Origin of the sequence: Glaciecola sp. KUL10 (assembly GCF_003203515.1) — a bacterium.
Lineage (GTDB): Bacteria > Pseudomonadota > Gammaproteobacteria > Enterobacterales > Alteromonadaceae > Glaciecola.
This window is the reverse complement of sequence record NZ_BGNG01000008.1, coordinates 57672-173014: the sequence shown is the minus strand read 5'-3', so window position 1 is coordinate 173014 and position 115343 is coordinate 57672. Positions and strand designations below refer to the sequence as shown.

General features: G+C 41.2%; 103 protein-coding genes, 1 tRNA gene and 3 pseudogenes (2 of these 107 cut by a window edge). 63 read left to right on the top strand and 44 right to left on the bottom strand.

The genetic code is table 11. The features are described 5' to 3' along the window. From KUL10_RS14115 to KUL10_RS14105, 3 genes are all read right to left on the bottom strand, one after another. On the bottom strand, positions 1-146 hold the start of the coding sequence (locus KUL10_RS14115; protein WP_110429587.1) for a hypothetical protein. It extends 901 nt beyond the left edge of the window; only the first 146 of its 1047 coding nucleotides appear in the window; its start codon is at positions 144-146; its stop codon lies off the left edge, out of view. Further along, positions 143-817: a hypothetical protein gene (locus KUL10_RS14110; RefSeq protein ID WP_110429586.1), complete on the bottom strand. Its 675-nt coding sequence runs from the start codon at positions 815-817 to the stop codon at positions 143-145. The genes KUL10_RS14115 and KUL10_RS14110 overlap by 4 nt, the downstream gene beginning before the upstream one ends. A 170-nt stretch (positions 818-987) precedes the next feature. Beyond that, positions 988-2019, bottom strand: a complete 1032-nt coding sequence (locus KUL10_RS14105; protein ID WP_110429585.1) for an SbcC/MukB-like Walker B domain-containing protein — start codon at positions 2017-2019, stop codon at positions 988-990. Between the two features lie 54 nt (positions 2020-2073). On the opposite strand from KUL10_RS14105, the pseudogene KUL10_RS14100 reads away from it, so the two are divergent. Together KUL10_RS14100 and KUL10_RS14095 are read left to right on the top strand one after the other, a co-directional pair. Beyond that, positions 2074-2331, top strand: a pseudogene (locus KUL10_RS14100) (IS91 family transposase); the annotation flags it as partial. A 514-nt stretch (positions 2332-2845) separates the two neighbouring features. After that, positions 2846-3700 (top strand): hypothetical protein, encoded by an 855-nt coding sequence (locus tag KUL10_RS14095; RefSeq protein WP_110429584.1) that lies wholly within the window; start codon positions 2846-2848, stop codon positions 3698-3700. Between the two features lie 195 nt (positions 3701-3895). Here the strand turns inward: KUL10_RS14095 and KUL10_RS14090 are convergent. Continuing rightward, positions 3896-4366, bottom strand: a pseudogene (locus tag KUL10_RS14090) (tyrosine-type recombinase/integrase); the annotation flags it as partial. Positions 4367-4716: 350 nt separating this feature from the next. On the opposite strand from KUL10_RS14090, the gene KUL10_RS14085 reads away from it, so the two are divergent. The 7 genes from KUL10_RS14085 (at position 4717) to KUL10_RS14055 (ending at position 13351) form a co-directional block, all read left to right on the top strand. Then, a complete protein-coding gene (locus KUL10_RS14085) occupies positions 4717-5544 on the top strand; it encodes a MipA/OmpV family protein (protein ID WP_110429582.1) in 828 nt (275 codons plus the stop codon). Between the two features lie 453 nt (positions 5545-5997). Further along, a complete protein-coding gene (locus KUL10_RS14080) occupies positions 5998-7254 on the top strand; it encodes an efflux RND transporter periplasmic adaptor subunit (RefSeq protein ID WP_110429581.1) in 1257 nt (418 codons plus the stop codon). Between the two features lie 35 nt (positions 7255-7289). Beyond that, entirely contained in the window at positions 7290-8012 is a 723-nt protein-coding gene (locus tag KUL10_RS14075; RefSeq protein ID WP_110429580.1) for an ABC transporter ATP-binding protein, read from the top strand. A 2-nt stretch (positions 8013-8014) separates the two neighbouring features. Further along, positions 8015-9328: an ABC transporter permease gene (locus KUL10_RS14070; RefSeq protein WP_110429579.1), complete on the top strand. Its 1314-nt coding sequence runs from the start codon at positions 8015-8017 to the stop codon at positions 9326-9328. Positions 9329-9338: 10 nt separating this feature from the next. Beyond that, positions 9339-10547 (top strand): ABC transporter permease, encoded by a 1209-nt coding sequence (locus tag KUL10_RS14065; RefSeq protein ID WP_110429578.1) that lies wholly within the window; start codon positions 9339-9341, stop codon positions 10545-10547. A gap of 129 nt (positions 10548-10676) precedes the next feature. Continuing rightward, complete coding sequence (locus KUL10_RS14060) at positions 10677-12044, top strand: sigma-54 dependent transcriptional regulator (RefSeq protein ID WP_110429577.1); 1368 nt, start codon at positions 10677-10679, stop codon at positions 12042-12044. Then, positions 12044-13351: a PAS domain-containing sensor histidine kinase gene (locus KUL10_RS14055; RefSeq protein ID WP_110429576.1), complete on the top strand. Its 1308-nt coding sequence runs from the start codon at positions 12044-12046 to the stop codon at positions 13349-13351. The genes KUL10_RS14060 and KUL10_RS14055 overlap by 1 nt, the downstream gene beginning before the upstream one ends. Positions 13352-13464: 113 nt before the next feature. Here the strand turns inward: KUL10_RS14055 and KUL10_RS14050 are convergent, their stop codons facing one another. The 3 genes from KUL10_RS14050 to KUL10_RS14040 all read right to left on the bottom strand — a co-directional run bounded on the left by KUL10_RS14050 (position 13465) and on the right by KUL10_RS14040 (position 15235). Next, positions 13465-13677, bottom strand: a complete 213-nt coding sequence (locus KUL10_RS14050) for a hypothetical protein (protein ID WP_110429575.1) — start codon at positions 13675-13677, stop codon at positions 13465-13467. A gap of 211 nt (positions 13678-13888) precedes the next feature. Continuing rightward, positions 13889-14530, bottom strand: coding sequence for a hypothetical protein (locus KUL10_RS14045; protein ID WP_110429574.1), 642 nt, complete (start codon positions 14528-14530; stop codon positions 13889-13891). Between the two features lie 84 nt (positions 14531-14614). After that, on the bottom strand, positions 14615-15235 hold the full coding sequence (locus tag KUL10_RS14040; RefSeq protein ID WP_373415190.1) for an arylesterase: 621 nt from the start codon (positions 15233-15235) through the stop codon (positions 14615-14617). Positions 15236-15314: 79 nt separating this feature from the next. On the opposite strand from KUL10_RS14040, the gene KUL10_RS14035 reads away from it, so the two are divergent. Beyond that, on the top strand, positions 15315-16034 hold the full coding sequence (locus tag KUL10_RS14035; protein ID WP_110429613.1) for an ABC transporter ATP-binding protein: 720 nt from the start codon (positions 15315-15317) through the stop codon (positions 16032-16034). Positions 16035-16037: 3 nt separating this feature from the next. Beyond that, on the top strand, positions 16038-18548 hold the full coding sequence (locus KUL10_RS14030; RefSeq protein ID WP_110429572.1) for an ABC transporter permease: 2511 nt from the start codon (positions 16038-16040) through the stop codon (positions 18546-18548). A 121-nt stretch (positions 18549-18669) separates the two neighbouring features. Here the strand turns inward: KUL10_RS14030 and KUL10_RS14025 are convergent, their stop codons facing one another. The 3 genes from KUL10_RS14025 to folX all read right to left on the bottom strand — a co-directional run bounded on the left by KUL10_RS14025 (position 18670) and on the right by folX (position 20540). Continuing rightward, a complete protein-coding gene (locus KUL10_RS14025) occupies positions 18670-19089 on the bottom strand; it encodes a CBS domain-containing protein (protein WP_110429571.1) in 420 nt (139 codons plus the stop codon). A gap of 185 nt (positions 19090-19274) precedes the next feature. Beyond that, complete coding sequence (locus KUL10_RS14020) at positions 19275-20168, bottom strand: TIGR01777 family oxidoreductase (RefSeq protein ID WP_110429570.1); 894 nt, start codon at positions 20166-20168, stop codon at positions 19275-19277. Between the two features lie 6 nt (positions 20169-20174). After that, entirely contained in the window at positions 20175-20540 is a 366-nt protein-coding gene (gene folX / locus KUL10_RS14015) for a dihydroneopterin triphosphate 2'-epimerase (RefSeq protein ID WP_110429569.1), read from the bottom strand. 158 nt (positions 20541-20698) lie between these two features. On the opposite strand from folX, the gene KUL10_RS14010 reads away from it, so the two are divergent. Together KUL10_RS14010 and KUL10_RS14005 are read left to right on the top strand one after the other, a co-directional pair. Continuing rightward, the gene (locus tag KUL10_RS14010) at positions 20699-21754 is read left to right on the top strand and encodes an AI-2E family transporter (protein ID WP_110429568.1); all 1056 of its coding nucleotides are present in this window, start codon (positions 20699-20701) and stop codon (positions 21752-21754) included. 131 nt (positions 21755-21885) lie between these two features. After that, positions 21886-23880 carry a methyl-accepting chemotaxis protein gene (locus KUL10_RS14005; RefSeq protein WP_110429567.1) on the top strand — a complete coding sequence of 665 codons (1995 nt, stop codon included), beginning with the start codon at positions 21886-21888 and terminating at the stop codon, positions 23878-23880. Positions 23881-23896: 16 nt separating this feature from the next. On the opposite strand, the gene arfB is transcribed toward KUL10_RS14005, so the two are convergent. The 8 genes from arfB to KUL10_RS13965 form a co-directional block, all read right to left on the bottom strand. Beyond that, complete coding sequence (arfB, locus tag KUL10_RS14000; protein WP_110429566.1) at positions 23897-24325, bottom strand: alternative ribosome rescue aminoacyl-tRNA hydrolase ArfB; 429 nt, start codon at positions 24323-24325, stop codon at positions 23897-23899. Between the two features lie 26 nt (positions 24326-24351). Further along, complete coding sequence (locus tag KUL10_RS13995; protein ID WP_110429565.1) at positions 24352-24654, bottom strand: YciI family protein; 303 nt, start codon at positions 24652-24654, stop codon at positions 24352-24354. A 113-nt stretch (positions 24655-24767) separates the two neighbouring features. Continuing rightward, entirely contained in the window at positions 24768-25580 is an 813-nt protein-coding gene (trpA, locus tag KUL10_RS13990; protein ID WP_110429564.1) for a tryptophan synthase subunit alpha, read from the bottom strand. Then, on the bottom strand, positions 25577-26770 hold the full coding sequence (gene trpB / locus KUL10_RS13985) for a tryptophan synthase subunit beta (RefSeq protein ID WP_199509255.1): 1194 nt from the start codon (positions 26768-26770) through the stop codon (positions 25577-25579). The genes trpA and trpB overlap by 4 nt, the downstream gene beginning before the upstream one ends. Before the next feature lie 16 nt (positions 26771-26786). After that, entirely contained in the window at positions 26787-28181 is a 1395-nt protein-coding gene (gene trpCF, locus KUL10_RS13980; protein WP_110429563.1) for a bifunctional indole-3-glycerol-phosphate synthase TrpC/phosphoribosylanthranilate isomerase TrpF, read from the bottom strand. Positions 28182-28193: 12 nt separating this feature from the next. Then, entirely contained in the window at positions 28194-29228 is a 1035-nt protein-coding gene (gene trpD / locus KUL10_RS13975) for an anthranilate phosphoribosyltransferase (protein WP_110429562.1), read from the bottom strand. A 1-nt stretch (position 29229) separates the two neighbouring features. Then, on the bottom strand, positions 29230-29901 hold the full coding sequence (locus KUL10_RS13970; protein ID WP_110429561.1) for an aminodeoxychorismate/anthranilate synthase component II: 672 nt from the start codon (positions 29899-29901) through the stop codon (positions 29230-29232). 1 nt (position 29902) lies between these two features. Next, a complete protein-coding gene (locus KUL10_RS13965) occupies positions 29903-31501 on the bottom strand; it encodes an anthranilate synthase component 1 (RefSeq protein WP_110429560.1) in 1599 nt (532 codons plus the stop codon). 509 nt (positions 31502-32010) lie between these two features. Between KUL10_RS13965 and KUL10_RS13960 the strand changes: the two genes are divergently transcribed. The 11 genes from KUL10_RS13960 (at position 32011) to purF (ending at position 42265) form a co-directional block, all read left to right on the top strand. Then, positions 32011-32886 carry a PHP domain-containing protein gene (locus tag KUL10_RS13960; RefSeq protein WP_110429559.1) on the top strand — a complete coding sequence of 292 codons (876 nt, stop codon included), beginning with the start codon at positions 32011-32013 and terminating at the stop codon, positions 32884-32886. 11 nt (positions 32887-32897) lie between these two features. After that, the gene (locus tag KUL10_RS13955; RefSeq protein ID WP_110429558.1) at positions 32898-33518 is read left to right on the top strand and encodes an L-threonylcarbamoyladenylate synthase; all 621 of its coding nucleotides are present in this window, start codon (positions 32898-32900) and stop codon (positions 33516-33518) included. Positions 33519-33547: 29 nt separating this feature from the next. Beyond that, complete coding sequence (locus KUL10_RS13950; protein ID WP_110429557.1) at positions 33548-34417, top strand: ScpA family protein; 870 nt, start codon at positions 33548-33550, stop codon at positions 34415-34417. Further along, entirely contained in the window at positions 34401-35057 is a 657-nt protein-coding gene (gene scpB / locus KUL10_RS13945) for an SMC-Scp complex subunit ScpB (protein ID WP_110429556.1), read from the top strand. The genes KUL10_RS13950 and scpB overlap by 17 nt, the downstream gene beginning before the upstream one ends. A gap of 185 nt (positions 35058-35242) precedes the next feature. Beyond that, positions 35243-36160, top strand: coding sequence for a 23S rRNA pseudouridine(2605) synthase RluB (gene rluB, locus KUL10_RS13940; protein ID WP_110429611.1), 918 nt, complete (start codon positions 35243-35245; stop codon positions 36158-36160). A 15-nt stretch (positions 36161-36175) separates the two neighbouring features. Further along, positions 36176-36973 carry a tRNA pseudouridine(38-40) synthase TruA gene (gene truA, locus KUL10_RS13935; RefSeq protein WP_110429555.1) on the top strand — a complete coding sequence of 266 codons (798 nt, stop codon included), beginning with the start codon at positions 36176-36178 and terminating at the stop codon, positions 36971-36973. A gap of 120 nt (positions 36974-37093) precedes the next feature. Then, positions 37094-37951 (top strand): acetyl-CoA carboxylase, carboxyltransferase subunit beta, encoded by an 858-nt coding sequence (gene accD / locus KUL10_RS13930; RefSeq protein ID WP_110429554.1) that lies wholly within the window; start codon positions 37094-37096, stop codon positions 37949-37951. A 79-nt stretch (positions 37952-38030) separates the two neighbouring features. Next, a complete protein-coding gene (folC, locus tag KUL10_RS13925) occupies positions 38031-39359 on the top strand; it encodes a bifunctional tetrahydrofolate synthase/dihydrofolate synthase (protein WP_110429553.1) in 1329 nt (442 codons plus the stop codon). Positions 39360-39443: 84 nt separating this feature from the next. After that, on the top strand, positions 39444-40121 hold the full coding sequence (locus KUL10_RS13920; RefSeq protein ID WP_110429552.1) for an SPOR domain-containing protein: 678 nt from the start codon (positions 39444-39446) through the stop codon (positions 40119-40121). A 119-nt stretch (positions 40122-40240) separates the two neighbouring features. Beyond that, on the top strand, positions 40241-40732 hold the full coding sequence (locus KUL10_RS13915) for a CvpA family protein (RefSeq protein ID WP_110429610.1): 492 nt from the start codon (positions 40241-40243) through the stop codon (positions 40730-40732). 15 nt (positions 40733-40747) lie between these two features. Next, entirely contained in the window at positions 40748-42265 is a 1518-nt protein-coding gene (gene purF, locus KUL10_RS13910; RefSeq protein WP_110429551.1) for an amidophosphoribosyltransferase, read from the top strand. 115 nt (positions 42266-42380) lie between these two features. On the opposite strand, the gene KUL10_RS13905 is transcribed toward purF, so the two are convergent. Continuing rightward, entirely contained in the window at positions 42381-42986 is a 606-nt protein-coding gene (locus KUL10_RS13905; protein WP_110429550.1) for a Yip1 family protein, read from the bottom strand. 468 nt (positions 42987-43454) lie between these two features. On the opposite strand from KUL10_RS13905, the gene KUL10_RS13900 reads away from it, so the two are divergent. The 14 genes from KUL10_RS13900 (at position 43455) to KUL10_RS13835 (ending at position 55826) form a co-directional block, all read left to right on the top strand. Further along, complete coding sequence (locus KUL10_RS13900) at positions 43455-44219, top strand: tRNA isopentenyl-2-thiomethyl-A-37 hydroxylase MiaE (RefSeq protein WP_110429549.1); 765 nt, start codon at positions 43455-43457, stop codon at positions 44217-44219. Between the two features lie 346 nt (positions 44220-44565). Further along, positions 44566-45309 carry a 5'/3'-nucleotidase SurE gene (surE, locus tag KUL10_RS13895; RefSeq protein WP_110429548.1) on the top strand — a complete coding sequence of 248 codons (744 nt, stop codon included), beginning with the start codon at positions 44566-44568 and terminating at the stop codon, positions 45307-45309. Positions 45310-45464: 155 nt separating this feature from the next. Next, entirely contained in the window at positions 45465-46082 is a 618-nt protein-coding gene (ribA, locus tag KUL10_RS13890; protein ID WP_110429547.1) for a GTP cyclohydrolase II, read from the top strand. Positions 46083-46095: 13 nt separating this feature from the next. Further along, the gene (locus KUL10_RS13885; protein WP_110429546.1) at positions 46096-47001 is read left to right on the top strand and encodes a sulfotransferase; all 906 of its coding nucleotides are present in this window, start codon (positions 46096-46098) and stop codon (positions 46999-47001) included. Further along, a complete protein-coding gene (locus tag KUL10_RS13880; RefSeq protein WP_110429545.1) occupies positions 46998-47702 on the top strand; it encodes a CDP-alcohol phosphatidyltransferase family protein in 705 nt (234 codons plus the stop codon). Before KUL10_RS13885 ends, KUL10_RS13880 begins: the two co-directional genes overlap by 4 nt. Next, complete coding sequence (locus KUL10_RS13875; RefSeq protein WP_110429544.1) at positions 47671-48711, top strand: glycosyltransferase family 4 protein; 1041 nt, start codon at positions 47671-47673, stop codon at positions 48709-48711. The genes KUL10_RS13880 and KUL10_RS13875 overlap by 32 nt, the downstream gene beginning before the upstream one ends. Next, entirely contained in the window at positions 48704-49348 is a 645-nt protein-coding gene (locus tag KUL10_RS13870; protein ID WP_158525393.1) for an isoprenylcysteine carboxylmethyltransferase family protein, read from the top strand. The genes KUL10_RS13875 and KUL10_RS13870 overlap by 8 nt, the downstream gene beginning before the upstream one ends. After that, positions 49348-50052 carry a class I SAM-dependent methyltransferase gene (locus KUL10_RS13865; RefSeq protein WP_110429542.1) on the top strand — a complete coding sequence of 235 codons (705 nt, stop codon included), beginning with the start codon at positions 49348-49350 and terminating at the stop codon, positions 50050-50052. The genes KUL10_RS13870 and KUL10_RS13865 overlap by 1 nt, the downstream gene beginning before the upstream one ends. Further along, positions 50052-50855, top strand: coding sequence for a class I SAM-dependent methyltransferase (locus KUL10_RS13860; protein WP_110429541.1), 804 nt, complete (start codon positions 50052-50054; stop codon positions 50853-50855). Before KUL10_RS13865 ends, KUL10_RS13860 begins: the two co-directional genes overlap by 1 nt. 15 nt (positions 50856-50870) lie before the next feature. Then, complete coding sequence (locus KUL10_RS13855) at positions 50871-52685, top strand: sulfatase-like hydrolase/transferase (RefSeq protein ID WP_110429540.1); 1815 nt, start codon at positions 50871-50873, stop codon at positions 52683-52685. 4 nt (positions 52686-52689) lie between these two features. Then, on the top strand, positions 52690-53658 hold the full coding sequence (locus KUL10_RS13850) for a RibD family protein (RefSeq protein ID WP_158525392.1): 969 nt from the start codon (positions 52690-52692) through the stop codon (positions 53656-53658). Next, on the top strand, positions 53655-54653 hold the full coding sequence (locus tag KUL10_RS13845; protein ID WP_110429538.1) for an NAD-binding protein: 999 nt from the start codon (positions 53655-53657) through the stop codon (positions 54651-54653). Before KUL10_RS13850 ends, KUL10_RS13845 begins: the two co-directional genes overlap by 4 nt. A gap of 53 nt (positions 54654-54706) precedes the next feature. Beyond that, positions 54707-55078, top strand: a complete 372-nt coding sequence (locus tag KUL10_RS13840; RefSeq protein WP_110429537.1) for a 6-carboxytetrahydropterin synthase — start codon at positions 54707-54709, stop codon at positions 55076-55078. Positions 55079-55082: 4 nt separating this feature from the next. Further along, positions 55083-55826 carry an FkbM family methyltransferase gene (locus KUL10_RS13835; RefSeq protein ID WP_110429536.1) on the top strand — a complete coding sequence of 248 codons (744 nt, stop codon included), beginning with the start codon at positions 55083-55085 and terminating at the stop codon, positions 55824-55826. Between the two features lie 9 nt (positions 55827-55835). On the opposite strand, the gene KUL10_RS13830 is transcribed toward KUL10_RS13835, so the two are convergent. From KUL10_RS13830 to KUL10_RS13805, 6 genes are all read right to left on the bottom strand, one after another. Further along, positions 55836-56582, bottom strand: a complete 747-nt coding sequence (locus tag KUL10_RS13830) for a hypothetical protein (protein ID WP_110429535.1) — start codon at positions 56580-56582, stop codon at positions 55836-55838. A 119-nt stretch (positions 56583-56701) separates the two neighbouring features. Further along, positions 56702-58636, bottom strand: coding sequence for an alkaline phosphatase (locus tag KUL10_RS13825; protein ID WP_110429534.1), 1935 nt, complete (start codon positions 58634-58636; stop codon positions 56702-56704). Between the two features lie 25 nt (positions 58637-58661). Next, positions 58662-60254, bottom strand: a complete 1593-nt coding sequence (locus KUL10_RS13820) for an alkaline phosphatase (protein ID WP_110429533.1) — start codon at positions 60252-60254, stop codon at positions 58662-58664. Positions 60255-60745: 491 nt separating this feature from the next. Then, positions 60746-61516: a DUF1566 domain-containing protein gene (locus tag KUL10_RS13815; protein WP_110429532.1), complete on the bottom strand. Its 771-nt coding sequence runs from the start codon at positions 61514-61516 to the stop codon at positions 60746-60748. Positions 61517-61838: 322 nt separating this feature from the next. Beyond that, entirely contained in the window at positions 61839-62582 is a 744-nt protein-coding gene (locus KUL10_RS13810; RefSeq protein WP_110429531.1) for a UDP-2,3-diacylglucosamine diphosphatase, read from the bottom strand. 91 nt (positions 62583-62673) lie between these two features. Then, positions 62674-63168: a peptidylprolyl isomerase gene (locus tag KUL10_RS13805; protein WP_110429530.1), complete on the bottom strand. Its 495-nt coding sequence runs from the start codon at positions 63166-63168 to the stop codon at positions 62674-62676. Between the two features lie 276 nt (positions 63169-63444). On the opposite strand from KUL10_RS13805, the gene cysS reads away from it, so the two are divergent. Next, entirely contained in the window at positions 63445-64830 is a 1386-nt protein-coding gene (cysS, locus tag KUL10_RS13800) for a cysteine--tRNA ligase (protein ID WP_110429529.1), read from the top strand. A gap of 14 nt (positions 64831-64844) precedes the next feature. Here cysS and KUL10_RS13795 read toward each other — a convergent pair whose 3' ends face one another. From KUL10_RS13795 to gloB, 10 genes are all read right to left on the bottom strand, one after another. Then, positions 64845-65282 (bottom strand): group 1 truncated hemoglobin, encoded by a 438-nt coding sequence (locus KUL10_RS13795; RefSeq protein WP_233499835.1) that lies wholly within the window; start codon positions 65280-65282, stop codon positions 64845-64847. After that, on the bottom strand, positions 65279-66106 hold the full coding sequence (locus tag KUL10_RS13790; protein ID WP_110429528.1) for a DUF3034 family protein: 828 nt from the start codon (positions 66104-66106) through the stop codon (positions 65279-65281). The genes KUL10_RS13795 and KUL10_RS13790 overlap by 4 nt, the downstream gene beginning before the upstream one ends. A gap of 32 nt (positions 66107-66138) precedes the next feature. After that, the gene (locus KUL10_RS13785) at positions 66139-66798 is read right to left on the bottom strand and encodes a hypothetical protein (RefSeq protein WP_110429527.1); all 660 of its coding nucleotides are present in this window, start codon (positions 66796-66798) and stop codon (positions 66139-66141) included. Between the two features lie 106 nt (positions 66799-66904). Beyond that, the gene (locus KUL10_RS13780; RefSeq protein WP_110429526.1) at positions 66905-68284 is read right to left on the bottom strand and encodes a PAS domain-containing sensor histidine kinase; all 1380 of its coding nucleotides are present in this window, start codon (positions 68282-68284) and stop codon (positions 66905-66907) included. A 29-nt stretch (positions 68285-68313) separates the two neighbouring features. Further along, entirely contained in the window at positions 68314-69735 is a 1422-nt protein-coding gene (locus KUL10_RS13775; RefSeq protein ID WP_110429525.1) for a sigma-54 dependent transcriptional regulator, read from the bottom strand. Between the two features lie 51 nt (positions 69736-69786). Further along, positions 69787-72270: an FtsX-like permease family protein gene (locus KUL10_RS13770; protein ID WP_110429524.1), complete on the bottom strand. Its 2484-nt coding sequence runs from the start codon at positions 72268-72270 to the stop codon at positions 69787-69789. A 17-nt stretch (positions 72271-72287) separates the two neighbouring features. Next, a complete protein-coding gene (locus KUL10_RS13765; RefSeq protein ID WP_110429523.1) occupies positions 72288-73013 on the bottom strand; it encodes an ABC transporter ATP-binding protein in 726 nt (241 codons plus the stop codon). 9 nt (positions 73014-73022) lie between these two features. Continuing rightward, on the bottom strand, positions 73023-74279 hold the full coding sequence (locus KUL10_RS13760; protein ID WP_110429522.1) for an efflux RND transporter periplasmic adaptor subunit: 1257 nt from the start codon (positions 74277-74279) through the stop codon (positions 73023-73025). A 523-nt stretch (positions 74280-74802) separates the two neighbouring features. Further along, on the bottom strand, positions 74803-76446 hold the full coding sequence (locus KUL10_RS13755; RefSeq protein WP_110429521.1) for a LysM peptidoglycan-binding domain-containing protein: 1644 nt from the start codon (positions 76444-76446) through the stop codon (positions 74803-74805). A gap of 106 nt (positions 76447-76552) precedes the next feature. Then, positions 76553-77332, bottom strand: coding sequence for a hydroxyacylglutathione hydrolase (gloB, locus tag KUL10_RS13750; RefSeq protein ID WP_110429520.1), 780 nt, complete (start codon positions 77330-77332; stop codon positions 76553-76555). Positions 77333-77553: 221 nt separating this feature from the next. Between gloB and KUL10_RS13745 the strand changes: the two genes are divergently transcribed. The 3 genes from KUL10_RS13745 to KUL10_RS13735 all read left to right on the top strand — a co-directional run bounded on the left by KUL10_RS13745 (position 77554) and on the right by KUL10_RS13735 (position 79612). Beyond that, complete coding sequence (locus KUL10_RS13745) at positions 77554-78297, top strand: methyltransferase domain-containing protein (protein ID WP_110429608.1); 744 nt, start codon at positions 77554-77556, stop codon at positions 78295-78297. A 74-nt stretch (positions 78298-78371) separates the two neighbouring features. Further along, a complete protein-coding gene (locus tag KUL10_RS13740; RefSeq protein WP_110429519.1) occupies positions 78372-79256 on the top strand; it encodes an ABC transporter substrate-binding protein in 885 nt (294 codons plus the stop codon). Between the two features lie 74 nt (positions 79257-79330). Beyond that, a complete protein-coding gene (locus tag KUL10_RS13735) occupies positions 79331-79612 on the top strand; it encodes a SemiSWEET transporter (protein WP_110429518.1) in 282 nt (93 codons plus the stop codon). Between the two features lie 16 nt (positions 79613-79628). Here the strand turns inward: KUL10_RS13735 and KUL10_RS13730 are convergent, their stop codons facing one another. Both KUL10_RS13730 and metG read right to left on the bottom strand, forming a co-directional pair. Then, positions 79629-80705 carry a glycosyltransferase family 2 protein gene (locus KUL10_RS13730; protein ID WP_110429517.1) on the bottom strand — a complete coding sequence of 359 codons (1077 nt, stop codon included), beginning with the start codon at positions 80703-80705 and terminating at the stop codon, positions 79629-79631. Positions 80706-80842: 137 nt separating this feature from the next. After that, positions 80843-82921, bottom strand: coding sequence for a methionine--tRNA ligase (gene metG, locus KUL10_RS13725; RefSeq protein WP_110429516.1), 2079 nt, complete (start codon positions 82919-82921; stop codon positions 80843-80845). Between the two features lie 178 nt (positions 82922-83099). On the opposite strand from metG, the gene apbC reads away from it, so the two are divergent. Together apbC and dcd are read left to right on the top strand one after the other, a co-directional pair. Then, positions 83100-84206, top strand: coding sequence for an iron-sulfur cluster carrier protein ApbC (apbC, locus tag KUL10_RS13720; protein ID WP_233499834.1), 1107 nt, complete (start codon positions 83100-83102; stop codon positions 84204-84206). Positions 84207-84381: 175 nt separating this feature from the next. Further along, positions 84382-84981, top strand: coding sequence for a dCTP deaminase (dcd, locus tag KUL10_RS13715; protein ID WP_110429515.1), 600 nt, complete (start codon positions 84382-84384; stop codon positions 84979-84981). A gap of 124 nt (positions 84982-85105) precedes the next feature. On the opposite strand, the gene KUL10_RS13710 is transcribed toward dcd, so the two are convergent. Beyond that, a complete protein-coding gene (locus tag KUL10_RS13710) occupies positions 85106-85378 on the bottom strand; it encodes a hypothetical protein (RefSeq protein WP_110429514.1) in 273 nt (90 codons plus the stop codon). A gap of 108 nt (positions 85379-85486) precedes the next feature. Here KUL10_RS13710 and KUL10_RS13705 point away from each other — a divergent pair, with 108 nt between their 5' ends. The 3 genes from KUL10_RS13705 to KUL10_RS13695 all read left to right on the top strand — a co-directional run bounded on the left by KUL10_RS13705 (position 85487) and on the right by KUL10_RS13695 (position 87928). Then, complete coding sequence (locus KUL10_RS13705) at positions 85487-86938, top strand: ATP-binding protein (RefSeq protein WP_110429513.1); 1452 nt, start codon at positions 85487-85489, stop codon at positions 86936-86938. A gap of 95 nt (positions 86939-87033) precedes the next feature. Then, a complete protein-coding gene (locus tag KUL10_RS13700; protein ID WP_110429512.1) occupies positions 87034-87729 on the top strand; it encodes a response regulator in 696 nt (231 codons plus the stop codon). A 122-nt stretch (positions 87730-87851) separates the two neighbouring features. Beyond that, positions 87852-87928 (top strand) — tRNA-Pro (locus KUL10_RS13695). An 87-nt stretch (positions 87929-88015) separates the two neighbouring features. Here the strand turns inward: KUL10_RS13695 and yfcC are convergent. After that, entirely contained in the window at positions 88016-89512 is a 1497-nt protein-coding gene (yfcC, locus tag KUL10_RS13690) for a putative basic amino acid antiporter YfcC (protein ID WP_110429511.1), read from the bottom strand. Positions 89513-89535: 23 nt separating this feature from the next. Continuing rightward, positions 89536-92469, bottom strand: a complete 2934-nt coding sequence (locus KUL10_RS13685; protein ID WP_110429510.1) for a TonB-dependent receptor domain-containing protein — start codon at positions 92467-92469, stop codon at positions 89536-89538. Between the two features lie 411 nt (positions 92470-92880). Here KUL10_RS13685 and KUL10_RS13680 point away from each other — a divergent pair, with 411 nt between their 5' ends. Beyond that, on the top strand, positions 92881-94623 hold the full coding sequence (locus KUL10_RS13680) for a cyanophycinase (RefSeq protein ID WP_110429509.1): 1743 nt from the start codon (positions 92881-92883) through the stop codon (positions 94621-94623). Positions 94624-94631: 8 nt separating this feature from the next. On the opposite strand, the gene KUL10_RS13675 is transcribed toward KUL10_RS13680, so the two are convergent. Then, complete coding sequence (locus KUL10_RS13675; RefSeq protein WP_110429508.1) at positions 94632-95531, bottom strand: LysR family transcriptional regulator; 900 nt, start codon at positions 95529-95531, stop codon at positions 94632-94634. 189 nt (positions 95532-95720) lie between these two features. Between KUL10_RS13675 and KUL10_RS13670 the strand changes: the two are divergent. The 7 genes and pseudogenes from KUL10_RS13670 to KUL10_RS13645 all read left to right on the top strand — a co-directional run. Continuing rightward, positions 95721-96263, top strand: a pseudogene (locus KUL10_RS13670) (zinc-binding dehydrogenase); the annotation flags it as partial. Positions 96264-96299: 36 nt separating this feature from the next. Further along, positions 96300-97115 (top strand): SDR family NAD(P)-dependent oxidoreductase, encoded by an 816-nt coding sequence (locus KUL10_RS13665; RefSeq protein WP_110429506.1) that lies wholly within the window; start codon positions 96300-96302, stop codon positions 97113-97115. A 25-nt stretch (positions 97116-97140) separates the two neighbouring features. Further along, positions 97141-97434 (top strand): hypothetical protein, encoded by a 294-nt coding sequence (locus KUL10_RS18655; RefSeq protein WP_158525391.1) that lies wholly within the window; start codon positions 97141-97143, stop codon positions 97432-97434. Positions 97435-97611: 177 nt separating this feature from the next. Continuing rightward, positions 97612-98310, top strand: a complete 699-nt coding sequence (locus KUL10_RS13660; RefSeq protein ID WP_110429505.1) for an ABC transporter ATP-binding protein — start codon at positions 97612-97614, stop codon at positions 98308-98310. Beyond that, positions 98303-100783, top strand: coding sequence for an ABC transporter permease (locus tag KUL10_RS13655; protein ID WP_110429504.1), 2481 nt, complete (start codon positions 98303-98305; stop codon positions 100781-100783). Before KUL10_RS13660 ends, KUL10_RS13655 begins: the two co-directional genes overlap by 8 nt. Before the next feature lie 102 nt (positions 100784-100885). Then, entirely contained in the window at positions 100886-101566 is a 681-nt protein-coding gene (locus KUL10_RS13650; protein WP_199509253.1) for a response regulator transcription factor, read from the top strand. Between the two features lie 26 nt (positions 101567-101592). Then, positions 101593-102867: a HAMP domain-containing sensor histidine kinase gene (locus tag KUL10_RS13645; RefSeq protein ID WP_110429502.1), complete on the top strand. Its 1275-nt coding sequence runs from the start codon at positions 101593-101595 to the stop codon at positions 102865-102867. Here the strand turns inward: KUL10_RS13645 and KUL10_RS13640 are convergent. Beyond that, positions 102857-103591 (bottom strand): hypothetical protein, encoded by a 735-nt coding sequence (locus KUL10_RS13640; RefSeq protein WP_110429501.1) that lies wholly within the window; start codon positions 103589-103591, stop codon positions 102857-102859. The genes KUL10_RS13645 and KUL10_RS13640 overlap by 11 nt on opposite strands. Positions 103592-103857: 266 nt before the next feature. On the opposite strand from KUL10_RS13640, the gene KUL10_RS13635 reads away from it, so the two are divergent. The 3 genes from KUL10_RS13635 to KUL10_RS13625 all read left to right on the top strand — a co-directional run bounded on the left by KUL10_RS13635 (position 103858) and on the right by KUL10_RS13625 (position 108574). Beyond that, positions 103858-105687 carry a GGDEF domain-containing protein gene (locus tag KUL10_RS13635; RefSeq protein ID WP_110429500.1) on the top strand — a complete coding sequence of 610 codons (1830 nt, stop codon included), beginning with the start codon at positions 103858-103860 and terminating at the stop codon, positions 105685-105687. Between the two features lie 97 nt (positions 105688-105784). Then, complete coding sequence (locus tag KUL10_RS13630) at positions 105785-106420, top strand: heme-binding protein (RefSeq protein ID WP_199509252.1); 636 nt, start codon at positions 105785-105787, stop codon at positions 106418-106420. Positions 106421-106627: 207 nt separating this feature from the next. Then, a complete protein-coding gene (locus tag KUL10_RS13625) occupies positions 106628-108574 on the top strand; it encodes a bifunctional diguanylate cyclase/phosphodiesterase (RefSeq protein ID WP_110429499.1) in 1947 nt (648 codons plus the stop codon). Between the two features lie 9 nt (positions 108575-108583). Here KUL10_RS13625 and KUL10_RS18865 read toward each other — a convergent pair whose 3' ends face one another. Beyond that, positions 108584-108823, bottom strand: a complete 240-nt coding sequence (locus tag KUL10_RS18865) for a DUF1456 family protein (RefSeq protein WP_233499833.1) — start codon at positions 108821-108823, stop codon at positions 108584-108586. Beyond that, on the bottom strand, positions 108820-109059 hold the full coding sequence (locus KUL10_RS18860; protein ID WP_233499832.1) for a DUF1456 family protein: 240 nt from the start codon (positions 109057-109059) through the stop codon (positions 108820-108822). Before KUL10_RS18860 ends, KUL10_RS18865 begins: the two co-directional genes overlap by 4 nt. A gap of 151 nt (positions 109060-109210) precedes the next feature. Between KUL10_RS18860 and KUL10_RS13615 the strand changes: the two genes are divergently transcribed. From KUL10_RS13615 to KUL10_RS13595, 5 genes are all read left to right on the top strand, one after another. Next, a complete protein-coding gene (locus KUL10_RS13615; RefSeq protein WP_110429498.1) occupies positions 109211-110098 on the top strand; it encodes an ABC transporter ATP-binding protein in 888 nt (295 codons plus the stop codon). 2 nt (positions 110099-110100) lie between these two features. Continuing rightward, positions 110101-113685 (top strand): M1 family aminopeptidase, encoded by a 3585-nt coding sequence (locus KUL10_RS13610; RefSeq protein ID WP_110429497.1) that lies wholly within the window; start codon positions 110101-110103, stop codon positions 113683-113685. 52 nt (positions 113686-113737) lie between these two features. Then, positions 113738-114220 (top strand): hypothetical protein, encoded by a 483-nt coding sequence (locus tag KUL10_RS13605; protein ID WP_110429496.1) that lies wholly within the window; start codon positions 113738-113740, stop codon positions 114218-114220. Positions 114221-114251: 31 nt separating this feature from the next. Continuing rightward, positions 114252-114623, top strand: a complete 372-nt coding sequence (locus KUL10_RS13600; protein ID WP_110429495.1) for a hypothetical protein — start codon at positions 114252-114254, stop codon at positions 114621-114623. 107 nt (positions 114624-114730) lie between these two features. Next, positions 114731-115343: the 5' portion of a bifunctional serine/threonine-protein kinase/formylglycine-generating enzyme family protein gene (locus tag KUL10_RS13595; RefSeq protein WP_110429494.1), read on the top strand. It continues 1631 nt past the right edge of the window; the window shows 613 of its 2244 coding nt (coding positions 1-613); its start codon is at positions 114731-114733; the stop codon falls past the right edge of the window.

Genomic DNA, 115343 nt, shown 5'->3' with positions numbered 1-115343 from the left:
GTGCTTACTACAGACACAAAGAATGCGACAAAAGCAAAAGTAAGCAAGATCAAAAAGACAATTAATGTTCGAGTGAATCCTCGCAGTCGATCTAGTTCTAGATTTCGTACGATGTCGATATAAAAACCTTTGAATGCATTAATCATTCAGGTCGCCAAACCAAAAACTTTCTTTGCACTCCAGTTTTAAGAAATACTAGATTGTCGCCTGGGCTAAAAGAATCATTTAATACACAAAACTTATTGAACGCAGTATTAACATCAGCGTCTGTAGCGGCGCATTTATATGATTTTTTATTAAGCGTGTACTTGGGTAAACCAATACCGCTAATAACATAGAATCGTCCTACAAATTCATCAGGTTGTTTGGGGCTGCCCCAAGACGTGGGATAAATCTTGTGAAAAGTTCTTTTCCTTTTACTGCGCTCATCAACAATCTCTGTGTAAGCATATGCTACAAGCTCGTTTGTTGAGTAGTTTTTGAGCTCTTCTTTTCGTTCACTAGGTATTGATACCTCAACCCAAGTTGATTTTGACTCACCAAAATCTAATACCATTTCCGCTTTATACTTACCATCCATGGAAGTAAGACTTAAATTGACATGCATAAGACTAGCGGGGCGAGCAATATATAGTTGGTTTAAGTCTGGCTTTGGAATGCTTCCTGTGAGTTGAAAGCCAATAAGCACTCCGCCAGATACTTTAACTTCTGGATTAAACTCTTCTTTGAAGTCTTGGATGGTAACCTTTGGTGGGTCATCAGCATAAATCGCAGACGCAGTCAGGAATAATATGAAAACTAGTAGGGTTTTTCGCACTTTTGCTTCCTTATGCAGCAATCAAGAACAATAATGATGGTCGCGATCTATTGCGAGTCGTCCATTTCCTACTTTTAAATATTACCCATAGTATTGATGTCTGTCTATTAATTCACCAACAAAAACTCGCCGAAGTATCTTAAGGGCATTCCTTAAAACGAACCGAGTACCTACACAGCACTCGCAACACGATACTCGTCGCTCAAGCGACTCACGCCTGCTCCCGATTCACTTGAAACTTTTATTTGAGTCGGGATTCGCTCTTTTAAAGCATCGACGTGACTAATGACCCCAATTAACTTGCCACTTGCATTTAAGCGCTCCAGCGCACTTAAGGCCATATCTAGCGTATTGCTGTCGAGGGTCCCAAAGCCTTCATCAAGGAACAATGAGTCTATGCTAATTTTGTTACTCACCAAATCACTGAGTGCAAGTGCTAGTGCAAGGCTTACTAGAAAGCTTTCGCCGCCAGACAGCGTTTTGGTATCGCGCTGCAAATCGCCTTGCCATGTGTCGCATACCGATAATTCCAAATTTGCATCGTCTGTTCTTTTTAATTGATATCTAGCGTGAAGTTGCGACAGTCGTTGATTGGCTAGATAAGTTAGATGATCAAGCGTTAAACCTTGTGCAAACTTTCTGAAAGTATCGCCTTTTTTGGAGCCAATGAGTTTATTTAACAGTCCGATTTGATCACACTCTTGTTGCAGCTTATAAATTTTTTGCAAGGCCGCAACGTGGCGTTGCCTCTTTTGTTCATCGGCGCTTAAGTGCTCTTGCAATCGAGCTTGCTGTCCGACTAGCTGATCTCTTTCCAGACGCGCTTGCTCTAGTTCTGTTGTCAAACTTACTAAGTCCAATGAATGATATTCGCGGTACTTTTCGTCTTGTAAATATTCAGAGTAATCATCGTTAACACTTTGAAGGTTTACATGCGCACTTTGTTGAATTTGCTCTAATTGGTTGATCTTGTCAGATAGTATTTTTATCTCTGGCTGAGGTAGCTTTGCTTTTAAAAATGCTTGTTCGTCTTCGAAGCTTGAATCGATGAGGAGCGCTAACCATTTTTTGGATTCTTCTTGCAGCTCCTTACTCAAGGCCTGCAACTGACTTTTTTGCTCATATAGACCGGCAGATTGAGCAGAAAACTCATTGCGCATTGTTTGTAATTGCTCAGAATTTTCTTGAAGTGTATCTCGCATCTGCTTTTGCTAGTTGAGCGTTTGAAAGATTCAGATAAACCATACCATGCCCGCAGTATGTCGTGGGCACAAAGATTGAAGCGGGTTTTCAATATCGATATTACCGTTTGCGAAGCGTGCAAAAAGACGAATGTAAAAATAATCGCATGCATTACAGAGCCTGCCGTCATCGAAAAAATACTCAGGCATTTGGATAAACTCGACTCATCGATTAGTTCCAACTCATGCAGAGCATCACCACTAAATGAGTCAGTGCAACCAACGCTGCTTGATGATTTCGTCATTCAGCGCGATTTTGACTTTGGAGCTTAATCGCCCCACCATCAACATAGCTTGAACATTAACTTGTTGAGGCACTACCTTCCTTGCATCACAAATAAGTTTTCGATCCTAATGGCCAGCCTATTTTCTTATCTTGACTAAATTTACTCGGTAAATGCCGGCTGTTTTTGAATCTGTAACGCATGAAACAAGCCCCAGAGCCAGCTGTCATGAGGGGTAGTAAATAGCGTTTGTTTTACTTATACTCCATAAAAACGGAATATTGTGAGCGCACACTTAGGAGTTATCATTCGTTTCTAGAGCTAGCAACTGAAAACAAAGGGAGCCACTAGATTTGCAATCTTCTCCAGCAAAAGCTTCAATCGGCCACTTTTGTAATGAAAGAAGGCATGGTGTATAAGCATAAAGCTGGATGGAAAAGGGTAGAGTAAATGATAATCAATAAATCCGACGCTTTTAGGTGTAAATAACGAATATGAAACGATCATATTTACCGCTGCTCATCCTCATTGTCCTTTGCAATCCGGCTTTCGGGAAATGGCCAATGTCGAACGATCCTGAGTTTAATGCAGAGGTCAACGCCACTGCATACGAATTGGGGAAAGGTCCAAAAATACTATTAGACGGTGCTCATCATAATTTTTTCATTCAATGGGATTTCATTAAACCGTTCTCGATGCTTGCAAAAGCCGATGGCTATAAACCCGTAGTCGGTCATTCAACATTTACAGCTGAATACTTGGCAGGCTTTGACATTGTCATGATTGTTACGGCTTTACCTTTCGATTTTACCACTAAAAATGAAGTAACGGATGAAGTGACATTTAGCCAAGATGAGATTAATCATTTGTACAATTGGGTGAGCAACGGCGGCTCGCTTTTGGTTTTCAGTGAGCACGCGCCTTTCGACCAAGCTATTAATCCATTGCTAAGAAAGTTTGGGATTGAATCTAGTGTGGGAACAACAATTGATGAGCTGAATTACAATAAAGAATTTGGCCGCAAAGGATGGATTGAATTTTCAAATAAAAACGGAGGGCTTGCCAATCATCACCCAATTATAAAGGGTAGAACTAAAGAATCTCAGATAACAAGGCTTCTAACCTTTGGAGGCAGTGCACTGAGCGGTTCAAACTATACCAACTTGCTTGCGTTGTCAGATAAATCCGAAAACATAATGCATCACACGGGTGTCGGACCTATTGGTCGCGGGAATTCTCAAGGACTGGTGGGAAAGGTTGGGAAAGGAAAATTCGTGGTTCTTGGTGATTCAAATGGATTCACCGCTATGGTCGTTGAAGAGCAAGACGGTTCAAAACAGTCCTTAGGAATGAATCTTCAGGGATATGACTGGAAACAATTTGTTTTGAACACTTTGTATTGGTTATCGGTTGAATAACTCATGTGTGGAAAGGAGCTAGATTTCTGCGTTTTGTAGGAGCTTATTCGCTAACAAAAAAACCACTTATATCAGCGCTACCATCTACTAAATTACTGGCTACTTGATATAAACCAAGAAAAGGATCTATACCTAGATTCCAAAAAAAGTAATATCCGGGGATAGGCAGCAAAAACAATAGCGCTGCAATAACGATTAAAATGCGGTCGGTAAACTCGGCAGTTTTGCAAGTGCCTCTCGTTTCATTTCAATGTCAGCTTGCATATATTGGTGAGTTGTTTCGAGTTTTGCGTGTCCAAGCCATAGTGCTATCACCGTCATATCAACACCAGATTGCAATAAATGCATGGCAGTGGTGTGCCGAATCGAGTGCGGTGATATGTGCCTGTTTTTCAGCGAAGGACATGCTTGGCGTGCTTTCTTAACTGCGCAATCCAAACGCTGTTTGACACCGAACCTAGTAATAGCTGCCCCATGGCGATTGGGGATCAAGGCAGCAGTTGGACTGTGCGGTAACTCTAGCAACCATCGCTTTAATTCGGTGATTGTTTGCGACCACATAGGCACAATGCGCTCATTACGACCTTTACCAAAAAAGTGAATGGCCTGTTGTCGTGCTAAATCCACATCTTGTACTTGTAGCTTAACCAGTTCCGATACTCTTACTCCGGTACTGTATTATTTGTATTCTAGGGTTGTAAACAGGAATTTTAAGTATAGTGGTAATGTATCTACATTGTGAAAAATCAGGTTGGATTTTTAGATATCTTTATTAAACTAAACGTCTGGCTCGTTCGCAAAGCAGACCCTTAGACATTTTATGAATTTAAAAATTTACAGCTACGATATTGGTCCGATTTAGACAAATTGCGGACATTTATATGGAAACGGACAGAAACCTATATTTTTTCATCGAATGTAAAGTATTGTGAACCTTTACTAAATCCATGAACGTACTAAGGTGATTACATCAAAACTTAATAATCATGTTTGTGGCACTTTCCAAAGGTTCTTAAATGAAAAAAATATTAAAACTATCTTTGATAATGCTTATGCAGCTTTCTGTCTTAAGTCTCGTATCAGCTCAAACGAATGAGGCTGCTCTAGTTCCTTTACCCTCAGTGGACGACTTTACAAGAGGGCAAGATGGTTGGGCATTTGGGCTAGGTTTGGGAATTGAGTATGAGACCGAATACGAGGGTTCTGACGAGTTTGGGTTTGAGTCTCAACCTGCTGGCGCAATACAGTGGCGTGATGGTGATAATATCTATTATTTTGCCGGAGAAGCACTTGGGTGGCGTGGAAAACGCTCTGAGACTTGGCTTTTTGATGTATTACTCGGCTTTGATGAAGGTCGAGAAGAGGCTGATTCTGACGATGGTTTTCTTGATGGTCTTGGAGACCAAGAAGAAGGTTTTGAATTAGTTATTCAAGCTCGCTATTCACTCACTTCAGATTGGCGATATTGGGTTGTGAGCCGTTTGGTTGTTGGGGATGAAGGGAATCTTGGCCTACTTGGAATGGGGTATCGCTTTGGTGAGCAATTAGATGGTACTGGTTCAGAAATAAATTTGGTTGCAGTTTTCCATGATAGTGATTACGCCAACAAAGGGTTTGGTATCAATGCCTTGCAAGCTGAAGCTTCAGGGTTGCAGGAGACGAGTTTGAGCGGCGGACTACGCTCCATCGGTATTGATTACAACTTGCGATACAACATCAACGAAAATTGGCAGTTCTTTGGTGAAGCACTCTTTGAATATTTCAATAGTGAAGTTAGAGACAGCCCAATTGCTAGAAGTAGCTATGAAGCAGAAGTCGGTATTGGAGTCATCTATATATTTTAGACTCCCCAATCTCCAAAAAATTGCAATCTTATGGGTAACCCTTAATGTCCGCTTCACGTACAAACTAGAAGTTTAATTTGATTTAGACGAGAAAAAATCCAACCTGCTTTTGCACAAAACAGACATATTGAACTGGTACTTAAAATTGCTATTTCCAACCTCATTTTGCAAATAACCGTTATTAAAACCTGCTCATTCTGTCCGATTCGGACACATCAAAGTGTCCGCGGACACTTTTCATAAATCCAAAATATAAATATGGCAATAAAAACAATGGTTTATGATTGGCATGCGCCTAGCATTACTCAATCATCACTCACTATTTTATGGATTGAATATGTTGGTTTATCTATTTCTAATTTCTCCGCTGACGATGTTGCTATGTGCCAGCTTATGCCGTGTTTTCGAACATGATTTTAAACAGTCTAATTCAACTAGTGCAGGTCAATCATCATGATTCAAGATACCAGCGCACAGGATATTCAAGTTAGCTCTAACACTCGTAGTAAACGCAAGTTTGTGGTGTTGGGTGTGGTGTTAATCGTACTGTTTGTCATGGCATATAGTTTGTTAAGTGCACCGACCGCCAACCGTTCAATTGACAAAGATTCTGTTCAAATCGCAACACTTGAAGTAGGTGATTTGGTTCGCGATATCGTTGCTAACGGTAAAATTGTAGCCGCCAATGCACCGCAGGTATACAGCCCAGAGCAAGGGTTTGTAAACCTTAATGTAAAAGCAGGGGATCACGTTCAAATTGGCCAAGTAATTGCCGAAGTTGAATCGCCAGAGTTAGAAAACAGGCTGATGCAAGAACGCAGTGAAATGGCGCGCTTAGACGGTGAATTAGCTCGCCAAAGACTAGATGCACGCAGTCAGAAACTTCAACTGACCAAGCTCTTAGATCTGGCTAAAGTCGACCTGGAAGCAGCAGAGCGAGAAAATCGCCGTGCCCAAGCTTCAATCAAAAATAACTTAATTAGCCAGATTGACTTAGAGCAAGCTGTCGATGAACTTGCACGCGCCAAGCTTACCTTTAAACACGCAAAAGAAGAGGTTGCCATTGCAAATGATCGCCTTGCGTTTGAACTAGAAAGTGCCAAAAGTGTCGTGCAAAGACAAGCTTTGGTGGTTGAAGAACTAGAACGTAAGATCACGGAATTAACGATCGTAGCAAGTGTAGACGGTGTCGTGGGTAACTTACTTGTGCAAGCGCGCAGTTTGGTCAACAAAAATGATGCGTTGATGACATTGGTTGACCTAAGCGCCTATGAAGCCGAGTTAAACGTTGCCGAAAGCTACGCAAATGACATTGGCGTGGGCATGCCAGTAGAAATGACTTTATCGGGTAAAACGGTATTAGGCACGCTTTCAGCCATCTCACCAGAGGTAAACAACCGACAAGTTAAAACGCGTGTGCGTTTTGATCAAGCGGACCTTGGGTCAATTAGACAAAATCAACAAGTGTCTGCACGTGTGCTACTTGAAAACAAATCACAAGTCTTGAAAGTGCGCAGAGGCACCTTTTTAGACGCGGGTGGCTTTATCGCTTACAAGATTGAAAATGGTGTTGCCGTCAAAACAGATATCCAAATCGGCGCAACAAGCATGCGAGAAGTCGAGATTTTAAGCGGCTTAAACCCGAACGACCAAATCATTATTTCAAATTACGAATCGTTTATAGAAAACGATTCAGTGCTGTTGAACTAACAGTCACACTCAATTCTAAATTAAGGAAAAATACTATGTTAACAATGAATAATATCAGCAAGGTGTACCAAACCGAAAAAGTACAAACACATGCGCTTCGCAATTTTGATTTAAACGTCAAAGAGGGTGAGTTTATTGCGGTGACTGGGCCTTCAGGTTCTGGGAAAACGACGTTCTTAAATATTGCAGGCATGCTTGAGCCATTCTCTTCGGGTCAATACACATTAGACGGTGTCGATGTGGGCGGCTTATCTGATAACGAGCGAGCTGATTTAAGAAATCAGAAAATCGGATTCATCTTTCAAGGGTTTAATTTAATACCTGACCTTAACCTTTATGAAAATATTGAAGTACCACTTCGCTATCGTGGCATTAAATCAGGTGAGCGCAAGCGCAGAATTGAAGAGTGTCTTGAAAAAGTGGGTTTGGCGAGCAGGGCGAAACACTTGCCACAACAACTTTCAGGTGGCCAGCAACAGCGAGTTGCCATCGCGAGAGCTTTAGCAGGCGAGCCGCGTTTTTTACTAGCAGATGAGCCAACAGGAAACTTAGACAGCTTAATGGCACGTCAAGTCATGGAGATTTTAGAATCAATCAACCGCGAGGGTTCGACTATTATAATGGTCACACACGATCCCGAACTGGCAAGACGTGCACCTCGCAATATTCAGGTGGTAGACGGACAGCTGGCTGACTTTACGCTTTATCAAAACAAACAATTTGAAAAAGCCAATAAACTTGCGACCGCGGGGGCTTAAACATGTTTCTTCATTACATAGATTTAGCTTGGCGCAGTTTTAAGCGCACACCACTGGTATCCATTTTAATGGTCAGTGCAATTGCTGTCGGCATTGGGATTACGATGACCAGTTTATCGGTTTATCACATGATGTCGATGGACCCGATTCCAAACAAAAGCGACCAGCTTTTCGCTGTTCAAATCAATACTATGGATGACGGTGAAACGTGGTGGACAAGCGATGACTTGGCATTGCAGATGACATACAAAGACGCCTTAGCTCTTTATGAATCTGACATTCCTAAACGCAAAGTAGCCCAAGTCAGAACGGGTTTTTCAGTTCATATGAACAACGATACCGTCAAGCCATTTGTTGAAGCCGCGCGTGTCACAGGACCAGATTTTTTTGACATGTTTGACCTTGAGTTTTTATATGGTGGCGTTTGGTCAGACGCACAACATTCTAATGCAAACAAAGTAGTTGTGATCAGTGAAGAGCTTAACGATAAACTATTTGGTGGTGCTGATTCAGTAGGTCAACAAGTCATGCTTGACGAACATGCATTTCAAATCGTTGGTGTGATTAAAGACTGGAACATTCATACAAAATACTACGATTTAACCAATGGTGCGTTTAACAGCCCTGAAAACCTATTCATTCCATTTAGCCTGATTCCTGTCATGGAGCTTCCAACTTGGGGCAATACAAATGGTTGGCGTTATGAAGAAATAAATTCTTATCAAGATAGGCTACAAGCTGAATTATTTTGGATTCAGTTTTGGGTTGAAATTGATAACCCAACATCACTTCAAGAATTCAAAGACTTTATACATGCCTACTTGATTGACCAAGCTGAAAACGGTCGCTTTGAAAGAGAAACACCAAAATACGAAGTGCGTAATGTTAATGAGTGGATTGAATACAATGGCGTTGTTTCTGATGATAATCGGATTCTGGTAGGACTCAGTTTTATGTTCTTAGTTGTTTGTCTTGCCAACATATTAGGTTTGTTGCTGGGTAAGTTTTTGCGAAGAGCACCCGAAATTGGTGTGCGCAGGGCACTCGGAGCAAGTAAGTCACAGGTATTTGCTCAGCACCTCGTTGAAGTAGGCATGCTTGGTTTGTTTGGTGGATTACTCGGTATTGTCATTGCGCAGTTAGGTTTGTGGGGCGTTAGACAAACATATAGTTATTACAGCGCACTTGCATCGATGGATTTGACGATGCTGTTTTCTGCGCCCGCAATATCAATTGTTGCTTGCATGGTCGCAGGCTTATATCCCGCATGGTTAGTCTGTCGCACTACGCCAGCTATTTATCTTAAAACGCAATAAGGAGATCATCATGTTAGAAATAAAACCCATTATAAATGCTTTATTTCGCTCAAAAGCGGGTGCCATGATGTTGTTGGTGCAAATAGCAGTAACAGTAGCAATTGTCAGTAACGCCACCTTTATTATTCAAGACCGAGTGGCTTACCTAAATCAAGAAACGGGTTATCCTGAAGAAGAAGTCTTTAGCTTTAGTATCATGAGTTTTGCAGAAGATACTAATTTACTAGAACAGGCAGAGCTAGACGAGCAAACCCTCAGAAATATCCCTGGCGTGATCAATGCCGTCAATGCTAGTGAAGTACCGCTATCTGGAAGTGGCTCAGCGAGTAGCTTTTTTCTAGTCCCTAATCCAGATGGTGAACGCGGTGTTCGAGCTGCTTACACCATGGGTGATGAAAACATTATTGACACGCTTGGTGTCAAAATTGTTGCTGGCCGAAGCTTCACTGCAGATGACGTGGTTGTTCAAGAAGAAGGAATGGATACAGTCCCAAGCGTCGGTATCGCAAGCCAAGCCTTTCTCGATGAAATGTTCCCAGAAGGTGATGGTATTGGAAAGACACTGTATTTTGGTCCTTTCCCAATGCAGATTGTGGGTGTGGTAGATAAAATGAAAGGGCCATGGTTAAAAGACAGCCGAGCTGATAATTTAGTGATCATTCCGTTAGTGCGCTCTCACACCTTTCAGAAAATGATTGTCAGAACTGAACCCGGTCAACGCGCTTCTATCATGGCACAGGTTGAAGACTTAATGCTTGAGAACAGCAATGAGCGTGTCATCATGAGAGTTAGAGGCATGGATGAGTCTAAGCAAAACTACAATGCTGAAGATATACTGATGATGCGTATGCTAATTACGCTAGTGGTTGTGCTTGTGTCAGTTACCGCTTTAGGAATATTTGGCTTAACAGTATTTAATATCAACAAACGTACGAAACAAATCGGCACTCGTAGAGCCCTAGGTGCGCGCAAGTCAGATATTGTGCGTTATTTCTTAGTCGAAAATGCGTTGATCTGTACGCTTGGTTTAATTATCGGCGGAGTTGCTGCTGTTTACTTAGGTCAAACCTTGTTACAACATTACGAAGTCCCTGCACTTGATCTGACATACGTTATCATCACCATGTTGTCTGTGCTTGTGATCAGTTTATTGTCCGTGCTAATGCCGGCCAATAAAGCCGCAAATATTTCGCCAAGCATCGCAACGCGCAGTATTTAGATTATTAGAGTTATGCTTAAAATTGCCTTGAAGCATCGGCTCAAGGCAATTAGTCTTATCAAGCTTTCATAAAATCTTTTTAATAAAAGGTGGAACACGCTTCAATGGGAAAATGCAAAGGAACGCAAAGTGCATAAAAACGCGGATAAAATACTAATAGTCGATGATACCCCAGCGGTTTTACAAGCAATATCCTTGCTGCTTGAAATTCATGGTTATGATGTCATTACTACCACTTCCCCTGAAGAGGCACTTCAATACGTTAATCAACTGCGTGTGTCCTTAGTGATTCAAGATATGAATTTTACGGCTGACACTACCTCTGGCGAAGAAGGCAAAACGCTTTTTTATCAATTACGAGAACTCAATCCGCACTTACCCGTGATTTTAATCACGGCTTGGACTGATTTAGAGCAGGCTATCGAGCTGGTTAAAGCCGGCGCAGTGGACTATATCGCCAAGCCATGGGATGACCAAAAGCTCGTGAACACGGTGCAAAATCTGGTTGCACTGGGCAAGGCTTCTGCAGATGCAGATATTCTCAAAAAACAACAAGCGCAACGGCAACCTGCTCAGCACACTGCGCAAAGTGTTGGTCTAGTCTATGCCAGCAACGCTATGCAACGTTTGGTTGATATGGCGATTCAAGTCGCCAAGTCTGATATATCAGTGTTAATTACTGGCCCCAACGGAAGCGGTAAAGAAAAAATCGCCGAGTTGGTACAAGCTAATTCATTACTTGCTGATAAACCCTTTATCAAAATTAATTGTGGAGCGTTGCCTGCAGATTTAATCGAAGCTGAATTATTTGGCGCGGAAGCAGGGGCGTATACAGGTGCAAACAAACAGCGTATTGGTTTGTTTGAAGCGGCTGATGGCGGCACTTTATTTTTGGATGAAATCGGCAATTTGCCATATTCTGGGCAAACCAAACTGCTAAGAGTTTTACAAACTGGCGAGTTTCAAAGGCTTGGCTCAGTAAAAACCTTGAGAACTGATGTCAGGGTCATATCAGCTACAAATGCCAGCCTAGTTGAACAGATTCAAACAGGTCAGTTTAGAGAAGATTTGTACTATCGACTTAACGTTATTGAGCTCTCTCTACAACCGCTCAATCAAAGGTTGGATGATATCGTGCCTTTGGTATCGCACTTTTTACCAGACAGACAACTTAGTCTGTCGGCTGAAAAAGCCTTATTAGCTCACGACTGGGCAGGTAATGTGCGCGAATTAGAAAATACCTGTAAACGGGTTGGGGTGTTAAAACCCGAAGGGGTGATTGAAGCTGAGGACTTTGCGTTTGTATCGGTACACACCACTTCGAATACGCTTCAAAGTAATACAAACACGGCTAAAACAACTCACGAACCAAGCAAACAAGAACTTGAAGAAGCAATGCGTATTCATCAGGGTGTCATTGCTAGAGTGGCGAGGGAATTCGGCATGACCCGACAAGCCCTTTATAGACGTTTGGATAAACATGGTGTTGAATACTAATGAATCTGTCGATCAGTAAAAAGCTACCGTTGTTAACGGGGGTTGTTAGCCTTGTTGCAAGCTTACCTATTTTATTGCTTGAGGCACTCTCGCTGGATTTAAAACTTTTTATCATTTTATGCTTGGTGACGATGACTATCGTGCTGACACGATACTTAATTAGTGATATCACCGATGGTTTATCAGCTTTAGAGACGGGTTTACTTAATCTAAAAGATGGTGAGTTTGCTTCAACGCTTGCATTTAAAAAGGGCGATGAAATAGGGCGCTTGTGCGAAATATACAACGAAACAGTCATTCATCTGCGAGACGAAAAACACTGGCTGTATCAGCGTGAGTTACTGCTTGATAAGGTCACTCAAAGCTCACCTGAAGTGCTTTTCTTAATTGATGATAAAGGCCAAGTCATATTCAGCAACATTTCCGCTCGCCAGTTTTTCGGGCAACATCAAGGCATTGAGGGGATGTTTATTGATGAGCTTGTCACTTTCGCCGAAAACGGGGCGAAACAGGCTATTTTAGAGCGAGCAACAGGCTTATTTTCAATGACACTTGATGATGGTGATGTGCAAACATGGCACATGTCATTAGGACAATTTTTGTTGAATAACCAAACTCACCATTTATTTATACTCAAGCAAATGACACGTGAATTAAGTCGTCAAGAAGTCGCTGTTTGGAAAAAAGTGATCCGCGTCATTAGCCATGAGTTAAATAACTCGCTAGGGCCTATATCTTCAATGCTTCATAGCGGCAAAATATTATCTGAAAACCTGAGTGAAACGCGTTTAGCCAGGGTGTTTGAGACAATTGATGAGCGAATTGTCCACTTAACAAGTTTTGTACAAGGCTATGGTAAATTTGCAAAACTACCCGAGCCTCAAATAAAAACGCTTAACTGGATGCATCTCAGCGAACAATTGGCTGAGCAGTGGCAATTCCAAGACCTCAGCGAAGAAGATGTTGCATTCCAAGCTGACCCCGTTCAAATTGAACAACTACTCATTAACTTACTTAAAAATGCACACGAATCTGAGGGCAAGGTTGAAGACATCAGCATGTCAATCAAGCAACTTAACCAAGAAGTATGCATAACGGTAACTGACCGAGGTAAAGGGATATCCGATACGGTGATGGCAAATGCGCTGGTGCCATTTTATTCAACAAAACCTTCTGGAACGGGCTTGGGTTTGGCTTTGTGTCGGGAAATTGTGGATTCACATCATGGGCGTATTGCCTTGCGCAATAATGCGCAAGGCGGCCTTTCAGTGATAGTCACTTTACCCAACTTGACTCCTGTGGGGTAAAGTATCACCTGTACATTTATTGTAGAAGGCGATGACTCACTAAAATATTTACCGCACGCTTCCTGCCACGTACTACTTATTTAAATCGGTAAGTTTTGAATAATATTGAGCTATTAGGCGTAAGTATCGATGGAGCCACCAATTCGAGTGGTACCGGGAATTGCACTGGGCTCAGAACTGCCTTGAGGAGCTGATTCTAATGAGGCTTGTGGTGTATTGGATACAGTTGCGGAACCACCAGCCTTGCCTTGTTTTGAATCTGCTTGGCTATATTGCATAGTTTGCTGTTGAATTAACGCATTACTGCTTGAAGAAGCGACTTCCATTAAATTCCTCGGCTTTATTTACTAACTTGTTCGTTAGTTTACGCCTCTTGCTTGTTAAGTCTAGGCTCTATTTGAAATGATATTTAATGAATGGATGATATTTAAGTTATTGAAAATAAATGATTTAATTGAAAGTAGTCAGTAAGATAAAATCAAAGTTCATACCTAGGTATGAACTTTGATAAGTATGTTTGAGAGAGCTTGTACTAAATCATAGTTTAGAATTTTTAATCGAAGCCTTACGATTTCTAACAATCAAAAATGGCAGCGCAAATGCTAAAAAATAAAATGCAGTAGGACTATTTATTTCTCTAAAATCTTCTTCTGAATTAATACCAAATAACTCGATGCGAAAGTTTACAAAACGCCTGTAAATTGTCCCACCTCTCGATGGACTAGGACCAAAAAATTCAGCAGATTCAATGACAAATTCGATACTGTCTATTTGTGTAAATAAAGTGTGGTCAAAATCACCAAATTGCAGCGCTAAGTCACCTGCGCGAGAACTGGTGCCCGTCCAAAGTCGAAATCCATTTTCTCCTTGATCTTCTAATATTCGAGCTGCATTTTCGAATTCAGTGCCTGAGTCAAAAACAATTCGTTGGCCACTTAGCTCTTCAGTTATATCTACAGATAGTGTGGAAGCTAGCAAACCATCTTCGAACGGGCCATCGAACAACTCCAATGAAAGAAGCACTGTATAGGCAGAATCTTCATCAAAGGTTCCTCCTCCAATCTGTCCGTTTTCAAATGCACCTATGAGTGCAGCGTTACCAAAAGCACTGACTACCAAACAGGGCAATACGATAAAAGAAGCCTTAATACTTCTAAATTTCTGTCGCCAAAACTTCATGACTTAATCCATAATTCACAATCGTGTGGTTATGGTACCAAGCCAAGCTTTGTGCAAATGTGCAAATAATATGGATTCTGAGTGTTACTCAGCTAACATCAATGCTTCAAATTGAGGTTTCATGAACTCAACAATCATAGGTTGAGCCTCGGCGGTCGGATGAATACCGTCTTGTTGCATTAACGAAGTGTCAAGTGCGATATCGGCAAGAAAAAACGGAATAAGTGGTACGTCATTTTTATCTGCAACATCAGCAAACAGCTTGGTGAACATTTGGGTGTAACGTCTGCCATAATTAGTGGGTATCTGCATTTCTTGAATCATGACCTTAACATCAGCCGCTTTCGCCAATTCAACCATGCTCTGAATATTCTGTTCTATCTTACGTGGGTTATGGCCTTGCAAGGCATCATTTCCTCCCAATTCAATAAGCAAGTGGGTGGGCTGATGTAAACTCAACAAGCGCGGTAATCTGGCGAGCCCTCCATCGGTTGTATCACCGCTAATCGCCGCGTTAACCACTTCAATATTAGCACCGTCACGCTTCCACGCATCTTGTAACAAATAAACCCAACCTTGTTCTTGCGTTAGCCCATAAGCAGCACTTAAGCTATCCCCCAGTATTAACAACTTGTATTCTTGCCCTTTTGTCTGATCTGAATGACTTGAAAAAGGGAATAAAAACACCAAGACCAGTAATAAGATTAATGACTTAAGGTTGGTAACACTGCAAGCCTTAACCCTATTAGAAGAAATACTAAACACGATGACAAAATCCTCAATGATGATACAAACAAAAAGCGTAACTAAAAAAGTAACTACGAGTGAAGGCGAACTCCAGATCCTTAATCCAATCAGCTTTGATGTGGAGGCTGGTCAATCTGTTGCCATTATAGGCGCATCTGGCTCCGGCAAGTCAACCCTACTTGGTTTATTAGCTGGCTTAGATGAAGTATCAGACGGTGAAATTTTGTTAGATGGTGAAGCTTTACATTCGATGGATGAAGAGCAGAGAGCAAGACTGAGGGGAGATAAGGTCGGTTTTATCTTTCAAAGCTTTATGTTGGTTCAGAGCTTGAGTGCCTTAGAAAATGTAATGTTACCCGCGGAAATTGCTGGTTTGGATAACCCCAAAAAGCGCGCTCAAAAAATTCTAGAGCAGGTGGGCCTTGAACATCGTGCAACACACTTTCCAAATCAGTTATCGGGTGGTGAGCAGCAACGTGTTGCTATCGCGAGAGCATTCATCACCAATCCGAAAATACTATTTGCTGACGAACCAACAGGCAATTTAGATTCTAAAAATTCAACTAAAATCGAAGATTTATTGTTTGATCTAAACCGCGAGTCTAACACCACGTTGGTGCTTGTCACGCATGATGACGAGCTCGCGTCTCGTTGCCAGCGTCAGCTTCGTATGACGGCAGGGGAGCTGCGAGAAGAAAATTTAAGAGCAGTGGATAGTGCTATACACGCTAAAATGAACGCTAGCGAGGAGAGCTAACCCATGGTGATAAATTTAGCATGGCGTTTGTTTAAACACGAAGCAAAACGCGGTGAACTCAGTATAATATTACTGGCAATTATTTTGTCAGTCGCATCTGTATTATCACTTTCTCTGTTTAGTGAGCGATTGCAGTCAGCGCTAACCGATAGGTCAGCGGAGTTTATTGCTGCTGACCGTCAACTGAGGTCTCGAAATGTCGTTGATGATACTTGGATAAATCAAGCGAAGGAACAAGGCTTAGGCACAGCATATCAGGTCAGTACTCGTTCGATGGTATTTGGCAAAGAAGAATTGTCTCTCGCTGATCTAAGAGCCGTAGACCAAGATTACCCACTAAAAGGGCAAATCAAAATAGCGCAGCAGCCATTCGGAGAGGCCGAAGCAACAGAAGAGTCAGTAAAGCCGGGGGAAGCATGGTTAGACTCCCGCCTGTTTCAGCTACTTGATGTCGAAATCGGTGAGAGTGTTGAAATTGGCGATGCTAGTTTTACAGTCGCTAAGGTACTAAGAGAGATTCCCGATGCTGGCTTCAGTGTGTTTAATACCGACCCATTGGTACTTATTTCTACTGACGATCTCGCGAAGACAAATATTACTGGTCCTGGAAGTCGCGTGAGTTACAAGCATTATTTCACAGGTGAATCAGCGCAATTAGAAGACTACTACGATTGGTTGAGGCCTCAACTTAATCGTGAAGTGCATCGCTGGACCTCTATTGAAGATGATGAAAGTGCAATAGGGCAAGCAATTAAACGCGCTGAACAGTATTTTTTATTGGCGAGTTTATTAGCAATTGTCCTAGCGGCAGTTTCAATTGCTGTGGCAGCCCAACGTTACAGTCAACGTCATTTTGACCCCGTTGCAATTATGAAAACCTTAGGTGCAGCGAAGCAACAAGTTCAAAAAATCTATCTGTTGCAAATCAGTTTCATCACTGCTTTGGGTATAACTTTAGGCATAATTATAGGGTTTGTGTTGCAGCAAGCTGTTGTGAGTTTGCTTTCTCAAACCGTCGAAGTTTCGCTAGATGTGTGGCATTGGCGACCTTTATTGATCGCGGTATTTACAGGCGTCGTGTGTGCATTGTTGTTTTCTTTGTATCCTTTGATGCAACTATTTTCAGTTCCACCATTACGGGTACTGCGCAAAGACATCGAATCAACCTTGTCTTCGCGAGCATTGCAGTATGCTACGTCTGGCATCGCCGTGTTCTTGTTGATGTGGATTTACTCTCAAAACCTAATGATCAGCGCCATCCTATTTGTGTCTGGTATTATATTGGTCGCTTTATTGCTTTTAGTGACCTTTGGCATGATTGTTATTGGGCGCAAACTAGGCAGTGGTTCAATGGGGGCGTGGACCTTAGCCTGGGCACGAATTCGTCGTCGAGCAATGGGCAACAGTGTTCAACTGATTAGCTTTGCCATTACCATTATGCTTTTGCTTGTGGTGCTCGTAATGAGAAACGATATGGTAAAACAATGGCGGGATCAATTGCCTGAAGGAACGCCAAACTACTTTATGTCCAACATTACCGAAGTGCAAAAAGAGCAGGTTCGCGCTCATTTTACACTCAACGATGTTGAACCTGAGAAGTTTTATCCCGTGGCTAGAGGGCGCTTTGTCGCTATTAATGATGAAAAAATCAGAACTCAAGTCACTAAAGAAGATGAAGACGTTGCTGACGAAGGGCGACAAGGTTTAGGCCGAGAGGCAAATCTCACATGGAGTTTGGATTTGCAAATGGGCAATGTGATCACTGAAGGACAGTGGCTAGATACATGGCAAGAGGGAGAGCCTTACCCAGTTTCACTGGAAGAAGAAATAGCTACGCGTTTGGATATCGAACTAGGTGACATGCTGACGTTTAATATTGGTAGTGAAATTATCAAGGTAAAAGTTACCAGTATGCGAGAGGTTGATTGGCAAACCATGCAACCTAACTTCTTTTTTGTGTTGCACCCCAAAGCGATGGAAAATTTTAGTGCGACTTACATAACTAGCTTTAACTTAGAGCAATCACGCAAGTCTGACATTACCACCCTCATGTCACCTTTTGCGAGTGTTACCTTGTTCGACGTAGACGCGCGCATTAATCAACTTCGTGAGATTATCGAACAAGTTTCGATGGCAGTTGAGTTTATTCTGGTGTTAGTGCTGATTGCTGGTGCACTCGTTCTAATCGCACAAGTACAAGCCAGTATGGATGAGCGCCTTCAAGAACTGGCGATATTGCGAACCTTGGGCGCAAAAGGCAGCACGATTCGTTTCAGTGTCATCAATGAGTTTATTATTGTTGGCTTAGTGGCAGGCTTTATGGCGGCAGTATCCAATGAATTCAGTTTGTTTATGCTACAAACACGCGTTTTTCAAATGGATCCCGGTTTACATTTAGACTACTGGTTGATTGCACCTTCCGCTGGGGCAATTGTTGTTGGTTTGTTGGGTGCAATAGGGTGTTGGCGTTTATTATCGCTCAATACTGCAAGCTTACTCAGAAAAATGGTTTAAACAAAAATGCTAATAAATAAAGGTTTGAACGTTTAACAGGTTCAAACCTTTTTGTTAGCAGCGAGCAGCGAGCAGAGAGCAGAGAGCACGAAATACTCACTTACATTTGATTCTTTAGCGTTTAATCGTGATTTTTATAGCCGTCTTGTAGCTGAACATCGATTGCTTTTAAAACATCAGAGCGACTAATTGTGCCAAGCAAATAACCGCCGTCATCAGTTACTGGATAAATCTTGGGTTTCTCTTTAAGCATACGTTGGGCTAATTCTAAAATAGAATCATAAGGCTTTACCGTCAGTACATCTTTCATCATAATCTCGTCTACTCGTGCCGCTCTTTCTCGGTAATAACTAGACACGATCATTTTTTCGATACAGTCTTGTTCTGATAAAAAGCCGACGACTTTCTGCGAGGCATCAAGCACAGGACCGCCCGTTTGCGAGCTAAATAGTAATCGTTCAACAGCTTCAGCAACGGGCATAGGCGCAGTAAACGTCACGGGTCTCTTATTCATATAGTCCTGAATTTTCAATGATTCCATCTGTTTTCCTTATTATCCATTCAGCTTTACGCAAGCAGAATACTGTTTATTGACCTTCGTTGATTAGCTTTACATCTATTGATAATGAAGCGCAATCATTAATCAAACAACTACAACGAAGGTCTTAGAAACTTTGATACTTTATTAATATAAGTCGATTTACTTTAAAAAATAAACTTATATTTTTATATATCGAGCGCTTTGAGTGCATCCTTTAATTCAGGGTACGAGAATTTAAATCCAGTTTGCTCTAATTTTTTCGGAAGCGCTTTTTGACCATACAGCACCAAGTCTGATGATTCACCCATCGCGGCTTTTAATACAAGCGCTGGAATTGTAAAAAATAATGGTCTTTCTAAACGTCGCGCTAACGCCAATGAAAAAAAGTGATTGGTGTTAGGATTAGGTGACGTAAAGTTAAACGGGCCCTGACAATTATCATTCTTAATTAAGTGAAGTATGCCAGCAACCATATCTTCAATATGGATCCAAGGCATAAACTGTTTTCCTGAAGATATTTTTCCACCAAGTCCGAGCCTAAAAGGCATCAACATTTTTGCCAGTGCGCCACCATCTTCAGCTAATACAATCCCCGTTCTCAATATGCAGGTGCGTACGTCAATCGCTTCTTGGGCTTTTTTTTCCCATGTGGCGCACACTTCTGAACTAAATTCATCATAAAAATCAGTAAAAGATTCGTCTATTGGTGTATCACTTTGACGGCCATAAACGCCCACAGCAGAGCCGCTAATAAATACGCGAGGTTTATTATGAGCCTGATTAATTAGCCTTACTAATGTGTCTGTTGTATCCCAACGACTATCACAAATACGCTTTTTTTGAGCGTTACTCCATCGCCTTTCAGCAATCGGTTCGCCCGCTAGGTTAATCACAATATTTATATCATTTAGGTGTTCTATTGAATCTAGTGTCAATGGCTTAACTGCGTCACCCAATAAACGTGAGGCTCGGGCGGGGTCACGAGAGACAACAGTAATATCGTAGTCAGGGCTTAACTTGGCGATTAGGTATCGCCCAATTAAACCAGTACCGCCAGTCAGCAATACTGTAGGTTTCATATCTATCTACCCTTTAGTGCAAGATAATGCCAATGAGACCGAGTCTGAAAATCGTAAAGCATGAGGTTTATCTACCTCTGCTTCAGCAAACGTGACCCACGGATGTTCTGCCGCGATAGCGAGCACGTCGGCAGTAAGTTTTTCTAATAAATAGAAGCGGTTGTCCTCTACTAGCCTAATAATAGCTTTAGTGATTGTTTTATAGTTTAGCGCATCGTCCATTTGATCAGTTGCCGTTGCTTTAACCGCGTCATAATGAATCAATACATTAATGATAACGTCTTGCTGATTTTTAATTTCATCTTCATTGATACCGATATACGTGCGTAAACGTAAATTTTTTATTCTTATCGTTGCTTGGTTTAGTTTCATTAAATCTAAACTTCCTTCTGTGTTTATTGTAGTTATAAGGCATGATGCCTCTGGTACATAAGACGCTAATTTATAACTCTTCTTTTTTATCCCTCTGTTTTTAACTATAGTAGTCGAAATACAAAAGTAAAAATCAAATCGGAATCTTACATACAAATATGGATATTAAATCACCTAGTGCAAAAGTACTCTTAGTGAGCGCATGCTTAATTATCGTTTTCGCTGGCATCAAAGCGGCTAGCGTTATCATGGTGCCATTTTTATTATCTGCATTTATAGCAATTGCGTGCAGCCCCTTAATAAACTGGGCAAGCCGTTATAAAATCCCGCGCGCACTAAGTGTCACCTTAGTAATACTGTTTATTTTGATAATAGGATTCATGCTTGCCGGTTTGGTCACGCAATCTTTAACAGAATTTAGGCAAAATATGCCTCAATACACCACTCAGTTATCTGGTGAATTTGCTTGGATACTCGAAAAGTTAGCAGTGTTGAACATTAACGTTGATCAAAGTTTAATCTTGTCCTATCTCGATCCGGGCATGGCTATGTCCATGGCAACTAATTTTTTGGCCGGCATGGGTAACGTGTTATCTAATCTCTTTTTAATACTACTAACGGTTATTTTTATGCTGTTTGATGCGGAGTCCATGCCCAAACGTATACATGTTGCGTTGGCTGACCCTGAGATGCAAATGACGCACATCGACCGATTTTTAAAGTCAGTAAATAGCTATTTGGCGATAAAGACGCTAGTGAGTATTGGGACAGGCACTTTCATCGGGGTTTGGCTATATGTGTTAGGCGTCGATCATTTTCTTCTTTGGGCGGTATTATCATTTTTATTGAATTACATTCCAAATATTGGTTCTATTATCGCAGCCATTCCTGCCGTTTTAATGGCATTCGTTGAGTTTGGCTTCGCTACTGCTGGGCTAGCAGGTCTTGGTTTTTTAGTGGTAAATACTGTTATGGGCAATATGATTGAACCAAGATTTATGGGTAAAGGGCTAGGTTTGTCCACACTCGTGGTGTTTTTGTCATTAATATTTTGGGGTTGGCTGTTGGGGTCTGTTGGAATGTTGTTATCAGTTCCCTTAACAATGGTTGTCAAAATTGCTCTTGAATCAAGAGAAGAATCAAAGTGGATTGCAATTTTGCTATCTAGTGATGTCGACAAGCCGCTTTATAATAGTGTTAGTGAAAAGGTGTGACTCTTCTAATTAATTGGAATTAGTGCTAAACGCTTGAAAAAATGTGCCGATATATCGAGATACGATCGCGCTTTAAGTAAATCAAGCGTTTAAATTGCCACGGACAGCCCAATTTAGGATACCCTTTATCTATGGCAGCGCAGCTATCAAAATTCTCAATTGTCAGCCTCACACTATTAAGTGTGCTCCTTTCTTTTATTGCGCTTTTAAGCTTTGCAGGAATCAACCTAAAGTATTCCGCCACTAGTAGCAGTAACGCAAGCAAAGATTTTGCAATTACCGAATTGATGTTTGCGCTTGACAATGTTGCTCATCAACATGCTGTTGAACGAGGATTGACGGCGGGCTTTTTAGGGAAACCAAGTGAGCAAGCAAAGGCAAAAGTTGATGCTCAGCGCATCAAAGCTGATAGCGCAATTTCAAACTTGAAAAAACTGCTTAACTCAGATAATCAAACTGGGGTCGATCTGCGTCAGACACTCTCTGCATTGCTTTCACATATAGACGGAAAAGAAAGGGTGAGGCGCCAAGTTGATCAAAGAAACGGTGCCAATGCCTTTGCTTTTTACAGCAAGCTTAATCGACTTGCATTGGATGCAATTAACATGCTCCGTGCGGGCATAAATTCATCCCAACAACAAATCGGAGTTGGAGTTGCAACAAATTATGCGTGGTTTAAAGAGAGAGCTGGACAAGCGCGAGGAAAAATCAACGGAGTACTTGCACGAAATAATTTAAGTGAAAGCGCACGAAAAGATATAGAACTGTATGTCAATGAGATGTCGGCGATAGGTGATATGCTAAAAAGCAGTTTAAGCGGCGCAGAAGCTTCCGCTTTTAATGCATTGATCAGTAACGATACCGCAGACAAGATAAAGCAAGTTCACAGCTTTGTGTTAAATCAAGAAATTGCATTTGACGCAAGCAATAGTCCGGTCCAAGCTGCCGACTGGTTTGGTGTAGCGACTACTCAGATTGCGGGTGTTAAAAAGTTAGTGGATGCACAATGGACACAAAACTTATCTCTTGCTGAGAGTGAAAAATCTTCCGCAAGTCTATGGATGCTAGTTAAGATTGTTTTTACTTCATTGGTACTTTTGGGTTTAGGTTCGATAAGTTTTTACTTGGTGTCGACTTTGCGCAATGAGTTAAAGGCACTTCGCGATAATTTAGACAATATTATTAGCCACAAAGACCTGCGCTCAGATTGCACTATCGATAGCAACGATGAATTGGGCGATATCTCAAAAGATATTGAGGCTAGCATTGATGTGCTTCGCAGATGCATCCAAAAAATAACATCAGCAATAGGAAACAGCGATCAACTAAACCATGAATTTAATGCTGCAAAGGCGACAGTCATTGACGATGCAAATGGTACTCAATTAATGGTCAATAATATCGTAGTTGCAGTTGATGAGATGTCTCAGACGAGTCTTGAAATTGCCAGAGCGGCAAGTGAAACTAAAGATACTAGTCAGAAGCTAAATGAAAAGATTAGGCAAAGTGACGCATTAACATTACAAAATAAAAGTGCTATCAGTGGCTTAGCGTCCAATATGACAGACATAACCGATAAGGCTTCTTCTACCAATGAGCAAGTTGCTGAAATAAATAATATTTTGGTCAGTATTAATGCAATCTCTGAGCAAACCAATTTGTTAGCTCTCAATGCCGCAATAGAAGCCGCGAGAGCCGGTGAACATGGACGAGGATTTGCTGTGGTAGCAGATGAGGTGAGAAATCTTGCATCAAACAGTCAAAAGGCGACGGAGCAAATTGCAGCTCTATTGCAAAACCTGCAACAAGCAAGTGGTGAAGTAGTTGAGGCAGTTGATAGCGGTAAGCAATCGATTGATCTTGCAATGAGTGCTTGTGATGGTGTGAAAGCACTTAGTGATGAACTAATGAGTTTGGCCAATGCAGTTGATCTTAATTCAGCTCAGTTTGCCAGTGCATCTGAAGAACAAACACATACCGCTGCCAATATATCAAATGAAGCAAAAATGGTGCTAGAAGCAGCAACCAGAGAGCTTGGGGCGATCAACACCATGAATGATTTGTTCGCGCAAATCGAAAATAACGGTAAAACGCTTCATGCTTCAGTGTCTCAGTACAAAGTGTAATACTTGCAAATATAACTCAGTCAAACGAGACGTTTTTTCGCAAATGTTTTTTAGTACTGTGTTTTGTCTTACTGTCGAGACGCTTTTTCACGCTTGTTCTCGTCGGTTTTGTTGCTTTTCTTTCTGCTGGAATAAAGCTAGCGTCCTGAATTAGCTTTTTAAATCTATCGATTGCGTCGCGTCTATTGAGTTCTTGTGTTCTATGATTTTGAGCTTTGATAAGTACTTCACCGTCTTTAGTGACGTTCGCTTGCTTTGTGTTCAACAATTTTTCCTTTACTCTTAAAGGTAGCAATGAGGCCTTAATGTTGAATCGCAGATAAATAGCTGTAGAAACCTTGTTAACGTGTTGGCCTCCCGCGCCCTGAGCCCTTGTTGCGCTGAACTCCAATTGTGAGATGGGAATGCTGATACTTCGGCTAATATATAAGCTGTCTTCATTCATGTTCATTCCCTTTATTCTTCGATTGGTTATTTTGGCAATACTACAAGATAAGGTTTAACGATAACCGAACTAAATAACCCCGCTAACGCATATGGGTCGTTTGCCGCCCAGTCTTGAGCTTCTTGTAATGAGTCAAATTCTGCGATTATTAATGAACCGCTCACACCCAATTTGCCTGTATTTTCTGGATCATAGAATGGGGTCGGTCCTGCACACAATAACCGAGATTCATTCACCAGTGGTTGAATGTAGTCAAGATGGGCAGGGCGCGTCTGCATGCGAAGCTCCATACTGTTGGGCTTATCTTCACAAAAAATCATAAATAACATGGTGATTTCGCTTCTTTTAATTATTTGGTTAAAGAATTTTGTCTAGATGGATTATATCCACTTAGCGTTTTGCTTGATTGAATTAAGGACGAAATTAAGCAAAAAAACAGCCACTATAGCGTGGCTGCTTTCATCGATGCGACAAAACTACCCAAATCGTTGAGCATGGCTGTTTTATCGTTCAAGTTTTTCTCAATTAAATTCACTGTTGCAGAACCAGAAATTGCACCTGCAGCGCCCGATTCAATTGCAGATTTTACTTGTTCAGGTGTTGAAATCCCAAAGCCTAATAGTGGTGGCGCTACTTTGTATTGATTTAACTTATCCACTAACTCAGACGCAGGAATTTCTACTGCTGTTTCTGCACCGGTTACACCTGCGCGGCCCAACAAGTAAGTATAGCCAGATGATTTTTCACCAATCTGCTGAAGTGTCTCATCAGATGCATTGGGAGGAGCAATTAAAATCTGCTGCACATTGTTGTGTTTGGCTATTTCAATAAAACGATCGGCTTCTCTTAGTGGCACGTCAGCTATTAATATTGAGTCTACTCCTGCTGCATTTGCTTTTGCATAAAACTCATCAATTCCTTGTGCGAGGACAAGGTTAGAATACAACAGCAGGCCAATGGGGATATCAGGATAGGCAGCTCTAATTTCGGTAAGTATATCAAAACAGTCACTCGGCCTTATCCCGTTACCCAATGCACGGATACTTGCTTTTTGAATGGTGGGGCCATCGGCAATAGGATCTGAATAGGGAATGCCAAGTTCTAGTGCATCTGCGCCATTTTCAATAAGCGTTTTGATAATTTCCAGTGAGCTTTGTTTATCAGGGTCACCTAACATCACAAACGGAACAAAAGCACCCTGATTTTTTGTTTTTAGGCTTGTAAACATATCTGCGTAACGAGTAGTCATGCTCATAGCTTGTCTCCCAAAATACTGGTTACGTGCGCTAGGTCTTTATCCCCACGACCAGATAAATTAACCACGATGATTGTTTCTTCGGTTGCTTCATCGGCCATATTAAGCGCGTGGGCAAGGGCGTGTGACGTTTCTAAAGCCGGGATAATCCCTTCTTTTTTCGCCAATAGTTGAAACGCATTAAGTGCTTCATCATCGGTAACAGCATGATATTCGGCACGCCCGGTTTCTGCTAGGTATGCATGTTGAGGACCGACAGCTGGATAGTCTAAGCCAGCAGATACCGAATAAGACTCTTCGATTTGGCCGTCTTGATCTTGCATAATAAACGTATAAGCACCGTGCAAAATGCCTTTTGTGCCTGTGCAAATAGTCGCACCGTGTTCTTTGGTATGAACACCTTTACCGGCAGGTTCAACACCGACTAATTTAACACTTGGCTCGTCGATAAAATCGGCAAACATACCAATTGCGTTCGATCCACCGCCGACACAAGCAACAACAGCATCTGGCAAGCGACCTTCTTTTTCCATGATTTGTGCACGTGTTTCTTCGCCGATCATGCGGTGGTATTCACGTACTATGGTTGGGAAAGGGTGAGGGCCAGCAGCAGTGCCCAACAAGTAGTGCGCTTTATCGTAGTTAGCGGACCAATCTCGCATCGCCTCGTTAACGGCATCCTTTAGTGTACCCGAGCCAGAGTCAACAGGAATGACCTCAGCGCCCATTAAACGCATTCTAAACACGTTAGGACTTTGGCGTTCAACGTCTTTTGCACCCATATAAATACGCGCTTTTAAACCTAATAGTGCGCAGGCTAGTGCAGTGGCTACACCGTGTTGTCCGGCGCCCGTTTCAGCGATGACTTCGGTTTTACCCATGCGCTTGGTCAATAGCGCTTGACCTAGTACTTGGTTTGTTTTGTGCGCACCGCCGTGCAATAAGTCTTCGCGTTTTAAATACAGTTTTACCAATGGGTTAGACACGATATTGCGTGTCAGTGTCATTGAAGTTGGCCTGCCTGCGTAGTCTTTTAATAGTGATAAAAATTCGTCTTGAAAGCTAGGGTCGTCTTTGGCATCTAAAAAAGCTTGTTCCAACTGGTCTAGTGCTGGGATCAGCAATTCTGGGACATACATGCCACCAAAATCACCAAATTTGGTATTCAACTCTTTGTTTATTGCGTTCATTTTCGCGTTACCTTTACTAGTATTCTCTAATTGCATCAAACAGCGCATCTAACTTAGCAGGGTCTTTGACCCCTTTTTGTGACTCTATGCCGCTGTTTACATCTATAATCTGTGCTTTACTTAATCTGGCTTTATTTGCATTGTCAGGACTAATACCGCCTGCTAACGCAATGCGTGTTGTTTCGCAAATCTGCGATAACCATCGCCAATCAAAAGTTTGGCCCGTACCACCTGATTGCGCGCCGATTTTGGTATCCAATAAGAGTCTGTCGACATTTTGAAAGCGTGACTCTAACCCTTCTAAGTCAAGTTCGTTTTCAACGCCCACTGCTTTCCATATTTGGCAGTTTTCAGGCAAATCACCTTTTAATGTCGAAATATAATTTTCGCATTCATCGCCATGTAATTGCACTATCGCTAGTCCAAAACGTTTGACCTTTTCACATATGAATTCAATTTTGTGATTCTGGAAAACACCCACTAATGGCTTATCAATATGCTGAGAAATAGTAAGCGCTGTTGCGTCGTCTACAAAGCGAGGGGACTGTTCGACAAAAATTAGCCCTAAATAAGAACTTGGGTATTTTGAAATCAACCGAGCTTGATCTAGTGACGTAACACCACATACTTTTACTTCGCCATACAGTAAAGTTTGAATAGCAAGTTCAAGTTTGTCTTGCGCCATTAACGCGCTACCCACTAAAAATGCATCAACAAAAGGGCTTAAACGTCGAACTTCTTGATGGGTATAGATACCCGATTCTGAAATAATCGCGCCTTTAAAGCCACTTTCTCTAATAATTGGAACCAAGCGTTCTGTTGTGGCTAAATCCGTGCTTAGGTCACGCAAGTTACGGTTGTTGATACCGATGATGTTGGCCTTTAGTTTTAATGCTCTATGCACTTCTTCTTCATTACTGACTTCTGTTAAAACTGCCAGTGACAAGCTCTCTGCAAGTGCTGACAATTCTGCATATTCATGATCATTAAGAACTGAAAGCATCAGCAAGACCGCATCGGCATTATAATATCTAGCGAGGTAAATCTGATACGGGTCGACAAAAAAGTCTTTATTTATGACGGGCTGTTCAACTCTTTCGGTCACATACTGCAAGTATTCAAACTTACCTTGAAAGTACTTTTCATCGGTCAGTACTGAAATACAAGAAGCGTACTTTGAGTAGGCATCAATAATTTCATCTAAGTCAAAGTGTTCTCTAATCAACCCTTTTGAAGGAGATGCCTTCTTGCACTCTAAGATAAAGCTAGCATTTGGGGCTTTGAGTGCGCCATAAAAGTCTTTTTTGCTAGGCGTTAATTGGTCTTTGAAGTCAGACAAGGGAAAATCAATTTTGCGTTGAGCAATTTCCGCTTTTTTATCAATGACAATCTTTTCTAATACGTTGGCCAAGACTCTTCCTCGTTATGCTTGTTGTGACTGACTGAGTTCAGCCGCTTCGTTAATGACTTGCATGGGTTTCTTTAAAGCGATAGCTTGCATAGCGATATCACATGCTTCTTTGAAGTCCTTACTTTTTCCGTTTAGGTGTATTAGTGCCGCTGCATTCATGGCAATTGCACTTGTATGTGCGTCAGCACCTTCACCATTAAAAACAGCTTCTATCAGCTGCTTGTTTTCACTGGGGTCACCACCTTGAATATCGACCAAAGAAAATTCTTTGAGGTTAAAATCACTTGGACTAACAGTAAAGCTTTCGATAGCGCCGTCTTTTACGTGTCTTATTTGACTAGGGCCGTGCAACGCGAGCTCGTCCAATCCATCTCCATGTACAACAAACGCATTGTTTCTATTCAAGCTCACAAGAATGTTCGCGTATATATCTAAAAGCGCTGGCGTGTAAACACCTAACATGTGATGAGTAGGCTTCGCTGGGTTCGCTAATGGCCCTAATATATTAAACAAAGTTCGGGTTTTTAGCGCAGTCCTAATTGGCATAACATATTTCATCCCCAAGTGATATTTAGGGGCAGCCAAAAAGCACAAACCTGCATGATCTAAGCAAGTGCGGGCAACGGTGGGTGACATGTTTAAATCTATGCCAAACGCATTGAACAAATCAGATGAACCCGATTTGCTCGACACACTTCTATTGCCGTGTTTTGCTACTTTTATCCCACAACTTGCAGCGACTACCGCAGCGGCAGAGCTTATGTTAATTGTATTATGGCCGTCACCACCCGTACCCACAATGTCACTGAATTCGTAGTTGGGTCTTGGAAATTCAAGCGCTGAATCGGTCATGGCTTGTGCTGCACCTGCGATTTCATCGTTTGTTTCTGTTTTCATTTTGAGTGCAATCAAAGCTGCGGTCGTTTCGACTTCGCTTAAGTCGCCCGATAGCACTCGCGTAAACAGTTGTTTTGATTTTTTAAAATCTAATGCGCCACCGTCAAAGAGTTGTCCAAGTAGGGCGCTGGTTTCAATCGATGAAGACATCTTAGCTGTGCTCCTTTTCAGCATTTAAAACGCTTGAATTTAATAGATATTCAGCGCTTTGTTTTAGTAATCGGCTTCCATCACACGTCAGTATGGATTCGGGGTGAAACTGAAAGCCCAGCATATTATCATCGGCATGCAAAACTGCCATAGGCAAACCATCTATATCTGCAATTACCTGTAAACTATCAGGCATTTGCTTAGCGGCGAGCGAGTGATAACGCGCTATCGATAAAGGGTTGCTCAAGTCTTTAAATATAGTCTGATTGGCTTTGTGGTCACTGTAGTGCATTAACGAGGACTTGCCGTGCATCACATGCGGAGCACGACCGACTTTGCCATTGTAGCTTTCAACAATCGCTTGATGTCCAAGGCAAATACCCAGCACTGCAAAACGGCCTCTCACTTTTTTGAGAAGCTCAGGCACGCAGCCCGCTTGCGATGGTGCGCCAGGGCCTGGTGAGATAACTAATAGTACCTTGTTTGAAGCAGATTTTTCTTCTAGTACCCTAAGCACCTCTTGTGCTGATACTGTATTGCGGTAGATCGTAAGTTCAGCGCCGAGGGTCCTGAGTTCATCAACTAGGTTGTAAGAAAACGAATCTAGGTTATCAATCAGTACTATTTGTGCACCTTCGATTTGTGAGCTTTGGTTTATATTTGTGTTTTTCATCCTAAGCTCCCGTCTTCGTTGAGTTATCGGTTGTGTGCGCAGTCTTTATCGCCGAAATAACCGCTTGTGCTTTGGCGCGTGTTTCATCTGCTTCAGATTGTGGAATGGAGTCATTCACTACACCTGCACCTGCTTGTATGTAGGCAGTTCCATTTTTAACAAATGCTGATCTGATTACGATACAGGTATCCATGTCTCCATTGCCATTGATATAACCTACCGCGCCACCGTAGCTGCCACGTTTTTGCTTTTCGACTTGTCTCACTAAGCTTGCCGCACTGATTTTGGGCGCACCGACCAAGGTGCCCATATTCATGCAGGCTTGATACGCGTGAAGGGCATCAAGGTCGGGTCTTAATTGACCGACTACCCGTGATACCAAATGCATTACATGCGAATATCGATCAACTTTTAGCAGTTCTTTTACGTGTCGAGTGCCAGAAATACTGACCCTAGCGACATCGTTTCTGGCAAGATCTACCAGCATAAGATGTTCTGATTTTTCTTTTTCGTCTTCTCTAAGATTTAGCTCTAGGCGACTGTCTAAATCAAAGTCGATCTGGCCATTCGCTCTTTTTCCGCGCGGACGTGTGCCTGCGATGGGATAAACCTCAACTTGATTGGTACTTTTTTCATATTTCAGCGCTGACTCTGGAGAAGCGCCAAAAATCACAAAATCCTGGTCTTGCAAATAAAACATATAAGGTGAAGGATTCGATTGTTTAAGTGCTTGATAAGCTGCAAGTGGTGACGGGCAGGATAGACTGAATGCGCGTGATGGCACGACTTGAAAAATATCACCGTCTAATATGTTTTCTTTTAGTTTTAGCACATCTGCACAATATTCTTCATCGGATTTTGAAACAGACAATGGGTGCGCTTCAAGCGCTTGTGCAGCTTCAATTTGTGTCGGCAACGCGTTGAGCGCTTTGTTGATTGCTTCAATGCGTTGATGAATACCAAAGTAGTGATTTCCGACGTTTTCACAACTGAACACCGAACCAATTATTTCGCTTTTTTGCTGTTGATGATCAATTAACAATAGGGTTTCGGCAAGATAAAAAACATATTCAGGGCAATCGTTTACACCATTGGGTACAGCGGGCAAGTCTTCAAAGGTTTCAATCAAATCGTAAGAGAGCACCCCTCCTAGAAATACTGCATGGGCATGGTCTCTGATTGTCGTTATTTCATCTTTTATACTACGCAACACATCAAATACACTTGCTTGTTTGAGTCGCTTGTCTTCATCGAGCATTGCGTGTTCTGTGTGATTAAAATCGAAACGAAGTTCATTTGTTTCAGATGATGCTACTAAGAACGTATTTAAGGCATTTTCTATTACAGGCAATACGGCTTGTCCATTATCAGTCAGTGCTTTGACACTTACTGACTCCCCATCGCATTGAATCCTTAAAGCTGCATCAATTAGCAACAGCGTTTTGAGATCTGCTTTACTGTCAATTTCTGCAGATTCCAATAAAAGACTATTGGTTTTGCCGAGGGTTTGATATGCGATCAACGGATCTGCAACATATGGACTTTCAACGATGATAGATTCGACTTGTCCAGGTGTTTTACCCAGTTGTGCTAAACTCATGATTTCCTACTTACTTGTTTTAATAATTTTTTTATATCGTTTTTAAACCCAATATTTACTGGGTTTGGGCTTATCATTGTGTAAATTTTTGCCATAAAAAAAGCCCGAAAAAACGGGCTTTTTGCGAGACATAACAATGCAACACAGCCCTAATTTGGGATGTGCCACCACCAGATGTTTGCTTTGATGTTAGTTAATGTATTAATCATTTTAGTTGATGTCTTCGCTTTTGTTTGTTTACTTTTTTACTAACTACTTAACGACTAGTTGCTTCGTGTGAATAAATTCATGCGACTACTTAGTATGCAAAATACTTTAAAAAGTAATCTTAGGACGACCGACACGAATGCGATATACTGCATAGAAGAAAACAAAATGCTTCCTAAGTCAACCGTTTTTTAGCAAAACCTGATCTGCTACTTTTATTCTTACAAGAGAGTTTATTACGCAGAACAGTCCCTACAAAACTTGGTTATTGAGGCGAGTAAAAAGAATTTTAAAGTATAAATATGAGTTTAATCATAGATTTACATAGCCACACAACACACTCTGATGGCGCTTTAAGCCCGCAGGAGTTAGTGATGCGTGCCCAACAAATGCAGATTGATGTTCTTGCAATTACTGACCACGATACGGTTAGCGCTATTTCGGTTGCTAAAGAATTCGCACAGAAAAATGATATTAAGCTTGAAATAGTAACGGGCGTAGAGCTTTCAACGAGTTGGCATGGCTTTGATATCCATATTTTGGGCTATAACATGGATATCGACGATCCCGTGTTACTTAAACGCCTAGCAGCGCAATTGCAGGAACGAGACGAACGCGCCAAACGTATTTGCGATAAACTTGCGAAGTGCGGAATTGAAAATGTATATGAAGATGCTCTGAATCATGCAAATGGTGCACAAATATCTCGCAATCACATAGCTAATGTCCTTGTCGATAGACAAGTTTGTGCGACTCATCAATTAGCGTTCTCAAAGTATCTTGGCAAAGGCAAACGAGCCTATGCAACGCCAAAGTGGATCACTATCCAAACCGCGGTTGAATGGATTACGCAAGCTGGTGGTCAGGCTGTTATCGCGCATCCTAGTCATTATGATATGAGCACAAAGTGGTTAAGAAGATTGACCACTGAATTTAAAGCAGCAGGGGGCGTAGCAATGGAAGTGACGCATCCGAATATGCAGAAACAAACCAAATCATTATTATTAGAAGTTGCATTAAGCAGTGAGTTATTAGGCTCTGCCGGATCTGATTTTCACGCACCGGGACGTTGGACTGAGCTAGGTCGACGCTTAGATATTTCCGAACAAGTAAAACCTATTTGGCACAATTGGCCAGTGGTTTTAAATCATCACAAAATTCATCAGCGAATAGCTTAAGAAGAACATTAATGAGTCAGTTTTTTTATATTCACCCCGATAATCCTCAAGCTAGGCTAGTCAAACAGACATGCGAGCTGATTAATGCAGGCGAAGTGGTTGTGTACCCGACAGATAGTGGTTATGCGATTGGTTGCCAAATGGAGAACAAAAAGGCCTTAGACCAGATTTGTCGTATTCGGGATATCGGTAAGGACCATAATTTCACGTTGATGTGCCGTGACATGTCCGAGTTATCCGTTTACGCCCGCGTCGATAATACTGCGTTTAGACAGATTAAAAACAACACGCCAGGGCCTTATACATTTATTCTTAAAGCCACAAAAGAAGTCCCTAAACGCTTGCAAAACCCAAAGCGTAAGACAATTGGTATTCGAGTACCAGACAATGCAATTGCGTTGGCTATTTTAGAAGAGTTAGGTGAGCCTTTGATGTCAACAACATTAATTTTACCCAATGCAGAAATGGCAGAATCTGATCCAGAAGATATTCGTGATAAATTAGAAAAACTTGTCGGTCTGATTATTCATGGTGGTTATTTAGGGGAGCAACCCACCACAGTGATTGATATGTCAGAAGGTGAGACAACTGTTATTCGACACGGTAGTGGCGATCCGAGCCCATTTGAATAATAAAAATTGAAACGGCTGATGCGATTCTGATGAACGATGAAACATTTGACAATGACAACAATCAAGCTGTTTCGCTTGAACAGTCAAGTGCGCAAATCACCGAACAACAACCGCTTGCATTGGCCTTTGTTAATGGTGAGGCGGTTGTTGAAAAGCCCGAAGACTTATACATTCCACCAGATGCGCTTGAAGTTATTCTTGAGCGCTTCGAAGGTCCGCTTGACCTGTTGCTTTACCTGATCAGAAGACAAAAATTCGACATCGTAGACTTACCTGTTTTACAAATAACTAAGCAATACATGGCATACGTCGAGGTTATGACGGATATTAAGTTAGAGCTTGCCGGTGAATATCTGTTGATGGCAGCCATGCTCGCAGAAATAAAGTCTCGCTTGTTATTGCCAAAACTAAATGAAGATGACGAAGAAGAGTTAGATCCTCGCGCAGAACTCATTCGTCGATTAAAAGCCTACGAACAAATTAAAAAAGCGGCTGAAGAACTTGATGCAGCTCCGCGCAAAGAGCGTGACTTTTTTGTGGCGAAAGCAGAGACGAGTGATAACGTACAACCGATTAAACACTTACCACAGGTCACACTAAAAGAAGTTGCATTTGCATTTGCGCAAGCGATGAAACGTGCGGATGCATTTGAGCATCATCAAATCGAAAAAGAAGTGCTGTCAACGCGAGAACGCATGTCACAGGTATTAGCACAACTAAATAGTTACACGTTTATGCGACTAGAAGATTTGTTGACGCCTGAGCAGGGCAAAGCAGGAGTGGTGGTCACATTTATTGCTATTTTAGAGCTAAGCAAAGAAGGATTAGTCGTGTTTGAGCAAGAAAAAGCATTTTCTGCTTTGCATGTTAAGCTGGGTGAATATGAACAAAATCAATGACACACAATTAAAACAGTTAGTTGAAGCCGCTATTTTTGCAGCTGACCATCCAGTGACTATCGATAAACTAAGAGAAACAGTATTAGACGGCTTTGATGTCGCAAAGAAACAAATCAATAAAGTCTTGGGCGAATTAGTGTTAGACTATGCGCCGCGAGGAATCAAGCTTGTTGAGTTAGCGTCGGGCTACCGTTTTCAAACCGACCCTGCATTGGGTCATCAGCTCAGTAAGTTGTGGCAAGAAAATGCACCTAAATACAGTCGGGCAATGTTAGAAACGCTATCGCTGATCGCATATAAACAGCCAATTACACGCGGTGAAATTGAAGAAATTAGAGGTGTCAGTGTCAGCAGCCATATTATTAAATCACTGACTGAGCGCGATTGGATTGCTGCGATTGGACACAAAGAGGTCCCAGGCAGACCTGCCTTATTTGCAACCACCAAAACATTTTTGGATTACTTTGGTTTAAATTCACTGGACCAACTGCCGTCTGCTGAGATGTTTAACGAAGAGTTGGATTGGGTGGCAGATGATTTTGAGCAAAACGCCTCAAATACAGAAACAACTATATCAGCTGATGACGCCAAGATTGAAGAGCAAGACCAAAGCGATCAGCAAACAGGACCATTACACTAATGAAGCAAGATAAAAAAAGCAGTGCCAAAAAGAACAGTGCTTTCAAAAAGGGCAATTCCACAAATAGAGGCGCTGCTTCTGACCTAAAACCATTTGCTAAATCGACAAAAACCAATTCAAAATCGGCGAAGCCGAAAGCCGCTAAAGCTGAATCAGCTGAACTCAAAACAAGCGCTTCAACAAAAATATCGGCAAAAGAGTTAAGTAAGCAAAAAGACGACACCGGCGAAAAGCTTCAAAAAGTACTTGCCAATAACGGCGTCGGTTCACGTCGTGAGATGGAACGTTGGATCGAAGCCGGTCGGGTTTCAATAAACGGTAAACTTGCTAAATTAGGCGATAGAGTCATGGCTGCCGATCAACTTCGAGTCGATGGTCACATTGTATCCAGAAGTAAAGAAAACTCCGCCTGTCGAGTATTAATGTACAACAAACCAGAGGGCGAGCTTTGCTCACGAAACGACCCTGAAGGTCGCCCGACCGTATTTGACCGTTTACCTAAAATAGATAATGACCGTTGGATCGCAGTAGGGCGTTTGGACATTAACACGGGTGGCTTACTGCTGTTTACCAATGACGGTGAGTTAGCCAACCGTTTAATGCATCCTCGCCATGAAGTCGAGCGCGAGTACGCGGTGAGAATTTTTGGCGAAGTCACGCCTGCCATGCTTCGTAGCCTACAAAAAGGCGTTGAACTAGACGACGGCATGGCTAAATTCAATAACATTCACGTGAGGCCTTCAGAAGAAGAAAGCCAAAATCAATGGTTTAATGTCACGCTTAGTGAAGGTAAAAACCGTGAAGTGAGACGACTTTGGGAGTCGCAGGGCGTGCAAGTTAGTCGTTTGATGCGTGTTCGATACGGACCACTTGAACTCCAAAAAAGGCTACCTCAAGGTGCATGGATAGAGCTAGAGTTGAGTCGTATCAACCAATTGAGATCACTTGTTCAATTAGACAAAGAAACCGTAACCAAGATCCATACGCCACAAGATAAGCTTGATCATACTCAACTAAGCCGTATGCGTCGTTCGGTAAAAAAACACAAGACAACAAAATCAAATCAACGTCAGCGCAATGCTAGTATTGCGCGCAAGAGATAAACAGAACTCAGATTTATGCGAATTGCTTTATGTATTGAATACGATGGCGCAAGTTATTCAGGTTGGCAACGTCAAAGCCATCGACTATGCGTGCAAGAGTGCGTTGAAACAGCCATCGAGAAAGTCTCAGAAAAACACCACGATATTACCTGCGCAGGCAGGACCGATGCGGGTGTGCATGCAACCTATCAAGTCGTTCATTTTGATACCGATGTGGTGCGTCCTTTAACAGCATGGACAAGAGGGCTAAATAGTAATCTGCCTGATACAGTTTGCGTGCGGTGGGCAAAAGAAATGAACGATGATTTTCATGCGCGTTTTTCTGCAACCGCAAGGCGTTATCGTTATATTATTTTTAACGATGAACTTCGTCCCGGGATTTTAAAAGGCGGTGTCTCTCACGTTTATTACCCATTAAATGCGGAATTAATGAATCAAGCCGCTCAATGTTTGGTGGGTGAGCATGATTTCACTTCGTTTAGAGCAGCCAATTGTCAATCAAAAACACCCTTTAGAACGGTTAAAAAAATACACGTTTATCGCCAAGGGAAATACATCATTATGGATGTCGAAGCTAACGCGTTTCTGCATCATATGGTAAGAAACTTTATTGGTACTTTAATGGTCGTAGGGCGTGAACTCGAACCTGTTTCATGGGTAGAGCACGTATTAAAACTCAAAAATAGAGTAGAGGCTGGGATCACTGCTAAGCCAAATGGCCTTTACCTGATAGACGTTGAATACCCAGCGCACTTTGAATTGCCAAAAAGCGATCTTGGGCCTTTGTTTTTGCAGTCATATACAGCTTCTTAGACCAGTTTTGTTTTCGGTTTATGCTCAGAATATGATTTAATGCACGGCAATGAGTCAACGTTAAAACAAAATGTTGAAAAACAAACTAAAATAACAAGCATTTGTTGATAGGAATTTGAAATGAGTTGGATTGGAAAGATACTTCCACGCACACAGTCAGGCACTAAAAGTAATGTACCTGAAGGAATATGGACTAAATGTGGTGCGTGTAATGCTGTACTTTATAAAACTGAACTCGAAAAACAGTTAGAAGTTTGCCCTAAATGTGATCATCACATGCGCATTACCGCCCGCGCTCGTATCAATGCATTTTTGGACAGTACAGATCGCGAGGAAATCGGTTCAGACCTTGAGCCTCAAGATGTATTAAAGTTTAAAGACTCAAAAAAATACAAAGACCGTATCACATCCGCGCAAAAAGCAACCAACGAGAAAGATGCCCTAGTCGTCATGAAAGGCAAACTCAATGGCATGCCGGTGGTAGTCGCTTCATTTGAATTTGCCTTTATGGGAGGTTCAATGGCCTCTGTTGTAGGTGCAAGGTTTGTCGCGGCCGTGAATGCGTGTTTAGAAAATAATTGCCCATTAGTCTGCTTTTCTACAAGTGGTGGCGCTCGTATGCAAGAAGCATTGTTGTCGCTGATGCAAATGGCAAAAACCAGCGCGGCGCTCGCTAAAATGAGTAAAAAAGGCTTACCCTACATCTCAGTGCTTACAGACCCAACGATGGGTGGTGTATCCGCAAGCTTAGCGATGCTAGGTGATGTTAATGTCGCTGAACCTAAAGCGTTGATTGGCTTTGCAGGTCCTCGTGTTATCGAGCAAACGGTGCGAGAAAAGCTGCCTGCAGGCTTTCAACGCAGCGAGTTCTTACTTGAAAAAGGGGCAATCGATATGATCGTAGATCGCCGTCAAATGCGTGATAAGCTTTATTCTGTATTGAGTAAGCTCCACTTTCATCACCTGAAAGAAGCATAATTTTTATAAGTAATTTGCGCATGGGCTGATTTATCAACGAATCAAGATAAAAAATCGCATGCGCTAGCAGGAAACTAAATTGGCAGACAAGTCTCTCGACCAATGGCTTCAAGAAATTGAATCAAACCATCCGGTAGGCATCGATATGGGGCTCAGCCGATGTGCTCAAGTCCTTTCACACCTCAATATTAACTTTGATAAAAAATTAGTCATTACTGTTGCGGGGACTAATGGCAAAGGCACCACTTGCGCGTTTATCGAACAATACTGCTTGCTCGCTGGTTTAAGTGTGGGTGTGTTTTCATCTCCGCACATTCTTTCTTTTTGTGAACGCATCCGACTCAATGGTGAAAATATCAGTGAAGAAGCGCTTTGTAGCGTTTTTGAGCACATAAACCAAAGCAAAAAAGAGACTACCCTTACTTATTTTGAATATGCCACTCTTGCGGCCTTTGAGGCTTTCAATCGTGAGCAGCCCGACGTCCTTATATTAGAAGTCGGATTGGGCGGGCGATTAGACGCTGTAAATATCGTTGATCCTGATATCGCTGTGATTACTAGTATTGGGCTTGATCATCAAGATTGGTTGGGTGATACGCGTGAAGAAATTGGTTTTGAAAAGGCTGGTATTTTTCGCTCAAATGCATATACAGTCATTGGTGAGCCTGATTGCCCAAAGAGTATCTTGTCACATGCTGAAACCTTAGGTGTTTCGCCAATGCTCCGTGGCCGCGACTTCCACTATTGCGAAGTCAATCAAGAAGCCCGCGTGGGTGAGTATAAATTTGATGTGAGTCTAGCCAATATTCCTAAACAGAATGTGGCGACAGGTTTGGCTGCCATTGCGTTAATGAACAAGCATCAAAAGCTAAAAATAGCTGTTGAGCAAAAAGGCCTAGAGACGATCGACTTAGCAGATTTATTTGCCAATAAAGCGCGCTTTGATAGTTTGTTGTGCTCAACCCAACTAGCGGGAAGGCATCAGGTTATTCAGCCAAGAATCAACGGGCAACAAGCCTTGATAATTGCCGATGTCGCTCACAATGAAGACTCTGCCGTGCAACTTCGTAAAATGATAGCGTGCAATCTTCAAGGAAAATGTCACATTGTTATTGGCATGCTAAAAGACAAGAATATAGAAGTCAGCATCAAAGCCTTTGAGGGTTTAAATACGATTTGGTACTGCGTCACTTTACCCAGTGAACGCGGTGAATCAGCGGCTCGACTCGTCAAAGCTGCCTCAAAGTTATCTGATACTTCAAACACCCTTGCATCATCTGACGGTTTTGATACTGTAGAGCAGGCGTTTTTAAAAGCGAAAACAGAGGCTTATCCTCAAGATACGATTTTGGTCATGGGCTCTTTTTTAACTGTTTCGGCTGTTATGTCCTTGTTGTCTGATGCATAATCTCATAATCAGCCTTGAGCGCATCTTGTAAGTAGCTTTTTAATCGTGGTCCTTTTAACTATATGACAGCTTGGAGTCAGTTTTTTGTCTAGCGCACTGCAAAATAGATTGGTCGGTACAATAATCATTGTCGCGTTGGTAGTTATTTTTCTACCTGACTTACTTGATGGTGAAAAGCAGTCAAATAACGCTACTTTTGTTGATGTGCCTGTCAATAATTTAGAAATTGAAGTTGAAGCTCCTGATGAGTTTCCCGCCGAAGCGGTAATCAATGCAACGCGTCGCCCAGTTGAAATTATCGATGAATCTGATGTAACAGATTCTGAACTTTCTCAGTCGAGTTTATCAAACGAAATTGATTCCACTATCCCAGATTCACAAGCTGAAGAGCAAACTGTCGTTAAGGAAACCCTTGAGTCAGCTGTTGATATTGCTCAGGCAACTCAAGCAACTGGCACAACGGATGATAGCCTTGCCAAGCAAACAGTTACCACCCCTCAAAGTATTAGAGACGATGCTGGCTGGGTTGTGCAGTTAGGCAGTTTCAGACACCAAAAAAATGTGAATGAACTTTTGGATAAGCTCGACGCTGCCGGGTATCGAGCATTCAGTCGAAGAGTTGATACTAGTGCAGGGCGCTTGACCAAGGTTTTCGTTGGTCCTGAGCTTACTAGAGAGACGCTTGATAACGCGCTTCCTCATCTTAATGAAGCAACGGGACTTAAAGGTAAAGTTACCTCGTTTGCTGAAGCAACAAATTGAAATGCGATAAATAGCTAAATAAACGGTTTTATTATTGGCGCGGAATAAGCCTTCTGTTAGAATGCGCGCCATTGTCAAGAGTTGGTGTGTTTCAGGCACATACAGGCGAAAAGTCTTCTATGAATTGGTTTGATTTTGCCATTATTGGTGTGATTGCTTTTTCTGCTCTCATCAGTATTGTCCGCGGTTTTATGAAAGAAGCCATCTCATTAGTGGTTTGGTTTTCTGCGCTTTTTATTGCCAGCCAATTTTATCCCCAACTCGCCAGTTTTCTTACTCAAATCTCAGACACTCTAGTACGTAATGGGGTGGCTATCGCCATTTTGTTTATTGCGACGCTTATTGCAGGAGCAATGTTAAACTTTATTATTTCAAAGCTTGTTCAAGCGACAGGTTTAAGCGGAACAGACCGCGTTTTAGGTGCTGTGTTTGGTGCGCTCAGAGGCGTGCTAGTGGTTAGCGCATTGTTATTTTTTATGGATACCTTTACACCCGCTTCAAAAAGCCAGTGGTGGTCTGATTCTGTTCTACTCCCAGAGTTTGCAATTATCATTGATTGGTTTTTTGAGTATGTAAAAGGCAGTTCAAGTTTTATCTCTCCAAGCAATTAAAAAGGGTTAGCTTATATGTGTGGTATTGTTGGTATCGTGGGTAAAGGGCCAGTCAACCAAGACTTGTACGATGCACTAATTGTGTTGCAGCATCGTGGTCAAGATGCTGCGGGGATCATGACTATCAACGATGGTATGTTCCACCTTCGTAAAGAGAATGGCTTGGTGCGCGACGTATTTCGGACACGTCACATGAAACGTTTGTCTGGGAATTTTGGTATCGGTCATTGTCGTTATCCTACCGCCGGCTCTTCTAGCTCTGCCGAGGCACAACCTTTTTACGTAAACTCACCATTTGGTATTGCTTTTGCTCATAACGGCAACCTTACCAATGCGTTTGAATTACAAGATGAGGTATATCGAATTGCCCGTCGCCACATTAATACCACTTCAGACTCTGAGCTCTTGTTAAATATTTTTGCTCATTCTTTGCAAAATACCGGCACGATGGAAGTCCAGCCACAAGAAATCTTTGATGCAGTCAAAACTGTGCATCAAAAAATCAAAGGCGCATATGCGGTGGTGGCAGCTATCATTGGGCAGGGAATGGTAGCGTTTCGTGACCCCCACGGTATTCGTCCTTTGGTGCTAGGCAAACGTACTACTGAAAGCGGTGACGAGTACATGGTCGCTTCTGAGAGTGTGGCGCTTAACGCGGTAGGGTTTAAGTTCATTCGTGATGTGGCGCCTGGCGAAGCAGTTTATGTGAGCGAAAAAGGGGAGCTATTTACTCAACAATGCGCCGAAAACCCAGCCTGTACTCCTTGCATATTTGAATTCGTTTACTTCGCAAGACCTGACTCGGAAATTGATGGCATTTCGGTTTACGCCTCGCGCGTTAACATGGGGCGCAAATTAGGCGAAAAGATTGCACGTGAATGGGCAGATAAAGACATTGATGTGGTTATTCCGATTCCAGAAACATCTATGGATGTTGCCTTACAAATTGCGAACACATTGGATAAGCCTTACCGCCAGGGGTTTGTAAAAAATCGTTATATAGGCCGAACCTTTATTATGCCAGGCCAAAAAATGCGCAGAAAATCTGTGCGCAGAAAACTTAATGCGATTGGATCTGAGTTTAAAGGTAAAAATGTGCTGCTTGTAGATGATTCTATTGTACGCGGAACGACATCAGAACAAATTATTGAAATGGCCAGAGAGTCGGGCGCGAAAAAAGTATATTTTGCTTCAGCCGCACCAGAAATTCGTTTCCCAAATGTTTACGGAATTGATATGCCATCTGCTAATGAACTCATTGCTTATGGCAGAGAAATCGAACAGATAAGTGAGTGCATCAAGTCAGATGGGTTGATTTTTCAGGATATAAGCGATTTAGTGGAAGCCGTAAAAGAAGAAAACCCAAATCTTAAAGGCTTTGAAACCTCAGTGTTTGACGGAAATTATATCACTGGTGACGTTGATCAGGCCTATTTAGAGCGAATTGATTCAGCGAGAAGTGAAAAAGCGAAGGCAAACCCTAAGGTTCAAACTGAATTGAGCAACTTAGAAATGCACAATATGGATTCATAAGTTATTGGTTCATATTGCGCCGGAAGTGAAATCAAATGATTGACATTAGAAAGCCCCAATAAAATGGGGCTTTTTGCTATTCAAAGATAATGCGGTATCCTTGTGCTCAATACCGCTAAGCGTATTGAGGGCCTAAACCAACGCTCCATAAAATCACAGACAATGCCATAAGAATGACAAGAAGGACTAGCCCACAGGTTACAACCGAACTTGAAAAGATAAACCCTTTTTCTTCTGGTATATGCAACATAATCGGCACACCAGAGTAGAGCAGATAAACTGAGTAAGATAAGCCAACTAGGCCAATCGTCATAATGAACCACAGCTCAGGATAAAACGCGCTAAATCCAGTCATAAATAGTGGAGTTGCTGTATAGGCTGCTATTTCTAAAGATTGAGTGTAATTGGGGTGGGTGTCAAACGACTTTGCTAATTCATGGATTAATATCGCAAGCGCTATCACACCAACAATAAGGCCAAAATACATAGCCACAGCCATGCTCATTGCACTTGTCTGGGTGAGTTTAATGACATCTGCCGTAGGACCTGCGCCAATATCCCAACCCAAATATGCCGAGGCATAATAAGCCATACCAGCGGGTATAAGTGCAATCACCATGATATGGCTTAATGCATAAAAATAACTTTCGTGTTGTCTATCAATGGTTGCCCATTCTTCTTTTGGGTGAGTGTAAATACCCCATAAATGATTCAATATCATTTGTTGCTCCTAATGTGATGAGTCAAACTCATTCTCTGTCTTACCCTGATGAAGCTCGATCCGCATTAAGAGCCATATGTCAGGTCTTTTGTTTGACCGTAAATCCTTATAATTTTTACGGTTAATTCTATTCCGTCTTTACTTGTACAATATTTATTCTCAAATGTCACTATATTGTTACAGTGTTAACTCTTTAGTTAACAGCTTATTTACATTTAGTGTGGTTGTGCTCATGCGATTTTGCAAATATTAATTTGCTATAGGCTTTTCGAAGGCATTCACTATACGAATGATGCCCTCCCAATTGTGTGTACACGTCAGTATTATCAAATCAGAAAACTGATTTGATAATACTGATTACCGCTAACCCGTTCCGATACCTGTTAAATTATTACTTTATGGAAATGTGTGATTTTGGTATTTCATGGTAAACTCTGTGGGTGTTTTGTAATGTAAGCAGTTTTAGTCGTGTCTTATTCTGAACTATTAAGTCCAATAAAATCCTTTCTTAAATGTGACACCCCAGACAAATGGATTGAACAAGCTAAAAAGCCAGAGAATTTACCTGTGATTTTAAGGGACCATCTCGCGTGTGAATTAAAAGCAGGGCAGACTGCACTTTTTCTTATTCGAAAATATGCGGTGGATAAAGAGAGTGGTAAAGCACTTATTGAGTGGCTTGAACCCTACGAAGATTTTTTGTATCGGAAACAGGGCGACTTACATTCTTTAGCCAAAAAGAATAACTTATCAAAATCTATCCAGCCAAAAAAGAATTCGCCTTATGGTAAAGACCTTATTGATAAAATGGTGTTACTGATAAAAGAAGAATTACATCATTTTTATCAGGTGTTAGAGATTATGGTAGAGCGTGATATTCCTTTTGATGGGATAACTGCGGGACGTTATGCCAAAGGCATGATGAAGAACGTCAAAACGCATGAACCTGACGCTCTAATTGATAAATTGATTATTGGTGCTTACATTGAAGCTCGTTCATGTGAACGGTTTGCAAAGTTAGCTCCGCACCTTGATGATGAACTATGTAAATTCTATGTGTCATTATTGCGCTCGGAAGCCCGACATTATCAAGACTACCTAGCGTTAGCTCAAAAAATAGCAGGTAAAGACATAACTGAACGAATTACTTTTTTTGGTCAAATTGAGGCTGAACTAATATCTACTCCCGATACTGATTTTAAGTTTCACAGTGGTGTCCCCCTAATCGTCTAGTTATCAAACAATAAAAGCTACAATTGTTAGGCTGTTTTACTTTCTGGGCTTTCCCAATAAAGCTTCAGTTTCAAGGAAGAAAACCTTTTTCAGTTTTTTATTCCCTCTTGTTTAATTTTTTCAGGATAGGTTCTATATTGCCTATTCGCACTTGTAACCTCAACTTAATGAAATACTACGTTACTAATGCCTGCTCAATGGCGACTGAATCAAGTTTATAAAGTTGCATTCTATGGCTTCGGGGTATTGAATGTTAAATAGCTTGGGTTCGATGCAATTGTGCTCCTTTATTGGTGTAAATCTCGAAACATAAATGGTTAATAATGGGAAAAGGAAGTTTATTGATATGAAAATACTTTTGAGTAACGACGATGGTGTGTTTGCACTGGGATTAAACACACTCTATCAGTACTTGAGTCAACAACATGATGTGACTGTGATAGCGCCTGATCGGAACTGTAGCGGAATGAGCAATGCTCTTTCCTTGCATTCACCCTTAAGAATACAAAAGATGGATAACGGGTTTTACTCAGTAAATGGTACCCCTTCAGATTGTGTACAGGTTGGCATAAATTGCTTTTTAAAAGAAGAGCCTCACTTGGTTATTTCAGGCATCAATCACGGTCCAAATCTTGGAGATGACATCATTTATTCTGGGACAGTCGCTGCCGCATTTGAGGGGCGTCACATGGGGCTTCCTGCAATAGCTGTATCGACATGCAGTAAAGAAGTTAAACACTTAGAAAGTGCTGCACAAATTGTTTGTGACTTAGTTTCCAAAATTCAGGAACATCCCCTCAGACCAAACGAAATTTTAAATGTCAATGTGCCAGATATTCCACTTGCGAAAATTAAAGGAATTAAAGCAACCCGCTCAGGAAGAAGGCATCGTGCAGACACAATGATTAAAGATATCGACCCATTCGGAAAAGAAATATTTTGGTATGGAAAGATAGGGATGGAATCAGATGCTGGTGAAGGGACGGACTTTGATGCTGTCAACAATAACTATTGTTCAGTAACCCCGTTGTCTGTAGACATGACGGTGCATGACCATATTGAAAATATGAATTCATGGTTGAAAGATTAAATTCTGCCTCATAATAAAAAAATAATGTAAAAAAAATATGTGTCTGCAACTTTCTTAAATTACCGGCGTAAATGGATATATGACAATAAAAAATTAGTGTGAAAATAATGGTAGAGAAAACCGGTCTATCATTAATTCAACAAAAAGGAACTTTCATGCCAAACCCTCACGACTTATATGAATATGTCAGTAGTGCGAAACTCCCGACTCGCTTTGGTGAGTTTCGTATCCATGGATTCGTAGAAAAACAAACTCAGAAAGAACATATCGCATTGTCTTTCGGAAAGTGGGGACCCAATGATGTTTTACAAATCCGAATACACTCTGAATGTTTGACCGGAGACGCCTTATTTAGCACAAAATGCGACTGCGGGTTCCAGCTTGAAAAAGCTTTGCAAAATGTAGTCGCTGACTCAAGAGGTATTATTTTATACCTTCGTCAAGAAGGCCGTGGGATCGGCCTAATCAATAAGATAAAAGCGTATCAGCTTCAAGATCAAGGTTTTGATACTGTCGAAGCTAATAATCATTTGGGGTTTGATGCAGATTTAAGATCATATGATATTTGCAAGTTTATGCTTGAATCATTGGATGTAAAAAATGTGTACTTGATGACGAATAATCCCAAAAAGGTTCGAGCACTAGAAAAGTTAGGGGTAAATATACTTGCTCGCCATCCGATTGATCATGGCATGACAAAAGATAATGTGGGGTATTTAAGAACGAAGACAGAAAAATTAGGCCATCATTTTGATGTCGCTAAATTAAAGTAGGTCATCGACTAAAATGAACGAATTTTCAGTTGATCACGCATTAGTGAATAAAGACAGACTGCTTCCATCATTCTTGATAATAGGCGGTATCAAATGCGGGACATCTTCACTCTATCGTTATTTGAGTGAGCACCCGAACGTGCTGCCATCAATGGAGAAAGAGCCAGGTTATTTTTCACATGCTTCTCTACCGAAGTTGATAGCAAACTTTGATAAATACTGCTCATTATTTCCAGAACGCAGCCATGAAGGCGCTATCAAAACTAATTGGGTTGACTTAGCAGCTAATCAAACGTTTTCAGAATCGTCCTTATCCTTTATTAAAAAAGCAAATACGCATTACATCAGTTTCGAAGCTACTGCTAACACCTATTTCAGTGCAAAACCAGGTCTTGTTAAAACAGTGCTTCCGAACGCCAAAATAATAATGTTGGTGAGAGACCCAGCTTTGCGTTTTATATCGCACTACCGAATGTTTAAACGCTTTAACAGGGAAGGTCGAGAGGGTTTTGATATGCCCCCTCTTTTAGCGTTTGTTAATCAAGAAATAAGAGCATTTAAAGAAAAAAAATCCACACGCATATTACATCAAGGACGCTATATTGACTATCTAAGAAGATGGAGGGCTGTCTACGGTTCCGAACGTTTGTTAGTGCTGCCAACCGGGATATTTGAAAACCCTTTGATAGGCAATAATGCATTGGCTCAAATTACCGACTTTCTTGATTTACCACGCCATGATTTTTCTTCTCATTTAAAGGTGAAACACAACCAGGCTCAAAAGATCCCTATGAATGAAAGGGTGCTTGAGCGGTTAAATCATTTTTACAAGCGTTCTAATCAACAGTTGAATAGCGAGTTTGGTATTAGCTTTGATAGCAAATATGATGAAACTGCATCTTCAATGAGGGGAGCATGATGCAGAAAGTGAGTCATTATGCTAAGTCTTGTTCATTAGAGCTGTGGTCCAATTACCATGCTCTATTCACATTACTCGCGACAATTGCAGCTACTGCGCTTCATTCGTTTATTCCATTAATACTAATAAGTATCTTATCGTTTGCTTATCTAGTTTTTAATCAGTCGAGAGCAATTACTGACGCTAAGCCATTAAATAGTCCAGCAAATTATGTCACTGCAATACGATGTTTAATAGTCGTCTATTGTTTCATGAATTTCCAATGGATATCAGTAAGTTGGCTCTTTACACTGTTACTTTGCAATGTGTTTCTAGATGTTTTGGACGGTTACATCGCAAGAAAAACTGGCCAAACGAGCGAATTTGGACGCGTGTTTGATATGGAAGTAGATGCTTTTTTTGTAAATAGTATGGGCCTCTATTTTCTGTTTACCACCAATGTCGGCTATTTAATGCTTTTACCAGGAGTATTGCGTTACTTATACCGTCTAGCCGTTTGGTCTCTTCCACAACCTGATTATCAAGAAACCAAAAAGTTTTATGCAGCGGCACTAGCCGGTATTAATTTTGTATTAATTGTACTCGCGGTTATCGCACCCAACCCTGCACAAATTTACATATTGTTTCTTAGCATCATTTTGGTATCCCTATCTTTTACGATTTCATTTTATGAGTTTTTCCGACATGCAAGCAGACATTAGACCCAATAGAGCAAAACAAAAAGCCATTAGTTTTGTGTGTGAAAGTGCTGAAAACCGGATTTCAGGTGGCTACATTTACAACCAGCAAGTTTTTAAATATTTGACTCAAATCGGCTGGTCAATCACAACGTATACACCTGAGCAATCACTACTGATCGATCCGTCAAACCTTATCATCATAGACAGCATAGCCATTGAAGAATTTGCGACGAGATGGGGGGCACGCCCATTGCCATCTGCACCTATTCTCTTGTGTCACTTACCACCCGAAAAGCAAGTAAAGACTGAAACTGAAGCTTTAGAAAGTGTCGCTTACCTTAAAAGTATGATTGAAAAGTCTCATGTCATCACCACAGGCTCAGCTTGCTCTAGTTACATGATGCAAAATTACAACTTGCTTCAGGAGCAGATCTTCGAGGTTAAGCCCGGGCTAAAGGAAAATTGGCAGTGTAAAACGAGTTACTCGCCACTCCCTTCAAAACTACTAGTAGTGGCAAATCTTATCCCTAATAAAGGCTATGAAATACTGCTGAACTCACTCAGCCAGTTATTAGAATTACCGTGGACGCTTGATATATATGGTGACGAAGGTTTTGCACCACATTATGCACAAGAGATTTTGGCTTCGATAAAATCTAAGCGGTTGAGTGATAGGATTCGCTATCATGGAACAGCTGATCAAGCAGCAATCAATGCAGCAATGGTCAATGCAGATTTGTTCGTTCAATTATCTCCTTATGAACCATATTCGATGGTCAGTTTAGAAGCAATTGCCTCAGGTTTACCTATGCTATCTGCTCAAAGTGGGGAAGTATCTGATTTCATCGAATCAAAAAGCGTAAGGTATTTAAAAACGCATACAATCAATAGCGTTGTCGAAGATCTGAATGATCTGATGACACGCGCAAGTGCTTATTTTGCAATCACGCCAAAGCAAAAGATTGAGGTAAGAAATTGGGAGCAGGTGGGCAGGGAGTTTGCCAATGTTATTGGGCCATTTCATGAATAGCCTTGTCGATATGGAATTTTTGGTAAGTAGCATTATTCTGCTTGCTTACTTTAGTCTTGGCTTAGAGCTTTTGTTTGCTCATGTTCCAAGCATTGCATCTAACAAAGCGATTTGGAAAGCTTCGCCGAAAGTAGTTAATGCTTACCCTTCTGCATATCAGTGGATATTTAAACTACCTAAGCTGAGTAAAGTATTTCTTTTCCTATTGCCCTTGGGGCTTCTTTACGGCGTGTTTTTAATGCCAATCATGATCATATTGGGGTGGGCACCTTGGCTGGCATTGAATACTGCTATTTCAATCTATTTACAGATAATAGGGATTGTACTTATTGTCCTAGGCCGAATTATCACGCTTGTCTCTGTGCGAAATATGATACGTAATCGCGACAAAAGTGGTGAGCAAGGTTTGGTGAAAAAACAAGGGGCTTTTGGTTACTCGCGAAACCCAATTCAAGTGGGAATGTATATGTTTTTAATTGGAGTAAGTTTAAGCCTAGTATCATTTTGGTTGTTTTTGGGTGTTATTTATTATGTTGGCTATATGCACTTTAAAATAAAAATGGAAGAGCAGTATTTATCCAAACAATACGGCGAAAAGTATCTAGAGTACATGCGTTATACAAGGAGGTATTTATAATGAAATCATCAAGTGAACAGCAACAAATTACAAATTGGTTCGATCAAACCTATCGCAAAAAGGGAGACAGATACTTAAGAGATGTTCGCGCTTACCGTTTTTTTCCATCAGTCCTTCGACTTAGCGAAACTGACTCGCTGTTGGATGTTGCATGCGGTTTAGGACGCTTATTACAAGCTGCTAAGGAAACTGGGTGCAGTATTAGTGGCGTGGATATTTCTTCAGTTGCTGTAGAAAAAACCAAGAAGCTCTTTCCAAACGATGATATTCGCGTTGCAAATGCTGAGGCGTTGCCCTTTGAGACAGGTTCTTTTTCGGCAGTCAGTTGCTTGGGGTCATTGGAGCGCATGATCGACCTGTCGGCAGTGCTAGATGAACTACATCGAGTTGGTAACGCAAATGCTCGATATTGTTTTTTGGTGCGCAATTCAGAAACATTGATATGGAAGTGGTTTAAACAACGTTTGGGGATGCGCAATCATGCGGGTCATCAAGGTGCTAAATCCTTTCATGAATGGAATGCTATCTTTATTAGTCATGGTTTTAAGATAGAAAAAGTATTACACGATCAATATCCATTACAGAGACTAAGGAAAATACTAAGTTTTGGATTACTTCAGGTCGATCCCTGCAAGGTACTAGAAAGCCGAATTCCGATTCAACGAACCGGTAAATTTATCTATGTGTTGAGTAAGGTAACCTAATGTCAAAGCAAAATGTATCTGGACTATATGATCAGCTCTCAAGCATGGAGCATCTTATTAAATCTGCGAGCACCTATCCAATCCACAAGCGCTTAAATTTTGCTTCAGAGCCAAGCAACGATATTTATGAATGGATAGTAAATGTCATTGGCCTTCCGAATCAGGGTTTAATAATTGATGCAGGATGTGGAACGGGTTGGGGCTGTCAGTTCATCAGCAAACATTCGAAAGCAGCTATACTTGGTGTAAGCCTTAGTGAACAAGAAATTGAGTTGGCTGATAAGGCCTTAAAAACCAATGAGAACACATTAAAAAATATTCACTTTAAGCAACAGTCGTTTGATGAATTAGCGACTGATAGTGCAGATTTGATCATAGCTGTTGAATCAATAAAACATAGCCAGGATATACGGCTGAGTATCGAAAATATGTTAGCTGCGCTAAGACCAAACGGTAAGTTGATTATTGTCGATGACTTTTATTGCGAGCAAACATTTTCGCAAGATGCCACACAATATATGCAAGACTGGCATCTATATGAAATGTTAAGTGTCCAACATATTCAGGCGTTAAAAAATTCGCTAATACCCATAAAAATACCGCCCCAAATTTTTGACCATACATTCAAAATGCATATCCCAATGAGGGCATGGTCGAGCATGAAGACATTCGTTTGCAACGCAATATTGAGGTTTCGGAAAAATGATTTAGCGCTAAGAGCATTCAAGGGTGGATTTATTCTGGATAAGTTATACGCAGAGCAAAAAATGAAGTACTTAGCTGTTGTGCTTGTGCGTCAATAATAAGGTGAAATTATTATGTTTTGGTTATGCTTGATCCTAGTTAATTTTGCGAGTTTTCTTCCCTTTTATTTGCTTAATTCTCGCCAGCAGCCAAATCCAATTGGATTTGTTTACGAAAGAAGGTTACGCCACCGCCATATAAAAGACTTACTGTTTAGCAAACTTGAGTTTTCTGACCCGTTTAGAGTTAATGTAGAGTTTACGCTTGTTTTGCTATTGTCACTCAGTCTTGCATTACCAACGCTGTTAATCGAATGGTTAGTATCAGGTATCCTACTTGTCTCCTGGGTTTATTCGATTTACCTCTCTATCATGCTGTTTGTTTTTAGCCGCACCCCTGCTTTTTTTAGCGACTATTCGCTGATCAAAACAGGGTTCGTGGTTTTCAAAGGGCGGGCAACATTACTTACGCTGTCAGTATTTGTGGTTGTACTAGCGCTATCCAGTGTCGCCATGTCTATTACACAATGGCTTATTAGTCTTTATCAAGAGAATATAGTGATAAACCTACTAATGGTTAGTTGCATATTATTTATCAGTTTGGGCGATTGGAAAAAGCAGAAAATTTGTCGATTTGATTGGCGAAACACTAAATACAAAGATCTACATTGGAGAAATTGCTTCTCAACACTGCTACATGCTTATCGTAACTATCTATTCTGTCAGAAATATAAACCAATTTTATTAATGTCTGAACAAGACTTTGAAAACAAAAACACCTTTAAACCCCTGTGCTTGTCAAAAAAACCAAACTTTGTATTTCTTTGCATTGAGTCTTACGGCGCAAGAATCTACAAGGACCCAAAGCTTGCCGTGCATTTAGAATCTGTATTTGAGGCCTACAAAGAAAAGTTGATTGAATCTAATTTTCATATCAGCTCTCACTTTTCGACTGCTCCAATTTATTCGGGGGGATCTTGGCTAAGCTACTGTTCATTTATGTATGGCACAAAGATTGAAAATACTTGCTTGTACGAGACAATGTTTGAAGCTTCGGGTAACTTTTCAGTCTACGAATCTCTTTTTCATATATTGCATCGCAATGGGTACCAGAACGTCTTAAGTTCACCAATGGGCGGTGTTGATGACAAAGACATTAACTGGGACTCAATAGAGCGCTGCTTTCAATCCGATCACATCGTTAATTGGGAAAAATTAAACTTTCAAGGCAATACACTTCCTTTCTTTGGGTTAAAGAAACGTTATTGTGCTCCTGATCAGTACGTCATCAATCACGCTTATGAAGAGGCTAAGAACAAAACTGATGGCCCCTTTTCTGTTTTTTATTGCACGATGAATTCTCATATTCCTTGGATATCCCCATTGCATGTGGAAGAGGAATGGAAAACTCTGAATCAGAGAGAGCATAAAGTAGCGATCACAACTGATAATCTTTCTTCGAATCACGATAAATATATCGCTTCAATAAAATATCAACTCGAGTGTGTACTGGATTTCGCAATAAGGACTAAGGATGACAATCTAGTGCTTGTTGTTTTTGGTGACCACCAACCTCCACTTATTTCAATACCTCGAATGGGACTAGAAACCCCTATTCATATCATTAGTAAACATAAAGGCTTTGTCGAGTATTTCCATCAACATGGATTCAAGAAGGGAATAAATTTGCGCGGACACGGACAAAAAAAAGACCATACACCAATTAAACATGAAGGTTTTATGAGTCTTTTTGTCAACGCTTGCAGCGCAAACTTTACAGATGAAAAACATGAGTTTCAAATCTACCCCAATGGTATGGCACTAGTTGAAAATGAGCCATCAGTGCAACAAATCGACCCACAAGAAATAAAAAACAGTAATGGAAACTAAGGTTATGGATATAGAATTAAACTACTGGGATCAACTGCTTAGGTTGAGAGAATTATGTAAAGAAAACATAGAAAGCCAGTTCATCGCCTTATCGCTAGACACCATTGAGTTTGTATTTCCACATGACAACCTCGACGTTTTATCAGCATTGCTAAATGAAAGAAAAGTTGATGTTTTATTGAGTAAAGCTAGCTTCGAAATAGACGGCCGGTTTTCGAGTGTGATGCTAACAGATAAGTTACACGCTTACTTTCCCGAGCACATAGATATACGCTCTAAAAATGCGCTTACTTTATATGCTCCTCTCGCAGTTGCTCAATGGTTGCAACAAGATTTACCGTTCATTCTCGTTCATATGGCGCAGAGCCTAGACGGAAAGGTATGTACCAAATCTGGTTCAAGTAAATGGATTGGAAACCAAGAGAATTTAATCCATGCACATCGTATTCGAGCACTTGTAGATGGTGTTTTAGTTGGGGCTAAAACTGCTCGTTCCGAAAAACCTAGCTTAAATGTCAGACATGTAAAAGGACCTAATCCAGCTCGCATTATTTTATGCAACTCACCAACGCATTTAGACGAATTACCTAATATAGAAAACATGAAAAATTATCTAATATGTAACGCACTTCACAAAAACAAAATGCATAGAGAAAGGCTAGCTTTTAAGCATGTAAAACAAATTTGTTATCACGAAATAGCAAGCAACACTGGCATGTCAGATTGTCTAGTGCAGTTAAAACGAGAAGGTATTCATTCTATATTGGTAGAGGGTGGGCCTACGACTGTAAAAACGTTCATGCAAACAAATACAATCAATTGGTTACAATTGCATATCGCGCCAATGGTGTTTGGTTCCGGTCAGGCTTTTGTCGATTTGCCTGAAATATCTAGTGTTAATCAAGCCTGCGAAATGAGAAATGTCTACTACTCACAAATGGGTGACGCGATTATGGTGACAGGTGAGTTATGAGTAATTTAAGCTTATGGCACATGACTCACGACCGTTCAATGTGGCTTGAAGATAAGAATGTGCCAGGCGTTATTTCAGATAACATGAATAATAAATCACAGGTTAAAGTCAAAACACTTTTTTCTCTGATCTCAACTGGTACAGAACGTTTAGTATGTTCTGGGCAGGTACCCAATAAGCTTCAAGCTCATATGGCAGTTCCGTACATGCAGGGCTCTTTTGGACTTCCGTTAAAATATGGATATTCTTTAGTTGGCACTGTTACAACACAAAAAGCAAAACAACAATTGGTGCATGTACTTCACCCCCATCAACAAACAGCGCTTGTAGATGAGGCCGCATTATTTACGCCATCTAAAGAACTCCCAGCAAGACGCATGACACTGCTTTCCAATATGGAAACCATTATCAATGCAATTTGGGATAGTGAATCACTATTAACCGAACATATTCGTAATAATGGCAATATCGCTATATGCGGCTTTGGTAATATAGGCGCGCTACTTGCCATTACGCTTCAAGAAAAGGGCGCTAAAAACCTTATTATCATTGAAGAAAACAAATGGCGCAGGAATAAAGCTAAAAGTCTTGGGTTTGAATGTATCAAGGGCAGCGATACAACTGATTCCTTCCAGCTCATTTATCATACTTCAAGTTCGCAAAATGGCCTTCAATGGTGTTTCGAACACGCGTCTCTAGAGGCAAATATCATCGAGCTAAGCTGGTATGGGGACGTTTCATTAAGCCTTAAACTTGGACATTCATTTCACTATCGCCGGGTCAGACTGATTGCATCTCAAGTGTCTAGCATCCCTTTGAATAAGCCACTGGAAAGCTTCAAGAGCAGGAAGGAGTTAGCCTGTGAATACCTGCAGAGCGATTTATATGACAAGCTTTTTGCGGATAACATTCCGATAGATCAAGTGCCAAGTTTTTTTGCTTCATTGAGAGCCGGTGAATTACCCAATGGCCTTATATGGTGCATAGAGTATTGAATCGATTCGATTCAGTCGAGATCAAAAAATCAAACAAGAACTAAGGAGTAAGGATGTTCAGTGTAAAAATAAGAGAGTCAATAATGATTGCGCACTCGTTACCAGACCCGTTTTTTGGGCCTGCACAAAACATGCATGGTGCTACGTACGTAGTTGATGTGAGTTTTCAATCGAAAACAGTAAATGCTCAAAATGTAGTGATAGATATTGGTGAAGCCAAAACAATTACAAAAGAGGTATTGTCGTGTCTTAACTATAAGAATTTGGACGAACTAGACATATTTAAAGGCCATTTAACCACGACAGAGTTTTTAGCCAAATACATCCATGATGAAATAAAAGCGAAGGCAGAGTTCACGGGAAGCTTATTGGTTTGCTTGGGTGAGACGCACGACGCGTGGGCTAGTTATCAAGGCGACTCTTAATACGATGAGCATTAAGACTAAGTTAGGCTGGTTATTATCTAACATTTTGTATCAGTGGAACCCAATCAAAGCCAGACGAAAAAAACGGTTTTATGCTGAATTGCTAAACCCAAACGACTTATGCTTTGATGTAGGGGCCCATTTAGGCGATAGATGTCAGACATGGTTGTCTCTTGGGGCACGCGTGGTTGCTGTTGAACCGCAACCTGCTTTTGCAGAATATCTAGAAAGAAAGTATCAGTTTCAAACTGGTTTTTCGCTCGAAACTTATGCACTTGGTGCAAAAAAAGGAAACGCTAAGCTCGCTATTAGTCATTTATTTCCTACACTCTCTACCCTTTCAGGCTCAGAGTGGGAAGCCGAATTAAATCGAGCATCAAGTTTACCCATATATTTTGATGAACAAGTTACTGTAGAAGTCAGTACCTTGGATCTTATGATCGAACGACATGGGCAACCAAAATTTTGCAAAATCGATGTTGAGGGTTATGAACATGAGGTTCTTTTGGGGTTAACAACCCCCATACAATATTTGTCGTTTGAATTTTTAAGTTGTAGTTTAAAGCGAGCACAAGACTGTTTGACTCGACTAGAGAGTCTGGGGTACCAAAAGTTTAAGTGGTCATATAAAGAAGACTTTAAATTTGCTAACGAAAAATGGTTAAGTGCCCAAAATGTCATTGAGCACATAAAACAGCATCCTAATAAGCTCTTTTCTGGTGATATTTACTGTCAGTTTAAGCATTAACAAATAAGGTTAATGAGCATGATCATGTTGACCTCTAATCGCATGACCATCTTGATTATAAAAACCAGAATGCGCATGCTCAATAAAGCCTAGGTTTAACATTTGTGTTAAGAACGGGTCGGTATGATCATCACCTATGTCAGCAAAATCAGTGGACAGATAAGCATAGCGTTGTTCAAAAAAATTACTTATTTGTTGGTCGTTTTTATGGGTATTTAGCAACGTCCACTTTTCGATAGTGTTTTGCGTTTTATTATTGATAACTTCGAAATTGTGAATTAATTTTGTAGCGGGAGACCATGATAATTTCATAGTCACTTGCTTATCTACATATTCTTTTAACTGAAGTTTATCACAAGCTTTACCCGTGACTTCAACGAGCTTGAATTCGGTTAACATCTTATCGCTCATCAATTGATAGCGATATGACCAATCGCTTTCATTGCGACCGTGAACACTTTCACCAGGCTGATATTCGATAGCTCTGGCGTGTGCATCGAAAAAACGCGTTGGTTTTATTTTGTTGCTAGGGTTTAGCTCCCACGCTTCAGTTATATTAGTTTGCGGATATTGATGCGCCACTTGATGTTTGTCTCGCACCAAGTTGAGTTGTACTTTTTGTTGTGCTCTGTTGATTTCGTAGTGAGCAATTAGTTGATCAGCTTGTGAGCAAGCAATTTGCACTGGGTTAGCAGTGGCTAAATTACAAACTGAGATGAATAAAATCACAGTGATTAACATTATTCTGTTTTTCATTTTACTTCCTAGTGATTGATGTGCAGAGCACCTATAGCAGCTATGCAAAATACAAAAGTGTTAAACAAGAAAATCGCCTAAGTAAGTCACTTCAACTTAGGCGATTTATGCGCACTAATTTAAAGCTTGTCTTCAGCTTTTTGCTTTAAATCAGACGCATAATCCATGATGTGATAAATCATGTTTTGCTCATTTGTACCATTGACCAAAAACGCGCCAGGTCCTTTTGCATAGATACCGACATCTTCTCCAGAGTGTGTTTCTGAAGAGGTTGGAACCAATGCTTCTTGGTGAAAACCAGGCGATGTGGTGTCAACATCGGTCAAGTCTTTACGACCTGTATCTGGGTCAAATGCATAAGTAGCGTCAGCGTTTGTCACTTCATCGCCGAAGTCTCTAAATCCACGGCCATTTGTGTAACCCAAAGTCGTGTAGGGTAGGTCATCTGCAGCTAATGCAGGCTCAGTTTGGCCAACACCTACTACTTTGCCCAAGATTGGATTACCGCGTTTAGGGTAACCAGCGATAGTAAATACGTGACCGTGGTCGGCGGTAACGATAATCAAGGTATCAGAGTCGTTAGTTAAGTCATCCGCTACGGCTACTGCTTCTGCAAAGGCGATAGTGTCGGTTAAGGCACCGTAGGCACTGCCTGCGTGGTGAGAGTGATCAATACGTCCAGATTCAACCATTAAGAAGAAACCTTCAGGGTTGTTATCGAGTACTTTAATCGCTGTTTCAGTCATTTGCGCGACTGTTGGTTCACCTGCTACATCGTTAGGGCGATCCGCGTCGTATTGCATATGAGATTCATTGAATAGGCCGAAAACACGTTCTGTTGTTTCAGTATTGATTGTGTTGAAGCTTGCTTCGTCATACACATACATGCCAGCAGAGTATTTAGCTTGCCATTCAGCCGTTAAGTCACGTCCGTCTGTGCGATCGCCTTCTACGCCGCTGACTGCATCAGGGCTATTAAATGCTTCATCACGAGGTAAAAAGTGACGGCGGCCTCCGCCCATTGCAACTTCGATTCCGTCAACATCAAGTCCATCGAAACGCGCTTCAAGATAGTCTTCAAAATTGACCAGTTGGTCGGCAATGTCTTTACAACCCAGTGTTACTACTTCTTCAGGCATATCTGAAATATCTTCCCAGTTGCGATCGGCTGACTTAGCGTAAGTCGCAGCAGGGGTTGCATGCGTGATACGCGCTGTTGAAATGATACCGGTTGATTTACCCGCTATCTCGGCCAACTCTAACGCAGTCACTAATTCGTTACCTGTCACCGTCGAACAGTCGCCACGAACAATATCTTCATCTACACCAATGACACCAACATCAGTTTTTACACCCGATACCATCGCTGTCATCGTGCCGGCTGAATCAGGTGTTTGTGCATCAACGTTATATGTTTTTGCTAAGCCTGAAAATGGGAAGGTATCAAACGACAAGTTATTCTCTTCACCTAATCCACCGTTCATTTGGCCTTCAAGAATACGGGCAGCCGTGACGGTTGAAATACCCATTCCATCACCGATAAACAAGATGACGTTTTTCGCTGAGCCTTTTAACTGAGCAATTAATGCTTGCTGCTCAACGCTTGACGAGGTTTGGTATTGCGTCACTTGAGCGCTTGATGCTGGAAGCGAAATACCAGATGTTGCTTCTAGCCATGTTTGTTTTGCCTGAGCGACTTCTTGTTGACCTTGAACAAACCAATTGTTGTTTAGACTCGTTAATATTTCAGCAGATTCAACACTCGTTGTGCCTGGTGCGCACACAAAAGAAGTACTAGTGACTTCTGAAGCAGCAAGTGTGCCGTCGGCATCACTGTCTAAGCCAGAATCAATTTGAACGCCACTATTTGGGCAGTTTGCGTTGCCAACCGGCAAATTAGTTTGCACGGTAAGGCTTGTTAGGCCGTTGCTGCCATCTTGTCCCGGCGCACCGTCTTGTCCATTAACACCATTTGTACCGTCATCACCGTCTAATGAACATGCATTTAAGCCAATAACAGCTGCGGCAATTAAACTAAGTTTGATTATTTTCATGATTATTCCCTTGATAATGCCTGTATTAGTCGTTAATCAGGTCAAGTGACTGATTGATGATGTGAAAAATAGTACTTTGCTCGACGACACCTTGAACAAGTTGTGCACCTGGACCGCTAGCATGAAGCGAAATATCTTCGCCACTGTGGGTTTCTGAGCTAGCAGGAATTAAGGCTTCTTGGTGATAACCAGGTAAGGTAGTGTCGATACCGCTAATGTCAAATCGGCCTGCGTTAATATCGACTGCGTAACCTGCATCAGCGTTGGTTTCGGTACCCAAGTCCATCATTCCGCGACCATTGGTATAACCGAGTGTGGTGTAGGGCAAACCGTTTACATCAGTGGCTGGATCTTCGCTGCCCACACTCACGACTTTACCCAAGATAGGGTTACCGCGTTTCGGATAACCAGCGATTGTGAAAACATGGCCGTGATCGGCTGTCACTAAGATCAAGGTTTCGGCTGGGTCAGTATTTTCATAGGCTGTTTTCACGGCTTCTGATAATTCGATAGCATCGTGAAGTGCGTTATATGCGTTGCCAGCGTGATGACCGTGGTCGATGCGGCCAGATTCAACCATCAGAAAGAAGCCCGCTTCGTTGTTATCCAATATATTAACCGCTTTGCCTGTCATTTCAGCTAGACTAGGTTCACCAGCAATATCATTAGCGCGATCTGCTTCGTATTGCATGTGAGACTCATTGAACAAGCCAAATACGCGCTCTACCGAGTCTGCATCGATTGCATCAAAGCCAGTTTGATCGTACACGTATTGCCCATTGGTGTATTTTTCCTGCCATTCAGCGGTGAGATCACGTTTGTCTGTGCGGTCACCTTCGACACTGCTTGATGCATCTGGGCTGTTGAATGCTTCGTCTCTTGGTAGAAAATGACGACGGCCACCTCCAAATGCGACTTCTATGCCATCAACATCTACACCCGTGTAACGCTGTTCTAAGTAAGTTTCGAAGTTGACTAATTGATCGGCAATATCAATACAGCCGGCCGCAATTGCATCTTCTGGCATATCAGAGATATCTTCCCAGTTGCGATCAGCTGATTTTGCATACGTGGCTGCAGGTGTGGCGTGCGTAATCCGCGCTGTTGATATAATTCCCGTAGAAAGCCCTTTTATTTCTGCTAACTCTAAGGCTGTGATCACCTCGTTGCCCGCAACAGTTGAGCAATCGCCTCTAGCAATGTCTTCGTCTACGCCGATCGTGCCTACATCTGTTTTAAGCCCAGACATCATTGCGGTCATCGTACCCGCTGAATCAGGAGTTTGTGCATCAACGTTGTATGTTTTGACAAGTGCCGTATGAGGAAATGTCTCGAAGCTCAAAAAATTCTCTTCGCCGTTTTGCCCATTCATTTGGCCTTCAAGAATACGCGCAGATGTGAGTGTTGAAACACCCATACCGTCACCTACAAATAATATGACATTCTTGGCTTTAAAACTGTTATTAGTTTGTAGCTTTTGCATCAATTTAGCTTGAGCATCTTGATACCAAATATTTGAAGTTTGGTGCGCTGGCAATGGATCAGCGCTGATTGTGCCTGACGTGCCGGCAGCAAGCGCAATCGTGATAGCGGTTGCTAGTTTTTTTATTGTCTTCATGTTGGTCCCTTTAAAGAATCCCGTAATTATAAAAGTCACGATAAAAGTCATAATGTGTCGTGCTCGGCGCAGTTTTGCTGTCGAGACGGGCATAGGCTAGAAAGGTAATGTGACAATCTGGGGACAGAAAAATGAAGGATTAATTTCAGACTTTTGACAGCGTTTTTACAGATTTGTGACTCTGAAATGTTATATTGTAACGCTTAATTTTACTGGGTTTAGGCATAAATTGGGTTAGGAGAGTAGGTGCATAAATAAAGGAGACTTAGTAGTAGTTTTGGTGTAAACAAATGTTTACTACTGTGTTGGGGTTTAAATGCTAAATAATTTCGATAAATGTTCCCAAATTATATGAATAGCTTGCTTTTTTCGACACAAACAACGCTCAAATGGAATTGCGAGACACAAAAAATGAAAGAAAAATGGAAGAAAAGCTATGTAAAAGTGTCTTTCTTCCGAGTCTTTATTCGAATTGAGTTATTTCAGTTTTACTAGCGCGTTTTTCTGCGCACTGATGAAAAAGCTAACAATCCAATTGACATTAAAATTAGTGCGTTTGGTTCTGATAAAACGCCATCAGGACTTGTGTTATCGGGTGGCGAAAGAGTACTCGTGACATCGCCGTCTCTTAATGCCCAAATCCCTAAGTTAGAAGCGCTAACAAACAAAGCAGTTTCACCTATGCTTACGTCTGAACTGGTTTTAAAATTAACACCCCACGCGGCGTTTACAAAAGGGGTATCTATAACGTCATTCCAGTAACTTGCAGCAATGTTTTCAAATGAATAAGTTAAACCAGACTCACCGTCAATAAAAGAAGCGTTAAATGCTGGATTAATGTTCCCTGCAAAAATACCGTTGGGATTAAAAACAGATGCATTCCCCAAGTTTATCTCAAACATATATAGCAACTCATTAGTATTGGGCGAAATATTATATCCTCTATCAGTGGTTCCATTGAATGAAAAGCCAGTATTAAAGCTTGAGCCGTTAATGGGGGTAATAGCAGGAAGTCGCCAATCTGAATAGCCACCAAAATTTAAGTTTTGTACCCAAGTATTGGCGCTTGTCCATGACACTAAACCATCAGAGTCAAAGCCACTTGTTCTTGCATAGTTGGCGTCTTGAAGCCAAGTCACATCTAAAACATCATCGTAGATCATTCCATTGCCACGATTGATCAGCGCAGCGTTTGTCATCATCGAGAAAAGGCATGAGGCCAACAATATAGATTTAAGTGATGAAGATAAATTAAATTTCATAGTTTTCCTTTTGTCTTGTTTTATATGTCAGAATTGACTTATACAAATGTGTATTTCACTTATGCGCAAGCCGGGTATTGTTAATCGCACTTACAAAAGGTTTTGTGTTCTGTTGACGTGACATCTCTCACTCTTTTTTAGTGTTTTTGTGAGCTATTTTTAGATGTAGTGAAGGCATATGAGTGCTGCTCACCGTGAATCCAACTTTGGGGAACTTATTGTGGTACCCACAATGTAAGGTGGTGACGTAAGGCTACATGCAAGACGGCAGAATAAATCAAAAAGTTTATTGATTTTCTTGTTCAGAATGGGTTGATAAATGTTATTCGAACCGAATGTTCATCAACTCTTTTTCATTTTCACTGACTTTAAGCACACTCCCTTGTTCATACCAATCACCTAAGACAATGCGTTTAGCAGTGTGGCCATTGACAGTGAAGTAATGAATATTAGGTCTGTGAGTGTGCCCGTGAATCATGGTGTAGGCACTGTGTTTAAGCAACGTAGCTTCGACTTCTGATTGAGTAACATCCATGATGTCGGCGCTGAGGTGTTTCTGATTGTTTTTTGAAACTTCACGCCCTTTTTCGGCAATCTTTTTGCGGTAGTAAAGCGGAATCGCTTTCATTAATCTAGGCCACCACCAACCGCGTGCTTTTTTTCGAAACTTCATATATTCAATGTCGCGTGTGCACATCTCGTCACCGTGTAAAATAACGACTTGCTCGTTGTACAACTCAATGACTTTTTGTTCAGGAAGTAGATTCATTCCTGCACTTTGTGCAAACCGCTTTCCTAGCGCAAAGTCTCGATTGCCATGGATAAAATAAATGGGGATTTGTTGACTTAACTTGTTAAGCGCACCTGCGATTTGAGTCGAAAATTGAGTAACGTTATCGTCGCCAATCCATACCTCGAACAAGTCTCCTAAAATATACAGCGCCTCGGCTTTGGGCGCGTCTTCTCTTAAGAATTGAAAAAAGCACTCGGTAATATCAGTGCGCTCTTCGCTTAGGTGAAGGTCGGATATAAAGTAGGTAAAAGGTGCGGCTTGTGTTTTTGGCATTAATGCTCTTTAGTTAAACGATAAATACAATGTTGTTTGTGACTTTTTAAAAGAACTTGGGGGAAGGCCGACTTCCCCCAAACAATTTGCCTTATTCGACGACTGTTGCTGATTCGATGACAACATCTTCAACCGGTACGTCTTGATGCATGCCAGCGTTACCTGTTTGTACACCCTTGATTTTTTCAACTACGTCCATGCCTTCAACCACTTGGGCAAACACGCAATAGCCATAGCCGTGGGCATTGGCGGCAGTGAAATCTAAGAAGTCATTGTCTTTAACGTTAATAAAGAACTGAGCAGTTGCTGAATGAGGATCATTTGTGCGCGCCATCGCAACAGCGCCGACTTTATTGCTTAAACCATTATCGGCTTCGTTTTCGATCGGTGCTTTCGTTTCTTTTTGCTCTAAACCCGCTTCAAACCCGCCGCCTTGAACCATAAAGTTGCTAATGACACGATGAAAAATCGTATTGTCGTAAAAGCCATCTTCTACGTAGCTTAAAAAATTAGCGACCGTTTTTGGTGCTTTGTCTGCGTGGAGTGCTAGTTTGATTTCGCCAAAGTTTGTTTTTAAAACAACCATGAGTATTCCTAATTTGTGTGAGAGTTTTAGTCAATACGATTACCACTTAGCAGCTAAAAAGCTGGACCAAGTAATGTTGACCTAAGGTTTGCGCGCAATGATAGACTAAAATGGCGCTTAACCCAAAATTTTGTCTAATTCATCTAAAGGTTTGGAAAAAATATGCACTTTAAGTGGCTAGGTGCTAAAATCCCGCCGCGTTTATGTTCGCTTAAATAGCGCTACAATTTTACATAGCTAGACGCAATTTTTTAAATCAATTTATACAGGAAAATCATGTTACAAATATTCGATACTCTAAGCCGTAAAAAGAAACCCTTTGTTCCTCTTGAAGCTAACAAAGTCGGTTTGTATGTGTGCGGAATTACGGTTTACGATGTTTGTCACATGGGGCACGCCCGCACTTATTTGAGCTTTGATACAGTTGTTAGATATCTTCGTCATCTTGGGTACGAAGTCAATTACGTCCGAAACATTACAGATGTTGATGATAAAATCATCCAACGCGCAAATGAAAACGGTGAGACGCCCGAGCAACTCACCGAACGCACTATTGCAATGATGCACGAAGACTTTAAAGCACTCAATTTACTTGAGCCAGACATCGAGCCGCGCGTTACTCAGCATATGAGTGAAATTATTGATGTTATTCAACGTTTGGTAGATAAAAACTATGCCTATCAAGCACCTTCAGGTGATGTGTTATTTGATGTGAGTGCTTATGAAAAGTATGGTGCCTTGAGTAAGCAAGATCTGGAGCAACTTCAAGTTGGAGCGCGTGTCGAGACTAGCGCTGATAAAGATGATCCACTCGATTTTGTATTATGGAAGTCTGCTAAGCCAGAAGAGCCAAGTTGGGATTCGCCTTGGGGTAAAGGGCGTCCGGGCTGGCATATAGAGTGTTCGGCGATGAATCACAAGCACTTAGGTGCTCACTTTGATATCCACGGTGGCGGTTCTGATTTAATGTTCCCGCATCACGAAAATGAAATCGCGCAGTCGTGCTGTGCATTCGACACGCCTTATGTAAACACTTGGATGCACGGGGGGATGGTGCAAGTTGATGACGTGAAGATGTCAAAGTCTTTGGGTAATTTCTTTACTTTAAGAGATGTGTTGGAAAAGCACGATCCCGAAACCTTGCGTTTCTTCTTAATGTCTGCTCATTACCGCAGCCAATTAAGCTATTCTCAAGATAGCATTAATCAAGCTAAGGCTGGATTAGAGCGTTTATATACAGCCTTGCGCGGTGCCCAGTTAGATGAGTCTGTTGAACTGGCTTACGGCGGTTATTTAGCGCGTTTTGAAGCGGCAATGAATGATGACTTCAATATGCCCGTTGCATTTTCGGTCTTGTTTGACGTTGCACGTGATATCAATAAACACAAAGACAATCTTGCTGAAGCAGGAAAGTTAGCAGGTGTACTGAAAAAGCTAGGCGCAATTGTTGGCTTGCTTCAAACCGATCCCAATGTATTTATGCAGGGCGGGGCAGATGCATCGGATGATTTTGCTGCGAAAGTTGAAGCTCTAATCGTCAAACGCAACACCGCTAGAGCTAATAAAAACTGGGCAGATGCTGATGCGGCTCGTGATGAATTAAATACCTTGGGTGTGGTATTGGAAGATAGCGCGCAAGGGACAACTTGGCGCAAGGCATAGTCCTCAATCGGCAATCATTCTAGATAAATAATATCTTGGCGGTGAGGCACCAACGTCGCCAAAATTTTATTTTGAGTCGTGTGTGGAATATCAGACCTATTCATGGCGTTGATCAGTAACTCAACGCCTAGATTGAAATCGTGTTCATTGATATTCATGCCTGTGTGCACATCAACCATATTATCGCCAGTGTATTTGCATGGCCCGCCTGACAGCATACAGATATGTTCACTGAATTTTTGTTTAAAGCGAACTACGTCAGAGCGCGCAAAATACTTAAATATTTCTTGGTTACGGCTGATTTCATCAACAAAGTTTTCAGTAAGCTTGGTGATCGTGCTGTGGCCACCCATTTCTTCAAATAAGCTTTGTTCGTGTTGGGTAAGTTTACATCCTGATAAGCTTATTATGACTAAGACGACAAACGCGATGCTGAGTAATCGTAAATTCAAAATTGTCCTCCAATCGAAATATAATATCCGCTTTGTGTGTCTGAACCTGCAATGCTGCCTAAATCAAGATAGGCAAGCGTTAAACTGATATGTTTGTTTGGAAAGTAGCTTATAAAAACGTCCATCCAGTCATCTTCATTTAAGCCGAGATTATCTGGTTTTTGTCTATACTCTACTCCAAACGCAATATGCCTAAGGACAACACCCGCAGTGGCTTCGAAATTCAGTTTATAGTTGTCATTATTAGCGCCACCAAAGCCAAGTAAGCCAAGTTCGTTAGCCTTGGAAGCGCGCAGTGTTGTATTCCACACAAGGTTATAACCAGCCAGTAAACCTAAATGCACCTTAGCAGCAGATATGTAAAAGTCTGTTCCTGAGTTTGTTTGTGTCGCCCCCAACGCGTCGGCGATAGCTGGCGTTTTTAATTTTTTATGCATTAGCCCAACACTAATTTGAGGCCATTTTGAATACACTATGTCGCCGTACACACGATACTTTACGCCATAAATATCCTGCTTAAGTTCAGTTTTAAGTGCATCTACTTCAAATTCATGTCGATTGATCGAGACTTCCAATTGGTCATAAAAAGAGCCCGATATGCCGTATGATTTTAATGAGTAATCCTGAACGCTGACATAGCTCACAAAAGGGCTGAAAGAAACTTCTGAATCGCTATCAAGCCCCGAGAGTGTTGCCCATGGGACAAGTCCTCCGCCACCTGAACCTTCAATTTGAACCAGTCCGCTTGTGCCTAAAAGCTTGCCATCTGCGCCGTAAGCGAATGAAGCTGTAAAAATAAGTAAAAAGATGAGTGATTTAATCATAATGTTAGACGCTGTTCTTGGCATAGTGATGATTAGTTGGTTTGATTAAACTTTGGCTTAAAACCACGGTCGGGTTTTACCACCTGCGCTTCAGGAATATCAATTTGAAGTTCATAGGTGTTTGCGCCTGTTTGTCTAAGCCTTTTAGTCTGCTTTTTATTCAATGGATAAAAGCTTTCATGCCAAACTTCTACATTTAAATCACCTAATGCCTGCGTCACCGCTGAAAGTGCTAATTCGGCGCGACCAGACACGTCAGTTTGCAGAGTAAGTGAGCCATCTGATACAAATAAATATGCCAGCATATCGTCGTGGATATTGCAGCCCAACTCTACTATTCCTGGCGTTTCCATCTGTATCGGCTGGGTTTCTCTTCCTCGATATAGCTTTAATTCAAAAGATTTTGCTGATGAAAAGCTATAAACATGATGACGAATATCATCGCTGTTTGGAAAGCTGACATGTTGGTTTTGCTGAACAATTAATAAGCGTGGTTGAAATGTCATATTAATCTGGTCCATTACTACGACTTTTGATGTCTCGTCGCTAGTTGCACTAACATCAGGAAAGGTAAGTATTGCATTGCTTACTGGTTTAGAATCCTGGTCGAGGACTTGTATGGTAGTGACGGCACTTTGAGCGCTTGAGCAAAGTATCACGAACAAAAGCACAAATGAGTATTTGAAATGCATTAAAAAGAAAACCGAATTTAGCAAACCTGTTGTTATTTGTTATCGGCTGTAAACGCATATACCTAATCGATTTAGGGGTTTTAAAGTAAATATCTGTCACTTAGGTTCAAGCGGGTTTAGGCAACGCAATACTCGCTCTTGCACCTCTACTTTTGCCCTGTTGAGTGTCGGCATCACCCATGGCTAGGTTAGTTAAGGTCAATTCTCCACCGTGATTCAGCAAAATTTGTCGACTAAGTGTGAGACCAATACCGCTTCCTTGTTTTTTAGTTGTATAAAATGGCACAAAAATATTTTCGCTGTTTCTAATCCCGCCACCATGATCGTCAATATGCAGCTTATGAAGTTGTTTATCAGATTGCCAAGCGATCACGATTTCAGACTGACTACTTTGAGTGACATTGGCTTCATGGGCATTTTTGATAAGGTTGACTAGCACTTGTTGAAGCTGTTCGGCATCAGCAAATACCTCTATTGTATTTTGCGGCAAAACAAAAACCGTATTCTCAAACAAAACAGTAATGTTTTTTGTAAAACTCAATAAATCAATGGGCGCTTTATTCGGCATTGGTAAGCGCGTCAGTTGCTGGTAGTCTTGAATAAAGTGGTTCAAGCTATGCGCTCTTTCTGTAATGACTGACAGCCCTTGATTTAAATTATCATAGTGATCAGCATTAAGAGGGTGCTGGTCATTGTGACCATTGATTATCTGCGTCAGGGTTTCGCTGATAGAGGCAATAGGGGTGAGCGAGTTGTTAATTTCATGACTTAGCACTCTTAATAATTTTTGCCATGCCAAGCGCTCTTCGTCTCTGAGTAAATGCTGAATATCAGTGATGAATATTAGTCGGTGGGTCTCGCCTTCTTCAAAATATGAATCGGTATGAACAAACACCTTGCGTTTATTGTGGGCTATTTCAAATTCGGTGACTTGTTTTGCGTGCTCGGCAATCACATTTTGTAAGCCGATACTTTTTATCGGCCATCCTTGCAACTCGTCAAAACGACGTTTAAATAACTGTTCAGCTGCTGGATTCATTAGATTGATATTATTGTTTTTATCACAGGCTATTACTGCAACATCTATTTGATCGGTAATTTTAGTGAGCAATATTTGTTTTTCTCTACTGATCAGGCTTTGCTTTGCGAGCGATTCTGCAAGTCGATTTAATAATTGGTTAAAGTCACTTAATGCGCCAGATACATTGTGATTGTTTGCTCGCAAGCTATAGTCGCCTGAAGACATGGCCTCTACGAGATTAGTTGAAGTGCGAAGTTGAAAAATAACTTGCTGTCTGATCGCAAACGCAGCGAAAAGGGTGATGACGAAGATAATAAAGACAAGCAATATTTTAAGATAAACACTAAAGCTACTAAATATTATAAATAAAATACTGACAAATAGTGGGATGCCACTGCCGAACAGTGCAATTCGAACAAGCTTGTCTTCAAATGCTAGCTTTGAGTTGATCAATCCTTGTCGCATATTGCTCAAGCTCCTTGAAGATGGTTAGTTTAAGCGAGTTTATATTTTTCTAATCGACGATAGTAGGCGCTTCTACTCAAACCAAGGCTATCAGCTGTAGTCTGTGGATGATAGTTAAAAGCCGCTAATCGAGACTTTATTATCTGCTTTTCTATATCTTCTAAAGTAAGCGTGTCGAACTGATGAGCTGAGTCTTCTTCGCTTGGTTGATTTTTGTTCGTCAAACTTGTGCTTTTCGGGAGCGCAATATCCTTTAATTCGATAGTAGTGTCTGTTCTTAAAAACATTGCCCGCTCAATAACATGCCCTAGCTCACGAATATTTCCTGGCCAATCATAGTGCTGTAGTGCTTGTAAAGCTTCATCACTGATGTCGCCCACCTCGAGTCTGTATTTTGAAGCGTGTTTTTGCATAAACGCATGTACGAGAGGAACAAGATCTTCTATTCGGTCACGTAGTGCAGGGATTTCGATTGCAACAGTGTTTAGTCGATAAAACAGGTCTTGTCTAAATTCACTGTTTTTAATCGCACCCTCAATGTCTGCATTTGTTGCGCTTAGCACTCTTACATTGACGTGTTGAGTTTTATTACTGCCAACTTTTTCAAATTGCCTCTCTTCTAAGACTCTTAACAGTTTTGCTTGTCCGTTCAAGCTAATATTAGCAATTTCATCGAGAAAAATAGTCCCGTTTTGAGCAAGCTCAAACCTGCCCATACGACTATCTTTGGCATCAGTAAACGCTCCTTTTACATGACCAAACATCTCACTTTCAAATAGATTGTCAGGAACCGCGCCCATATTGACGCTAATGAATGGTTGTTCAGTACGCATCGAATGTTGATGAATAAATTCAGCGAACATGCTTTTACCCGTTCCATTTTCACCAGTCAATAGGATACTCATGTCACTTTGCGCTAGCTTTTTAAGCTGAGCAAGAAGGGCGCGCATCTTGGATGAATTGACCACGATATCAGTCGAGTGATTGTTAATTTCAGATTTTAGAAGGTCATTTTCTTGTGCGAGTTTAGTGCCTTTTAAAGAGATATCTTTGAGTTGAATTTGAGTGCGTAAAATATGTAATAGGCGCTCATTGCTCCATGGTTTTTGGATGAAATCACCCGCGCCCAATTTCATTGCTTCGACTGCAATCTCGACGCTGCTGTAGCCACTCATGACAACGATGGGAAGCAGTTCATCAATGGACTTTAGTGTTTCGATTAACGCTAAGCCCTCTTTGCCTGAGGTGGTATCATTTTGGTAGTTTAGATCGATAAGCGCAGCGGCGAACTCCGTTTTTTCAACATGACTAATAATGGCTTCTGGGTTGGTCACGGCGACTACCTCAAATCCTTGCGACTTTAAAAGCATCTGCAAGGCAGAGATAACCGCGGTGTCATCGTCCGCTACAATGATCGTTTGTTTATTGGTATCGTGTTGTATCACGGACATTTTATTACCTTATTGTTTTTATCGAGAAAAACTTAATCCTTCGCCAATCAACTAATTATGATGTAAGGCATCGCTAGGTTCCATATTAACAACCTTTTTAGTGGGTAAATAGGTTGCTATTAATACCATTAAGGCGATCATAATAGGCATAGCAATTAAGCCAATGATATAGCTGGATTCGCTAAATATCATGGTCGACGACATTAAGTTAATCAACCATGCTGCAATGCCCAGTCCGCTTAACAAGCCAATCATTAATTGCCAGCTTGCTTGATTCATAAACAAGCGCATGATTTTGCCATCTGTCGACCCTAATGCGCGTCTAATCCCGATCTCTTGTGTGCGCTGTTGCACGCTATTTGCGGCGACGGCATAAATGCCTGAAGCGGCTAAAAAGGCAGCGACAACACCACAAATAAGGAATATTTTACTCACCGCCGCAATCAATAAGATTGGCTTTTCGATCAAAGCATCATAAGACTGTACATGAAAAACACCAATATCTGGGTCAATTTTGTTAACCGCGTCAAACAATGTTTGCCTTGCTTTTGCTTCAGAGCCCGTATAGTGAATTGCAGTCATTGCTCTGAACATCCCAGCATTATCCATTGAATGATAAGTATTGTAGGCTGCGCTTGAAAATTCCATTGTGCTGCCGTGATAGGTATCGGTGACAACGCCCACAATGGTATACCAGTCAGCCTCTGGGCGATTGGCTCTGCGCACTCGTTTACCGATTGCATCACCATTTGGAAAGAAGTCGCGGGCAATGGATTCGTTGACGATAATACTGCGAGCTTCAGGCGCTGCATCGCGATAATCAAAGTCTCTTCCTTGGATGATTTTCATACCTAGAGCATCCCAGCTGTCGGTGCCGGCTCCTTCATTATTACTGTAAGGGTTTTCTTCAATCACTTCCTTTTCTTGTCCTTCAATCACAAAAAAGCTTGTACCACCGCCTGTGCCGGGCAATTGAGACATATAGCCAACATCTAAAATATTGTCTCTGCTTTCAAGCTCGCGTTTTAAGTCATAATAGAATTTGGTGCGCGCAAGTCTATCGGCTGCTTCAAATTCTGTATCAAAACGAATAGGGTAAGTTGAGGGCGAAATTTGAAGTTGAGCGGTGAGTCTATTTTCAGTATCAATACCATAATCTGCATTGCCTGCAGAGTAACTTGAAACCAACAAAATGGTTGCCATGACAAGTACCACACACGAAAGGAGGATTTCAGAAATAACCAACACGCGCGTCGTTTTTGCAGCTTTTTTGCCAAGTGCACCACGTGTGCCATCTCTTAACACTGCATTAAAGTCACCAGTAAGTGCGCGCCATGCGGGGATTAAGCCAGTGATTAATATCATCGCAAAGATAGCGACGACTAGGACAATGATTGATTTTACATCTAGTCCAACTTGCCACCAAAATGGCTTTAAGTTGTCTACTTGATAGGTACTATCAAACACTTGGTTGGTTATTTCTAAGCCCCACCCAGCCAAAAGGAAAGCTAAAAAACCACCGATTGCACAAATGAAAATACTTTCCCACAGCATTTGCAGGATTAATCGTTTTTTGGGGACACCTAATGCGACTCGTATAGCGACTTCTTTGATGCGCTCGTTTACTCGTGCTAATAAAAGGTTGCCGACATTGATACAGGCTAGAATTAGGATAAGAAATACAACAATAAGTAAAGCGATAAACATGCCGTAGTACTGCGTGATATAGGCTTTTTTGAAAGGCTCAAGCGTAAAATATTCGCCACTGGGTCCTATCAACCAAGGGATTTCGTCACCAACGAGGTCATTTACTTCTTTGCTTTTTGTATCGATAAAAAGTCTAGCTTGTGCGAGTGAAACGCCATTTGCGAGTTTTGCAAATGCATGAACAAATACAAAATCGCGTTCTGAAGGAGAAACTGCTCGATGACTGAGTGGTTGCCAGATTTCAGCGACTGCTGGAAAAGCAAAATTTTCAGGCATCACACCTACAATGCGCGCAGGTTCAGAGCCGTCTATGGGTACTATTGTATCTATGACTTTGGGATCGCCAGCAAACTGGGTCTGCCAAGCTTTGTAACCCAACACAACGACAGATTCAGCGCCTTCAAAGTGGTCAGCTTCGACAAGTGTACGTCCTAAAATAGGTTGAACTGAGGTAAAACTAAACAGGTTATCACTCACATAACCTGAGTTATATTTGCGCAAGCCTTCATCTGTGCCACCAACAAAGGTTATTCCCATTTGATACATACCAATTTCGTCAAAAATATCGGTAAATTTTTGCAGGTTATACACATCGATGGCCATTAGGTCACGTCGTTCTAGGTGTGTGTGATCATATGGTCGCTCAAGCGCATAGACAGGTTTTCCGTCCGAAAAGCTCAAGGGTGTAAACAGTAAGTTATTAAGTAACGAGAAGGTATAAAGTGTTAATCCCAGACCAATTGCAACGATACTCACCGTTAAGGCTGTAAAACTGGGCTTTTTACTGAGTAGCCTAGCTGCATATTTAATATCTAATGAAAATGACATAAGAATTTCCTTGTTTGCTATAAAGCAAGCGCTGGTGTTTGTTCTGTGCTTTGATCCGATACAATCTTGCCGTCAAATACTTCAATACTGCGTTGTGCGCGTGCTGCTGATTTGGGATCGTGAGTGACCATGCATATTGTTGCGCCATCGGCGTGCAATTCATCTAATAAGCTCATAACAGACTGCGCATTTTTTGAGTCCAGATTACCCGTCGGCTCATCTGCGAGTATGATCGAGGGTTTACCAGAAATCGCGCGCGCGATCGCAACTCTTTGTTGTTGACCCCCTGATAATTGTGAAGGGTAGTGATTTGCACGATGCGACATATCAACCTTGTTCAGCGCTTCTTGCACCATTTGCTGTCGCTCTTCCTTTGATAAATCGCTGCGATAAGTTAATGGAAGCTCCACGTTTTCGGCAACCGTCATATCGCTGATCAAATTGAAGGCTTGAAATACAAAGCCGATTTCTTTATTTCTAATGCGTGCGCGCTCATCTCGGTCGAGATCAATTGCGTTGTGGCCTGCTAATTCATAGGTACCCGATGTTGATGTATCAAGTAAGCCTAACAGTGAGAGTAGGGTGGATTTGCCACATCCAGAAGGTCCTGTAATAGATATGAATTCGCCTTTGCGCAGTTGTAGATTGATTTCGTTAAGTGCGTGTGTTTCAACATCGTCGGTAAAAAATACCTTTTTGATATCTTTTAAATTAACTAGAATTTCATTGTTATTGGTAGTCATGATCAGTCCTTAATTTATGCGTATTTGTTGGTGGCTTTCCCAATCTGAGATATCAGAAATAATGATTTCTTGTCCCAGTGTTAGGCCTTGTTTAATTTCAATCAGTGCGCTTGAAGCTTTTCCGTAAGTTACAGCATGCTTACTTGCTTGCTTTCCTTGTTCATCAACAAGGTAGACAAAACCGTCAGCATAGCCTTTGGCAAACATAGGGCGCTTTACAAATAGTGTGTTAGCGATTCGCGTGACTTCGATTACACCTTCGACGGTTAGCTCAGGGCGCGCTTCTTTGGGTGTAGGGCCAGTTATTTCGACATCTACTTGCACCGCGCCATTAGTCACAATCGGATCGATGCGCTGCACTACGCCTTCTACTTGGCTATTACGGGTATCAAGCGTTACCCTTTGACCGATCGCAACGTCTTGAATTTGAATTTCTGGAATACGAAGCTCGGCAATAAACTCATCTCTTTTGGCTAACCTCGCTAAGTTTGCACCTGCGGTGACTTGTTGGCCCAATTCCATTGGCATTGCTTGCACAATCGCATCAATACTTGCAACAACATCTAGATTTTTTACTTGCTGAGAAACGCGCTCTAGGGTTTTGCGCATGCGATTGACTTTGGCAGAGTCGGCGAGCATTTGAGCAGCAACATTTTCTTTTTGTTTGGCTAAACGTTTTATTTCTAGCTCCCAACGCTGCTTATTTTGTGCGACTTCGATTTTGATAGCTTCATGGTCGATTTGTGACACTGCGTTTATGCCTTGCTCCATCAGTGTATTTTGCGCATTCAGTGTTAGAAGTGAGCGTTCGTAATTAAGCTTTGCTTCTATTACTGCGGACTCCTGATCAAGTACTTGGGATTCTAATGAGACTTTCAGTGCAACAGATTGCGCTTCAAGTTCATCCAATTCCCATTGTGTTTCTTCAAGACTCTGCTCAAGTTCAGGATTAGAGAGCTGCATAATCAAATCGCCTTTTTGAACAAGTGCGCCTGCTTTAGCAACAATACGCTCAACTTTACCGTTTACATTGGTCGCCAGCCACCTAACATCTTTGGGTGCAAGCACACCTATGCCTCGAATATTCACGGCTAACTCACCTTGTTCTACTTTTCCTGTCAGCAATAACTCACTGTTAACCGTTACATTCGAACCAGCTGGTCTAATAAACAAGTAAATCAGCAGTGCAAGGCTCAAAATACCTGCCGTGCCGATTCCAATTTGTTTGTATATAGGTTGTTTTTGCTTTTTCCTGACGATGTCCATACGACATGACCCTGAGTATTGCTATAAAGTAATAGTGTTTGTTCAGCAAAGCCTATGCCATTAAAAATGTGCATGTAAATCAATATCTTGTGATTTTGGTGTGGGCGTATGGCACGCGAGAGTTTCGAAATTGGGACTAAGCAATATCGAAAGAGTTTCGAATTTGGGATAGTGGGTGTGTTTGAGTTTTGTTGACAAGGTCTCGACTAGTTGAAGGTATCTTTGAACGCTTCGTCGTTTGAACAACAACAGGAATTAACAGTTTGTTGGAAGCCAATATTGGGGATGTGTGAAAAGGTGCTGATGAGATAAGGCGGAAATTGAGAGTATTTCTAGTTTGAACAACCTTGCAATGGTTCTTAGGCCTAGTTTACATACGTAAACCGGCCGTTCAAAGTATCAAACCAAACGATCAATCTGACTTAGTCTAGAAAACTCCATCCCGCTTTTGCACTATACAGGTATATTGAAACGGTACTTAAAAATGCTGTTTCAAACCTCATAATGCAAATCGCAATTAAAATTAAGTACGCGTCACATCAACATACAAACGAAGCTTTTGCCCAGGCTGTAAAAATTTCTTACTGTTTAAGCTATTCCACTTGGTAATATCACTTACTTTTACTTTAAATTTGTTTGCAATTCTTGAGAGCGAATCACCATTTCTAACGGTATAGGTTAGTGTACGCATCACTGAATTATCAGTTTGTTGACTGGAAATTTGGTTGACCCATACTACAAGATTTTTGCCGGGTATAAGCGGGTCGGTCGGCGCCATACCATTCCATTTAGCCAGTTTTCGCATATTGACTTTGTACTCACGAGACAAATCCCAAAACGTATCGCCTCGTTTGACTTTATGCGTCAATTTGTGAGCACCTTGCTGCTGAGCTTGCTTTCTTGCCAACCTTTGATCGGCAGATAATGAATAGTCTTCCAGACTTTTTAGTGCAATGGGTACTAGGATATGGTCGTTTGCATAGATAGTTGAATTGCGCATACCGTTTATCTTTTTAATGACATCAGTTGTCGTGTGGTATTTTCTGGCAATTACCCCAAGACTTTCACCTGATTTAACTTTATGTCGAACCCAGTTCAGTCGGTCTTTTTCAGACGTTTGTTTTAAGGCGAGTTTAAAGGTTTCTACCTCTGTAAGTGGCAATACTAACCTATGCGGCCCTTCGGGATCGGTTGCCCACCGATTGTAACCTGGGTTAAGTGCATGTAATTCTTCAGTCGTTAAACCTGCTAATTTCGCTGCCATGGCTAAATCAATTTGTGAACCAACGTCAACAACTTCTATCACTTGCTTATTTTGAATTTCAGGCCAATCAAAATCGTATTTTTCTTGATTTTTTAATATTTCTGCAAGGGCAAGTAATTTAGGAACATAGGCTTCGGTTTCGCGGGGTAAGTCGAGAGACCAAAAATCAGTAGGTTTACCTTGTCTTTTATTTTTTCGGATTGCACGCATCACTCTGCCTTCGCCACTGTTGTAAGAAGCTAATGCATGCAGCCAGTCTCCATCAAACATTTTATGCAGACGCTTTAGATACTTAATTGCACCCTCTGTAGAGGCAATTACATCTCTGCGACCGTCATACCACCATGTTTGCTTCATGCCATAATTCTTGCCTGTGCCAGGAATAAATTGCCACATACCAGCAGCGCGGCCGTGCGAATATGCAAACGGATCAAATGCACTCTCTACGATGGGTAATAACGCTAATTCAAGCGGCATATTATTTTTCTCTAACTCTTCTACGATGTAGTAAAGAAAAGGAGTCGCTCGCTTCGAAACTCGCTTCATATAAGACGGGTGTTTTAAATACCAATTTTTCTGAACGGTGACACGGCGCTGATCAGGGACTTCAAAATATAAGGACTCTCTGACACGTTCCCATACATCATCAATAGGTGCATCAATGACTTGTTCATCATCACCTAAAGGAATATCAACTACTTCTGTCGGATGAACAACTGCAACGACACCTTCCTGAGCTTGTGCACATGTTTCAGGATCATGTTCCGCATTGGATTGAATATCTGAGCAAGTTTCAGTGAAAGATTCATCGTTAGTCAAAGCACTTGATGGATTGCTTGTTTCTTGTGTTAAAGAGCAACCGCCAAGCAACGCGCAGGCGAATAATGCTGCAATATATTTCATTTTTTCTCTTTATTGTTTTCTTCGTTTGCCTTAGCTAGCTTAGCAAAAAAAGGCATGGTTTTCGATTGAGGTTTTAGTTATGTGTTCTCCAATATCCATTAGCACGCTAAAAGTTATCTTTTAAAGCACGCAACGAAGCAAAACAAGAGACACTATCTTGGATGCTTAAGTTCCCAGATGCTTGCAAAAAGCTTTGTATTTTGGGGTCGTTTGCTCTCAAAAATGGATTGATAAGCTTTTGGGTTTTAATATCGCTTGGTAGGGTTATTAGGCCTTCTTCTCTTTGTCTTTCTGCCCAGTTTGCGTATTCATGTAAATCGTTATTTGAAGCATCGACATGTTTTGCAAACGCTAAATTTGCAAGCGTATATTCGTGCGTACAGAAAACCTTCGTTTCTTCCGGAAGGTTCGCTAATTTATCAAGTGAATGCACGAACATTTCGGGCGTACCTTCAAACATCCTACCACAACCGGCTGAAAAGAGAGTATCGCCACAAAACACTTCTGTATCATTTGAAAATGCAATGTGATCAAGCGTATGGCCCGGAACACTAAGCACTGAATAAGCGATTCCAAGAGAGTCAATTGTGACGACGTCGTTCTCTGCTACCCTTTGAGTAATACCTTTGATGCGTTCGTTTTGGGGGCCAAAAACAGTTAACTCAGCATTATTATCAAGTAACGTGGAAATTCCGCCAGTGTGGTCATGATGATGATGAGTAATTAAAATATCAGTGAGTATTAGTTTGTTATTATTCAAAAACTCCATGACGGGCAATGCATCACCTGGGTCCACGACTGCAGCATGAGTTTGATTGTGAATGCACCAAATATAGTTATCTGTAAATGCTGGAATGGCAGTAATATTATATTGAGTCTTAGGCATCAAACGTTATCCCTGATAGGTTGAGAATATTGTTTATAATCATAACTAACATATTTGGCGTCAACAAATGCGTATCTTTTTCTTGTATTAAAGCTCGCATACTATATCGTTTGTTAAGTAGCATTGTGCACATATGTGATTTGTGTTGTTTTTTGCGACGTAAAGAAGATTATTGATCAATAATCCATAAAAGTAATAGGAGTCACTAGTATCCGATGTTGATGCGAGAAGCGCTCAGTGATAAAAAGCTTGTCTACCCCTCTTCTTGGCAGTCTATTAGCCAGGGGGAACTTATTAAGTCAGAATTAGAAAAAGCGTGCGAGCCTATCGTTGAGCGATTGTTTGGGTATCACTTTGTTCGCCTAGGAACGCTTAGTAGTGAAATAAGCCTAAAGCGTTGTCCGATAAAGCACGTTGTTAACATTACAGATGCTCCTTGTTTGCACGCAAGTTTACGAGGACTTTCTAGAGAGCTGCCGCTGCAACAAAATTCAGTGGACGCATTTTTACTCGCTGCTGAACTTGATTTTGCGCAAGACCCGCATCAAATTCTACGCGAGGTTGATCGTTCAATCACGGCCAATGGCCATGTCGTTATAGCAGGTTTCAATCCATTTAGTTTAGCCGGCCTAATGAAGTATCTTCCGATAAATAGGGGGAATCTTTTACATCAAGGACGTTTTTTTACATGCGCTCGCATCAAAGATTGGTTGAGTTTATTGGGCTTTGAAATCATTCAACATGACCACGTTATGTACTCTTCGCTCTTCACCGATAAGCGCTTTTTACCTGGTTCTCGGCTACAAACGCTGTGTCGTCGATACTTTCCTGCGTTCGCTTCCATGTATATCCTTGTCGCGAGGAAGCGAGAAATTCCTCTGTCAACCATCAAACCAAAGTGGAAAGTTAAAAAGCCTAGATTTGCGACAGCAAGCGCTTCAATGAGACAAGATTTAAATCGTTAATATTTCGCTCGTTTAGAAAAATCGTGCTAAATTTATACTTAAGTCTAAGGAGTGGGCAGCATTGGTATTGTTACATGAATCTTTCAAACTTTTTTAACATCAACATTATCCTCAAACTTTTGAATAGCTTAATGCTCTCTACAGCGTTTGTTTTATCATTGAATGCAAGTGCAACCGATATTGTAACGGTCAACGTTGGTGAATCTAAAGACGATATGAGGGTAATTTTCAAAAATGAATTGGTTCGTCAAGCCTTAGAGATAACGAGAGATAAATACGACGACTATGAAATTGTCGAAAATCCGCAAAGAATGAACATAGCTAGAGCGTTCCGAGAGCTTCAAAAAGGCGAAAGCCTCTCACTTACCTTTGCACATACGAGGCCTGAATTTGAAGAGATAGCGTTACCGATAAGAGTGTCTCTTCGCAAAGGTGTAGACTCTTATCGCCTATTGTTGGTGAGAAAGGGTGAAAAACACCGTTTCCAAAATGTTAAAGATACAGAGGGCTTGAAGGCATTTACTGTGGGGCTAAGCCCTAATTGGTCCACCTATAAAGTCATGAAGAAGCGTGATTTTGATATTGTGGATGCCCCTGATTATCAAAGCATGTTTAGGATGCTAGATTTAAAACGCTTTGACTTTATTCCTAGAGCTATCAACGAGGTTTATGACGAGGTTGAGCTTTACAAACCGGTAGGTGAAGGGCTTGAAATCGTCGATGGCATAGCGCTTTATATTCCTGCCGCAAGTTACATGTTCGTCAGCAAAAAACAACCACGTATATTTGAACGACTCAATTCAGGTCTCCATGCAATGAATATAAATGGCGAGCTGTCTGCGTTAACCGAAAAGTACTATCGCAAATCTGTCTTGAAAGCCAAACTGCAAGACAGAATTATCATTAGTATGGATGATTCACAGCTAGCTAATGCTGGTGCTAATTCAGATACCTTCTAATAATCAAGTAAAAGGCATTTAAATTACTCAATATTCTGTTACCTTACGATTATCAAGGATTAGAGAGCCTCACGATGGATATTATTAGTGCGCTTGGTTATACCGCTGCGTTTTTAACGACGTTTTCTTTTTTACCCCAAGCAATTCAGGTCATCAAAACTAAAAATACAGATGCACTTTCACTAACGATGTATTCAATGTTTACCGTAGGTGTAGCGATTTGGCTAGCATATGGTTTGTTAAAAGCAGACTATGCGATTGTAGCGGCAAATTTCGTGACGCTTTTATTTGCATTTACAATTTGGTTTATGAAAGCAAAAGATAAACTCAAACGGTCGTCGATTAGAGATGAGTAAACAATTAGAGAATAAGTCAACTTGAGATTTTGCTGCGCAATACTTCTAATGATGCATGTACTTCAGGGAGTGTAATGCGCGCAAGTGACTCGATAATAAGTTTGTAAGCGTCTTTATCAGCATTTTCAATTATATTTAATACATTTGAATATTGTGCTAACACAAATTGTTGTCCTTGCTTAGTTGTATCTTGAGAACTCACCAATTCTGCAGTGATGCAATCACGATAAGCCGCGAAAGCATCGACTGGAAAGCTTATTTGCTCGCTGTTCTTATTTGATGCATAACCTCTGCGGCGGTTTGATTTGATTGGTTGAAGGGCAGAGACTTGTTGCTCAGGGTTAGCTTTGCCTAAGCCGGCAACGAATTCAATTTGACTCCGGTACATTCTGTGCAAAATGAATGAAGATTTTAAAGGTTTATTTTTTTCATCTATGCTGATTTGTGCCATTCGTTCATTCATAGCAGACTCGCCCGCAATAAAAAGCGTCCCATCAGCGAGGCACTGTTTGAGGTTATTGTCTCTGATATTGTGAGGGTTCATTTTTTGAGGAGGGGTACTCGTGCACCTAATTATCGATTTAACATGTAATGCTCTTTCGTATGATAGTGTCTCTTGAATTGCATTTGTAAACGGCGTGTCGTCCTCAATTTTATTACACCATTCAAATGAAATACTGTCGAATTCGAGCATATCTACAATAGCTGAATAAATTGATTGTTTTAAATCTCTAGGTGTCCAAAATTCATCGATATCTAAGAACATTACGTGAGAATATTTATCTCGATACGCGCTAGCCAATATCTGTTTGTAAAGGACAATTTGAGGGTTAATTGCTGCCTCATAAAAGTACTCATCTGCATTGATGAATTTAACTGCTGTACTAGCCTTGTATCGCTCAACTAAATCAAGCGTATTATCCGAAGTACGATTATAGTGAACTTCAATATCATCGAATCCAAAATACAGGTGATGTGCTATCCATTCTGGCAGATATGCACATTCGTTCTTTGCGATTGCGGCCAGTTTGATTTTTATTTTGGGAGTGTTTCTATTCTTAATAGAATGAATCAGTTGATGTAAAAAATTCATTGAAATAGACTTATAAGCATCCTTTGTATTGAATAAATAAGATTACACGGCATTGAGACAGCCACATTAGCGTTATCGTTAACTAATTGACCGTCTCATTTTTCTATATATAGCTTTATTTCAGAAATAATTCAGTATTATTTAACCTTCATTCCAGCAACAGCACCTTCATGGGGTTCAAGGATATAGAGGTCTGAGCCACCAGGACCTGCTGCTAATACCATCCCTTCAGACATTCCAAAGCGCATCTTTCTTGGTGCTAAGTTTGCGACCATCACGGTAAATTTACCCTCTAAGTCTTCAGGTTGATAAGCCGACTTGATGCCTGCAAACACTTGTTTAGTTTCGCCACCTAAATCTAATTCAAGACGTAACAACTTATCTGCTTTTTCAACGTGTTCTGCTTTTGCAATGCGGGCGACGCGCAAGTCTACTTTGGCAAACTCTTCAAAGCTGATCGTCTCAGCAATGGGGTCTTGTTCAAGTGGAGTCCCAGTTTTTGCGACTTCTGGTTTAGCTTTTTCTTTCTTTTTCGGGCTTTCTTGCTTCTGCACTGAACCTAAGCTCTCTTTTGAAGCATCGATCATCGCGCTGACTTTATCCATTTCAACACGCTGAAGCATTGCTTTAAACTTATTGATGGGTTTACCTGCTAGTGAGGTTTGAGCGCTTTCCCAAGTGAATTCGTCATTTAAAAATGCTTGAGCTTGTTCTGAAAGTTTCGGAATTGCTGGCGTTAAATACACCATCAAAATACGGAATAAATGAATACCTAAAGAGCATACATCATGGGTAAACTGTTGTTTGTTTTCATCTTTGATAGTCACCCAAGGTGCTTGAGCATCAATATATTGATTGGCTTTGTCGGCAAGTGCCATGATGTCTCTAATCGCTTTGTGATACTGTCTGCTTTCATAGGCTTGTGCGATTGATTCGCTAGCGGCTGTAAACTCATCTAATAGGGCTTGATTTTCAATGCTTTCGGATAAAACGCCATCAAAGCGCTTGGTAATAAAGCTTGCACAACGACTAGCGATATTCACGACTTTACCAACTAAGTCTGAATTGACCTTTTGGACAAAATCTTCAAAATTCAAGTCAATATCAGTTACGCCACCATTTAATTTAGATGCAAAGTAATAACGCAAATACTCAGGGTTGAGGTGGTCTAGGTAAGTGCGGCCTTTGATGAAAGTACCACGTGACTTTGACATTTTTTCACCATTAACGGTGACAAATCCATGTATGTTGACACCGGTTGGCTTTCTGAAACCAGCCCCTTCAAGCATCGCAGGCCAGAACAAACAATGGAAGTATGTGATGTCTTTTCCAATAAAGTGATATAGCTCTGTATCTGTATTTTGTGCCCAAAATGGCGTGTCATCGATATCATTGGCCTCGCAGAAATTACGGAAACTAGCCATGTATCCTACTGGCGCATCCACCCAAACATAAAAGAACTTACCTGGGGCATTTGGGATTTCAAAACCGAAATACGGAGCATCCCGACTTATGTCCCATTGCTGAAGGCCTTGCTCAAACCACTCTTCGAGTTTATTGGCCATTTCTTCTTGAATCGCGCCAGAACGAATCCACTCTTTTAACATGCCTTCAAATTTCGGCAAGTCAAAGAAATAGTGCTCAGAGTCTTTTAGAATTGGTGTTGCACCCGATACGACTGACCGTGGATTTTTGACTTCGGTAGGACTATAAGTCGCCCCACATACATCACAACTGTCACCGTTTTGATCTTCGGCACCACAACTTGGACAAGTGCCTTTTACAAACCTGTCAGGCAAAAACATCTGCTTTTCTGGGTCAAACAGTTGATTGATTGTGCGTTTAGAGATGTACCCAGCATCGTTTAAACGGTTGTAAACTAACTCACAGGCTTCTTTGTTTTCTGGAGAGTGCGTAACATAATAGTTGTTGTAATCAACATAAAAGTCTTTTAAATCTTGATGATGTTCTGCGCGGGTTTGCTCAACCATTTGCTCTGGGGTAATCCCCAGTTCTTGTGCTTTTAACATCACTGGCGTGCCATGCGCATCATCCGCGCATACACTGTAACACTCATGCCCTCTTAAACGCTGAAAACGAGTCCAAATATCCGTTTGGATATGTTCTAGTAGATGACCTAAATGAATTGAACCATTTGCGTAGGGTAAAGCGCTCGTAACAAGGATTCTGCGCTTATTTGAGGATGTGTTCGCCATATGAATGTGCTGTCGTCTCGATGAGTTTAAAAATAGGCGCAAATATTAGCCCAAAGCTAGGTAATTTGCATTACGTAATTTACAATCAAGCGATATGCTTTAGGGGCTTTAAGGCTAATTGAACGCATGTGCGTATAAAAACAGGCGTAAACAAAACTATCACTTTAGGGAGTTTGAAGTGTTTTTTAATAAAAAACCGTCAAAAATTGCTGAATCGCTAAAAAAATCTGTCCTTGATTATTATCATCTATCGACATCGTCTCAGGCTGCCAATCGATTTAACGTAAATGCCGATGAATCAAGCTCAACGGTTAAATACAGCATCAGCCTGCCTTTTGCGAATAAGACTAAACAAGCAGATTTACAAGCCTTTCTATTGACCAAATTTGAGAAATTAAGTGCTGAGCAGCTCGTTTTTACACAAAACATTCCGATTACTGCAGCTAAAGTAGCCCCCATCCCAAATGTAAAAAATGTGATTGCCGTGTCTTCAGGCAAGGGTGGTGTTGGCAAATCTGCCACAGCAGTTAACTTAGCGTTTGCTTTGAAAGAGCAGGGCGCACGCGTGGGGATTCTCGATGCTGATATTTATGGTCCTTCAGTGCCCATCATGCTAGGTAACCCTGAAGCGCATCCAGAAAGTGAAGATCAAAAAATTATGCAACCCATTGAATCACAAGGCTTAGTGGCTAATTCTATTGGATATTTAGTATCCAGTGAAAGTGCGGCGATCTGGCGTGGTCCAATGGCAACTAAGGCGATAAAGCAACTGACATACGAAACCCAGTGGCCATTGCTTGACTATCTTATCGTCGATTTACCACCTGGCACTGGCGACATCCATTTAACGCTCTCTCAGTCTGTGCCGATCAGCGCAGCGGTCATTGTGACAACACCGCAAACTATCGCAACCGCTGATGCTAAAAAAGGTATCGCGATGTTTGAAAAGCTCGATATTCCAGTGTTAGGTATTGTCGAAAACATGAGTTATTTTGAGTGCAAGTGTGGTGAAAAGACCTATCCCTTTTCACAAGGGGGTAGCCAAGCACTGGCTGAACAATTTGACACCGAAGTGTTAGGTGAACTGCCTTTGAGTAATTACATCCGAGAGCGTGCTGACGAGGGTAGGTGTTTGTTGAAAATGGAAGGTGCTGAAGATATTAAATCAATTTATCTGGATATCGCAGAAAAGGTGTCGAGAGAATTAGGTTTATACGGCAAACTTCATCAAGTCGTGCATAAGGTAGGCAAGCCTGAATTAGGTATACCTGTGGTTAATCGTTAATTTTGGGGCATTGAAGCTGATCACTCTTAAGAACTAGCGGCAGCATAATTTATAAACAAAGGCTTATTGCATGCTTGCGCGCGGGCACACATAATACGGCAACAACATTTGGCTCACTTTTCACTGCTTTAAATGAGTATTAACAACACAAGAATCACCCTAAATAGGAAACAACATGCGCTTATGCGACAAAGATATTTATAAAGAATTACAAGCTGGCTCAATTAATATCGATCCCATGCCTGACTATGAGCAAATAAGCGGCGCGACTGTCGACGTGCGTTTAGGCAACAAGTTTAGGGTTTTTCAAGACTACGCTGCGCCATATATTGATTTAAGCGGAGCAAAAGAAGATGTTCAAAAAGCTTTAGATCGCGTAATGAGCGACGAAATTCACATCGATGACGAGGAATCTTTTTACTTACATCCCGGTCAATTAGCATTGGCCGTGACACATGAGTCAATTACCCTTCCAGGTAATATCATCGGGTGGTTGGATGGCCGTTCGTCACTCGCACGTTTAGGACTAATGGTGCACGTTACTGCGCATCGCATCGATCCGGGATGGTCTGGGCAGATCGTGCTAGAGTTCATCAATGCGGGTAAATTACCCTTAGCTTTAAAGCCTAAAATGAAAATTGGCGCGTTGAGTTTTGAAGTGCTCAGTGATTTTGCTGAAAAACCATATAATGCGCGAGTTGACGCAAAGTACAAGGGGCAGAGTGGGGCGATTGCGAGTCGTATTAGTTCTGATGATAAGCATGACATTTCTTAAAAGCGATACCTGAAGAAGTTTAACAACCACACTCAAAAGGGCTGTCTAACAGCCCTTTTAATCGATGATAACTTTTCTCCATTAATTCTGCACAATCATTCTTTATACTTAAGGTCATCAAGTTTTATTGGGTTTGCTCACGTGGCTGACGATCTTTGGGTACCGCGACAAGTATGTCATCAACGAACATGCACTGCGCGTCAATCGAATCGCCACGTCTGGTCTCAAAACTGACCGTGTCTCCTTCTTGTAGTGATTCACAAGCTTCTATAGCTTCTGGTGGTGGTCCCTTTCGGCGTTCGCCGCGTTGCTTTTCAGCTAATACGCCACTTGATAAGGAGACACAGAAAGCAAAAAATGCAATGCTTGATAAACGCTTAATTAATTTTGTAGTCATAATTTAACCTGTTTAGTTTATGTAATTTGCAGGAATAACAATACCAAGGGAAAATGCAGAAAATGTGCAAGACTAAGCTAGATATAATTGATTTATATGTGAGTCATTATGTCAATTTCTAATAAGCTAATGGTTGCGATGATTAGCTTGACGAGCTTAGTGCTTATCGCAACGCTTTCACTTGCAAGATGGAGTTTTGAGCAAGGGTTTAGTGACTTCCTGCAAGGTTTAGAAGAACAACGCCTAAATCGAATGGCACAAGATATCGTTGAGTATTATACGCAAAACGAGTTTTCACTTGAGGGTATTCAGTTTGGTAATGTAAATGCCTTTATCGATAGTAGTCGCAGGGCTGGTGCCAGAGGCCCAAGCCAAGGGCCTGGGCGTCGCCCGCCGCCGCATTTACGGCCAAAGCAAACGCTACATGCAGACAGAATCAATAACCAGCCCCCGCCATTTCCGAAGCAAAGAAATGCACCGCCTACGAGACTGATAGATAGCAAAGGTAATGTATTGCTGAGTGACACAATTAATGAAGAGTATTTTGAGCAGGCGATCAAAGTAGCCCTACCGATAGTGTTTGAAGGCCAAGAAATTGCACAATTAGAAAGCTACAACTTAAAGCCATTGCAATCGCAACTGGCAAGTGAATTTGCTAAGCAGCAAACAATCGCATCGGTGATCATTGGTTGCTTATCGCTCATTCTTGCAAGCCTTTTAGCGTTTTTAATTGGCAGAAAAATCATCAGTCCATTAAAAGTGATTTCATCAAGTGTGTCAGAACTCACAAAAGGTAATTATGAGCTAGCACTTAAAACCGAAGGTAAAGATGAATTAGCTAAACTTATGAAAGATATTGAGTTTTTGGCTAACACCTTGTCAAAAGCCAAAACTCAAAAAAGCCGCTGGTTTGCCGATATTTCACATGAGCTAAGAACACCCTTAACCATCCTATTGGGCGAAATAGAAGCGATGCAACTAGGTATAAGGTCTTTAGATAAACAACAGTTGGGTTCGCTTGAGCACGAAGTTAAGTTAATCAATCGGCTAGTTGATGACTTATATCAGTTATCACTTTCTGATCTGGGGGCTCTAAAATACGAATTTTCAACAGTCAACCTGAGTCTTTTGATAAAAAGTGTCGCAGAGAATTTCGCGGTTGCGTGTAATGAAAAATCTATTGATATGCAATTCCACATTGAACCTAATATTTATATTAATGCAGACGCCCAACGCATCAATCAATTGGTGATTAATCTAATCAATAATTCGCTAAAATACACAGACGATGGTGGGCTGATCCGAATCGGACTTGCATCTAAGCACAACACTTATGTGCTTGCCGTTGATGATTCATATCCTAGTGTACCCGAAGAAGACTGTATGCAACTATTTGAAACTTTGTATCAACGTAACGAGTCAAGAACAAGAGCAAATTCGGGTGCAGGCTTAGGACTTTCAATATGCAAGAATATCGCCGACAGTCACCAAGCCATAATCAATGCGAAACCTTCAGACTTGGGTGGTTTACAAATTAATGTCGCGTTTCCAAAAAGGTAGATTCAAAAAAGGTAGATTCAAAAAAGAGAGTTTGATTCAGCTTTAGTTAATCGTTGGAGACTGAACAATTAAAACAGTTAGGAATGAAATAGCTTATGAGTATAGCGGCACAAAAAATCTTGATCATCGAAGATGAACCTAAAATAGCCAATTTAGTTAAAGACTTCTTGAGTCTCGACGGCTATGAATCGCTGTTAGTACATGATGGTGCCTTAGCAATAGATTCGGTACGAAGCTACCAACCCGATTGTGTGATCCTAGATTTAATGCTGCCTAACGTTGATGGTTTGACTATTTGTAAAGAGATCAGAAGCTTTTCAAATGTACCCATCATAATGCTTACCGCTCGCGTTGACGAAATAGACCGTTTAAAAGGTTTAAAGTCCGGTGCAGATGATTATGTTTGCAAACCGTTTTCCGCAAAAGAAGTGGTCGCTCGCGTAGAATCTGTGTTGCGTCGAAGCGCGCTCAATTTCGCGACACAAAGTTCAGAAAATACATTTTCCTACAAAGATATCACCTTAAACCTCGACCAATTCACCTGTTTAGTCAATAAACAAGCGATTGAGTTAACGCCCGTCGAGTTCAGATTATTGCTTGCCATGATAAAAAAACCATCAGTTGTTTTTTCAAGAGAAACGCTAATGAATCATTGTTATGATGATCAGCGCATAGTCAGCGACAGAACCATCGATAGTCACATGAAAAACCTACGCCATAAGTTGACCGCACAAACCAACAATGAGCAGTTTATACAGGCGGTTTATGGGGTTGGTTATAAATTACAGTAAGCAGTACTTTTAAAAAGTCGATTGCAAAATCGACATATTTGCTCAACAAACATACAGATGACAAACAAGACAATTAAAAAACTAGATTTTTGAAGTGAGTCCCCTATAATGCGTCGCACGGTCGGTGTGTGGCGCAGCTTGGTAGCGCACTGTCATGGGGTGTCAGGGGTCGTTGGTTCGAATCCAATCACACCGACCAATTTTAAATTCATGTGTTTAATTGATTGCTTCCACGTAAAGACATACCCTTTCGTTTTATTTAGTTTTGATGCTTAAAGCTTATTTCTTATTGATAAGCAATGATAACCGCTAAGCTAACAGACAATATGGCGGTCGCAAACAAGATTAAAAATAACTTCCACGCAAATCGTACCCAGATAGACCAATCCAGTCTGGCGACTCCTAAGCATCCGATTAATGATGCTGATGTTGGAATAATGATGTTACTCAAACCATCGCCTAATTGAAAAGCAAGTACTGCAACTTGTCGAGTGATACCCACTAAATCAGCTAGCGGTGCCATCAGCGGCATGGTAATAGCCGCTTGCCCCGAGCCGCTTGCGACGAAAAAATTAAAACTCGTTTGAAAAATCAGCATAGCAATCGCACTTCCGATAGCACCTATTCCTTCGATGCTTTGACTGGCATAAAACAAAACAGTATTTAACGTCGAAGGCTGAGTGACATCATCACCGCCTAGTATAATAATGATGCCTTTTGCCATACCGACTATTAATGCTGCGGGTAATAGTTCCTTTGCCCCTTTTTGAAACGCTTCACTGACTTCATTCATGGATAGTCTTTTACAAAAAACTGAAATCGCACCAATACAAAGTCCAATTGTGAAAAACTGTGCAGCAATTTCGGGGATATAATAAGCATGGATAACAACGCCCCAGATAACCCATAAGATACCTAGTGCAAAGGTAATCAATACAAGGGTATCAAACCATGTGTAGTGAGCATTTAAAGTAAACTGTTTGTTTTTAAAGTATGCGTCACTATCAAACGCCAAACTCTTCTCAGGAGCGCGCTTAATGTTTAGGGCATACCGCCATGTAAATAATAGGCCAATGCTGGTAAACACTGCCCAAAGTATCATGCGGTAAGCTTGTCCAGACATAAGTGGAACGTCGGCTATCCCCTGAGCTATTGCGACTGAAAAAGGATTCATCCAGCTAGTTGCAAATCCTATTTGGGTTGCAACGTAAGTGATTAGCACTGCGGTAATACTGTCGTAGCCCATGGCAATCATCAGCGGTACCATAATTATGCAAAAGGCAATGGCCTCTTCACCCATGCCAAAGATCGCACCTGCAAGTGAAAACAATAAAAACATCAGTGGAATGATCACTTTATCAGCTTGTTGTGTTTTACTGATCAGTGCCATGATGCCATTGTTGATAGAGCCCGTGCCCATAATAATACCAAATGCACCACCAACGATAAGGATGAATGCCACCACACCGACTGCAGAGCCCCACTTGTCGCCCGACACTAAGCCTTCAAATGCATAATTTAATAAACCTGCATTGCCACCCGTTGCAAATACGGGCACCCCGCTTTGTGAGGACTCAACGATATGAAAACTGTCTTCAACAATTCGCGTTTTCTCAAGCACTTCGTCGCCGTTGAGCACTTGATAGGTTTCTGTGGCAAATTGACCCTGCGGCAAAATGTGACTGGCAGCAAATGCAGCGATCATGATGAAAAACAAAATCACGAATGCGTCAGGCATTGTGGCGGTCTTTTTACTGTTCACCGCTGGGTCATTACTTGTCATAAAAATTTAATTACCTGTCAGTTTTAGAAACGATAGTCTAGGCTAACTGTAAAACGTCTGCCAAATGGGTCATGATTAAACGCGTCATATCCTCTGGCACTGCTATAGGCAATAGGCGCATTTTCGTCTAATAGGTTTTCGATTCTCAGTTTTACGCTCAGTTTCTCAAAGTAGTAGCCGGCACTTAAATCGAGTGTTGTCCAACTTTTAACATCTCGTGTGCCATCTTGGTCGATTAACACGCCTAGATCGATAAGTTCGTCAATGTTGCGACCTCTTAAGTCTTCAATGTCATCTTGATAACTTGAAGTATAAAATGCTCTAGCGCCTATAAACCAATCGTCAGCGACAAAATATACGCCTATGTTGCCCACTGTTTCTGGATATGCAAATGTACCTTCTAGTGCCTCTATTTCATCAGAACCGGGTATATTTCTATCGAAACTTAAATAATGCGTGCCTTGAAGATCAACTTCTAGCTCACCTGAATCTAGTGAGAATGCTTGAAACACGTTAAAGTCGACGCCGCTGAGCTCTTGAGTGCCAGTGTTGTCTAATAATAGTATATGATCTCTAAACAAGGGGAGTTCCGCAAAGCGTGGATCCTCTCCAAGTACCCACTGTTGAAGTATTTGACTTAAATCAGCACCAGTGTCTTCAACGGTATTGCCATTTGCGTCTGTGTAATCACATAAAAACGGATCAAAACTGATACCTTGCTCACCTTGTGGCACTAGGCCGCAATGACGCAGAGAAGCATCATCAATTGCTCGTGCCAATACGCCCGTCATATTCGTGTCTACTAAGTCTTCATGCTCAAAGGCCCAATAATCGATTGTAATTTCGGTGTCTTTACTAGGAAAGAATGCAAGACCAAGATTATAGGATTCTGATTCTTCTGCTTTTAGGTTTGGGTTGCCAAGTTCGAGCACGTTATTACCGCGTAGTCCACTTTCACCCTCGCAGTATAAGTCAGCGACTGCTTGGTTTGCACCACAATCAAAGTCTGCACGCGTTGTTCTTAGTTGGACACCGGCTTGGTTAAGTGAAGGTGCTCTAAAGGCTGTCGACCAACTTCCTCTCAAAACAAGCTTCTGATTTGCTTGGAAAGTAAAGCCGACTCTTGGGTTAAATGAACTGCCAAAATCGTCATAATCATCAAAACGTCCAGCAAAATTAAATTCTAGTTTGTCATTGATAGGGACTAAAAATTCTGCAAACGCCCCAATCTGGCTTCGGCTTGCTTCTGATAAGCTTGAGCCGAAACCAAAAACATCCACTAGATAATCATTAGCGGCTCGCGCTCGCGCATCTAGTGATGGTATATCACTGATTTTTTCCTTGCGAACTTCAGCTCCAAATGCGGCACTGATCACGTTGCCATTAAACTCTAATAAGTCGCCTGTAATCAGGGCATCGAGTGCATAAAGTTCACTGGTTCCGTCTCTAGTCGGGCGTGCTTGTGCAACTTGTAATATGGCTAAATTTTCAGCTGTCGTGCTATCGAAGGGGTTGTAAAAGCCCAGTAGTGTTCCCGAGCCACATGCCAATGTGTTTGAAGAGGAATCGTAGTTTGCGATGCTGCCATCAGAACACAATTCTCCAGCAAGCGCCGCATGGTATTGGAATCGATTATATATCCCCGCTGTGGCGACCTGTTCAGATTCAGAACGAGAAATAACAAGACCCGTACGCCAATCCCAGTCTCCCATGAAGCCACTTAGTTGTGAAACCAGTCTATACGCATTTGTGTCGACCTCGACCGTTCGTGGATCAGAGAAACGCGCATCAAATCGAAAACCAAATAACCTTTGCCCGGCAGGTGTATCGAAGGGATCAATCCAAACGTCGTTGTTTACAATGTTTAATAGTTCATCAGAGAACTGGTTAAATACAGACTCGCTGACAAAAGGGCCCTCGCGGTCGTCTATTTGATTGATAGGCGAGGGAGATGAGAAGGATGTTGAACTAGTGGTACTGAATATGAAGTCGGTATTCCATGATATCTTGCCTATTTCAACACTATGAATAAAACCAACTGAAGCTGATTCAAAAGGTGTTTCAAGGTAATCATCTTCATTGCCATAGTAGGCACATATTGACTCTCCAAACTCAGTAGTGACAAGCTCAGTGTTGCAATTAGGGTTGCCGATTTCGTCGCCGGAAAAAGCAGAGTTAAAGTAAATATTGGGCGTGTTTTTTGCCAGATATGAATAGCTAGATTGTAAGATTGGCATCGCCGTTTCAGGCCGTGAAGTTGCGCGGATAGGTTTGCGGTCAAAGTAATCAGCGAACACTGAAAAATGCCCATTTTCTAGGGGCATACCATAAAACAACTGCAAGCCTAGTTCAGATTCATCTGCACTTTCTTGGCTTTGAGAGTATTGAGCGTTTAATTCAAGGCCTTCGAAATCCTTTTTCAAGATATAGTTGATAACACCTGCGACAGCGTCTGCCCCATATACAGCAGAAGCGCCAGTTGCAAGCACGTCAATGCGCTCTATTGCGGCGAGCGGAATGGCATTTACATCTACAAAGTTTTCTGTACCTGAAGCAAATGAGCTTGCAGCAATTCTTCGCCCGTTCACTAGCGTTAAAGTGGATGATGGCCCCATCCCTCGCAACGAAACTGCAGCTTGACCAGGCGGTGTGCTGGTTGATGTAGCCCCACTTTGACTGGTGTTGAAGGTACCGGTACCTCCGCGAGTTTGATTAACTAAACGCATTAACTCAGATAAGTTAGTTGCACCGCTGCGTGCGATGTCTTCACTGCTGATCGATATGAGCGGTTGAGCTTCTTCTAACGATGCTTTTTTAATGTTTGACCCAGTTATCTGAATAACTTCGACAGTGCTTTCTTGGTTTGTAGTTTGATTTTGTTGAGCTGATACATCGTTTAAATAGATTGCGTTTGTTAGTGTTAACGCTATGGAAAGCGCAAGGGTTGAGCGTTTCATGATGGAGTTTCCCCGACCGAATTCTGTAATCGACGCTTAGTTCGATTTAATTTTAGTACGCGCGCTGAGAGTGATTTACATGCGCGCAGAGTAATTTTTGTTGGGACACAGAAAGGTCGTGGTTATTCGTCGAACCACTCAGAGAGGTAGAAATTTTGGTAACGATAGTTACTCAGGTTAAGTGCTTTTTTCGTCATAGCCCGTTAGTTTGCGTCTGCATTTTCTAATTTTGTGCTCATCGACAGTAGCAGTTTGAATAAATGCTACTGGTCAATGCAAATCACAAAATTGTCATTGACTTGCTTATAGAATTATCACTAGTGTAAATATAAGTCAACAGCCGTCTTTGCAGATTTCATTTTAGAACTCGCTTAGTTTTGGCTTTAAAAAATCAAAAAAGGGAAGAGCTTAATGCGTAATTTAAGATTAGTTATTGTTTTGAAAATGTTGTTTTTTTCTGCATGGATAAACGCAAGCGATAACTATGATTTATTACTAGCCGGTGGAGCGCTAAAAGGCTGTAGTTCTTATTCAGTAGAGGCTTGCAAGCCAGGTATTAAATTTGAAAGTGCGAAAACCAACACGCTTTATTTATTTAGTGTGGATAGAATTGATTCATTACAAAATTTTATCAGTCAATTAGGTCTAAATGAATTCGAAGGTTTGCGTGAGCTACTCCCTGTATTAGCGGACTTTTCTAATCAAATGTCATTCGAGGAACCCTTAACTAGACGAGCACTATTTGACCTTTTTAAAGATATTGGCGTCGAAGACACGATTAGAAACCTGACAAATCAAGAATATTACGCACTGTTAGATTATCTGGAATTTTTTCAAAACGATGGTTCTGGTGGGCGACTTCGAGAAAAAGCCAATTTTAGCTTTACTAAAAGTGAAGCTAGCAAAGACATTTGGGAACACTTTTCTTCGTTGACAAAATACAAGCACACCTTACAAGAATTAAGCAATGAAAAGCCTTTAGTTTTGGTTGTCACGGCTAGTTCTAGAGACAATTTCGAAGCGGTCGACTTTTATGTAAGTGGATTACGCAGTTTAGGTCTAGATGCTAGGTGGCTACCCCTTAGCGCCGCGCTTTTAAAGGCGCTAGAGCAAAACAAAGTAGCTGGTTCAGCGGTCAAGGGAACTGTTGAAGACGCGTGCGTTAACCTAGACAAATATCGGCAAGAGTACAATCAATTTGATAGAGAAAGGGTGTATCCGGATTTAGCATCCATTCAGCTTGATTTTTGCAGAAACCCGCAAAGTATTAATCAACTTATTAGTCGAGCTTCAGCCATATTTTTTAATGGTGGTGACCAGTCAAAAACACTGAGTGCGTTTGTTTCAAATGGAAGCAAAAGTGAGTATTTGGTGGCATTAGAGAATAAGATGAAAAAGGGACATATTTTAGTAGCTGGCACGAGCGCAGGAACCGCAGTTCAATCTGGCGGTGTGTTTGCGCGATATCCAATTGCTATGGTTAGCAGTGGTAATAGCAAATCGGCGATATCTAGAGGTGCTTTTGCAGTCGAAGCACCGCCCGTCAGATGTGAGAGTGACGCGTGTGCGACCTTGTTGGAGCCAGGTGATTTGACTTATCGACAAAGTGGCGGGCTCGGTTTATTTAATAAAGGCGTCTTGGATACTCACTTTTCAGAACGTGACCGAGAAGCGCGCTTGATTGTTCTTGCGCAATCAACCAACGCCAAGTATGGGTTTGGTATTGATGAAACAACCGCTTTGTTAGTGAAATCAGACGAAAAATCTCTGCATTTTAGTGTAGTAGGGCAAGCGGGTGTATTTGTAGCAGACAATAGCGCTTCTGCTTATCAAAAAATACTTGCTAATAAGACTGTCTCACACTCATATTCTGGAAACGCACATTTCTTTCCGTCTGGTACCTCGGGAACACTCGTATTTGAAGAAAATCAATGGTCGCTAGATTTCGCCCGGCCAGCTTATGAAGCTCCAAAATCAAAGGGGGATTGGCGAGAGTTAAGTCGTGCAATATGTAAAGGAGCAAACCAAGTCAGTGGAGAGTTTGAAGGTGTTAGGGTTTTACTAAACAAACACCCAACGACAAAAACGTTTTCTGGAAAGGATCAAGATTTGTGCGGGTATTTGTTTATGCAATACGCGATAACGAACTATTAAAAATACCGTTAGTCACTTAAATAGGACAGTTTATCCACCAAAAAATCAATAAACACCCGTACTTTAGGGGTAATGACATTTGATTTTGGATATACCAGCCAAACAGCTGCATTGTCGTCAATGAAGTACTCCGGTAGGACGCGTACTAGTGAACCTGATTGTATTTCGGTATGAACATTCCAAATCGAACTCATACAAATTCCCGCGCCAGCTTTTGCGAGTAAGCGCATTGCTGAACCGTTATCACAAATCACTCTATGTTTGGCTTTATTCGGTGGGAATGTGCACGCTCTTTTTCCGTCGCTAGCGCTTAACTTCCGTGGCTTTGTATTCATAAACAGCAGTAGCTGCTGGTCTTCTAAATCTTCTGGTGTTTTAATTGCTGAGTGTTGGTTTAAGTAATCGGGGGATGCGCATAATATTCGTTTGTCCGCAAACAGCCTTCTACCAATAAGGCTGCTATCTTCTACTGCATAATTTCTCAGGGCTAAATCAAACCCGCCTTCTATTAAGTTTATCTGACTGTCCGAAAGTTTAAGCTCTAAATTTAAATCTGGATATTTTTCAAGAAACTCCGGTAATATCGGCGCAATATACCTTTCTGCAAAGGTACTGGAGGCAGCAAATCTTAGCGTGCCACTCACTTGAGGGTTTCTGCGCCCTAATGCTGCTAGTGAAGCCTCTTCTTGAGCAATGATTTCACGTGCAAAAGGCAAAAATTCTGCTCCCTCAATTGACAGCGTCACCTTTCTAGTTGAACGATGAAATAAGTCCGCTCCGACCTCTAGTTCTAATTTTGCCAAACGAGCACTTGCAACAGCAGGGCTAAAACCTAAGCGATTGCCAGCTGCGCCAATATTGAGTAAGTCTGCAGCCAATACGAATAGCTTGATGCTTTTGGTATCCATTGATTATCTCGTAAAACTAAAAACTGTATTTAAATTTTACTCATTTATACAGTAAAACAAAAATATTAATCTAGTCATCAATCTAAAGAAAATGTGAAGCTAATTATCGAGGCAGCGCAATTAAAAGCGACACACACGTAATCTAATTGAATCTAAGGAACAACAAATGAAAGCAATGATAGTCAATAAGTGTTGGTTCATGGTGGATCTGGTGGTGTTGGGCACATTGCATTGCAATTAGCCAAACAATTTGGTGCCAGTGTTTATTCCACGGGTGGCGGAGAGCAACAGCTGGCATTAATTAATCGTTTAGGCGCAACACCCATTAACTATATGACTGAATCCGTCGAGCAATATGTCGAAAAACATACAGATGGAAAGGGCTTCGATGTAGTGTTTGATTCAGTAGGTGGAGCAAATATGTTGAACTCATTTAACGCTGCTAAGCTAAATGGGCATGTGGCGTCTACTGTTTCACTTGTAGAAATTGATTTGTCAACCGCTCACTTTAAAGGTTTGTCATTACATGTAGTGTTTATGCTCATACCTATGCTGCACAATGTCAATCGTCAAGCACACGGTGAAATCTTAAAGAAAATAGCGCAGATAGTTGAAGATGGCGACCTGAAGCCGGTGTTAGATGAAACTTCATTTTCATTGGACGAAGTAGCAAAAGCACATCAAAGACTAGAAAGTGGAAAGGCAATGGGTAAGGTTGTTATTAGCCATTAAGTTGTCATTTAGAATTCAACAAATATAGGAATCAGTATGAAAACCATATTAATTACTGGCGCGACCGATGGGATAGGGTTTGAAACGGCTAAACTGTTTGCTGCAAATGAATATGCGTTAATTCTGCACGGCAGAAGTCAGCAGAAGATGGATGCGACACTGGAAAAAATAACACAGTCATTTCCAAACGCAAAAGTGGAAGGCGTGCTTGCTGATTTATCCAAATTTAGCGAAATCGCTTCGTTGATAAAAGAGATAAAAGCAAATTATCACAGTATTGATGCCATCATTAACAATGCTGGTGTCCTTAAGCTTCCCAAACCCATAACGGAAGATGGTCTAGATGCTCGCTATGTAGTTAACACTATCGCACCAATTTTGATTACACGTGGACTATTGCCTATGTTGAGTAAGCAGGGGCGGGTAGTTAATTTATCTTCTGCGGCGCAAGCCCCTGTTGTCAGTGAAGCGATTACCGGAGACGTCCAACTTCATGACGACATGCAAGCCTATGCTCAAAGTAAGCTTGCGTTGACAATGTGGGTCAAATATTCGACCCATGCGTTTGATTCGTCACAAGTCAATGTTGCTGTCAATCCTGGTTCATTACTGGCCTCAAAGATGGTGAAAGAAGGTTTTGGGGTAGCAGGAAACGACCTTAGTATCGGGGCTAAAGTACTCTTCGATGCAGCGGTATCTGAAAAATTTAAAGAGGCTTCTGGCATGTACTTTGATAACGACAATGGCGTATTTTCAGAGCCCCATCCATTTGCTTTGAAAAGCAGCCACTACGACGATATGATGCGCGCGATTGAGAAAGTCATTGATGAGCAAGCAATCTCGTTTACTTAAAACCGATAGTTGATCCCCAACTTCAATGCACTTCCTATGTCGCCCACTTTGGAATAAGAGGTATCGACATAGAAGTGCTCAAATACTTGCCAATCTAGACCCATTAAGTAACCCACCGCTTTTTCGCGCTGGAATCGGTTTTGGTTTGATGGATCGAATTACCGCGAAAAAATGGCCTGAGTTAATTGAGGTACCTTTACCTAACGGCAGTTTTACGGTTCCTACATGGTTGGTAACGACCAGAGCATTATACAGTACAAAGAGAATTAAATTTGTGTTTGATTTTTTTGCTGAACAATTGGTTGAATCGGAGCTATAACTAACTGACACATACGGCGATATTCTTAATCGCGCTATATTTGATTTCACTGTAACCAATAGAGTGGTTGTTAAATGAATCAAACATAGAACACACGCTACACCAAAATAAGCTTTCACATCTATTTCACTTAATTTCACATAACCTTACTTTCATTACGAGTAAGGAGTATGGGTTATGTCTTCACAACGCAATTCTGCGATCGAGTTAGACAACGTTGGTCAGTCGTTTGAGTCGCATCAACAACAAATAAATTTGTTTAAAGATGTACAATTTTTGATAGAGCAGGGGCAATCATATGCGATTACAGGCCCTTCTGGGTCGGGTAAATCGAGCTTATTAATGCTGGCATCTGGGCTTGAACAACCTACAACTGGGCAGGTTCGTCATGTAAATCAGGGGCAGTATCAAGCGATTAGCAGTTTACGTGCTGAAATTGGTTTTATTTTTCAACAATTCCATTTGTTAGCCGAATTAAGCGCACTGAACAATGTTGCCTTGCCATTAAAGTTACGCGGCGACAAACATGCATTGTCTACTGCAAAACAGTGGCTTGAACATGTTGGTTTAGGCCATAGACTTGATCATAAGCCCTCTCAACTTAGCGGTGGAGAGCAGCAACGAATAGCCATCGCCAGAGCGCTTGTTTTTAAACCTAAGTTTATCTTTGCTGACGAGCCGACCGGAAACCTTGATGCGAAAAGTGCGACCGGTATTGCTGAATTACTGTTTAAATGTTGCAGCGACAATGGTGCTGCTTTGGTATTGGTTACACATAGTCAAAAATTGGCAGCACGAGCTCAACACCAATTAAATTTCGAGCAAGGAAACTGTGTTTGGCTCAAGAATGAAAAACGGAGTGAAGGCCATGAATAAGCATAGTTTTCAACTAGCATGGCGTTTATTCATTGAAGACTGTCACAATACCAACCAACGAATCCTTCAAGCTACGCAAGTGATTTTGATGATGTTTATTGTGACGTTGAGTCTTACGAGTGAGTCTGTTCAGTCTCACCTCAAGCACAACTTATCTAATTTGTTAGGTGCTGACCTCGTGTTAAGCAATAAAGGTGCTCTTTCGGCTGCAGATCTTCAACAGCTTACAGAAAATAGTGATGACATTATTTTCACTCAAAGCTTAAAAACCACACTTACACATCAAGAACAATGGCAACGTGCCACGATAAAGGCCGTTTCGCAAGATTACCCGCTACAAGGCGAGCTTTTACTTTCTGATAGTATCGGGGGTGAGATATACGTTGCGACCACTTCGCCTGAAACAGGTTCGCTTTGGATAGACACGCGTTTAGCAGCAGGTTTAAATGTAAAAATTGGTGATACATTAACTATTGCATCAAGCCAGTTAACCATTACTCACATTCTTCAGCACGAGCCCGATAGGTTAATGGAAGGGCATAATGTAGATATGCGAGCGTTAATACATCGAGATGACTTCAATCAAATGGGGCTTGCAGATGACACGGTGACATATCGATACCTAGTTAACGCTAGCCAAGAGCAGGTAAATAACATCATTAATTGGCAAGAATCGCAATTGCCTTCTGCTCAGGTTAGGCACAAGAAAGGTGCGCATCCGCTGGCCTTATTTTGGCAAAGAACCGAAAACTTAATTGGCTTGGCATCTGTTATCTTGTTGTTTATGGCAGCCATTGCTATTTATCAAATTTCTAATATTCAAATCCGAAAAGAACAGCATTTTACAGCTGTGTGCATGAGTGTCGGTGCAACAAGATCTGAAGTGTTGTTTGTGTCTGTTATCAAGTGGTTGATACACCTTTTATTCTTATTTCCTGTGGTGATGATACTATCCAATATCCTTCATTTTATTATCGTTCACTGGCTATCATCAGCGTTACCAGATCTGGCTTGGGCCTTGGACACACAAACTGCGTTATTTGCATTTGCAGGCTGCTCGCTAATTCTTGCAGTTTTTCAAGTGCCAGTATGGCTAGCGCTTAAGCATGCTACGGTCAAACAATTGGTTCTCAATTTGCCGCAAGCACCGCGAACTATCGTCTCACTTTTAAGTGCGCTGAGTGTTTTATTTATGGTTACCGCTGTATATTCAGACAATGGTTTACTTACCACCATGGTACTCGGCTCCATGTTTGCTTGCGTAACACTTATCGCGGTGATTAGTTGGGTAAGCCTTACAGTGGGGGAAACACTGACGCAGAAACATTCTGGCTTAGTTCCTTTTGCTTTGTTTATGATGAAACAACGTTTGGTGAGTAAATCTACGCAAATTATGGGGGTGGGTTTGTGTACTTTTTTACTTCTATTCACCTTGATGTTAATGCACGATTTGGGCGCGACCATGCATCAATATCAACGGCAATTTGATGGCAATCTATTAGTTTCGCAGGCCGATAGTCAGCAGATGGATGCGCTTGAAGAATGGAGTGCAAGTCATCGAGGCGAGATACGTCAGCAAAAGCCATTTGTATATGCCAACGTCGTCAAGGTGAACGGTCAAGCAATTAATGATTTTTCATCAAGGCCGAGTGCTAGCCTAGCCACGCTTCAACAATCGATTAGACTGCATTGGACAGATAAGGTGCCTGCAAACAACAAACTGACTGCTGGGAAATGGTGGAAGGGTAAAGAAGATAACTGGCAACAGATTTCGATCGAAGAAGAGGTGATGACTGATATTGGCTTATCAATAGGTGATCGCTTAACGATTGTGGTTGCGCAAAAGCCTATCGAATTTACTATTGTTGCAAGTCATGTGTATAAACCAGGTGCAGGTTCAATCACTTTTTGGGTACAAATGCCAGCATCAGCTGTCAATTTTATAGATGCACCCCATTATTATATGGCAAGTATCGAAATAAATGACGATAGTGTTAAGCACCTAGGTAAATTGTGGCAACAGTATCCAACATTGCGCATGGTATCTATGCAGGAAATGATCGCTAGATTTGACGCCACACTGAAGCTAGTAACACAGGTTATCAGTGGCTTTTCTATATTAATTATAAGTTTGTCTGTCATCGTCATGATTGCGTCTGTACTTGCTTATGAGCCGCAAGAGCGTAAGAAAAATAGTGTGATCATGAGTTTTGGTCTACCCAAGCGTACATGTTTGTCGATTAACATGATTGAATGGGCTATGACAGGGGGGATTGCCTCTATTGGCGCGATGTTGGGTACATGGCTGGCAGGAGTCTTAATTTATCAATCGCAGTTTTCATTACCCTATGAGCCTGATTTTGTCTGGCTATTGTCTACCTTATTGCTAATCACATCTGCGGTGATGGTTATCGGCGTGTTTGTTAGCAGGCAGACCTTAAATAGCTCTATTCGAGACTTACTCGCTGAGTGACTCTGGTTTTAACGTTGCTGTTACTCGCATTAGATGATATCAATAATCCGAAGTACGACGTCATTATCTTTATGACTCAAGCGCAATTAAGGAATATTACAGATGAGCAGTCTGCACGTACTGTTAATTGAAGACGAAGCGAATATCGCTAAAAACATTGCTGAGTATATGGAACTCAAAGGCCATGTTTTCGATTTTGCGGTGCGAGGGGACCAAGGTCTCTCCTTGGCCTTAGAAGCATATTATGATCTCGTGATTCTTGATTTAAATTTACCTGTTATTGACGGCTTTGAAGTGTGTAGATTATTGCGAGAAAAAGCCTCTCGACATATCCCTATTTTGATGCTCACAGCCCGCGATAGTATTGATGATAAAGTCTCTGGGTTTAATATGGGCGCTGATGATTACTTAACTAAACCTTTTTCTTTGCAAGAGTTGGAGGTGCGTTGTTTGGCTCTATCTAGACGACACCGATTGAACACGGATACACAAATAAAGTTAGGTCCATTGCTGATTGATAGAAGAAGAAATCGAGTGACTCGAGATAATATCATCATAGATGTTAGTGCCATGGGCTTTAAAATATTGACAGTTGTTGCTGAAGCTTATCCACAAATAGTCAGCCGAAGTGAATTAACACAAAAACTTTGGGGTGACGAGCCGACCGAATCTGATGCGCTTCGCTCGCACGTTTATCAGCTAAGGGGAGTACTCGACAAGCCCTTTGACAAACCTCTATTAAAAACTGTCTTCGGAGCAGGCTTCACACTTGATATTGATTAGCATGAATTACGAGAAAGAAACGTCAAATGCCAAGTAAATTCCATAGTTTAAGCAGCAGGATTATCGCTCGATTTTGCCTGTTTACCATATTCATTTCAGTAATATACGGCATTATCGCGCTTGCGCTCATGTATACGTTGGAAGATAACTTTATCGAACGCACGGTGCACCAAGAAGCACAATTTCTGAAGGCGTCCTTTGAATCGACTGGGCAATGGCCTAAGCCTCGTGTTGATAATATGCAATTGCTCTTCTCAGAGAAAGATTTGCCAGATGACTTTAGAGATACAGCCATTGAAGAGCCACATCGCAAGGAGTTCTTTGGTAGACAGAATCGCCATTATCATTTGTATCGCTTTTCACAATTCCCTGATGTGTTTCTGGTGGCAGAGGTAAGTGAACAATTGTTAGTTAGACCATCAAGAGGTGGAACGATTCAGTTTTTGGTTATAAGCGGCCTATTGGTCACTATTGTTGCTTGTTTGATTGCATGGATGATTGGTCGTCACACTACGCGCCCCTTAAATCAATTAGTCGAGTTGGTGGATAGTGTTGCGCTTGATAGCCTACCTAAGGCATTTGCAGACGGCTTTCCAAACAATGAAGTAGGCATGCTCGCGCAGGTACTTGAAAATGCGTTAAAACGCATCGCCGACGCGGTTGAACGAGAGCGCAGTTTCACTATGGATGTAAGCCATGAGCTTAGAACCCCATTAGCGGTTATCAAAAACGCGGTTGAGGTGCTTCAAGTTGAACGGGATAAGCCCAGTGGTTCCCATCAAGAGCACCTTACCTTAGATAGAATTTTGCACGCTGGTGAACAAATGGAACAAACTGTGCAGACACTGCTAATGTTAGCCCGAGAAGAGCATAGTTCGGAATACTCAGAACCAACTGATTTAATGGCGCTTATTGAACGTTCTGTAATAGATAATCGCTTATTGCTAAGCAATAAGCCTATTGAGGTTTATATAGATGATTCATGCGCAGTGAGTGTATTTACAGAGCCAAATGTGCTTAAAGTCGTTCTCGACAATCTAATAAGCAATGCATTCAAATATGTTGAAATAGGGACGGTAAGTTTTAGCTTTGTCAATAATGCGTTAAGCATTGCCGATACTGGGCCAGGTATTCAGACTAATCTCCTCGAATCAGTCACTGAACGAGGCGTAAAGGGTGATCAAAGCACAGGTTTGGGCTTTGGCTTGTCTATCGTTAACCGCTTATGTGAGCATCAAGGATGGGGACTTTCAGTAAACAGTGGAGAGGGAACCACTGTCTCATTACTTTTTAGCAGTTAAACTTGCATTGCCCAACATATTGATAATTTGAATATATATCGGAAGAACGTTCGTCAAGTTTGCTAAAAATAGCGAAACGACCGGTCATCTCTAAATTCACTCTTTCGGTTAACACGGTGTCATTAATTTTAATAAAAGCAAGCTGCAAATTAATATTATCGAGCGTCGCGGCAAACATTGGTGAAAAGCTCTTGGTATTGGTGATCTCAATATCCGTAATATAAGCTTCTTGGCTATCGTAGGTAAGATAGCCTCGCAGGCTGTTAGAGGCCTTGCTTCCGAGTTGCTCTAAATAGACATCAAAAGTAGCGTAGACACTAGTTTGGCTTTGTTTTTCGACTGTGAGGCTGTCTGTTAATATTAAATCTCGTAGATTCATTGATATATTAGTGCCACTTTTGTTTTTATTACGCTTAAAGGTTTCCTGTTCCTTAGGAGTGGGCAGCCTCTGATTGATGCTGATGAGTTGCCATTTAGATGAATCGTCACCATGAGGTGAAAAACGCTCAATGCTGCTTGTTTCAGTGCCTTCTTCAAATTCATAACGTGAAACCTCAAATGCCCACTCATTGATGTTGGTTGTTTCATATTTAGTAATGGCTGTCAGTATCGTTTCTTTAAGCGCTTCGTTGATTGTACTGTCGTGTTTAGTCTCGGCTATACACTTTGCAGAAATACTTAAAAAGGCTAGCGTTGATATTAAAATAGGTTTAGATGCATTCACGCATTATTCTCATCAGTAAAAAAGAACAAAAGCTTAAACAACACTGTGTGAAAGAGATGTGAATTACATTCACCAAGAGGGCTGTACGTTTTTTGGTTTGTGATTAGCAAGACCTTGGCGTCGGGATGAGTTCAACGCAATAGTGGGCTTACGTTTGTATTAAAATCTCATTGTATGTTTTAACATACATTTTTTAGTTCTACTTTTGTTAGACTTTCGGCACTTTTCTTCAAGTAAAATTTGTTTAAATCACGCAGGGCCTTAAATTGCGCATATTATTGTTTGTTATTGTTTTGACTACTAAATTCGCGCATGCCTTCCAATCGTACGATGAACTAAACGCGCACGTTGATACATTAGACTCGCCGGCTGATAAATTAGCGTTTTTCCTCGAACAGCAAAAACTTATCGAACACTTTGAACCTGCCGACGTCGGCAACTTTTATTATCGTTTAGGTTTTTGGCAAATAGAGAATGGTTTGTATGACAATGCGCTAATTAGTTTGAACAAATCAATCGATATAAAAAAACAAGGATTGTTAAGCACTCAATATATAGATGCCTTATTAGAAAGATCTTATGTGCTATATATCAACTCAAATGACTTAGCCGTGTATTGTCCCGATCGTAAACTAGCGGTAGCGTTAGCAAGAGAGTTAAAAGAACCTGAGATTTTGGCAAAGTCGTTGAGTCAATACGCGTTTTGTTTTCAAGATCAACAAGGTTTTCTCAAAGCAATTGAACTGCTAAATGAAGCACTTCAAGTCACCAAAGAAGCGTCGTTATCGCCTTCTGGCTTATCTGTCATCCACAATGCGACGGGTTTGATTTATCAAAAAAACTTTATGTATGACAAAGCCTACGAGCATGTGTATAGAGCTTGGGAAATTTGGGATAACGAAGGCGATGTCTATGACGCTTTCAGTATGTTGCACAATCTAGTCGATTACGCATCTTCACTTGAGGATTACGAGCTTGCAAATCAGCACGTAGCTAAAATGTATAAAATGGCGGCAGAAAACCCAATTCATCAAGACTTTGTTTTCTTTGCCTCGTTCAATGAGGGGCTGGTGGCTTCTCGTCAAATGGACTATCCGTCAGCAATATTAGCCTTTGAAAAAGCCATCGAAAATGAAGATAAAACAAATGAAGTGTATTTCGTCAACCATGCGCGGCTTCTATTAAGTGAGGCGCTATTAACGACACAACAATATGAAAAGGCAGCTAAAGTAATCAGTACTTTAAATAACGAAAGCTTTACGCGAGAAATCAATAAAATTCGTTTCGATGCCCTTAAAGACTTTTCAAAACAAGACTATCGAAACATCACTGGTCATTTGTTAGCACTAGATAAAATTTGGAATAAGCGACTCGTTTCGTTTATTGAACAACAAAGAGTGATAACACTTCGAGAGCACGATGCTGAAATTACCCTTTACGAAAACAAGATATTGGCTCAAAAACTGGCTATTAGCGAGCTTGAATTAGAGCAAGAAACGGCAAAAAATAGGATTACCACTTTAACGATTATGCTTGGTCTTGTGGTTCTTGGATGCTTACTATTCTTAATCTATCAACTCATTAAGTCGAAAAGACTATTTAAATCTAAATCAGAAACTGATTTTTTAACAGGTATTGCTAACCGAACCTTTATGATTGAACAGGGCGAGCGACTGTTAAAAACAATATCAAAGCAGTCAAAATCTTTTTCAGTTATTCTGTTTGATTTGGATAATTTTAAAAGTATTAATGATACACATGGCCATGATGCAGGCGACACTGTCTTAAAGACAGTGACTAAAATCACTCAACAATTATTGAGAGAAAAAGATTTGTTCGGTCGGATAGGAGGAGAAGAGTTTTTAATATTACTTCCGGCAATCAATATGGAAGGAACAATCGATATTGCAAATCGAATAAGAACTGAGATATCAAATACTGATATTGTTGTCGCTAGTGCCTCGTTAAAATGCAGTGTTAGTGTAGGGGTAGCTTGTTTGAGGGAAGACAAATCATTAACTCAATTGATCACGGACGCAGACAAAGCACTTTATGAGGCAAAGAGAACGGGCAAAAACAAAGTGGTAACTGCGTAAACACAATCTTAACTATTACAGTATTTTAATTTCACTATATGACCCAAAGAAAGCGTTAACGCGTAATTCCATATATCTAGTCTAAATAACGACACAAATGAAAAATACAATTTTATTACTCTCTACTTTTGCGTTGGGAGCTTGTTCTATTTTGGGTGATAGCGGAGTAGAAAACGCTCCGTACACGTTGATACAACGAGATGAAGCAAAAAATATCGAAATTAGAAACTATGATTCTATGATTCTTGTCTCTACAAGCACACAAGATGATGGTCGCAACGGTGCGTTTAGAAGACTGTTTGCCTACATTACTGGCGATAATCAAGGGGCAGCTGAGATTGCGATGACTGCGCCGGTTTTTATGGACTCCAAAGCAGATAAAAATACTTTGCGCGGCAGTGAAATCGCGATGACAGCACCCGTATTTATGAATGAAGATGCAATGACGCCGACGATGGCGTTTGTTATGCCTGATTCTTTCACCTTGTTAACGACTCCCAAACCAAATAATCCTGCGGTATCGGTTAGTGAGGTTAACGATTATAAAGTCGCCGTTATTACATTTTCTTGGACGTTGAGCGATAGAAATGTTGAAAAACACACATCTATGCTTGAAGAATGGCTGGATTCGACGGATTACGAAATAGTCGGCCCTAAAGTGTTAGCGGGATATAATGGTCCCCTGACCCTGCCGATGATGCGACGTAACGAGATATTAATTCCTATCAAATAATACAGATGCCCCTTTTATACACAGGTATAGAATTACATATTATAAAGAGGGTTCACTTAAATACTTAAGCTACCAATTGTCGTAAACTAAGGGCAGTGCGACAAATGTCGTGACATTGACTGAGTTGTGTCGATTGGTGAGTAAAAGTGGAGTGATTGTATTAATCGTTCAAAGTTGAAACAAAGCGTCAGAAACGATGCCTGTAAGATGTTATACGACAATGCACTTGATGGCATTGCTGTCACATTTGTCTCGTTTGTTGCTTTGCAGTTGTGGTTCAACGATTATTCGAACGGGCTTGCGTTTGAGCGAATGCTACTTATCTTATCGATGGCAGCAATATGTGCTTATCGCATTATGGATACTCTGCATTGGAGGCGAAATAGTCCAAAAAATGAAAACGCCTCAAACATCGGTTTTACTCGCTTCTTCGTAGGTAATACTCTGTCATGCAGTGTTTGGTGCGTATATGTGTTCATGTTTCTTCCATCGATGTCTCGCGACGAAATCACGGCCTCTATTATCATTATTTCTGCATTGACTGGTGGTGCGACAACGGCGTTATCTAGCCATCTGAGCATTTGTGCAATTTATATCTTTCTAATGCTGTTTCCTTATTCAAGCTTGTTGGTGTTTTCATCTTCCCAAGAATTTACCTATTTATTGGGTACGTTAGGCTACATATTCCTTATTGTCATGATTTCGATTGCGGTCAAGTCTCACCGATTTACTAAAAATGCAATCAAACTAAAATGCAAAAACATGCAACTCGCGGATGAAAGCGAACGAAGCAAATTAATGATTGAACAAGTAAATTCTGACTTGGAGTTAAAAGTAAACGAGCGTACTAAGGAACTAGTAGATTTATCAAACAAAGATCCATTGACTCAGTTGTTTAACAGAAGCGGTTTTTTGTCTCAGTTAAAAGCAAAAATACAAAGTGCAAGCAGAGACAATCAAGAATTGGCGGTGCTGTTTATTGATATAGATGGATTTAAGGCGATAAATGATGGTCACGGTCATGAATTCGGTGACTTAGTTTTGGTTCAAGTTGCAAACCGGATCAGAGAATTTGCTGATTCGCAAAACAATGCTTGCCGCTGGGGCGGAGACGAATTCGTAATGGTACTTGAAGGGTGCAACGCAATTGAAGCTAAAGCAATGAGTGCATCGCTCATTTCTATTATCTCAGAACCTATTAGTTTGAGTAAATTTGATGCTCGTGTAAGTGCTACAGTCGGTATTTCAATGTATCCAGAACATAGTGATAGTAGTGATCTGCTAATCAATATGGCAGATACAGCAATGTTTTGCCAAAAGCAAAATGCGCGATCAAAGGCAGCTGTTTTCACTCAGTCAATGCGAGAAATGAAACTTCGTGAGTACTATTTAAAGGCTGCTTTGAGTTCAGCAATAGTGAATCAAGAATTAGCACTTGTTTATCAGCCTGTCGTGAACCAAATATCCCAAGAGGTTGAGTTCTGTGAGGTGCTATTGAGATGGACTCATCAAGGTGAAATTGTCTCGCCTGACGAGTTTATTCCGATTGCCGAGAATTATGGTTTAATTCACAGTATCGGTGAATGGGTGCTAACGACCGCGTTTAGAGAAACAACCAGTTGGGTGTTTGATAAAGATGTGGCGATATCGGTCAATGTATCGGTATTGCAACTAGAAGCAACCGGTTTTGTACAAAAGATAAGAGCGCTGTTAGAAAAAGAGCAATTCCCGGGCGAAAAATTACACATTGAGCTTACAGAGTCTGTTTTTACTAAGAATGTCGAATACCTTGCCAATCAAATTCGTCAATTGCAGGCAATGAAAATATCCGTCTCATTAGATGACTTTGGAACAGGATTTTCATCACTTGCACAACTGCAGTTTTTGGCGGCAGATACGGTTAAAATAGACAAGTCTTTTATCGACAATATTGAGTCAGGTGGACACTCCATTATCAAAGCCACTCAAGACATTGCAAAAGCATTGAATTACAGGGTGGTCGCAGAAGGCGTTGAGACAACTGAGCAGGCCGAGTTGCTCAACAAAATTGGAGTATCGAGCATTCAAGGCTATTTATATGCAAAACCCATGTCTCAAGATATGCTTGAGAGCTGGTATGATAGACACAAAAACACTAAGGATAATGATATTTAGTGGGATCGCTTACTTAACTTCAGGGCGATATTTCTTGACCATACCTTGCAAGAAATTTCGCAATAGTTGGTCGCCACATGGTTTATAACTGCGGTGATCTGTTTTACGAAACAATGCAGACAATTCACCTTTACTCAATTTAAAGTTAGCGTACTTTAAAATGTTAAGCATGTCGTCGTCGCGATAGTTCATTGCTATTCGAATTTTTCGCAGTACTTCGTTGTTCGAAAGTCGTTCGTCTTTACTCAAGATACGCGGTTCACTGCCTTCTTTTTTCCCCGTTTTTGAATGATTAAGCCATCTAAAAACAAGCTGATTATCTTGTCTCTGCAACGTATAAAACCCGGTTCCTCTTCTTTTTTCATAATGGCTTGAAGATATTCGGCTTCCATGGGGTAGTCAACTAGTTTGAATATTTCAATTGTTGCACCATCGTTCAATCTTAAGGCAAATCGAAGGCGTCTTAATACGTCATTATGAATCATCGTTGTCTTCTTTTGTATTTCGTGGTGTGCAGTATACTTTATGTTTATCAGTGTCCAAGAACATTTTGTAAAACAATTTTGCTTGCTTATTCTTCACATCAACTTGAATATAGCGGATGTAGAATAAAGTGAATGCAATACACGGAGTCGCATGCTTAATATTTCAGGAATTTCTAAAACCTATGACAATGGCGTAAAAGCACTTAACAAGGTTAACCTGAGTGTACCTAAGGGGCTATTTGGTTTGTTAGGGCCCAATGGTGCAGGTAAGTCTAGCTTAATGCGGACTATTGCTACCTTACAACAACCGGATACAGGCAGTATTAGCTTTGACAATATAGACGTGCTTTCTAATCCAATTGATTTGAGAAAACGCCTAGGGTATTTGCCGCAAGACTTTGGTGTCTATCCTAGGGTAAGCGCACAGGAGTTGCTTGATCACCTTGCGGTTTTAAAAGGCATCATTGATAAAGCCGAAAGAGCTGAGGTAGTTGAAGGCCTATTGGCTCACACCAACTTGTATCAACATAGAAAGCAATCGGTGAGTGGTTTTTCTGGTGGCATGCGGCAACGTTTCGGGATTGCCCAAGCCTTGATCGGCGATCCGGATTTACTGATTGTGGACGAACCGACTGCTGGCTTAGATCCAGAAGAGCGGAATCGGTTTCATAATTTATTGGTCACGCTTGGCCAAGACAAGGTGATAATCTTGTCCACACATATAGTCGATGATGTGTCTGAATTATGCGAGAACATGGCTGTATTGGGCGACGGAAAAATTTTATTGCAAGGCAATCCTTTAGAAGTCACCGAACAGCTGAGAGGTAAAGTGTGGCGCAAAATTATCAACTACTCAGAAACGGAGTCTTTTGAAGAAGACTATAATGTTATTTCGAAGCGTTTACTGGCCGGCAGAACGGTAATTCATGTTCTCGATGAAAACCCGCCAGAAGGCTTTGAACCTGCACCTACGTCATTGGAAGATGTATATTTTTCTACTCTTCACAGACATCAGTACCGTCAAGGTTTGAGTTTATAAGTATGTTGTTAACAGTTATGCGCTTTGAATGGCGCTATTTTACTCGTCAACCTTCTTTTATCGTCACTAGTTTGGTGTTTTTTGCGATGCCGTTTTTGGCGATGTCGATCGAAAATATACAAATTGGTGATACCGGTAACCTTAATTACAACAGCCCTCATTCTATCGCGACTTTTATTCTCATATTAGGCGTGTTTTCCATGTTTTTATGCGTTAATTTTGTAGCGAATTCAGCAATTAGGAATGAGCAAACTAAGATGCTGGAAATCATCGCTAGCAAGCCAATGCCACTTATCACTTATCGACTCGGAAGGTTTCTGGGCGCATATCTTGTGAGTTTAACGGTTTTTGCCCTTGTGCCCTTGGGAAGCTTTATCGGGGCATTGATGCCGTGGATAGATGCTCAGCGTATGGGTGACAATAAATTGCTAGCGTATATTGTGCCGTTTCTAACATTTTCGGTTGTGACTTTATTTGTGCTATCTGCAATTTTCTACACCTTAGCAATTCGCTTTAAGAGCATTATGGCGGTCTACCTAGCAGCACTGGGGTTATTTATTATTTACGTGTTGTCAGGGGCTTTGTTTGACAATCCACAGTATCGTAGCCTACTAGCGCTTTCAGATCCCTTTGGTTTAAGAGCATTCTCAGAGGTCGTCCGATATTGGACGCCCTCACAACGCAATACAGAAATCGTTGGTCTATCTGGTTTGGTATTTTACAATCGTTTAATTTGGCTGCTGGTCGGTCTATTTTTCCTATTTGTGTTAGCAAAGTTGAGTGCCCCGGTGAGCCTTACTCGCAAGTCATTTCAATTTGTCTCTCCTAAAATGCCACTCAGACAAAAGAAAGTAGAGAGTTATGACAAAGTAGCTAAATTATCTTCCAATATTCGATATAAATATGCAGAATCACCGGCTATTTTTCAATTTGTACATAGGTTGCATTTTGAAACTAAACAAATCATCTTCAGCCCTGCATTTCTAGTTTTGATGTTGTTTTGTAGCTTTAGTTTAGTGACTCGATTTATCGAGCCCAGTGGTGCTTATGGTGCGCCAGATTGGCCATTAACACAGGCCATGACTGAGTTAATTGCTCAGTCATTTAGTGCTGTCATCATTATTATTATTACCTATTACAGCGGTGAAGTGATTTGGAGAGAACGTGCCGCAGGTATGGGAGATATGATTGACAGTATGCCCGTTGGGAATATTGTTTTGTGGCTTGCAAAGTTTGTATCCGTGTGTGCCGTAATCGCCTGTGTTTTCATGGTGGCCATGGTATGCACGATACTCAATCAATTAGTTGTTGGGTATACCAATATCGATATTCCACAATACTTAACATCTATTTTGTATTTTTATACCGCGGATGCAGTTTTACTAATCGCATTGTCCTTTTTTATCCAAACATTAAGTCCCAATAAATATGTTGGTATGTTGGTATTTGTAGGGTTTACCTTCGCATCTGTTGCATTTTATGGCATGGGTTTAGAGCATGGTATGTTTAACTATTCAACGACGCCTAGCATGGTTTACTCGGACATGAATGGTTATGCTTGGTTTATTACTACGCAAAATTGGTATTTATTATATTGGGGAAGCTTTGCAGCTATTATGTGTGTGTTTAGCTACGGAATGCTGCAAAGAGGGAGTTTAAACACGCTTTCTGCGCGATTCTCGATGTTAGGCTATCAATTGCAAACAGTTGGCAAAAAGCTGGTAAGTATATTTGCACTTACATTTTTACTGTCGGGAATTGTCATTTACTACAATACGCGAGTAATTAACGAGTTTGTAAGTACGAATGACCAACTCGATATGCAAGAAGCATATGAGCGCAAATACAAACAGTTTGAAGATAGTCCACTGCCGTCAATGACGCGTTTAGATGTTGAATTGGCAATTTTCCCCGAGCAGAGACGAATCGAAAGTATGAGCACTTTTGAAGTGCAAAACAAAAGCAATCAGCCCATCACACAATTTTTAGTAAACTTACCTGAGTATACACCTGTCTCAAATTTACATATCGATGGCGGCCGATTGGTCTTTGATGACCCAAATTTACGCACTGCCATGTTTGAATTTGACCAAGCATTGCAAGTCGGAGAAATTCGCAGCGGTCGCTTAGAGGTGGTGCGAGAACACCACGGCTTTAAAGACCAAAACGAGGATTTTAGTTTAGTAGAAAATGGCACCTTTATAAGCAATTATGCTTTGTTTCCCAATTTTGGTGTTAATAAAGATAAGTACATAAGTGATCAGCATGAGCGTCGAAAAAGAGGTTTACCGCCTCCGCAGCGAGCATATCTATTGAATGATACATCTCGTTATGCAGAATCTATTTTTGGGAAGAATGAGACATGGATAGACTTTTCGATTTTAATCTCTACGAGTCAAGAACAAACAGCGATTGCGCCAGGTTATCTAGCAGCCCATTGGGTTGAAAATAATCGTGCATATTTTAAATATGAAATGGATGCGCCTATTCTCAACTTTCTATCTATTTTATCTGCTGAACTCGAGCAAAAAACAGTGATGCATGAAGGTATAGAGCTGTCAGTTTTTTATCATCATGAGCACGAGTGGAATGTGGATGTAATGCTAGCTTCAATGAGAGATTCATTGGACTATTTCCAAAATGCCTTTGGACCTTACCAGTTTCGGCAGTTGAGGGTCATTGAATTTCCGGGGTATAGAAATTTCGCTCAGAGCTTTGCAAATACGATTCCCTATTCAGAAAAACTAGGTTTTATTAGCAACCTCAGCGATGCATCAAAGATCGACCCAGTTTACTATGTGACCGCACATGAAGTGGCTCACCAGTGGTTTGGACATCAATTAGTTCCGGCAAATGTGCAAGGTGCGAATGTACTGTCTGAGTCACTGTCTCAATATGCAGCTTTAATGGTCATGAAGTCTAAGTTTGGTGAGACGAAGTTGAGGCACTTTTTAAACTATGAGTTAGATAGCTACTTGCGTGGCAGAACCACTGAATACCTAGAAGAAATGCCAATGTTACGGTCTGAGTCTCAACAGTACATTCATTACAGCAAAGGGTCTTTAGTAATGAATGCAATTAGAAACAAAATTGGCGAAGAGAATGTCAATAGTGCATTACGTGAGCTAATTAATGAGTTTGGACCAGGTAACGACACGTTTGCGACGACACTAAATTTAGTTGCCTCCTTAAAACTTCACGCCGACGAGCAATTTCATAATTTTATTGACCAACAATTCATGCAAATCACCCTGTACGATTTACGTGTTAGTAGCGTTACCGAAGTACTGTCTTCTGGCGGCGCGGCCTTGGAAATCGTGGTTGAAGCATCTCAATACTTAGCTGATGGAACCGGTGTTGAAACGGAAGAGCCATTTGAAGCGTTGGTTGACGTCGTCGTATTTGATGGGAATCCTGCAAACTTTGCAGATGTGCCAAATATTTTATATCAGCAAGAAGTTATGTTGAATACAGGGCAGAACACGCTTAACTTCCCAGTTTTTGAGAACGCAGAATTTATCGCTGTTGACCCTTTTGTAAAATTTATTGATCGAGATAGTCAAAATAATATTCGAAAAATAAAATAAAAACCTCAAATAATTGCATAGACAAAGCGGAATAAATAACCAGGTTTTGTCTATGCAAACGCAATATGCACGCAAACTAACAAATAATCATGACAGCACAGTTCAGGCGATGACAGAGGTGGCATTAGGCTTATCAATGGCCTTTTTTGCAATACTCATACTAGCGCTTATTTCAATGGGCGTGCCACAAGAAAAACATCAACCAAAGAACTTATCGAAGATTGATGATACTGAAAAACTCTTGATCGTTAATGCTGATGAGAGCAATGCTGATAAGAGTAATGAAGATGAACACTCAAAAAGCACTGATATGGTTGCTTATATTTTTTATTATCAATCACACTTTTACGACCAAGACCTCAAACCAATTGAAGCAAATGAATTACTGCCTGAACAACAATACGTGCTGGCGTTTCCTGCCAATACATCTTTAAGCGAGACCATTCAGGTAAAAGAACACCTAAAAAAATACAATGTGTTGGTGACTCAAATGAATGATGAATGGTCACAGGCTTTAGCCATGCGCACGCAGTGATTATTGTCAGAAACAACGGGGAATAATTGACATGTTAAACAAACAGTTGGCATTAAAGACGAAAGAGATGCAAAGAGAGCAGAATATGTTCAAGCGCGCTGTAATAAGTTTGATAGCGTGCTTGCTTATGGCTTTTATTTTTGTTTCGCACCTTGCTGTTTCAGCGACTGCAGATGCACTTATAGTTGACTCAACTCGTTTTCATTCAGATGCAGATGAAAAAAACTCGGACAAAACAAACGAGTTAATTGAAACGCTTCAACTGGTGCGTATGCATAATATCTCAAGACATCGCAAAGAAATGATGCAACCCAAGACCGACAAGCCGGAGCAAAGAGAGCTCAGTACAATCAAAAGTGAGATTGAAGAGTGGGAGAAGCGGTTTGCATATTTAGACTATTAGCAAAAAGCTAAGTTCTTGGTATTAATTTAAATTTTGCAAATAAAGGCTTATTTCTTGCAGTAAACTACTACTAATAACGCACATTATTTGAGGGTAGTGGGAAAGTCTTGAGCGATGAGTTTGGAAAATATAAAGTCATTAAGCAACTTGGTGAAGGGGCGAGCAGTTACGTCTATTTGGTAAAGTCACCACATTTAGATATACCCGTTGCTCTCAAAGTCTTTAAAAGCACTGATAATGCGCTAGAGACAGACTTTGAACAGTTTAAAGCAGAAGCAAATTTACTGCATCAACTCAATGGCCAACCCAACATTGTTAGCTTAATGGATGTCGAGCAGCTTGCAGATGGTCGTTGTTTCATCGTGATGCCGTATTACGTGTCAAATTTGTCGCAGTTACTGCAAAACGTCAACAAATTACCTTTATCCATTTTTATCAGTCTAATTGAACAAATATTGACAGGGCTTTCTAGTCTTCATAGACGGGGATGGGTTCATCAAGACATTAAACCCGCCAATCTATTGTTGGATGAACAAAATCGTGTTTATTTGGCCGATTTTGGTATTGCACAAACTATAACAACGCATTCAGCCGATACCAATCAATCTAAATCCCGTATTGGTACACCCGAGTACCTATGCCCTGAGTTATTTAATAATCCCACGCTGAAAGCAAGTCCAGTCAATGATATGTTTTCAGTTGGCGTCGTGCTTTCAAAGT

Coding starts and splice junctions, on each gene's coding strand:
- KUL10_RS13770 (WP_110429524.1), bottom strand. CDS start 72,270: ATGTCATTTTCATTAGATATTAAATATGCAGCTAGGCTACTCAGTAAA.
- KUL10_RS14045 (WP_110429574.1), bottom strand. CDS start 14,530: ATGAAGTTTTGGCGACAGAAATTTAGAAGTATTAAGGCTTCTTTTATC.
- KUL10_RS13700 (WP_110429512.1), top strand. CDS start 87,034: ATGAGTATAGCGGCACAAAAAATCTTGATCATCGAAGATGAACCTAAA.
- surE (WP_110429548.1), top strand. CDS start 44,566: ATGAAAATACTTTTGAGTAACGACGATGGTGTGTTTGCACTGGGATTA.
- KUL10_RS14035 (WP_110429613.1), top strand. CDS start 15,315: ATGATACAAACAAAAAGCGTAACTAAAAAAGTAACTACGAGTGAAGGC.
- KUL10_RS13885 (WP_110429546.1), top strand. CDS start 46,096: ATGAACGAATTTTCAGTTGATCACGCATTAGTGAATAAAGACAGACTG.
- dcd (WP_110429515.1), top strand. CDS start 84,382: ATGCGCTTATGCGACAAAGATATTTATAAAGAATTACAAGCTGGCTCA.
- KUL10_RS13765 (WP_110429523.1), bottom strand. CDS start 73,013: ATGACTACCAATAACAATGAAATTCTAGTTAATTTAAAAGATATCAAA.
- KUL10_RS13965 (WP_110429560.1), bottom strand. CDS start 31,501: ATGAGTTTAGCACAACTGGGTAAAACACCTGGACAAGTCGAATCTATC.
- KUL10_RS14080 (WP_110429581.1), top strand. CDS start 5,998: ATGATTCAAGATACCAGCGCACAGGATATTCAAGTTAGCTCTAACACT.
- KUL10_RS14025 (WP_110429571.1), bottom strand. CDS start 19,089: ATGGAATCATTGAAAATTCAGGACTATATGAATAAGAGACCCGTGACG.
- KUL10_RS14105 (WP_110429585.1), bottom strand. CDS start 2,019: ATGCGAGATACACTTCAAGAAAATTCTGAGCAATTACAAACAATGCGC.
- KUL10_RS13905 (WP_110429550.1), bottom strand. CDS start 42,986: ATGATATTGAATCATTTATGGGGTATTTACACTCACCCAAAAGAAGAA.
- KUL10_RS14020 (WP_110429570.1), bottom strand. CDS start 20,168: ATGAAACCTACAGTATTGCTGACTGGCGGTACTGGTTTAATTGGGCGA.
- KUL10_RS13860 (WP_110429541.1), top strand. CDS start 50,052: ATGTCAAAGCAAAATGTATCTGGACTATATGATCAGCTCTCAAGCATG.
- KUL10_RS13880 (WP_110429545.1), top strand. CDS start 46,998: ATGATGCAGAAAGTGAGTCATTATGCTAAGTCTTGTTCATTAGAGCTG.
- KUL10_RS13630 (WP_199509252.1), top strand. CDS start 105,785: ATGAAAAATACAATTTTATTACTCTCTACTTTTGCGTTGGGAGCTTGT.
- KUL10_RS13820 (WP_110429533.1), bottom strand. CDS start 60,254: ATGAAGACAATAAAAAAACTAGCAACCGCTATCACGATTGCGCTTGCT.
- KUL10_RS14030 (WP_110429572.1), top strand. CDS start 16,038: ATGGTGATAAATTTAGCATGGCGTTTGTTTAAACACGAAGCAAAACGC.
- truA (WP_110429555.1), top strand. CDS start 36,176: ATGCGAATTGCTTTATGTATTGAATACGATGGCGCAAGTTATTCAGGT.
- KUL10_RS13950 (WP_110429557.1), top strand. CDS start 33,548: ATGAACGATGAAACATTTGACAATGACAACAATCAAGCTGTTTCGCTT.
- KUL10_RS14095 (WP_110429584.1), top strand. CDS start 2,846: ATGTCGAACGATCCTGAGTTTAATGCAGAGGTCAACGCCACTGCATAC.
- KUL10_RS13825 (WP_110429534.1), bottom strand. CDS start 58,636: ATGAAAATAATCAAACTTAGTTTAATTGCCGCAGCTGTTATTGGCTTA.
- metG (WP_110429516.1), bottom strand. CDS start 82,921: ATGGCGAACACATCCTCAAATAAGCGCAGAATCCTTGTTACGAGCGCT.
- KUL10_RS13665 (WP_110429506.1), top strand. CDS start 96,300: ATGAAAACCATATTAATTACTGGCGCGACCGATGGGATAGGGTTTGAA.
- KUL10_RS13650 (WP_199509253.1), top strand. CDS start 100,886: ATGAGCAGTCTGCACGTACTGTTAATTGAAGACGAAGCGAATATCGCT.
- KUL10_RS13645 (WP_110429502.1), top strand. CDS start 101,593: ATGCCAAGTAAATTCCATAGTTTAAGCAGCAGGATTATCGCTCGATTT.
- KUL10_RS13850 (WP_158525392.1), top strand. CDS start 52,690: ATGGATATAGAATTAAACTACTGGGATCAACTGCTTAGGTTGAGAGAA.
- KUL10_RS13745 (WP_110429608.1), top strand. CDS start 77,554: ATGCGAGAAGCGCTCAGTGATAAAAAGCTTGTCTACCCCTCTTCTTGG.
- KUL10_RS13805 (WP_110429530.1), bottom strand. CDS start 63,168: ATGGTTGTTTTAAAAACAAACTTTGGCGAAATCAAACTAGCACTCCAC.
- scpB (WP_110429556.1), top strand. CDS start 34,401: ATGAACAAAATCAATGACACACAATTAAAACAGTTAGTTGAAGCCGCT.
- KUL10_RS13735 (WP_110429518.1), top strand. CDS start 79,331: ATGGATATTATTAGTGCGCTTGGTTATACCGCTGCGTTTTTAACGACG.
- KUL10_RS13855 (WP_110429540.1), top strand. CDS start 50,871: ATGTTTTGGTTATGCTTGATCCTAGTTAATTTTGCGAGTTTTCTTCCC.
- KUL10_RS13760 (WP_110429522.1), bottom strand. CDS start 74,279: ATGGACATCGTCAGGAAAAAGCAAAAACAACCTATATACAAACAAATT.
- KUL10_RS13775 (WP_110429525.1), bottom strand. CDS start 69,735: ATGTCCGTGATACAACACGATACCAATAAACAAACGATCATTGTAGCG.
- arfB (WP_110429566.1), bottom strand. CDS start 24,325: ATGAATGAAGACAGCTTATATATTAGCCGAAGTATCAGCATTCCCATC.
- KUL10_RS13785 (WP_110429527.1), bottom strand. CDS start 66,798: ATGCATTTCAAATACTCATTTGTGCTTTTGTTCGTGATACTTTGCTCA.
- KUL10_RS13970 (WP_110429561.1), bottom strand. CDS start 29,901: ATGAAAAACACAAATATAAACCAAAGCTCACAAATCGAAGGTGCACAA.
- yfcC (WP_110429511.1), bottom strand. CDS start 89,512: ATGACAAGTAATGACCCAGCGGTGAACAGTAAAAAGACCGCCACAATG.
- KUL10_RS14085 (WP_110429582.1), top strand. CDS start 4,717: ATGAAAAAAATATTAAAACTATCTTTGATAATGCTTATGCAGCTTTCT.
- KUL10_RS14010 (WP_110429568.1), top strand. CDS start 20,699: ATGGATATTAAATCACCTAGTGCAAAAGTACTCTTAGTGAGCGCATGC.
- ribA (WP_110429547.1), top strand. CDS start 45,465: ATGCCAAACCCTCACGACTTATATGAATATGTCAGTAGTGCGAAACTC.
- KUL10_RS14055 (WP_110429576.1), top strand. CDS start 12,044: ATGAATCTGTCGATCAGTAAAAAGCTACCGTTGTTAACGGGGGTTGTT.
- KUL10_RS13655 (WP_110429504.1), top strand. CDS start 98,303: ATGAATAAGCATAGTTTTCAACTAGCATGGCGTTTATTCATTGAAGAC.
- KUL10_RS13615 (WP_110429498.1), top strand. CDS start 109,211: ATGCTTAATATTTCAGGAATTTCTAAAACCTATGACAATGGCGTAAAA.
- KUL10_RS14075 (WP_110429580.1), top strand. CDS start 7,290: ATGTTAACAATGAATAATATCAGCAAGGTGTACCAAACCGAAAAAGTA.
- gloB (WP_110429520.1), bottom strand. CDS start 77,332: ATGCCTAAGACTCAATATAATATTACTGCCATTCCAGCATTTACAGAT.
- KUL10_RS14005 (WP_110429567.1), top strand. CDS start 21,886: ATGGCAGCGCAGCTATCAAAATTCTCAATTGTCAGCCTCACACTATTA.
- KUL10_RS13625 (WP_110429499.1), top strand. CDS start 106,628: ATGTTATACGACAATGCACTTGATGGCATTGCTGTCACATTTGTCTCG.
- trpD (WP_110429562.1), bottom strand. CDS start 29,228: ATGTCTTCATCGATTGAAACCAGCGCCCTACTTGGACAACTCTTTGAC.
- KUL10_RS13960 (WP_110429559.1), top strand. CDS start 32,011: ATGAGTTTAATCATAGATTTACATAGCCACACAACACACTCTGATGGC.
- accD (WP_110429554.1), top strand. CDS start 37,094: ATGAGTTGGATTGGAAAGATACTTCCACGCACACAGTCAGGCACTAAA.
- KUL10_RS13755 (WP_110429521.1), bottom strand. CDS start 76,446: ATGAAATATATTGCAGCATTATTCGCCTGCGCGTTGCTTGGCGGTTGC.
- KUL10_RS13660 (WP_110429505.1), top strand. CDS start 97,612: ATGTCTTCACAACGCAATTCTGCGATCGAGTTAGACAACGTTGGTCAG.
- KUL10_RS13875 (WP_110429544.1), top strand. CDS start 47,671: ATGAGTTTTTCCGACATGCAAGCAGACATTAGACCCAATAGAGCAAAA.
- KUL10_RS13830 (WP_110429535.1), bottom strand. CDS start 56,582: ATGAAAAACAGAATAATGTTAATCACTGTGATTTTATTCATCTCAGTT.
- KUL10_RS13705 (WP_110429513.1), top strand. CDS start 85,487: ATGTCAATTTCTAATAAGCTAATGGTTGCGATGATTAGCTTGACGAGC.
- KUL10_RS13870 (WP_158525393.1), top strand. CDS start 48,704: ATGAATAGCCTTGTCGATATGGAATTTTTGGTAAGTAGCATTATTCTG.
- KUL10_RS13730 (WP_110429517.1), bottom strand. CDS start 80,705: ATGAATTTTTTACATCAACTGATTCATTCTATTAAGAATAGAAACACT.
- KUL10_RS13840 (WP_110429537.1), top strand. CDS start 54,707: ATGTTCAGTGTAAAAATAAGAGAGTCAATAATGATTGCGCACTCGTTA.
- KUL10_RS13995 (WP_110429565.1), bottom strand. CDS start 24,654: ATGTTATTTATGATTTTTTGTGAAGATAAGCCCAACAGTATGGAGCTT.
- KUL10_RS13740 (WP_110429519.1), top strand. CDS start 78,372: ATGAATCTTTCAAACTTTTTTAACATCAACATTATCCTCAAACTTTTG.
- cysS (WP_110429529.1), top strand. CDS start 63,445: ATGTTACAAATATTCGATACTCTAAGCCGTAAAAAGAAACCCTTTGTT.
- KUL10_RS13685 (WP_110429510.1), bottom strand. CDS start 92,469: ATGAAACGCTCAACCCTTGCGCTTTCCATAGCGTTAACACTAACAAAC.
- KUL10_RS13865 (WP_110429542.1), top strand. CDS start 49,348: ATGAAATCATCAAGTGAACAGCAACAAATTACAAATTGGTTCGATCAA.
- KUL10_RS13600 (WP_110429495.1), top strand. CDS start 114,252: ATGTTAAACAAACAGTTGGCATTAAAGACGAAAGAGATGCAAAGAGAG.
- KUL10_RS14065 (WP_110429578.1), top strand. CDS start 9,339: ATGTTAGAAATAAAACCCATTATAAATGCTTTATTTCGCTCAAAAGCG.
- KUL10_RS13815 (WP_110429532.1), bottom strand. CDS start 61,516: ATGAAATTTAATTTATCTTCATCACTTAAATCTATATTGTTGGCCTCA.
- KUL10_RS13680 (WP_110429509.1), top strand. CDS start 92,881: ATGCGTAATTTAAGATTAGTTATTGTTTTGAAAATGTTGTTTTTTTCT.
- trpA (WP_110429564.1), bottom strand. CDS start 25,580: ATGAGCATGACTACTCGTTACGCAGATATGTTTACAAGCCTAAAAACA.
- KUL10_RS13955 (WP_110429558.1), top strand. CDS start 32,898: ATGAGTCAGTTTTTTTATATTCACCCCGATAATCCTCAAGCTAGGCTA.
- KUL10_RS18860 (WP_233499832.1), bottom strand. CDS start 109,059: ATGATTCATAATGACGTATTAAGACGCCTTCGATTTGCCTTAAGATTG.
- trpB (WP_199509255.1), bottom strand. CDS start 26,770: ATGAACGCAATAAACAAAGAGTTGAATACCAAATTTGGTGATTTTGGT.
- KUL10_RS13835 (WP_110429536.1), top strand. CDS start 55,083: ATGAGCATTAAGACTAAGTTAGGCTGGTTATTATCTAACATTTTGTAT.
- KUL10_RS13610 (WP_110429497.1), top strand. CDS start 110,101: ATGTTGTTAACAGTTATGCGCTTTGAATGGCGCTATTTTACTCGTCAA.
- folX (WP_110429569.1), bottom strand. CDS start 20,540: ATGAAACTAAACCAAGCAACGATAAGAATAAAAAATTTACGTTTACGC.
- KUL10_RS13780 (WP_110429526.1), bottom strand. CDS start 68,284: ATGCGACAAGGATTGATCAACTCAAAGCTAGCATTTGAAGACAAGCTT.
- KUL10_RS13810 (WP_110429531.1), bottom strand. CDS start 62,582: ATGCCAAAAACACAAGCCGCACCTTTTACCTACTTTATATCCGACCTT.
- KUL10_RS13790 (WP_110429528.1), bottom strand. CDS start 66,106: ATGATTAAATCACTCATCTTTTTACTTATTTTTACAGCTTCATTCGCT.
- KUL10_RS13845 (WP_110429538.1), top strand. CDS start 53,655: ATGAGTAATTTAAGCTTATGGCACATGACTCACGACCGTTCAATGTGG.
- KUL10_RS13675 (WP_110429508.1), bottom strand. CDS start 95,531: ATGGATACCAAAAGCATCAAGCTATTCGTATTGGCTGCAGACTTACTC.
- purF (WP_110429551.1), top strand. CDS start 40,748: ATGTGTGGTATTGTTGGTATCGTGGGTAAAGGGCCAGTCAACCAAGAC.
- KUL10_RS13915 (WP_110429610.1), top strand. CDS start 40,241: ATGAATTGGTTTGATTTTGCCATTATTGGTGTGATTGCTTTTTCTGCT.
- KUL10_RS18655 (WP_158525391.1), top strand. CDS start 97,141: ATGCACTTCCTATGTCGCCCACTTTGGAATAAGAGGTATCGACATAGA.
- KUL10_RS13605 (WP_110429496.1), top strand. CDS start 113,738: ATGCAAACGCAATATGCACGCAAACTAACAAATAATCATGACAGCACA.
- KUL10_RS14050 (WP_110429575.1), bottom strand. CDS start 13,677: ATGGAAGTCGCTTCTTCAAGCAGTAATGCGTTAATTCAACAGCAAACT.
- KUL10_RS13710 (WP_110429514.1), bottom strand. CDS start 85,378: ATGACTACAAAATTAATTAAGCGTTTATCAAGCATTGCATTTTTTGCT.
- KUL10_RS14070 (WP_110429579.1), top strand. CDS start 8,015: ATGTTTCTTCATTACATAGATTTAGCTTGGCGCAGTTTTAAGCGCACA.